Consider the following 112,870-nt stretch of genomic DNA (forward strand, 5'->3'; position numbering starts at 1 on the left):
GACGCGGTCCTCGCCCCGGGCGTGATGCGGCTGGGCAACGCGTATCTGGCGGCGCTGCGGCTGCCGTCGCTGCTGGGCGGGCACGCGGACGCCCTCGCCGACGAACTGGACGAGTCGGTGTCCCTGGCGGTGCCCGACGGCGACGGCGTCCGCTTCGTCCACCAGGCGACGCGACGCCGCGCGATGTCCCTCGCCTTCCGCATCGGCGACCTCCTGCCGTCCGAACGCACCGCGCCCGGACCGCTGTTCGCGACCGAGTGGACGGAGCGGGAGTGGCGGAGCTGGCGCGACCGGAGCACGACGGACGCGAGGGCCAGGGACTACCCGGCGCTGCCGCAGGAGGAGTTGAGACAGCGGACACCCGAAATCCCGTACGGCGCTGAGACGTTGAACGCAACGTTTTCCCGCCGGGTGAAGGAGGCGGCGGAGACGGGCTGGGCGCTCGACGACCAGTTGATCGAACCGGGTCTCGTGGCGGTCGCGGTGCCGGTGCGGGACCCGCGCGGCGGCCGGATCGTGTGCGCGGTGAGCGTGGTGAGCCACACCAGCAGACACTCGGCGGCGGAGCTGCGGGACACGCTGCTGCCGAGGCTGCGGTCGGCGGTGGCCCGGATGGAACGGACCCTGCGGACGGCGGGCCCGCCGCAGCAGACGGCGGCGCCGTCCGGGCTCGCGACCTGGACGGGGTCGTCGAAGCAGGAACTGGGCCGGGAGTTCGTGGAGTCGCTGGCCCGCGGACTGACGGTGCTGACGGCGTTCGGGGAGGGCCGGGCTGCGCTCACCCTGACGGACGTGGCGAAGGCGACGGGCCTGGCACGGGCGACGGCCCGGCGCGCGCTGATCACCTACGAGCACCTGGGCCTGGTGGCGCCGGGCGAGGACCCCAGGACGTTCACGCTGACGCCGCGGGTCCTCTCGCTCGGCTATCCGCCGCTGTCCCGCACGACGCTGCCCCAGATCGCGACCCCGCACCTGGCGTCGCTGTCGGCGCGGACGAACGAGTCGTCGTCGCTGGCGATCCTGGTACCGGGCGCGGGCGCCCTGGCCGAGATCCAGTACACGGCGCGGGTGGCGACGACGCGGGTGATGAGCGTGAACATCGCGGTGGGCACCCGCCTGCCGGCGTACGCGACCGCACTGGGCCGCGTCCTCCTGGCGGACCCCCCACCGACACCCCCGCCCCCACACGGGCCGACGCCCGCAACCCCCCTCCCCCGCCTGACCCCACACGGGCCGACGCCCCCAACCCTCCTCCCCCGCCTGACCCCGCACACGGTGGCGGCCCCGACGCCCGTCTCCGCGCCCCTACCGCCCCGCCTGACGTCGCACGGGTCGACGGCCCCGACGGCCCACGCGGCGCCCCTCCCGCGCCTGACCTCGCGGACGGTGACGGACCCGACGGCCCTCTCCCGCCTCCTCGAACGCGCCCGCGCGGATGGATTCGCCCTGGTGGAAGAGGAGTTGGAGGAGGGCCTGCGCTCGATCGCGGTCCCGGTCCGCGACCGCGCGGGCCGAGCGGTGGCGGCGGTGAACATCGCCCTGCACGCGTCCCGCCACACCCTGAGAGAGTGCGAGACGAACCTCCTGCCGGCCCTGCGCCAGACGGCGACGGACATCGAACGCGACCTGAGAGTGGCGAGCCGCTTCACCCGTGTACCACTGACGTGAGGAGCGGTTTCCTCGGTGACGGGAGCGGTCCCGTGCGTCGGGAGTGGTCCCGTGCCGTCGGGAGCGGCCTCGTCGCGAAGGCACCGGTCCCGTCCCGACTGGAGTGGTCCCGTCACGAACGCGTCGGTCTCCTCCCGACGGAGCCTGTCCCCTCAGCACCGGTCTCCTCCCGACCGGACCGGTCCCCTCCAGTGACCTGAGCCCGGCCTCTCCCACGACGGCCAACCCGCTACACTGACGGCGGTGGCTCGGCCCTGGGGCAGTCCCACCAAAGCTGCCGGAGCAGGCCAAGGGGTGCGCAATCCCTTCCCTCCGACAGACCCCGCCTTCGTAGCTCAGGGGATAGAGCACCGCTCTCCTAAAGCGGGTGTCGCAGGTTCGAATCCTGCCGGGGGCACACGATCGACCAGGGCAGAGGCCCCGGAATCCCAGCTCACTGGGGGTCCGGGGCCTTTTTCATGGCCGGACCCGGGAGTGTTCCTACGGTCTGGCTGCGCCCTGAAAACACCTTCCCTACGTGGCGCCAGCTACCAAAAACGGCGCCGCCCTCTCAAGCCGTCGGCCGCCTCGGGCCATGGATCGGCACATCCGGCATCTACGCCAGGTGGTACCCGAGCACGTGGGTCAGATCGTCGAAGACCCCGCCTTCGACGCCCTCGCCGCGGCGGAGGCGGAGGCCGCTGGCCACAACGCGTCCGCCGTCCTCACCCGGCGCACCCTGGACGACGCCCACAGACCGGCACGAGCACTGGCCTGGCTCATCCACCGTCTCGCCAGACAGACCCCAAGCAGGCCCACCACGCAGGCAGTAACCCGTGCGCCTCGCATTGCAGTGCCCTCCACGCTTCGGCGGTGCTGATCACCTCTGTGCTGGGCCCCCGCCGTCCGATGTGGGTGGCTGGGTCTTGCGGTGCTTGCCGGTGCCGGAGCCGAGCGGCTTCGGCACCGGCCCGGTCGGCGTCGGCGTCGGCTCATTGGTCTCGGGATGCAGGAGGGCCTTGGCCTCCGCCAGGTTGGCGACGAAGCCGTACGGCTCCCATGCGTGTCCGTTCCAGCGCTCGATGGCTCGGGGTGCGTCCGGGTGCAGGTGGGATGCCTTGGGGCCATCGCCGGAGACGATCGGTAGGGCGCGAAGTCGGCCGATCTTCGAGTCGCGGCGTTCCGCCCACTCCTTCAGCGGCTCGTCGTCCATCCTGCGTTCCTCGCGTCGGTGGTGGTGGCTGTTTCAGGAGGGTAGCCGCCACTGTGGGCCGCTCGGGTTTCCGAGCCAGACGACCTGTCTGTCGCGAGAGACGGTCACTCCGAACGCGGCGGTGCTCGGTGTGCCGTGCTCCTCCCAGGTGGCGATGGCCGACTCGATCATGTCCCAGAGACGTCGGGGGCCGCCCTGCCGGACCTCACAGCCGCTGTCGGCAGCGGTGATTACGGCGAAGGAATCGGTGACGCTGTCCAGTACGAACGTGCTGAGCGGGCCGCCGTCGACAGCCAGGGAGAAGAACCGGGCATCGGGTGCGGCGAGTTGGGCCATGAACGCCGGCCCGGAGTCGGTGAGCGCCTCTGGCCCGTGCGTGGTCTTCCGGACCGTACCGTCGTCGGGTCCCGGGACCATGCCCAGGTTCTCCGGTGCCTCCTGTTGGCGCGCGATCATGAAGCTCGGGTCGTCCTCGCTGAACCAGCCGCTCGCGCTGTCCCCGGCGGTGATGAGTTTGACCAGGCCGAGGGAGCGCATCCAGCCGCGCAGGGTGGTGAGGATGACGCCGCCCGGCCGTACCTGTTCCAGCCAGGAGGGTGGGATGTTGCGGAAGCCGCAGGTGGCGATCAGCCGGTCGTACGGCGCTCCGTCCGGGTGGCCGGCGCGGCCGTCCCCCACCAGCAGGTGCGGGCCGTGGCCGGACTCGGTGAGGGCCTCGCGGGCCCTCCGCGCCACGCCCTCGTCCGTCTCGATCGACGTCACGTTCCCGCTGCCGAGCCGGTGGCACATCAGGGCCGTCGAGTAGCCGGTGCCCGTGCCGATCTCCAACACGTCCATGCCGTCGTGCACGTCCAGATCTTCCAGCATCCGAACGACCAGGCTCGGCAGGGTCGATGACGAGGTCGGGGTCGCGTTGCTGATCGGCTTCGGATCGGTCCAGTCGATGTCGTGGCCGTCGAACTGGGTCATCCAGGTCTCGTCGGTGTAGACGAGCCGGAGCCACTCATCCTGGCCGGCGGTCTCCGGCGTCACGGGCTCCCAGGTGGTGACGCCGGGTGCGTCGTTCTCCCGGTAGAAGCGCGGAAGGAAAATGTGGCGGGGCACCGCTTCGACGGCGGCTCGCCACTGCGGCGACCGCAGCCGGGCGTCCTCCTCCAGCCGGTGAGCGAGCCGAAGCCGTAGATCGGCAGCGGCCGTCTCGATAGCGAGCTCACTGGCCACGGATGCCTCCTTCCAGGAGATCGGCGAGGGCGGCGGTCATGGGCAGACCGGTGGGCGGCTCCATCCACGCCCACTGGCCAGAAGGATTGCACTCGATGAAGATCCACTCGCCACAGTCGGTCAGAGCGAAGTCGAACGCTCCGAAGACGAGCCCGAAGTGCTCGAGATAGGCACGCATCGACCGTGCCACCGCGGGCGGGGCCGCGAGCGGCGTGTACGTGTGGGTGCTGTAGTCCGTCCGCCAGTCGAGCAGACCGGAGTCGATTCGCACCGCGAAGGTCTGCTCGCCGAGCACCGTGACCCGGATGTCGGCGACCTTGTCCACGCGCTTCTGGAAGAGGTGCATGGTGCCGGTGACGGAGTCGTCGATCTCGTCGGCGCACACCTCCGTCACGGGGACGGTCTGCGCGTGGCCGTCGACCAGATAGAGCGGAACCGAGATCGGCTTGAAGATGGCCGGGCCGTGCTCCTTGAGGAAGGCCCGTGCGTCTTCCGGAACGTTGGTGATGAGCGTGGGCGGCACCGTGAAGCCAGCAGCCGCCGCTGCCGCGAGACCGACGGGCTTGTACTCGGCGTCGCCGATGCGGTTGGGGTGGTTGACGTAGAGGCAGCCAGGCAGGGACGTCAGGATGCCGCCGAGCCCGTAGCGGGCCTGGGCCACGGCGAACCGTTCGTCCTGCCTGTCGAGGTGAGGGAAGGCGAACCCGGAGGGGCGCCAGTAGTACATGGAGCGCACGGCGCCCAATTCGGCATGTCGGCTCGGGGTCCGCACGCTTCCCCGCCAGCCGTCGGTGTCACCGCCGATGGTGGCCGAGCACGACAGGGTGGCCGGGAAGTCACCGGAGTCGAACCGCACGACCGGGACACCCCGGTCGTGCAGCTCGGCGATCACGAAGTCCGCGGTCGGGTCGTCGAGGTTGGTGACGATCAGGACCGGACGCTCGTCGTTCTTCACCACAGTCACTGGTCGGTGTCGTTGCCCGTGTCGCTGTCCGGGGAGTCGCTGTTGCGGTCCCCCTGGCCGGTCGTGCCGGTCTTGGGGTTCGTACCGGAAGACGTGCCGTGGCCGGGGGACATGGTGGGCGCCCCGGAAGCGTCGAAGTACCGGGCGGTCTGCGTCGCCGGGTCCAACTCCACCGTCGCGTGACCGGAGTCCTCGACGGGCGGGTACGGGGCGATCCGGCGCAGGCCCCATGGGACGGCGGTCAGGTGTCCCTGTGGCAGCGGGCTGCCCGTGGGAAAGCGATCCATGTGGTTGAACACAATCTTCCTTTCGTGGTGGAGGTACGTGGGTGATGACTGTCTTGCTTGCCCGCCGGCCACCTGCGGCTGTCATGTGCCCAGCGGGAGCGGTGAGGCCGGTCGCCGACATACACGAGGTCAGACCGGCACGAGAACTTGCCGTCGAAGGCCCTCAAGCACTCGCGTGAGCAGGACTGCTTCCGGCTCCCCGGCCTCGACGGCTTCTCGGCCCTCGGCGTACCAGCGGCCGAGATGCCGCTGCCACGCGTAGTCCGCTCGAACCACCTCGGCGCGCATCTCCCCGAGCGCCAGGTCGGACTCCATGCGCAGCCGGAGGAGATCGGCAGGTGTGATGCGCAGCGGCTCGGCGAACTTCGGCGGATCGCAAGCTCCTGCCGACTGGAGTGGACCGAGGGTGATGTCGACGCAGGCGTCCGGATTCGGGTCAGCCACCAACTCGTGGGCCCCCATGAGCCGTAACGAGATGCGGGGCCTCACCGTGCGACCGGCGCTTCCGCGCCCGGCACTTTCAGCTCGGCCCACACGACCTTGCCCCGGCGCTTTCGGTCGTAGCCCCATCTCCAGCTGAGGGCCTCGACCAGGAGCAGGCCGCGCCCTCCCTCCGAGTCGTCGTCGGGGTCGCCCGGCTCGGGAGTGTCCCGGCAGTTGTCCGCGACACCGATGCGCACCACACCCTCGGCCGGCCGCGTGACCCGGACCTGGACGACACGGCACCGCGTATGACGGACCGCGTTGTTGACCAGCTCGGCGACGACCTGGACCCCATCCCCGGCCAACTCACCTATGCCCCAGGCGTCCAGGACAGCGGCGACGAGCAGACGGGCCCGGCGAGCGGATTCCCGCTCACACGGCATCGTCTCGGTGTACCCGGGTGCGCCGGTCGCAGTAGGTCGAGCTGCGGTCATGGTCACGAGAACATCCCTCCAAGGGTGGGACGCCCGCCCCGCCGACGGGGTGACGACGGAACAGGCCCTTCTCCATGCCGTCGGAAGGAAAGGAGAAGGGGGACCTTCCGACGGGCGATGACCAGTCAACGACCCGCGGCAGGAAGGGAACAGGAAAGGTCGCTCACTCGCCGGTCGCCTCGAACCGGAAGACTTTACGGTCCCGTGACCTGTGGGCTGGTTCGCTCGATGCTGCCGGTCTACCGTCGAAGGCATGGCAGCGAACGCCATCCTCAAGAACCGGATGGCCGAACTCGGGCTCACGCAGGACGAATTAGCAGGTCGGATGAACACGGCACTCGCGGACATCACCGGCCGACCCGGCGACGTCTCCGCCCGGACGGTACGCAACCTGCTGAACGGAACCTCGCGCCGGCCCATCGGACGCACATGCGCCGCTCTGGAGCGGGTGTTCGGCTGTCCGGTCGAGGATCTAGGGTTCAACGCACCACGCACCACGCACCACCCGCAGGAGGAGGATCCCGTGCGGCGTCGCACCTTCATCGCCTCAGCCACCGGGACCGCAGCCGCAGCCGTCCCCTTGGTGGCCCAACGCCGCGCCGTCGGCCTGTCGGACGTGGCACGCGCAGCCGCCGGAATGAACGCACTCGTCGAGGCCGACGACCGCCAAGGCGGCCACTTCGAACTGGAAAGGGCAGCCGCCACAGGCCGCGACGGCGTTCTGGAGTTGCAGCAGCGCAACGCCAGTGAACGCGTCCGCCGCGCCCTGTACGCACTGGCCGCCGAGTACACCACCATCGCGGCCTGGTCCTGCATCGACGCCCGCAATCTCGACCAGGCGCAGAAGTACCTGAACGAATCCGCGACGTACGCCGGTCTCTCCCAGGACGGCCCCACCGAGATCCGGGTGTGGGTCAACCTCTCCATGCTCGCCTACCAGCGGCACAACTGGCCCGAGGCACTCGCGGCGGCACAAGCCGCCCAAGTTTCCTACGCAGCCCGCCGGGACCCGTTCTTCGACTCACTGGGCCGAGTCCGCGCCGCCCTCGCGTACGCGGCCCTCGGGGACGGACGGGCCGGCCTGCGGTCCCTGAAATCTGCCCAGGACACCTACACCAGGACGATGGAGCGCGAACGCCCGCGCTGGACGGCCTTCTACGGCCAGGCCGAACTCGACCACCTCGCCGCCGTCGTGCAATTCAACAGCGGGCGCCCCGCCCACGCCGAGGCCATGGCCCACCGTGCCCTGGCCCAGATCCCGGCAGCTTTCCGGCGCAACAAGGCCCTCGCCACCGCACAGCTCGCCCTCGCTCAGCTCCAGCAGGGCGACGCCGAGCAAGCCACGGTGACCGCCTCCGACGTCTTCACGATCATGGACGGTGATCCCCTGCCGGGCCGCATGCGCACGCTCATCGGCGACTTCCACCGGGACCTGTTCGTCCGGGCCCCCTCCACCGCCTACGCACGAGACTGGGCCGACCGCATGCGAACCGAATGGAGCCGAGCGTGACCGACCTGCGTCATCACCAGCACGGAAACCTCCCCGAAGGCTTCCGGCAGATGCTCATCGACGTACACGCCGACGCCTACGCCGACCAGATGGACGACCCCTTCCACCAGCGTTTCGCCTGGTTCGCCGACCACTGGTCCGGCATGGACGGCTTCTCCTGCGTCGTGGCCTACGACGGGGACGAACCGACCGGCTTCGCCTACGGCGCCCCGCTCACGCCCGGCCGCGAGTGGTGGCGCTCCACCGGCTACCAGCCGAACAACGGCTACTCCTCCACTTACGCCGTGTCCGAGGTCATGGTGCGCCCCCGCTGGCGCAAGCAGGGAATCTCCGAACGACTCCACGAAGCGCTCCTGAAGGAGCGAACGGAAGACCTCGCCGTACTCCTCGTCGACGTGACCCACCCCAAGGTGCAGGCGCTCTACGAGTCGTGGGGGTACGCCAAGGCCGGCGAGCAGCAACCGTTCGCGGACTCACCGGTGTACGCCGTCATGGTCAAGCCGCTCCGTCGACTGGCCGGGCCGGTTGACGTCGCTTCAGGTGTCGACCACCTGGCCTCCTGAGCCACCCTTGCTCGCCTCGGAGATCGGCCTAGGCTGCTTGAGGGCCTGGATGCGGGCGACGGGCGACGCTACGAGCGGTGGAGAGGCCGACCGGTCTGCTGCCAGCCGTGTTCGGTGAGTGGGCCGCTGTCGTCGAGGTAGCCGCGCAGGCCGGCCTTCGGGTACTCGATGATGTCGTCGGGCAGGTCGTGCACGGGGAACCACTCAAGGGCGAGGCATTTCTCGGGCTCCTTGTTGACGGGCCGCCCTTCCCATTCGGTGGCCTCGAAGAAGAACCCGATCCGCTCCGTACACGCGTCCTGCCGGTGATGCACGGTCTGGACCAGGCGGAGGTGAACCGGGACGACGGTGATGCCGGTCTCCTCGTACAACTCCCGTGCGGCGCCGTCGGGAAGGGACTCGCCCTGGTCGAGCTTGCCCGACGGCATGTGCCATCGGCCGTGGCCGTAGGGGCCGTTACGCCGCGACAGAAGGACCTGGTCGCCGTCGCGGACGATGACGTGAGTGTCGATGACGGGCCGTGCCAGTTGTCCGCTCATGTTCCTTGGGGGCCGGACGGGCAGGTGAGGTGAGGTGGTGACCGAGGCTATCGGCAGGGGCGGGGTTCCGGCGGCGATTCGTCGTGCCACGTCCGATGGAGTGGCATTGCCGGTGTCGAGAGGCAGCACCTTCACGCCCTGCCTCATCAGCCGGTACGCGGCATCGGCGTGGAGATCGGCTGCACCGCGCCGCAGCGTCAGGCACTCCCGGCACGTCGTGAGTACCTGTTCCTGAGGCCAACATGACATGTCGCGGTTCGTCAGCCTTCGTTGGCTCCGATCAGCGTCCGTCGAGGTGATCAAGGTGGTGGAGGAGCAAGGCGAGCGACTCCCGCGGGTGTTGGCCGGCCGTGTCGACGACGAGGTGCTCCCGGTCCCAGGGCTCGTAGTCGCGGCTGAGGACCTGCTGCCAGTCGAGCAGGGGCAGATCGGGGATGTCGATCGACCGTGTGGTCACGCGGCCTCGGTGCTCGTCCGGGTCTGAGCAGACGACTTCCACTTCGACGACGGGGACGGCCGCCTTGGACCCCACGTTCTTCCAGCTGTCGCGGGTGACGGCCAGGGGGTTCACGGATTCCGCGATCACGGTCAGCCCTTGCTGGAGATGTTCTTCGGCGAGGGCGTATCCGATGACGTAGCCGGCCGGTCCGACGGGATGCTGTGCCAGGCCGGAGCGGACGATGGCCTGTTCGATGGTGTCGATGCGCAGGTGGACCGCGCCGATGCGTGCGGCCAGCAGCCGCGCGAGCGTGGTCTTGCCGGTGCCGGGCAGTCCGCCGATCACGATGAGCATGTGCTCATCCTGCCGGAGCGAGAGGGAGGGACGAAGCGGGCGGTGTTGTGGAGGAGTTGCTGCCGGTCCGGGTGGGGGTGCCGGCCGTGAACTGGAGAACGATCAGTCCCGGTTGGCCTCGCGGGAGGCGGCCAGCCGCTCCAGTTCGCCGTCGCCGGTCCCCTCGATCTCCTCGGGCACCGTTCTCACCTCAACCCGTGGGCCGGGCAGGGCCGTTGACCGTGACGGGACGCGGCCCGCCTCTCGAACCCGAGAGTCGGACTTAAGATCCTACGATCACGACGATTGACCGGTGATGATTGTTTTTGATCGGCAGTAAGGTCCGGAGGTGTTCGCGCAACGGTCACCGTGACCGTTCGCCGTACGAACCCTTCCCGGGCCCTCCAGGCCCTTGTCACGCACCGCCGTGAGCAGTGGACGGCGTTCGGCCGCCGGTCCACCCCCACCACCCAAGTCGCCTCGCAGACCGCGGACACACAGCCGGCCTGGGTGCCGAGGCTGCCCGGAGCCGGAGATACGGAACAGGCACTGCGAGCGCACGGCGGGACCGGCCGGGCCCCGTGGCACGTGTGTCGGTCCGGGGTTCGGGGGTTCGGGTCGCGCCACACTGGCCCGGATCGGTCGTCGCGACGCCCGGTTCGGTGGGATCTCTGCCGCGGTGGCCGGATCGGGCCGCCGTCTGCCGGCCCCCTGTCGGCCGCGCGGCGCGCTCTGTTCCGTGACGGTCGCGGCCGGCCGCGGTGCTACGGGAGGAGCGGGACGTCATGAGTGGTGGCCACGCCTGGACCGGGGCCGCGGTCGCGGCCGTCACCGCTGGCTATGGGCTGTTCTCGCGCCGCCTGGCCTCGACACCGGTGTCGGCTCCCCTGGTGTTCACCGGCTTCGGCGTGCTCATCGGGCCGATCGGGCTGGGAATTCTCGACCTGGGTCACGACGCCGGTCCGGTGCTGACGTTGGTCGAGGCGGCCCTGGCCCTGATGATCTTCACCGACTCGATGGCGGTACGCGGAGGTGACCTGCGCACCGGCGCCTTCCTGCCGCTGCGGCTGCTGGTGATCGGCCTGCCGTTGAGCATCGGAGCGGGATGGCTGCTGGCGTGGTCCCTGCTCCCGGGGCTGACCCTCTGGGAGTTCGCGCTGCTCGGCGCGGTTCTCGCCCCCACCGACGCTGCGCTCGGCAAGACCGCCTGCTCAAGTCCGCGTGTCCCGGCCCTCGTACGCCACGGGCTCAACGTCGAGAGCGGTCTGAACGACGGCCTGGTGCTGCCGTTCTTCCTGCTGTTCCTCGCCGCGATCCCCGGCACCGTCGCCTCCCAGGAGGGCGTGGGCGGAGTGTTCTGGCGGTCGTTGGTGGTCAGCGGCGTGGTGGGGTTGGGCCTCGGGCAGGTCGGCGGACGGCTGCTGTCCCTCGCGCGGGTCAGGGGCTGGGTGACGGACGAGTGGCGGCAGGTCGTCGTCCTGGCGGTGGCTCTCTGCGCGTACGGCGTGGCGGCGGCCTTGGACGGGAGCGGCTTCATCGCCACCTGGGCGGGCGGCTTCGCGTTCGGCGCCGCGCTGCGCGGGAGCGAACCCGCGGACGGTCGGCCTGCCGGGGAGCGGCCCGCCGACCTGGCCGAGTACCTGGGCGGGCTGCTGGGGAACCTGAGCTTCCTGGTGTTCGGGGCGGTCCTGCTCGGCCCGGCACTCGAGCACCTCGGCTGGCGGATCGTCGTCTACGCGGTGCTCAGTCTGACGGTGGTCAGGATGGTTCCGGTGGCCCTCGCGCTCGCCGGTAGCGGCATGCGGCTGCCCACCGTGGCGTACGTCGGCTGGTTCGGGCCCCGCGGCCTAGCCTCCGTGGTGTTCGGGCTTCTCGTGGTGGAGGACTCCGTGCCCGGGACCGCGCTGCTGGGGCAGGTCGTCGCCGTCACCATCGGCCTCAGCGTCCTGCTGCACGGCATGTCCGCCCCCGGCCTCGCCGACCGCTACGGGAACTGGTTCGACGTCGCGAAGGCCACCACCCCCGAGCCGCGCGAGGCCCAGGCCCAGGAGGGGCGGGCAGCCACCGGGACGGCGCACGGCGGCTCACGACGCCTGCGCTGACGACTCAGGCAGACGGCCACGGGGCTCGCCTGGTGGCGGAGGCCCGCGGCCGTCGGCCGGAGCGGTGGACCTTCGTCGGGCGGAAGGGCCCCCTGGGCCCCTGCGTCGAGCCCGGATGCGTTCTACCGTGAAGAGGGGCCCACCTTTTCGTGGATCCGTGCCCCCATCCCCCGACCGGAGGAACACACCCCGAAGGACATCAACCATGACCACCGCATCTGACACCCCAGTCCTGGACACCCTCACCGCCATGGCGGTCGACTCGGTCGAGCGCTGCGGCCTCTCCCCCGACATGCTGCTCCTCGCGCGCGTCGCGGCGCTCGCCGCCTCGGACGCCCCGCCCATCTCCTACGCGGCCCACATCGATCCCGCCCTGGAGACCGGCGTCACCGCCGACCAGGTGCAGGACGTCCTGGTGGCCATCGCGCCCGTCGTGGGCACCGCCCGCGTCATGACGGCGGCGGGCAACATCGCCAAGGCGCTCGGCATCGCCATAGCCGTCACCGATGCCGAGGTCGGCGGCCGGCGCTGAGCAGCCGGCCCGTCGGTCTCGTCGATGACATCGTCCGCCGGGGCCGTGCGCGGGCCCCAGCGGCCAGGCCCGGCGCCCGGCACCGGCCGCCCCAGGCTCAGCCCTCCACCACCCGGACCCCCTCCGGTGCCTCCACCGTCACCGTTCCGTCCGCGGTCACCGTGATGTCCAGGCGGGCGCCCGCGATCCGCAGGTCCGTCAGCGTCAGCGGGCCGTAGGTCGACGCGAAGGTCGGGGTCACCGTGAGGGTTCCCGCGGGGGCGTCCGCCTCCAGGCCGAGGGCCGACTGGAGGACCGCCACCGATGCCGCCGCCGCCCACGCCTGCGGGCGGCACGACGCCGGGTAGGGAGCCGGGTCCTGGGTCTCCCGCGCGCCGTGGCCCGCGAAGAGTTCCGGGAGGCGGGACGCGAAGGACGTCGACGCCGTCAGCAGGCCCTGCGAGAGGGACGCCGCCGCCGCCGGGAAGCCCGCCCGCACCAGGCCCCGCACCGCGATGGCCGTGTCGTGCGGCCAGATCGAACCGATGTGGTAGCCGTACGGGTTGAAGCCCACCGACTCCGTGCTGAGCGTGCGCAGCCCGTGCCCCGAGTCCAGGTCCGGCGCGGCCAGCCGGGCCGCCAGCAGGGCGCTCTCCTCGCGGTTGAGCAGCCCCGTGCCCAGCAGGTGCCCGAAGCCCGAGGTGACCGAGTCCACCGGGCGGCCCTCGCCGTCCAGGGCCACCGCCGGGTAGCGGCCCCGCTCGTCCTCGACCCAGAAACGGGCCCGGAAACGGTCCGCCAGCTCCTCGGCCCAGCGGTCCCACTCGTCGGCGCCTGGCCGGCCGAACGCCCGCAGCAGGGCCGCTCCGCCGCGCGCCGCCTCGTACGCGTACGCCTGCACCTCGCAGAGCGCGATCGGCGTGCTCGCCAGTCGGCCGTCGCGGTGTCTGATGGAGTCCTCGGAGTCCTTCCAGCCCTGGTTGGACAGGCCGTGACCGGTCTGGTCGACGTACTTCAGGAAGCCGTCGCCGCTCGCGTCCGCCTGCTCGCGCATCCAGGCGAGGGCCGCCTCGGCGTGCGGCAGCAGCTCCGTCACCTCGGCCTCGGGCAGGCCCCAGCGCCAGGCGTCGTGCAGCAGCGTGATCCAGAGCGGGGTCGCGTCGACGGTGCCGTAGTAGACGGGCGGCAGCGAGAGCGCGTCGCTGAAGTGCAGGGACGCCCTGCGCACTTCGTGCAGGATCTTGCCGGGCTGCTCCTCCGTCGCCACGTCGGTGACCGCGCCCTGACGGCGGGCCAGCGTCCGCAGCGTGCCGGCCGCCAGCTCGGTGCCGAGCGGCAGCAGCATCCGGGCCGCCCACAGCGCGTCCCGCCCGAACAGGGTCAGGAACCAGGGGGCGCCCGCCGCCAGGAACTGGTCCGGGTGCGCCGGGTCCGACGACATCGCGTCGGTCAGCCGCAGCCGGTCGAGGTCGGCCAGCGACTGCACGAGCCAGCGGTCGAGGGCGCGGTCCGCGCTGCGCAGCTCCGGGACGCTCCACGGCAGCCGGTCGGCCGGCGGGGGCGGGAACTGGTCACCGTCCGTGTAGGCCGCCGCGCAGGTCAGGGTGAGGGACCAGGCGTCCCCCGGGGCCAGGCCGATGTCGTACGACAGGCGGACGGCCGAGTCCTCGTCGAGGTCGACGGCGGTCGGGGCCAGGTTCGTCGAGAGCCTGACGGTGAAATCGTCCGACCCCCAGGTCAGACCGGCCACCGCCGCCCGCTCCGGGCGCCGCGCCGCGTTCGCCCCCGCCGCACCAGTCGCCGCCGCACCAGTCACCTCCGCACCAGCCGCCGTCACACTCGCCGTCCCCGCACCCGCGCTCCCCGCACCCGCGGTCGCCGCGCCGGTTGCCGACGTCGTCCCGCCGGCCGGCGTCCCCGGCCACAGTGGTCCCTCGCCCGTCGCCAGGTTCGGGAAGCGGCCCGACTTCACCTGTTCCATCGGGGCCAGGTCCGTGCCCGCCGTGACCGTCAGCCGGAACAGCACCGGGCGGGTGCCCGCGTTGGTGACCTCGAAGGTCTCCTCCAGGCGGCCCGCCCCGGTGGCGCGGCTGCGGCGCAGGGCGACGGCCGGGTCCGGGGTCACCTCGCCGAGCCCGCGCAGGATCGACCGGAACTCCGCCCGGTCCGCGCCGCGCAGGCCGCCGCCGACCGGCGCGACGGGTACGCCCTCGGCGGCGACGGTCAGCCGGGAAAGGGCCCGGCGGTCACCGTGGTAAAAGCCGTCCGCACCCTCGCTGAGCTGCCCGTCCGCACGGGAGACGACCAGGCTCGGGGCATGCAGCGTGACGACCGCGTCATGCAGGAACGGCTGGAGTCCGGCGACTTCGACGGGGGACGCCGTGACCGACCCGTTGGTGTCCTGGGGCTTGACAGTGGTGTCCAAGTGAGTAGAACCTCTCAGCGTTAGATCGTTCCAAAGACAGTAAGTCGCTCCTCAGCGCGCTGACAATGCTTTTGGAACGCTAAAACCAGCAAGCAAGATCCAAGCTTCAAGATCCAATCCACACGATCCGATCCGCATGATCCGATTCGCACGAACAGATCCGATCCGTACGATCCGATCGATCCGTACGATCCGATCCGCGCGATCCGATCGATCCGCATGATCGAGGCATCAAGGTCGACGCCGAGATCCGAGCCGCAGTACCGTCCGCACGTCCCGCTTCTCCTCCCGTACGTCGGAGCCCCCGCATGCCCCGCTCCAGCAACAGCCCTCCGGCCAAAGGCGGCCCGGTGACCCTCGCGATGGTCGCCCGCCGGGCCGGGGTGTCACCGCAGACCGTGTCGAACGCCATCAACTCGCCCGACCTGCTCCGCCCCGAGACCCTGGACCGGGTCAGGCGGACGATCGACGAGATGGGCTACCGCCCCAGCCGCGCCGCGCAGACCCTGCGCACCCGCTCCAGCAGGCTCATCGGCTACGGCATCCAGCCCTCGCCGTTCAGCTACCCGGTGCTCGACCGCTTTCTGCACGCCGTCTCACAGGCCGCCGACGAGGCGGGCTACCGCATCCTGCTGTTCGCCTGCCCGCCCGGCGGTCCGACGCTGGACGGCTACGAGGAGCTGCTCGACCAGCACGAGGTGGACGCCTTCGTGCTGAGCGGCACCGAGCACGGCGACCCCCGGCAGGCGTGGCTGGCCAAGCGGAGCGTGCCGTTCGTCAGCTTCGGACGGATGTGGTCGGGACGGCAGATCGGTGACTGGGTCGACGTCGACGGCGCCTCCGGGACGGACGCCGCCGTCGAGCACCTGGTCGCCCTCGGGCACCGCAAGATCGCCTTCCTCGGCTGGGAGCGCGGTTCGTCGGGCGCGGGTGACGACCGGGCCGCGGGCTGGCAGCGGGCGATGCGACGGCACGGTCTGTCCACCCGGGGACGGCGCGGGCAGAGCGTGAACGACATCGACGCGGCGGGCGCGGCGGCGAAGCCGCTCCTCGACGCGGGCGCCACCGCCGTCGTCGCGGCGAGCGACATGCTGGCCCTCGGCTGCTACCGGGCGCTGCGCGAGCGCGGCGCGGTGCCCGGCCGGGACGTCTCCGTCGTCGGCTTCGACGACTCGCCGACCGCCGAACTGCTCTCCCCCGAACTGTCCTCACTGGCCCAGCCCCTGGAGCAGGTCGGACGGGAGTGCGTACGGCTGCTGCTCGCCCGGCTCGCCGCACCGGACGCCGAGGCGGAGCGCATCCTGCTGGAACCGTCGCTGGTCGCCCGCGACAGCACGGCCGGACCACCGCCGCCCGGCGGGTAGCCCCGGCCCCGGCCCCAACGTCGGCGACCGGCCTCGGCACCCGGCTCCGGCCCCCGACTCCGGGAGCCGACGGCAGGAGCCACCGCCGGGAGCAACCACCGGGAGCCACCACCGGCGGTCGACGACGACGGCAACGGCGACGGCAACGTCAACGTCAACGTCAACGTCAACGGCCAGTCGACGGCGGGCCACCGCCCCACCCGCGACCCGGCCAACCCGGCCAACCCGACCCGTCGGCCACCCGGCGGGAGCCGATCACCGTCACCCCGCGGAAGCCCCTTCAGGCGACCGCACCGCCCCGGGAAACCGTCCGACCCGCGCACCCCTCGGCCGGCGTTCCCTCGGCAGTGCCCGCTTCAGAAACGTTTCTGCACAGCCGTCGACCACAGCCCCACCCCCTCAGCCCCACCTCAAAGCCGCAACCCCCACCCCCACCCGTTCCCCTCCTCCATCCCCACACCCCGGGCCCGTGCCCCAGTGCCCCGCCCGGGTGGAGCCGCACACGAACCACCCCTGATCCACGGAGGATTCCATGGCACACCGTACGGCCGCCGCGGCCCTTGTGAGCTGCGCGGCGCTGCTGGCCGTCACCGGCTGCTCGTCAGGTTTCGACAGTGACGAGAAGACCCAGCAGGACAGCAGCTCGAAGCAGAACCTCAAGATCCTGATCGCCTCCTCGGGCGACGCGGAGACCAAGGCCGTGCAGGACGCCGTGGCCGCGTACGAGAAGGCGTCGGGCAACAAGGTGACCGTGGACGTCGCCAAGGACATCAACCAGCAGCTCGCGCAGTCCTTCGCCGGGCACAAGCCGCCGGACGCGTTCTACGTCAACTCCGACCAGTTCGCGAACTACGCCAAGGGCGGCTCCCTGTACGCCTACGGCGACAAGGTCTCCGACGCCGACGACTTCAACGAGGGGCTGCGCCAGTCCTTCACCTACGACGGCAAGCTGACCTGCCTGCCCAAGGACGTCTCCACGCTCGCCCTGGCGATCAACACCGACCTGTGGAAGAAGGCCGGGCTGACCGACAAGGACTACCCGACCAGCTGGGCCGAGCTGAAGAAGGTCGCCGACAAGCTGACCGGCAAGGGCACCACCGGTCTGGTCGTCGGCGCCGAGTACGCGCGGCTCGGTGTCTTCCTGAAGGAGGCCGGCGGCTGGATCACCGACCCGGACCAGTCGAAGATGACCGCCGACAGCAGCGAGAACGTCGAGGCGCTCACCTACGTCAAGTCGCTGCTGAAGTCCGGCTCCCTGAAGTACGCCGCCCAGGTCGACACCGGGTGGGGCGGTGAGGCGCTCGGCAAGGGCAAGGCCGCGATGACCATCGAGGGCAGCTGGCTGACCGGCGCCATGAAGACCGACTACCCCGACACCGGGTACACGGCCGTGCCGCTGCCCGCCGGGCCCGGCGGCAAGGGCACCCTCGCCTTCAGCCAGTGCTGGGGCGTCGCCGCCGAGAGCACCCACCAGTCCGCCGCCGTCGACCTGGTGAAGTACCTGACCTCCGCGAAGCAGCAGCTCGCGAACGCCGACGCGTTCGGTGTGCTGCCCTCCCGCACCAGCGCCCAGACCGAGCTGGCGAAGAAGGACCCGAGCGCGAAGGTGTGGCTCGACGCCAACGCCTACGCGCAGGGCCCGGTGACCGTGGCCGGCTTCGACAAGGTCCTCGGCCAGTTCAACACCGACCTCGCGGCGCTGGCGAGCACCGACCCGAAGACCGTCCTCGGCAACCTCCAGCGCAACGGCGAGCAGGCGCTCACGAAGGCGAAGGACAACTGAGCCGCCATGTCCAGTACGTCCAGTACGTCGAACCACCTCAAGCCCGCCCCGCGCACCCGCGCGGGCTCGGGCCCCCGTACGGCCGACCCGGCGGGCGCACCTGACGCGCCCGGCGGGCCCGGCCCGGCCGCGGCGCCCCGCGCCACCCAAGCCCCGCGTGCGGGGCGCCGCGGCGAAGGCGCCTGGGGCTGGCTCTTCGTCAGCCCCATGGTGATCGTGCTCGGTCTCTTCCTCGTCCTGCCGATCCTGATGGCGCTGTGGGTGAGCCTGCTCCACTGGGACGGGCAGTCCAACCCGTTCAGCGGCCAGGCGAAGTTCGTCGGCCTGGACAACTACAAGGCGCTGCTGGTCGACGACGGCCTCGACCGGACGCTGTTCGCGACGTCGCTGCGCAACAACGCCTACTACGTGCTGCTGACGGTGCCGGTCCAGACCGTGCTCGCGCTCGGGCTGGCGATCATCGTCAACCAGCGGCTGCTGCGGGCCCGTTCCGCGCTGCGCACGGCGTTCTTCTTCCCGTCGGTGACCAGCTCGATCGCGGTCTCCACGATCTTCCTCTTCCTGTTCCAGGGCAGCGGCGCGGTCAACACGGCGCTGTCCTGGATCGGGGTGAAGGGACCGAACTGGTTCAACGATCCCCGGGGTGTGCTCAGCATGCTCCTGGGCGGGCTCGGGCTGGTCGACACCGGGCACCCCACGGGTCTCCTCGCCGACCACTCGTTCCTCGGCCTGTCCTGGTTCGAGTGGCTGGCCGGGCCGTCCGTCGCGATGTGCACGATCATCCTGCTCGCCGTGTGGACGACGTCGGGCACCTTCATGCTGATCTTCCTCGCGGCGCTCCAGGACATCCCGCGCGAGCTGGAGGAGGCCGCCGCGATCGAGGGCGTCAACCGGCGCCAGATGCTGCGGTACGTGACGCTGCCCGCGCTGCGTCCCGTCCTCTTCCTGGTCCTCACCCTGGGGCTGATCTCCACCTGGCAGGTCTTCGACCAGGTGTACGTCATGAGCCAGGGCGCGCCGGGCAACACCACGCTCACGCCGGCGTTCCTCTCCTACTCGTCCGCGTTCGACGACGCCGACTTCGGGCAGGGCGCGGCCATCGCGTTCATCCTGCTCGCGCTGATCCTGATCATGACCGGCGCCCAGCGCTACCTGATGCGCGAGCGCACGCCCCGCAACCGGAGGAGCCGATGAGCACCCCGACCCCGGCGTCGCCGGTCCTCCCGCGCTTCGCCCGCCCGCTGCGGGTGCTCGGCTACACGGCCGTGGCGGCGGTGGGGCTGCTGTACCTGCTGCCGTTCGTGATCCAGTTGGTGACGGGGTTCAAGACCGACCCCGACGCGGCAGCGCACCCGCTCGGGCTGCTGCCCACCACCCCGACCACCGCCGCCTACCAGCGGCTGTTCGGGCTGAGCCAGTCGGCGAGCGGGGTGCCGTTCCTGCGCTGGCTGGGCAACTCGGCGTTCGTCGCGGTCTTCGTGACGGCGGGCCGGGTGCTGTTCGACGCGATGGCCGGGTACGCGCTGGCCCGGCTGCGGTTCCGCGGCCGCGGGGTGCTGTTCGGCTTCGTGCTGGCGGTGATGGCGGTGCCGGGCGTGGCGCTGCTGATCCCCCGGTTCCTGGTGCTGAACACGTTCGGTCTCTTCGACACCTACACCGGCATGATCCTGCCGCTGATGGTCGACGCGGCCGGCATCTTCATCATGAAGCAGTTCTTCGAGTCGATCCCGAAGGAGGTCGAGGAGGCGGCGCGGGTGGACGGCGCGGGCGTGTTCCGCACCTTCTGGTCGGTGGTCCTGCCGATGGCCCGTCCGGCCCTGCTCACCCTGACGATCCTCTCCTTCCAGGGCTCCTGGAACGAGTTCACGCACTTCCTGGTCTCCACCCAGTCGAGCCAGTACGAGACGCTCACCGTGGGTCTGGCGCGGATGGTCTCGGGCGGTCTCGGCGGGGGCACCCAGTACCCGCTGAAGCTGGCGGCGGCGCTGCTGGCGACGATTCCGGTGGCGGCGCTGTTCTTCTGCTTCCAGCGGTACTTCGTGCAGGGAGCCAACGCGGGCGCGGTCAAGGAGTAGCCGAGGGAGCGGGGGCGGGGGCGGCGGAGCGACGGCGGGTCCCGGCCAACGCCAGCAGGCCCGTCACCGTCAGCGACGCCACCGCCATCGCGGTCATCGCCCGTGCCGGTGAGGTGAGTTGGGCCACCGTGCCCGCCAGTGTCGCGGCCACGCCCTGCATCGTCAGCATGCCTGCCGAGTGCAACCCTAGGGCGTGGCCGCTCAGTTCGTCGGGGGTGTGCGCCATCAGCCGCTCCTGCTGGACCAGGCTTGCGCCGAAGCCGACCGAGGCCAGCGTGACCGCGACGGCCGCCACCGGGACCGTCGGGCGCAGCAGGAACAGCGTGTAGGGAGCGGCGAGGAGCACCAGGAGCGGGGTCGCGAGGCGGCCCCGGACCGAAGGCGGCAGCACCCGGCCGACCAGGACGTCCCCGACGAACATGCCGGCCGCGGCGCACGCGAAGAGGGTGCCCGCCGCGTGCGGGGCGTACGCCACGTACAGCGACTCGCAGCCGACGACCAGGCCGTTGGGCAGCCAGAGCCCGAGGAACGTGAGCCGGCGCGAACGGTGCGACCAGAGCAGGGCGTTGGCCCGCCAGGTCGCGCGGATCGAGGGCCGTCCCGAGGCCCTGGGCGGACGGCGGCCGAGACCGAGGCGGGTGCCGAGCGCGGCCAGCAGGTACAGCAGCGCCGCGAGGAGCAGGGCGGCGCGCGGCGACACCACGGCCACCAGCACCCCGCCGACCGCGAACCCGGCGACCTGGGTGAGCCCGTTCGCCATGTTGAAGACCGAACGCCCCAGCAGATAGCCGTCCTTGGGCAGGATCTCGTTCAGCAGTCCCCACTGGACGCCGCCGCCGAGCGAGGCGACGAGACCGAGGGCGAGGGAGATCCCCAGCAGGGCGGCGACCGGCAGTCCCGGCAGGGTCAGGGCCGCCGTGCCGACGGCGTACGTCAGCGCGATCAGGGTGAGGGCGGCGCGCGGCGCGATGCGGTCGGCGGCCGACAGGAGCGTCGTCGCGCCCACCACCTGGGCCAGTTGCGGGGTGAACATGCTGACCGCGGAGAGCAGCGGCGATCCGGTGCCCATCCAGACCAGCGTGCCGAGGGCGGGCCCCGCGACCGTCCCGGCGGCCCAGCGGAGCGACGTCGACAGGAACAGCGGGGTGAACTCCGGTACCCGGAAGAGGGCTTGGTAGCTGCGCATGCGGGGAGTCTGCGGGGCGCACCGGACTGCCGGTACTCTTTCGCGCCCACGCGAAACGAACACCCGCGAGCCCACGCGAAAACGGATCGGCCCCGCGCCGGGCCCGCGGGGCGGGGGTAGACGGAGGGACTTCATGGGCTGGTGGCTGCTGGACGCCGACACCCTCGCGCGCGGCCGGTTCGTGGTGTCGCCGTTCGCCGAGACGGTCGCCTGTCTGAAGCTGCTGCACGAGGGGACGGGCGCCCACCCGGGCGAACAGGAGTGGCTGCGCCGTGTGTTGCCGGGGCACCGGGCGCGGCTGGCCGCCGATCCGGTCACCGCGCTGCTGGTGCGCGCCGGGCTCGGGCGGTACTGGACCGCCGACTTCCTCACCCCGACGCCCCGCGACGACGAGCCCTTCGAGGAGACGGTGGCCCGGGTGCGCGCGGTGCGGCCCGAGGACGCGCACACCCATCTGCGGACCTCCCTCGCCGGAAGCCACCCCGATGTGCTGGCCGCCCTCGCCGACCGCGACGACCTGCCGGAACGGGCCGCCACCCTGCTGGAGGCCGTGTGGGAGACCGGTGTGCGGCCCGACTGGGACCGGCGACGGCGGGTCCTGGAGGCCGATGTCGCGGCGCGGACCGCGCGGTTCGCCCGCGGTGGCCTGGCCGCCGTCCTCGACGCGCTGCGGCCGGGGACGCGCTGGCTCGGCGAGAGCCGGTTGCAGGTCAACGGGCACGAGTATCCGCCCCGCGCGATCTCGGGCGCCGACCTGCTGCTGATGCCGGTCACCCCGCAGCGGCGCGGCTGGGTCTCCTGGGACGACAGCGCCCGGTACGCGGTGGCCTATCCGTGTGCGGGCACCCTCGCCGACGCCCCCTCCCGTACGGTGCCCGCGCCGCTCGGCGCGCTGCTCGGACCGGCCCGCGCCACCGTGCTGACCCTGCTCGACTCCCCTGTCAGCACCAGCCAGTTGGTGGCCGTGACCGGGCTGGCGCTCGGCTCGGTCGGCCGGCACCTGCGGATCCTGCTGGACGCGGGTCTCGTGGAGCGGCGGCGGGCGGGCCGCTCGGTGCTGTACTCGCGGACGGCGGCGGGCGAGGTCGTCGTCGCGGCGTCCCCGGCGGACGGCGGGCGGCCCGCGCCCCGGCCCGCGGGCGACCGGAGTTAGCATCCGCTCATGACGACTTCAGACAGCGAAGGCACCGCACCCCTCGACGTACGGATCGACGCCCTCAAGGGCGGTTCCGCGGACCTCGGCCAGTACGCCGGCCGGGCCGTGCTCATCGTGAACGTGGCCTCCAAGTGCGGCCTGACCCCGCAGTACTCGGGCCTCGAACGCCTCCAGGAGCGCTACGCCGACCAGGGTTTCACCGTGCTCGGTGTGCCCTGCAACCAGTTCCTCGGGCAGGAGCCGGGCAGCGCCGAGGAGATCGCCGAGTTCTGCTCGGCGACCTACGGCGTGACGTTCCCGCTGACCGAGAAGGTCGAGGTCAACGGCGACGGACGGCACCCGCTGTACGAGCGCCTCGTGGGCTTCGCCGACGCCGAGGGCCACACCGGCGACATCCGCTGGAACTTCGAGAAGTTCCTCATCGGCCGGGACGGCAGGGTCGTCGCCCGGTTCTCCCCGCAGACCGAGCCGGAGTCCGCCGAGGTCGTGGCGGCCGTCGAGGGCCAGCTCGGCTGAACGGCCGTTGACCTTGCCCCTGGGGCAGGGATGAGCCTCCTTCTCACCGGGCGGAAGGACCGTCCGGTGACGGAGGATGCCAGGGTGGACGACGAACTGCTCACCATCGGCGCTTTCGCGGCCAGGTCGCGGCTGTCGCCGAAGGCCCTGCGCCTGTACGACCGCCTCGGGCTGCTCGCGCCCGCCCAGGTCGACGAGGTCAGCGGCTACCGCCGCTACCGCGCGGGGCAGGTGGAGCGGGCCCGTCTGGTGGCGCTGCTGCGCCGGCTCGACATGCCGCTGGCACGGATCGCCGAGATCCTCGACGCGGCCGACGGGCCCGACGGGGACCGCGCGGCCGGGCTGCTGAACGCCTACTGGGCGACCGTGGAGCGCCGGATCGCCGGGCAGCGCACGCTCACCGGGTACCTCCGTGGCCGTCTTTCGGGCAGGAGTCACGAGATGTACGAGAACTACGTGGTGGAGACGGTGGACGTGCCGGAGCTGGCCGTGCTCACCGAGACCCGGCACACCCTGGCGGACGAGCTGCCTGCCTGGATCGGCGCCTCGCTGACCAGGCTGGAGGCGGCCGCGGCGGAGTGCGGGGGTGTGGCGGCGGCGCCGTTCGTCGTCTACCACGCCGAGGTGTCCATGGAGAGCGACGGACCGGCCGAGGCGTGCGTGCCGGTGGCCGACGCGGCGGCGGCCCGCGCGTGGGCCGCGGCGAACGGGCGGTCCCGGCAGACGACGGTGCGGGTGGAGCCCGCCGGGCGGCTGGCGTACACCAGGATCACCAAGGCGCAGGTGGCGCATCCGCAGATCCTGGCCGCCTTCGAGGCGGTGGAGCAGTGGCTCGCCGGGCAGGGGCTGCGGCAGGCCGGGCCGTGCCGCGAGATCTACTTCACGGACTTCGCGGCGGCGGGCCCGGACGACGCGGTGTGCGACATCGCGTTCCCCGTGGAGTGAGGTTCGCCGGGCGGCGTCGCGTTCCCCGTGGAGTGAGGGGTGCTCCTGCCCCTCACTCCGGCTGCTTCAGTTCGTCGGGGCAGGGGGTGCCGCGGGGCAGCGTGTAGGGGGCCGCCAGCCGGTAGGTGCCCGCCTTCGGCGCCACCAGCATCGTCCACTTGTCGCCCTTCGCGTCCTTCTCCGTCTCCATCAGGCAGCCGTCGACGTTGTCGTACGTCTTGGGGGTGCCGTCGTCGCGGTGCTTGGACTCCTCCGTCTCCTGGGGCGGCGGGAGCTTCTTGCCCTCGGCGTCGACGATGCTCAGCCACGGCGAGTACGGGATGCGGATGAGGACGCGTCCGGCCTTCTTCACGCGCATCGTCATCTCGCCCTGCTCGGCCCGGTCGACGATGGCGTTGGGCTCGGCGAGCGGCGCCGGGTCGGTGACCTTGAACAGCTGCCAGTTGGCGTCGCCCCAGATCTGCCTGAGGAACGGCATGCCGCGCTGGACGAGCTGCCGTTCGCGTTCGCCGCCGTCGCCGTCCGGCTGGTCCTTGGGCAGCACGACGAAGTGCACGGCCCACCGCTGCAACCACTCGTGGTAGTTCGCGGAGTTGAGGGTGTCGTCGTAGAAGAGGGGGTTGCGTTCCATGTCGGCCTGGCGGTTCCAGCCACGGGCCAGGTTGACGTAGGGGGCGAGCGCGGACGCCTCGCGGTGCGAGGCCGCCGGTACCACCTCGACGCGGCCCTTCTCCGCGCCGACCATCTGCAACTCGTTGACGAGCGGGGCGAGTTCGCGGGCCCAGGAGGCGGTCGGGGTGGTGTGGACGACGTCGTCGACGGACTTGAAGCCGATCCAGCCGGTGAAGACGGCGGCGGCGAGCGCGGTCGTGTACCACTTGCGGGAGCCGCGGACCGTGAACGGCAGCGCCGCCACCAGCGCCACCCCGCCGAACAGCATCGCGAGGCGGGTGATGTTGGAGCCGATCTGGGAGTTGACCACCCAGACCGCGACGACGCCGAGCGCGTAGACCCCGGAGGTCAGCCGGACCGTCGTCCACTCCTTGGGGACGAGGACCACGACGAGGACCGCGAACAGCAGCGGCAGCACCACCGAGCCGAACTTCATCGGCTGGGTGCCGGAGAACGGGAACAGCCACGCCGAGACGGCGACGACGGCGGCCGGCGCGAGGCCGAGCGCCCAGGCGCCCGGACGCCGCTTCTGGAGGAACATCGCCACCGCGACCAGGCCCACGAAGAGGCCGGCCACCGGGGACGACATCGTGGCGAGCGCGGCGAGCGGGGCCGCGCACAGGGCCTTCGCCCAGCGCTTGTGGCGCCAGCGGTACGGCCAGCAGAAGACGACGGCGACGGCGCCGAGCGCGAAGACCGTGCCGAGGCCGAAGGTGACCCGGCCCGAGGCCGCGTTGCAGAGGAAGGCGAAGACTCCGGCGAGGGACGCCCAGAGCGGATTGCGGACCGAGCGGCTGCGGATCAGGATCATCGTCAGCAGCCCGGCGGAGACGGTTCCGGCGATCATCATCGTCGTCCGCACGCCGAGCAGCGACATCAGATACGGCGACACCACGCTGTAGGACACCGGGTGCATGCCGCCGTACCAGGCGAGGTTGTACGCGGAGTCGGGGTGCCTGCCGACGAACTCGGCCCACGCGTCCTGCGCCGCGAGGTCCCCGCCGCTGTTCGCGAACGTGAAGAACCAGACGATGTGCAGGACGCCGGACAGCGCCGTGATGGAGAGCACCGGGTGTCGCAGCAACCGCTCACGCAGGGCGAGCAGTGCGCGGGTGAAGGGCCCGGCGGGCACGCGTATTCGCGGGCCGGTTCCCGGGCCCGGTTCGGCGTCGTCGGCACGTGTCGGCTCCGCAGTGGCCACCTGTAGGCACTCCCCGTGGTGTCCCGTCTTCATCTGTCACGGGGCAGTCGCCGCCGTCCGCCCGTTCGCGGGCACGTCCCGGGGGTCACCGGGTCGCGTCCCGTGCGCGACGGCCTGCCCCGTTTCGTGACGCTAGCACGCAGCCCGCCGGGGGGCGCCGCGGTGGGCGTCCCGGCGGGCTGCGCGACGGTCAGGTGATCCGCGTCAGCTTGGCGCCGAGGCCGGGTTCGGCCAGCTCCCGCTGGAGCTGGACCGGGACCTTGACGGCGCCGCCGTCACCGTCGCCGACGGTGAGCGTGCCCACCGTGGTGCCGGCCTTCGCGGTGTGCGGGATGTCGCCCGCGTCGAAGGAGAGCTTCACCTTGAGGCCCGACCAGCCGACCGCGCTGACGTCCTTGGTGACGACGATGGGCGTGTGGCCGCCGAGCCGGTCGTCCACGTACCCGACGACGTCGCCCTTCTTGAGGATCTTCGCCGACTTCAGGGCGTCCTGGGCGGCGACCATCGCGGTCTTGCTGACCGCGTTGACGGTGTCGATGATCGGCGCGGTGTGCTGGCCGAGGATCGCGCCGACGACGGTGACGGTCTGGCCGTCGACGTCCTTGGTGGCGGCGAAGAGCAGGTTGCCGCCCGCCTTGGTGGTGGTGCCGGTCTTGATGCCGAGGGCGCCGTTGTAGGGGACCAGGCGGTTGTAGTTCTGCCAGGTCTGGCCCGACGGGTCCTTCCAGCTGGGCAGCCGGGTGATCTCCATCAGCGCCGGGATCCGCACCAGCTCGTTGCCCAGCTTCACCTGGTCCTCGGCGGTGGAGACGGTGGTCTCCTTGAGGCCGGAGGCGTCGGTGTACGTGGTGTTCTCCATGCCGAGTTCCTTGGCGGTGTCGTTCATCTTCTTGATGAACTCCGCCTCGGAGCCCGCGTCCCAGCGGGCGAGGAGCCGCGCGATGTTGTTCGCCGACGGGATCATGATGGCCGACAGCGCGTCCCGCTCGGTGAGGACGTCACCGGCCTTGACGGTGTTGAGCGTGGACTCACCGTCCTTGTCGTAGCCGCCCTCCTTCTCCGCGAGGGCGTCCACCTTGATCTTCTCGCCGTCCGAGCCCGACTTCATCGGGTGGTCCTTGAGGACGATGTACGCCGTCATCGCCTTCGCGACGGAGCCGATGGCGACCGGCGTCTGCTTGCCGAAGGCGCCCATCGTGCCGATGCCGTTCACGTCCATGCTGCCCTGTCCCTCGGACGGCCAGGGGAGCTGCGCCTGGCTGCCGTCGAAGGTGTAGGAGTCGGCGGCGGTGAGCGCGAGGGTGGGCGTCGGCAGCGGCCGGAAAGCCTGCGCGATCGCGAACACGAGGATCAGGAGCAGGACCAGCGGGGTCCAGATCTTGACCCGCCTGACCAGAGTGCGGACCGGGGTCTGCGGGGGCGGCGGGGTGTTGGTCAGCTCGGCCAGCAGATCCAGCGGCGGCTTCGGCGGCAGCGGCTGCTGGGTGGTCAGCTCCGGGCCGACCTGCGGCACGGACCTGGTGGCGCCCGCGGCGGGCGGGCGGCCCTGCGGCTCGTCGAGCGGCTTGAGCGCGACGAACTTGCTGGCCCGCTCGGCACCGGTACCGAGCTTCAGCATCGTGGTCGGCTGATCGACCTCGGGCTTCGCCGGCCGGGGCGCCTTGAAGACGGTGGTGGGGTGGTCGAGGGGTTCGGGGGCGGGGTCGTCGCCGGGGGCGATGCCTGAGTCCGGGTCGGTGTCGGTGTCGGTGTCGGCGGCCGGGGCGGTCTTGGCGTCGTCGCCCGGGGTGGCCTCGGTGGGCTCGGGCTTCTTGGCGGCGGCCTTGGGCTGAGACTCGGGCTCAGGCTCGGACTCGGGCTTCGCGTCCGTGGCGCCGGACTTGGGCGCGGGGGACGGCGCCTTCGGGGCGTCACCGTCACGGTCCCCGTCACCGCGGTCGGCGGACTCGTCGGCGGCGGGCTCGGCGGCGGAGGCGGCGGGAGCGGCGGCGCCGGGGGCCGTGGGGGCCGCGGGAGTCGCGGGAGTCGCGGGGGTCTTGGCCGCCTCGGGCGCCTCAGCGGTCTTGGCCGCCTCGGGAGTTTTGCCGTTCCCGGGAGCCTTGCCGTTCGCGGGAGCCTTGCCGTCCTCGGGGGTGTCGGTGTCGCCCGGGGCGGGCCCGGTGCCGTCCGTAGCGGGCCTGGTGCCGTCCGTGGCGGGCTCGGAGGGGCTTGACGGGGTCTCGTCACCCTCGGCGGCGTCAGCGGGCGCTGTGGGCGCCTCCGGGGCCTCTGGTGCCCCGGTGGCTTCGGCGCCGGGGGCGGTGGGTGCGGTGGGGCGCGGCGCGGCCTTCCCCGCGTCGCCCTTGCCGGCCTTGCCGGCCTGCGTGTCCTCGTCGCCCTTGCCGGCCTGGGTGTCCTCGGCGCCCTTACCGGCCGGCCCGGCGTCGCCCCGCGCGGGGGCGGGGACCTTCGCGCGGGCCTCCGCCTTGCCGCCGGCGTCATTGCCGGCCTGGGCGGCCTTGCCGTCGGTGGGCTTCGCGTCGATGGACCCGGGGGCCTCGGCCGGTTCGGGCGCCTCGGGGTCGGCGCCCCGGCGCACCCACGCGGCGGCGACGGCCTCCGGCACCTCGGCGCCGCCCGCGCCCGTGCCGGTCTCCTCGGGGCGCTCCTCGTCGGAGGCGGCCATGTCCGCGTCCCGTACCGCGAAGACGCGGGTCGCCGTGTCCACCCCGCCCGTGCGGGCGGCCCCGGATTCCGGTTCCCTCGTCATGCCGGCGCGCGGATCCTGTGAACCGCGGCCCTCGTTCCTGGATCCGGGAACCGAACCCTTGCTCCCCGACGTCGGTTCTGCCGACGACTCGCGCTGCTTCGACCTGTCGGGGGACTCGCCCGCCACCGATGCCTCCTCATGCCGCACGACGTGTGCGGTCTACCGAACAGTGAACCGCCGCCCGCGACAGCGCTCCAGCGCGCTGTCCGAACCATGTACCAGTGTCCTGTGTGTGGACCTGGCTGAAGCGGTAGACGAGAACGACATACCTACCGGTTCCCTTACGAACAGGTCACGCACCCTCGACAGACCAATGTGAGAGGGGTCACCCTGTCTGTCATCCACGCGGGGAGGCATGGATGGGCAGGAGCCGCAGAACAATTCCGGAAGAGCTTCTGTTGCTGGCTTTGGACCCGGCCACGGGTACCACCGCACAGCCGCAGTCGCTCGACCTCGGCCTGGCCGGAGCGCAGCTAGTAGAGCTCGCGCTGGCCGGTCGGATAGCCCCAGACGGGGATCGTATCGCCGTGGTGGCACCACGGCCGACCGGAGATCCGACTCTGGACTGCGCGTTGGAGCTGCTGCGAAGGCGTGGCGCTCCGGTCCGGGCGGTCCATTGGATCGGCGGGCCCCGACTGGGGCTGCGCCAGACGTACCTCTCGCATCTGGAACGGTGCGGCATGGTTGCCGCCGTGCCGGGACAGATGTGCGGAGTGCTGCCGACGACTCGTTACCAGGCGACGGACACCGCCATCAGCCGGGAGATCAAGTCCCGGCTGGACTCAGCGATCCGCACCGGCGTCCCGCCGGACCCGCGGACCGCGGCGCTCGCCGCCCTGGCCCACGCTGTCGGCCTCGGCAAGCACCTGTATCCGGGCAACGAGGGTCGCTCCTCGCGCTCCCGGCTACGGGATCTGATCAGGCACGACCCGATGGGCGGCCTCGTGGCGCACGCCGTGATGGACGTCCAGAACGGCGCGGTGGCACAGCCTCGTCGCAATCCGGCCCCGGCCGGACCGACCAGGCCGTCCGCACCGGAGCCCGCGCGCGGTGTTCCGATGCAGCCGCGCCGGGGTTCGATGGCGCGCGTCGTGGCTCACTGAGCCGCGGTTCAACGACGCACGGCGGCGAGAGCCGTCACACAGTTCCATACGCCGTACCCGAGTCCCCATGATCCGGTTCGGGAGCCGCCGGTCCGCGCGGGCGGCGGGATCGCACGTCGGCCGTCCACGAGGGCGGCCGGCGGAAGGTCCCGCCGACCCGCGCGGCCGCATGGGCGCGGCCGGCCGCCAAGGCCCTTTTTCCTCGCGCCTGTTGTCCGGCGGGTGCCCGTCCGGTGCCGTGAACTGGCGTGTACGCACCGCATATCAACCGTTTCCCAGCGGTAGTGAGCACCTTGGTGGCAGTCTGCTCAACAGCAGATACGCAAAGTGGCAGGTATGTGGCACGTAGCCGGAGGTGCACGTCTCGTGGCGTCCAATGTCAATCCCACCGTCCGGCGACGGAGGCTGGGTCAGGAACTTCGTCGGCTCCGCGAGATCAAGGGCATGACGGCGGAAGAGGTCGCCGAACGCCTGCTGGTCTCGCAGTCGAAGATCAGCCGGCTGGAGAACGGCCGGCGCAGTATCAGCCAGCGCGACGTGCGCGATCTGTGCGGGGTCTACGAGGTGGAGGACCACCGGATAGTCGACTCCCTGATGCAGATGGCCAAGGACTCGCGCCAGCAGGGCTGGTGGCACTCGTTCGGTGACATCCCGTACAGCGTCTACATCGGTCTGGAGACGGACGCGGCGAGTCTGCGGGTGTACGACCCGCAGGTGGTGCCGGGGCTGTTGCAGACCCGGGAGTACGCGGAGGCGCTGATCGCGGGCGCGCTGCCCGAGACGGCGCCCGCGGATGTCGAGAAGCGGGTCCAGGTGCGGATGCGTCGGCAGGAGCGGATCACGGCGGTGGACAATCCGCTGCGGCTGTGGACGGTGATGGACGAGGCGGCGCTGCACCGGAAGGTGGGCAACAACGCGCTGATGCGGGCCCAGTTGGACCTGCTGGTCGAGCACTCGCAGCTGCCGCATGTGACGGTGCAGGTGATCCCGTTCGACATGGGCGCGCATCCGGGGCTCAACGGGCAGTACGCGATCCTGGAGTTCCCCGACGCGGCGGACTCGAACGTCGTCTACATCGAGGGCGTCACCAGCGATCTGTATCTGGAGAAGGCGAACGACGTCCAGAAGTACAGCGTGATGTACGAGCACTTGAGGGCGCAGGCGCTCAACCCGGACCAGTCGCGGCAGTACATCGCGGACGTCGCGAAGACGTACACGCGGTGAGGGCCCCCGGCCACCGGGAGGGTCGCGCAAGGTACACCTTCCCGGGCCGGGAGCGGAAGACCCGATTGGAATATGCCATCCGGTCGAGTGAATAGTCTCTTCGTAGACCAGGGAGTGCGAGTAGCTTCGAATCACGCCAGCGAGCACCGAGGTTGGCGTGAACCGCGGTGGCGGTTCCGACTCGGACCCGGCACTCGGTGACAAGCAACTCACCAACTGGCAATGCGGAGCAAAAATGGCTATTCGTCAGGGCGCCACGGACACGTGGACCAAGTCGTCGTACTCCACCGGAAACGGCGCGTGCGTCGAGATCAAGTCCCCTGTCGTCGCGGCGATGGCCGTGCGCGACTCGAAGGTGACCGACGGGCCGACGCTGGCCTTCCCGGCGGACGCCTGGAACACCTTCGTCACCTCCGTCAAGGGCTAGGCAGACGGCGCTACCGATTCCCGGCCGCCCTTCACGGCGACAACTTCACACGCAGCACAGCATGAGCCCTCTCGACCAGCCCGCCGTCCTTGCCGAGGGGGCTCGGCCTGTGCCCGCCGACGACGCGTGAGCGGGCGGGTTGCCTAGCGCAGGCGGTCGACGTAGCGGTCGGTGCCCGGCACGGTCGGGATGAACGGTGCCACCAACTCCAGTCTCCCCAGGCCCGTTTCGGCGATCGTCTCGTCCAGACCGGTGAAGTGGTCGTCCCAGCACTCGCGCGGGTCGCGTTCGAGGAACCACAGCAGGGTCAGCCGGGTGTCGACACCCTCGACCTGCTTCACGTACGTCATGCGGTCGCCCGGCAGCGGGGTCGGCCGGAAGACGGTCACCATCGCCGCGGGTGAGCCCGCGAGCCGCCTCGGCAGCAGGCGTGAGCGCAGCCGGTCGAGCAACTCCGGGCGTTTCTCAGGGGTTTCGGCGTCGATCACTTCGAGGACGAGGCCCGCGTAGGGGTGGTCGAGGGCGTGGAGGTCGCGCGGGCCCGCCGCGCCGTCCCGGTAGAGCGTCGTCTCGCGGTCCTGGAACGCGGTGAAGACGTGGGTGCGCTCCTGGTGGACGCGGGCGTCGCGGTTGAGGCGGCGGTTGATCGCCACGGTCCACTTCATGTGGTCGGCGTACCGGCCCTCGGTGATCCAGTACGTGGAGAGGTAGCAGCCGGCCGTGACCGGCTGGGCGATCGCCGACTTCTCCGGGTAGCGCAGGAGTTGCAGGTCCCTGGTGGCCACCCAGCGGCGTCCCGCGTACATCCAGGGCATGGCCATCGCGCCGGCGTAGTAGTGGTCGTCCTCGTACCAGCGGTTGTACGCGTACTCGTGGCCCGGGTGCGGTTCGACCAGGGTGATCAGGGCGTGCCCGGGACGCACTCCGTACGGCCCGACGGCGGCCAGTTCGCCGTAGGTCTCGCTGCGGGTGTCCTCGCTCATGCGGTTCCCCTTTCTCGCGGTCGCCCATACTCTGACGCTCCGTCAGATGATTGGCCAGGGCCGTAGGGCGCCCGATCCGGGGAGGTTTTCGATGTCGCTGCTCACGGGCAGGACGGTCGTGGTGTCGGGGGTCGGGGCGGGGCTCGGCCATCAGGTGGCGGCGGCCGTGGTGCGCGACGGCGGGAACGCGGTGCTCGGGGCGCGCACGGAGGAGAACCTCGCACGGAGCGCCTCCGCCATCGACCCGCGGGGCGCGCACACCGCGTACCGGCCGACGGACATCACCGACGAGGCGCAGTGCGAGGCGCTGGCGGCGCTCGCCGTGGAGCGGTTCGGGCGGATCGACGCGGTCGTCCAAGTGGCGGCCTGGGACAGCTATTTCGGTGGTCTCGAGGATGCGGATTTCGCCACCTGGCAGTCGGTGATCGACGTGAATCTGCTGGGGTCGCTGCGGATCGCGCGGGCGTGTCTGCCGGGGCTGCGGGCGGCGGGCGGCGGGTCGGTGGTGTTCATCGGGACGCAGTCGTCGGTGGCGGCGCCCTCGCAGGTGCGGCAGGCGGCGTACGCGGCGTCCAAGGGGGCGCTGACGAGCGCGATGTACTCGCTGGCGCGGGAGTTGGGCCCGCACCGGATCCGGGTGAACACGGTGCTGCCGGGCTGGATGTGGGGGCCGCCGGTACGGGCCTACGTGCAGTTCACCGCGGCGACCGAAGGGGTACCTGAGGAGGAGGTGCTCGGCCGGCTGAGTTCCCGGATGGCGTTGCCCGACCTGGCGACCGACGGGGACGTGGCGGACGCGGCGGTGTTCCTGGCGTCGGACCGGGCGCGGGCGATCACGGGTCAGTCGTTGCTGGTCAACGCGGGGGAGTTGATGCGTTAGGCGCTTCGGACGGCATCCTCAGTTCATCCATATCCGTGAACACGGGCCATCGTCCGGAACATTTTTACTGTCTCTTGACCTTCCGCTCGGTTGCCGTGAGCACGTCACCCCGCCCAGAGTTCACATGCCCGAACCGGCGGTGAACCTGGAAGGGGACCCATGAACAGTCTCGACTGGGCTGTGCTCATCGGCTACTTCGGCGTGATGATCGCGATCGGTGTCTGGTCCCACAAGCGGGTCGACGACGTCAGCGACTTCTTCACCGCCGGCGGCAAGATGCCCTGGTGGCTGTCCGGCATCTCGCACCACATGTCGGGCTACAGCGCGGTGATGTTCACCGGGTACGCCGGTATCGCCTACACCTACGGCGTCACGTCGTTCATCACCTGGTCCTTCCCGATCGCGCTGGGCATCGCCATCGGGTCGAAGCTGTTCGCGCCGCGCGTCAACCGGCTGCGCTCCCGGCTGCACGTGGCCTCCCCGCTCGAATACCTCAAGAACCGCTACAACCTCGGCACCCAACAGGCCCTCGCCTGGTCCGGGATGCTGCTGAAGATCGTCGACGTGGGCGCCAAGTGGGCCGCCATCGCCACCCTGTTGTCGGTCTTCACCGGCATCTCCCTCAACCAGGGCATCCTCATCACCGGCGCAATCACCGCCGTCTACTGCACGATCGGCGGCCTGTGGGCGGACGCGCTCACCGAACTCGGCCAGTTCGTCATCCAGTTGCTGGCCGGGGTCGCGATGTTCGTCGCCGTCGTGCTGAAGCTGAGCGACAAGGGCATCGGGTTCCTCGGCGCCTGGGACGAACCCGCCCTGCACGGCCACGGCAAGCCGCTGGTCGGCCCGTACGGCACCGTGTTCCTGCTCGCGTTCCTGTTCATCAAGCTGTTCGAGTACAACGGCGGCATGCTCAACCAGGCCCAGCGCTACATGGCGACGGGCAGCCCCCGGGAGGCCGAGCGCTCCGCGCGGCTCTCGGCGATCCTGTGGCTGGTCTGGCCCATCGTGCTGTTCTTCCCGATGTGGATGTCGCCGCTGCTGGTCCAGGCGGAGAAGCCCGACGGCTCCGACGCGTACGCCCTGATGACCGAACAGCTGTTGCCGCACGGCCTGTTGGGCCTGGTCATCGTCGGCTTCTTCTCGCACACCATGGCCATGTGCTCCTCCGACGCCAACGCCATCGCCGCAGTCTTCACCCGGGACGTGGCACCGGTGCTCTCCCGGCAGGCCCGGGGCTGGAACGCGCGGTCGGGGCTGATCGCGGCCCGCGTCACCACCGTCGTCTTCCTCGGTCTGTCGATGGCGGTGGCCACGCAGGTCAACTCCCCCGCGTTCAAGGACATCATCACGGTCGTCATCAAGTGGGTCGCCGGTCTGATGGGCCCGATCGCCATCCCGATGATGCTCGGCCTGCTGCGCCCCTTCCGCCGCTCGGGACCGACCGCCGCGCTCACCAGCTGGGCCATGGGCCTGCTCGCGTTCTGGCTGGTGAACTACCCGATCAACTGGAGTGTGGACGGCGGGGTCCCGCTGGAGTACCAGGTGTCGATCCCGCTGGCCGTCTCGCTCGTCCTCTACGTCCTGATCGGCTACCTGAAGCCGGAGGACACCCCGGAACGCCTGGCGATCATCGAACGCGTCAACACGGACGGCGACTCGGCCGCGGCGACGGTACCGGCCCCGGCGGGCGCGGCGGACGGCACGGTGTCCGCGCGGACCCCGGAGTGACCGCCGGGTGACCCGAGGACGACCGTCCGGTGACCCGGGGACGACCGCCGGGTGACCCCTGAGTGAACCCTGCCAGCCTCCGCTATCCCCTCGGATAGCGGGCGAGCCAGCCGGGAGAGGCGCCCGCGGGGCCGTGCAGGGCGGGCCCCTGGGTCATCTCCATGGCGAAGTCGTCGGCGAGTTCGAGCATCGTGGGACGGCCCTCCAGTTCGGCCAGCCAGGCCGGTGGGAGGGCCGTCTCGCCGTGCAGGGCGCCGAGCAGCCCGCCCGCGAGCGCGCCGGTGGCGCCGGAAGGCCCGCCCTGGTTCACGGCGAGGCACAGCCCGTGCCGGACGTCCTCCCCCACCAGCGCGCAGTAGACGGCGGCGGCGAGCACCCCGTCCGCGGTGCCGTCGCCGACGAGTTCCTCCACCCGGCCCGGGGCCGGCCTGCCCTGCCGGACGGCGCCCAGCGCGTGCTGGAGGCCGTCGGAGACGATCTGGTGGCCGGGGCGCGCGGACAGCAGCGCCAGGGCCCGCTGCACGGCCCCGTCGAGGCTCTCGCCCCGCGCCAGCGCGTGCACGATGACGGCGTACGCGCCCGCCGCGAGGAATCCGGTCGGATGACCGTGGGTCTGCGCGGCGCACTCCACCGCCAACTGGACGACGAGTTGGGGCTCCCAGCCCACCAGCAGCCCGAACGGAGCGGAACGCGTGGTGGCCTCCGGGCCCGGCTCGCCCGGGTTCTTCGGGGACTCCAGGGTGCCCATCCGGTCGTCGCCGAACCCCATCAGCAGCGCCCGGGTCGGCTCACGGCGGGCGTACAGCCACTCCTCGCGCGCCAGCCAGCCGTCCTCCTTGCGGCGCTCGTCGGGTCCCCAGTCGCGCTGGGTGGCCGCCCAGCGCAGATAGGCCCGGTGCAGATCGGTCGGCGGATGCCAGGCGCCGGTGTCCCGGCGGACCTGGGCGCGGATCAGTCCGTCGACGGTGAACAGGGCGAGCTGCGTGAGATGGGTGACGGCGCCGCGCCGCCCGAACCCCAGGCCGAGATCGACGAGGCCGTCGGCGCCGTGTGCGGCCCGGATCTCGTCGAGGGTCATCCCGTCGACGGGGGCGCCGAGCGCGTCGCCGACGGCGGCCCCGAGAAGGGTGCCGCGCACCCGGCTGCGGAAGTCCTGCTGTTCGCTGCGGCCCCAGACGGCGCCGGCTGTCGCACCCACCAAGACCTCCCCAACGGCACCGCCCGCCCGCACGACAGCTCAGCACTGTAATCGAACGGGGACGGTGAGTTGAGGGGTCCGGAGGGTGGGGGAACTGTGAGGCATGGAGCCCCAACCTGCCCCAACCTGTTCGAAACCGGCGGCTTGGGTCCCGACCCGGCGGCGCTCCCGCCGTCGCACAGGTGAGGATGGGACGTCAGGAACACTTCCACGCAACCGCGTTGACCTGTCACCCGATCCGACGAGGGAGAACATCATGTACGGAACGATGAACACGGGCTCCGTGGTGGCGATCGTGCTGGTGGTCGCGCTGATCGCGGCGGGCGTCACCGCGGTGGTCGGCCGCTACCGGAAGGCCGCCCGCGAGGACGCGCCCAGCGACGAGTAGCGGCCGTCACCGGGCGGGGGCCCGGCCGTCACGGCCGCCCCCGCTCCGGTACGAGTTCGGCCCAGACGGTCTTGCCGGGGCCCGGCGCCCGGTCGACTCCCCACCGCTCCGCGTACGCCGCGACGAGCAGCAGCCCGCGCCCCGACTCCGCGCGCGCGTCGACCGGGTCCGGGAGACGCGGAATCCGGTCACCCCGGGCGTCGGTCACCTCGATACGGAGGACTCCGTCGCCGTCGAGCCGGAGCGTCAACCTGAAGTCGCGTCCGGGGACCCGGCCGTGCAGCACGGCGTTGGCGGCGAGTTCCGCGACGACGTGCAGGGCGGCCTCCGACGGTACGCCCCAGTCGACGAGTTGACGTTCGGTGAGGAGCCGGGCGAGACGGGCGCCCCGTCGCGTCGAGGACAACTGCACGCTGAAGGGCCGCGCCGGGGCGGCAGCGTGGGTGATTTCTCGGTTCACGTCACTCAGCGTGGCCGCTTCCCCCTACCCTGAACAGCACTGACGTCGGTACGCAGAGCGACTGTCCGGACGCGCTCCGGAGTCGTCCGGCTGGTGCACGGGAGGTGGACGGGGTGGAGGACGAAGAGGCCACGGCCGTACTCAAGGCGGTGGGCCGCCAGATCAAGGCATGGCGGGAGTCGGCGGGGCTGCGCCAGTCGGAACTGGGGGCGGCCGTCGGCTACAGCGAGGAGATGGTGTCCTCGGTGGAACGGGGGCGACGGGTCCCGAAGCCCGACTTCCTCGACAAGGCGGACAAGGCACTCGGCGCGGGCGGCAAGCTCGCGACGATGAAGGAGGACGTGGAGAAGGCGCGGTACCCGAAGAAGGTCCGTGATCTGAAGCAACTGGAGGACGAGGCGGTGGAGATGGGGGCGTACGCGAGCCATCACATCCACGGGCTGCTCCAGACCCCTCAGTACGCCAGGGAGTTGTATGTCATGAGACGTCCCGCGTACTCGGAGGAGGAGATCGACCGCTACGTCACCGCCCGCGTGGCACGGAAGGCGGTCTTCGAGCGAACACCCCTGCCGCTTCTCACCTTTGTCCAGGAAGAGGTGACGCTACGGCGCCCCCTCGGGGGCAGAATGATTCTGCGGCGGCAACTCGAACACCTTCTGGAGATGAGCAAGTTGCGGCACGTCGAGATTCAGGTGATGCCAAACGACCGCGAGGACCACGCAGGCATGGGCGGCTCGCTCCAACTGCTGAAGCTTCAGGACGGCAAAACACTCGGGCACTCGGAGGGTCAACTCGCCAACCGCCTGATCAGCGACCCCCGAGAAGTCCAGATCCTTGAGATGCGCTATGGCATGATCCGGGCGCAGGCACTCACGCCCCGAGAGTCACTGGCCTTCATCGAGAAAGTCATGGGAGAAGAGACATGACCCCCGCGCTGAACTGGTTCAAGAGCAGCTACAGCAGCAACGACGGCCCAGAGTGCGTCGAAGTCGCCCTGGCCTGGCGCAAGAGCAGCTACAGCGGCAACGACGGTCCCGATTGCGTGGAGATCGCCGTAGCCACCACCTCCGCCACCATCCACGTCCGCGACACCAAGGACCGCCACGGCCCGCAACTCGCCTTCGGGGAGCGCTCATGGACCGGCTTCATCCAGAGCTGCTCGGCGGCATCATGACCACCTCACTGACCTGGTTCAAGAGCAGCTACAGCAGCAATGACGGCCCCGCGTGCGTCGAAGTCGCACTGAACTGGCGCAAGAGCAGCCACAGCAGCAACGACGGCCCCAACTGTGTCGAGGTCGCGATAACGCCCGCCGCCGCCACCGTCCACGTCCGCGACACCAAAGACCGCCGTCGCGCGCCGCTCGTCTTCGGGGGGTCGGCCTGGGGCGAGTTCGCCGGTCAGGTCGGGTAGGTCCGCTCCGCCTGGTGGTTCTCCAGGGCGGCCCGCGCTTCTCCGAGGGCGATCAGGGCCTGGGCGTGGCCGGGATCGCGTTCCACCACCTGGCGCAGGTCCTCGATCGCGCCCTCGGCGTCGCCCAGCCGCCGTCTGGTCCGTGCCCGGCGCACCAGCGCCCACGTGTAGCCGGGTGACAGTTCCACGGCCTGGTTCAGGTCGGCCAGCGCCTGCTGGTCGCGGCCCAGTTCGTAGTGGGCGGCGCCCCGGCCCGCGAGGACGGAGGGGTAGTCGGGTTGGAGCGTGAGGGCTCTGCCGAATTCCGTGACCGCCTCCTCGAAGCGGCCCGCACGGCGGTACGTCTCTCCGCGTTCCGACGCGACCCACGCCGAGCCGGGTGCGGCGCGGACGGCCCGGTCGAGGTCGGTGAACGCCCGCTCCCAGTCGCCGAGTTCCGCTCGCAGGCGGGCTCGGCGGACCAGCGGCCAGAGGCGGGTCCCGTCGGCGCCCACGGCTCGGTCGAAGTCGGCGAGTGCCTCGTCGTACCGGCCGAGGGCGTGCAGGCAGACGCCTCTGGACGAGAGGGCGTCGCTGTCGGTCGGGTCGAGGGCGACGGCCCGGTCGAAGTCGGCGACGGCCTGCGGCAACCGGCCCGCCAGCCGGTGGGTCTCCCCTCGGCCCGCGATGACCCTGGCCATGCCGGGGGTGAGTTCGTCCGCGCGGTCGAAGGCGGCCAGGGCCGCCGGGAGGTCTCCCAGGAACCGCAGGGTGAGTCCCCGGTTGTGGTGGGCCACGTCCAGGTCGGGGGCGTTGCCGACGGCCTGGTCGCACTCGCGCAGCGCGCGCTGGTGGTCCCCCGCGTGACGGAGTTCTATGCCCCGCAGGGTGTGGGCGAGGGCCCGGCCGCGCGCGCTGGTCGCGGGGTGGGCGAGGAGCAGGTCCATCGCGGGGGTCGCCCCGGTGTCGTCGTCCACGAGGAGTCGCGCCAGTCGGCGTCCGAGGTCCTGGAGGTCGGGCGCGGCGGCGGCGTCTCCCGCCTCCTCCAGCATGCGGGCCCAGCGCCGGCCGGCCGCGCGGTCCGTGCCGCAGACCACGATCAGGTCTTCGATCGCCGCCGGGAGCGCGGCCGAGGGGCGGGCGCACAGCGCGTGGTACAGCTCCTCGATCCGCAGCTCGCGCCAGTGCTCCTGATCCCACTCCTGGTGGGGGCGCAGCCCGTCCGCCGCCTCGGCGCGCCACCGTCCGAACTCCGCGGCGAGCCGCTGGTGCCGCTCGGTCCAGCCGCGGGGGGAGCGGCGCCGTTGCAGCCGGAGCATCGGGCCGCGGACCAGGCCGTGGTAGCGCAGGCGGTCCCCGCGGTCGTCGACGAACGCCAGTCCGCGCAGCCAGCCGAAGAGGGCGTCCGCCTCGTCGTCGGGGCACTCGGCGGCGGCCCGGAACACGTCCATGTCCAGGCTGCGGGGCAGGGCGCAGGCGAGGGCGAGGGCGCGGTGTGTCGGGTTCTGCTCCCACTTCAGGAAGCGTTCGACGGCCGTGGCGCTGAAGTCGCCCACGTCGTCGGGGTCGGTGGGGCGCTGTTCGGCCAGGGTGGAGACCAGGACCGGGAGGCCACCGGTGAGCCGCAGGACCTCCTCGACGACGGGTTCCGCGACGACGCCTCTGTCGGCGAGCAGGCCGCGCGTCTCCGCCTCGGTGAACGGGCCGAGCGGCAGGTCGGCGACGAAGTCCGCGAAGCCGCCCCAGCGGGCGGTGTCGAAGGGGTGCTGGCCGGCGGTCACGACGACGACGGTGGCGGGCAGGGCGCCGTGCCGGTCGGTCGTCATCGTCTCGTGCAGCCAGCCGTCGAGGAACGGCCCGGTCCGCTCGTAGGTGTCGAAGAACAGGACGATCCAGGGGGCGGACGAGGCCGCGTCGGTGAGTTCGGTGAGCAGCGCCGGGGTGAGCACCCGCTCGGGCGACAGGACCAGTTGGACGTCCTCCTGGTTGCGGAAGCGGGCGCTGAGCCCCGCCCGCACCCGGTCGGCGTGGTGGGCGAGCCGCTCCGCGTCGAGCGCGCCGGCGAAGGCGCCCACGCCCGGCACCATGCCGAGGCCCACCAGCCCGGCCCGCGCCACCAGCACGCTGCCCGTGGACGGTCCGTCCGGCTCCGGGTCCGTCGGCCCGGGTCCGGCCGTCACGACGGCCTCCGCCTCGTGCCGTCGGTCGCGGTGCGCGGCCAGCAGCCGGTCCAGTTCCTTGAACCGTGCTCCCTGGGCGCCGAGTTGGCGGCTGATGGCGCCCATCGCCTCCGCCGCGCTGGCTCCCGCGCTCTCGTCGACGTAGGCGGTCAGGGCGCCCTTCTCCCGGGCTATCTGCTCCAACTCGCGGACCAGGAAGGTCTTTCCGACGCCCGCGTCGCCGTGCACATGGAAGAGGAAGCGGTGCCGTTCGTCCTCGGGCGCGGTCTCCAAGTTGGCGCGGAAGGCGGCGCGTTCGCGACCGCGTCCGACGAATCCGGCGCGGCTGCGCTGCCGGATCAGCTCCTGCATCGAAGGTCGCGTCGACCCCATCCCGGCCCCACCCCCGCGGTTCGCCCGCTCAGAGTCTGGCAGAGTCCGCGGGGCGGGGAGAGGCCGGAACGCGCACCCACCCGCCGGTGGTCTGGCCTGAAGTCGATGGGGAGGGTGGTGGGGCCAGTGGGCAGGACCACCTCATGACGCCCACCACCCCCACCGCCCGCACCACCACGACCGCCCCCGCCGCTCCGCCCGTCTCGCGTGCCCTGGTGCTCTGCGCCGGGGTGCTCACCGGCGTCCTCGCGCTGTACATCGCGCTCGTGGCGTTCGGGAACGTCACCGACTTCGGGACCAATCAGCAGTTCGTCCGGCATGTGCTGGCCATGGACACCACGTTCAGGGACGACGACGTGATGTGGCGGGCGATCACCAGCCGTCCGGTGCAGGACGCCGTGTACGTCGCGATCATCGGGTGGGAGGCCGTCGCCGCGCTGGCGCTCGCCGCCGGGACCTGGTTCTGGGGGCGGCGGGACGTCGCGCGGGCCCGGCGGTGGTCGACGGGCGGGCTGCTCATGCTGATGCTGCTGTTCGGCGCCGGGTTCATCGCCGTCGGCGGGGAGTGGTTCTCGATGTGGCAGTCCAAGGACTGGAACGGGCTGGAGGCCGCGACCCGGGTCTTCCTGCTCAGCGGGGTCGCGCTGCTCTTCGTCCAGCTCCCCGAGGGGTTCGGGCGCGCGCGGTCCTGACGCGCGGTCCATCCCCTCCGTCGCGTGGCGCCACTCGTGTGGGTGAGACGCCGTGTCCGCGCTCCCGGGCGCGCGGGTCGGGCCGCGAGACTGGTCGGACCTATAAGCCGCATAACCGAAGGAACGTCATGGCGGAAGAGCTGTACGCGACCTTGAAGACCAACCAGGGCGACATCGTGGTCCGGCTGCTGCCGGAGCACGCCCCCAAGACGGTGCGCAACTTCGTGGATCTCGCGACCGGCGCCCGCGAGTGGATCGACCCGAACACCGGCCGGCCGAGCAGCGAGCCCCTCTACGACGGGACGGTGTTCCACCGGGTCATCGAGGGTTTCATGATCCAGGGCGGTGACCCGCTGGGGAACGGATCGGGTGGGCCCGGGTACAAGTTCGCCGACGAGTTCCACCCGGAGCTGGCCTTCACCAAGCCCTATCTGCTCGCCATGGCCAACGCGGGCCCCGGCACCAACGGTTCGCAGTTCTTCATCACTCTCGCGCCCACCACCTGGCTCACCAACAAGCACACCATCTTCGGCGAGGTCGCCGACGACGCCGGCCGCAAGGTCGTCGACGCGATCGGTACGACGGCCACCAACCCGCGCAACGACCGCCCGGTGCGGGACGTGATCGTCGAGAAGGTGACCGTCGAGAAGCGATGAGCCGCCGACCGGCCGGCCCGCGCGCCGTCCAGGCGCCGGAGGACGGCGGTCGTGCTGGTCGAGCGCCGGGACGGCGGTCGTCCTAGTCGACCACGGCCACCTTCGTGCCCGTCGTCCCGAACGCCCACAGTGCCGTCCCGTCCGCCGTGCGCAGGCGGATGCCGCCGGTCCCGGTGCCCGCCGGGGCCGGCGGCGGGGACGAGCCGTCCACCGCGTTGGAGAAGGCGAGGTTCACGCCCGCCTTCTTGCCGAAGTAGAGGATGTGCTCGATCTTCACGCCGTCCGAGCCGGTGATCACGCCCGGATTGCGCAGGGAGACCGTGTAGCTGCCCGCGTCGGGGGCGATCGTGCCCGGCCACACCGCGAAGGTGCGGCGGGCCGCGTCGCTCGCGTCGACGAGCCAGACGCGGTGCTGCGCCACCGAGTAGACGATCCTGCGGCCCACCCCTGAGCCGTCCGGCACCACCGTCGGCGTCGGCTTCGGGGACGCCGGGGCCGACACGCTGGGGCGCGGGGTCGGGCTCGCGGCGGCCGTGGGGGCCGGGTGCGGGCCCCGGTCCGCCTGTACGGCCAGGGCGGCGACCGCCGCGACCGCTCCCACGGTCAGACCGGTGACCCAGACCCACGAAGGCAGTCGGGCTGGCACGGGCACGCAACTCCTCAGCTACACGTCCTCGTCAAACAGAGGTCGGATCATCGTACTCACTCCAGCACGGGCAGAAGTTCCGGCAGATGCCCGTCGGAGGCGGCGGCGGCCCGCTGCCGCTCCTCGGAGACCTCGCCGTACAGCGTCGTGCGGGGCTTCGCCGGGCGTCCCGCCGCGTCCGCCACCGCGATCAGGTCCCGCACCGACTTGTAGGAGCCGTAGGAGGAGCCCGCCATCCGGGAGATCGTCTCCTCCATCAGCGTGCCGCCCAGGTCGTTCGCGCCGGAGCGCAGCATCTCCGCCGCGCCCTCGGTGCCGAGCTTCACCCAGCTCGTCTGGATGTTGGGGATCCAGGGGTGCAGCAGGAGGCGGGCCATCGCCGTCACCGCCCGGTTGTCCCTGATCGTGGGGCCGGGCCTGGCGATGCCCGCGAGGTACACGGGCGCGTTGGTGTGGATGAACGGCAGGGTCACGAACTCCGTGAAGCCGCCGGTGCGTTGCTGGATGCCGGCCAGCGTGCGCAGATGGCCGAGCCAGTGCCTGGGCTGGTCGACATGGCCGTACATCATCGTGGACGACGAGCGGATGCCCAGCTCGTGGGCGGTCGTGATGACCTCGATCCAGGTCGCGGCGGGCAGCTTGCCCTTGGTGAGGATCCAGCGGACCTCGTCGTCGAGGATCTCGGCCGCGGTGCCGGGCACCGAGTCGAGGCCCGCCTCCTTGGCCGCCGTCAGCCACTCCCTGATCGACAGGCCGGTCCTGGTCGCGCCGTTGACGACCTCCATCGGCGAGAACGCGTGCACGTGCATGCCGGGGACGCGTTCCTTGACGGCCTTCGCGATGTCGAAGTAGGCGGTGCCCGGCAGGTCCGGGTGGATGCCGCCCTGCATGCACACCTCGACCGCGCCGACCTCCCACGCCTGCTGGGCGCGGTCGGCGACCTGGTCGAGGGAGAGGGTGTAGGCGTCGGCGTCGGTGCGGCGCTGGGCGAACGCGCAGAACCGGCAGCCGGTGTAGCAGACGTTGGTGAAGTTGATGTTGCGGGTCACGATGTACGTGACGTCGTCGCCGACGGCCGCCCTGCGCACGTCGTCCGCGATGCCGGTCAGCGCGTCGAGGGCCGGGCCGTCCGCGTGCAGCAGGGCGAGCGCCTCGGCGTCCGTCAGCTTCGTCGGGTCGTCGGCCGCCGTCGCGAGGGCGGCCCGGACGTCGGTGTCGATGCGCTCGGGCGCCATGCCGGGCACGGCCGCCTCGCGCAGCGCCTCCCAGTCGCCGTACACCTCGTCGAAGTCGTCGCGCCGGTCGCCGGTGCGGCCCTCGGTGTCGATGGACGTGTGCAGGTCGGTGCGGCCCGAGGAGACGAACGCCTCCTCGGGTTCCTGCCACGGGTGGCCCTCGACCACCGCGTCCGGGCGGGCGAGCCCGGTCTCCGGGTCGGCGAGGGCGGCCACGTGCGGGCGCAGCCTCGGGTCGAGCCACGGCTCGCCCCGGCGCACGAACTCCGGGTAGACGCAGAGCCGTTCGCGCAGTTCGAAGCCGGCCGCGCGGGAGCGTTCGGTGAGTTCCTCGATCTGCGGCCAGGGGCGTTCGGGGTTGACGTGGTCGATGGTGAGCGGGGAGACCCCGCCCCAGTCGTCGATGCCCGCGCCGATGAGCCGCTCGTACTCGGAGTCGACCAGGTTGGGCGGCGCCTGGAGGCAGGCGGCGGGGCCCATGATGAGCCGGGCGACGGCCACCGCGGCGACCAGGTCGTCGAGTTCGGCGTCGGGCATGCCGCGCATCGCGGTGTCGGGCTTGGCGCGGAAGTTCTGGATGATGAGTTCCTGGACGCCGTGGTAGGCGCGCGCCACCCGGCGCAGCGCGAACAGGGAGTCGGCGCGCTCCTCGTACGTCTCCCCGATGCCGAGCAGGATGCCGGAGGTGAAGGGGACGGAGGAGCGCCCCGCGTCCTCCAGGACCCGCAGCCGGACGGCGGGTTCCTTGTCGGGGGAGCCGTGGTGCGGGCCGCCCGGCTCGGACCAGAGGCGGGTGGCGGTCGTCTCCAGCATCATGCCCATGGACGGCGCGACCGGCTTCAGCCGCTGGAAGTCGGTCCAGGACAGCACCCCGGGGTTGAGGTGCGGCAGCAGGCCGGTCTCCTCCAGGATGCGGACGGAGATGGCGCGGACGTAGGCGATGGTGTCGTCGTAGCCGTGCGCGTCGAGCCATTCGCGCGCCTCGGGCCAGCGCTCCTCAGGCTTGTCGCCGAGGGTGATGAGGGCTTCCTTGCAGCCGAGGGCCGCGCCCTTGCGGGCGATGTCGAGGACCTCGTCGGGGGACATGAACATGCCGTGCCCGTCCCTGCGGAGCTTGCCGGGGACGGTGACGAAGGTGCAGTAGTGGCACTTGTCGCGGCAGAGCCGGGTGAGGGGGATGAAGACGCTCTTGGAGTAGGTGATGACGCCGGGCCGGCCGGCCGCTTCGAGGCCCGCGTCGCGCACCCTGGCGGCGGAGGCGGTGAGGTCGTCGAGTGCCTCGCCGCGCGCCTGGAGCAGGACGGCGGCCTCGGTGGCGTCGAGGGCCACGCCGTCCCTGGCTCGTTTGAGGGCGCGACGCATGGAGTTCTCGGTGGGGCCGGTTCCGGAGGTCGCGGAAGTCGTCATCCTTCGAGCATACGAGCGCCCTGAACTGCGCAGACAGGCGCCGTCCGATTCGTCCCCGCGCGGCGGGCGTTACACGGTGCCCCTGGCAGCGGGCAGGAAGGCCGCGTACCCGTCCAGGGCGCGCAGCACCTCGCTCTCGCCGGCCGGCGGCAGCTGTACGACGACCTCCTCGATGCCGAGGCCCGCGTAGTGGTCGAGCTTGCCCGCGGTGGGGAAGACGGCGTACGGGACGACCTGGAGGGCGGCCGGGTCGCGGCCCGCGTCGGCCCAGGCGGCGCGCAGCGCGGGCAGTGACTCGCCGAGTCCGCGCCCGCCGATGGGCAGCCAGCCGTCGGCGTATTCGCAGATGTGGGCGAAGAGGCGGGGTCCGGCCGCGCCGCCGACGAGGGTGCGCGGGCCGACCACGGGACCGCGCGGCTTCTGGGCGGGCTTGGGGTGCGCGAAGCTGGCCCGTACGCTCCCGAACTCGCCCTGGTGGGCGGTGGGTTCCTCGTTCCACAGGGCGCGCATCAGCGCCATCCGGTCGCGGACCAGCTCCCGCCTGCCGCGCCAGGCGACGCCGTGGTCGGCGGCCTCCTCGACGTTCCAGCCGTAGCCGAGGCCGAGGGTGAACCGGCCGCCGGAGAGGTGGTCGAGGGTGGCGACCTGCTTGGCGAGGTCGATCGCGTCGTGCTGGGCGACCAGGGTGATGCCGGTGCCGAGGCCGAGGCGTTCGGTGACGGCGGCGGCCTGGCCGAGGGCGACGAACGGGTCGAGAGTGCGGCCGTACTCGCGCGGCAGGTCGCCGCCGGCCGGGTAGGGGGAGGTGCGTTCGGTGGGGATGTGCGTGTGCTCGGGCAGATAGAGGCCCGCGAAACCGCGCTGTTCCAGCTCACGGGCGAGCCGGGTCGGAGTGATCGTCTCGTCGGTGAGGAAGATCGTTACGGCGATACGCATGCCCCTTCTCTACCGCTCCCCCGGCCAGATGTCCATACCGACCGGTCGGGATCGCCGGCGTCGCGCTGGCGTGAAAGAGGGCTGCCCGGGGTGCGTACATGCCCTATCGTCACGCCGATCCCCTCTCTGACGACGGGAGTTCACCCCCGTACCGGAAGGTGGCCCGCATGTGTGACGACGCCCAGGACACCCCCGAGGACCCGGCCCGCGGCATCGGGCGGCGCGCGCTGTTCGTGACGGGTGCCGCCGCCGCCCTCACCGCGGGGAGCGTGACCTTCGCCGCGGCCGCGGGCGGGGACCGGCAGACCCGCACGATCCGCGGCACCCTGCCCGCCGGAGCCCCGGACTTCGTCTATGTGCCCGTCGAAGTCCCCACCGGGGTGCGGGAGTTCAGGGTCTCCTACCGCTACGACCGGCCCGCGGTACCGGCCGGGACCGCGGGCAACGCCCTCGACATCGGACTCTTCGACGAGCGCGGCACCGCCCTCGGCGGCCGGGGGTTCAGGGGCTGGTCGGGCGGCGCCCGCACGGAGTTCCTCGTCCGGGCCGACGACGCGACGCCCGGCTATCTGCCGGGACCGGTGCGGGCCGGCACCTGGCACATCGCGCTCGGCCCCTACACGGTCGCCCCGCAGGGCCTGGCGTACGAGCTGACGGTGACCCTCGAACACGGCGAGCCCGGCACCACCCCGTCGCCGCGCTACCCGCCCGAGCGGGCCGGCGGCCGGGGGCGCGCCTGGTACCGGGGCGACTGCCATCTGCACTCCTGGTACTCCGACGGCCGCCGCACCCCGGCCGAGATCGCGGCCCTGGCCCGTGCCGCCGGGCTCGACTTCATCAACTCCTCCGACCACAACACGCACGCGGCGCACCCGCACTGGGCCGACGCGGCGGGCGAGGACCTGCTGATCCTGCTCGGTGAGGAGATCACCACCCGCAACGGCCATGTGGTGGCCCTCGGCACCGACCCCGGCACCTTCGTGGACTGGCGCTACCGGGCCCGCGACCACCGGTTCGGGGCGTTCGCGCGGCAGATCCGCCGGGCCGGCGGACTGGTGGTGCCGGCCCATCCGCACGCCACCTGCGTCGGCTGCGGCTGGAAGTTCGGCTTCGGCGAGGCGGACGCGGTGGAGGTGTGGAACGGCCCGTTCACCGCCGACGACGAGGTGACGCTCGCCGCGTGGGACAACCTGCTCGTCGCGGCGGCCCGCGGCGGACGGCGGGAGTGGCTGCCCGCGATGGGCGGCAGCGACGCGCACCGCGACCCGGACGTGGTGGGGCTGCCGCAGACGGTGGTGCTCGCCGACGACCTGACCCGGCGGGCGATCCAGGACGGCATCCGCGCGGGCCGCTCCTACGTCGCCGAGTCCAAGGACGTCTCCCTGTCGTTCACCGCCACCGGCGGCCGGGGCCTGCGCGCGGGCATCGGCGAACGGCTCCCGGTCGCGCCCGACGCGCCGGTCACCGTCCGCCTCGACGTCCGCGGCGCCCCCGGCTGCGTCCCGCGCCTGGTGACCGACGAGGGCGTCCTGCTGACCGGCGATCCGCTGCCCGCCGACGGGGCGGGCACCCTGGAGTGGCGGACGACGGCGGCCTACGCGGCGTACGTGCGCGCGGAGGTCCGCCACCCGCAGGCGGTCCCGCAACTCCCGGGCGCACCAGCCGCGTTCACCAACCCGATCTTCCTGGGCGAAGGCTAGGGACGTCCGGCGATTCCCGTCGAGCTGCCGGGCCCTCGTCAGGGCCGCCGCTCCGGTGCCGTCGTCCCCAGGTCGGCGACGACCGCCGTGTGGTCGGAGGGCCAGACGCCGTCGACCGGGCCGTGGCCCGCCCGGCGCACCCGCAGGACCGTGCCGAGGCCGCCGGGGCCCGCCGGGCCGCCGACGTGGATGTAGTCGATGCGGGCGCTGGGGCCGAGGCCGGGGTGGACGTACGGGTTGTCGTGGTCCCAGGTCGCGGCGGGCGCCGTCGGGTCCGCGTACTCCCAGGCGTCGAAGAAGACCTGGCCGGGCACGGCGGGCGCGGTGCGCACACCGCCGAAGAGGCGGATCTCGTCGGAGTCCGGCGGGGCGTTGAAGTCGCCGGTGACGACGGGCGGGAAGCCGGTGCCGTCCCGGTGGGCGGCGACGAAGGCGGCGAGGGCGGCGACCTGGTCGCGGCGGACGGCCGAGGCGTGCGGCGGCGAGGTGAGGTGCGCGGTGAAGAACGGCACCGGGGCGCCAGGGGCGTCGAGGCGGGCGTACAGGGCGAGCCTGCCGTCGTCGAGGTCCGCCGGGGCGGGGAGCCTGAGCACCGCGCGGTCGGTGACCGGCCAGCGGCTGAGCACCGCGTTGCCTACCTCCACGCCGCCGCGCCCTATCCGGCGCTGCCAGCGCTCGGAGGCGTCGGAGGCGGCCCAGGTCCAGTGCAGGCCGAGTTCGTCGGCGAGCCACTCGGCGAGGTTGACGCCGTCCGCCGACCACACCTCCTGGAGGCCGACGACGTCGGGGCGCAGCTCGCGCAGGACCGTGAGGACGGCTTTCTGCCGCTCCTCCCACGGGCCGAAACGCCACCACAGATTCCAGGTCACGATCCGCATCGGCCACCGTCCCCCGTCGTCGCTCGGCGAAGCGCCCGCCCCGTCCGCGCGCACCGGCGCGGAAGGTCATGAACGGGCACAGACGTCGTCCCCTGACCGGGGTCGGGGAAAACCCGGCAGGTCGGGTCAGCCGGGCCAGACGATCGACTGGACCTCCCCGTAGGCGTGCAGGGCGTAGGAGCCCACGTCCCGGCCGACGCCGCTGCGCTTGAAGCCGCCGAAGGGCGCCTCCATGTTGCGGCCCACGGTGTTGACGCCGACCCCGCCGGCCCGCAGGCGGCGGGCGGTGCGGAAGGCGCGGGCGACGTCGCCGGACCAGACGTAGTCGATCAGGCCGTAGTCGCTGTCGTTGGCGAGGGCGACGCCCTCCTCGTCGTCGTCGAAGGGGATGACGACCACGACCGGGCCGAAGATCTCCTCGCGGGCCACCCGCATGTCGTTGGTGCAGCCGGCCAGCAGGGTGGGCGCCACATAGAACCCGCTCGCGTGGGGAGGCCGTTCGCCGCCGGTGACGACCGTCGCGCCTTCCTCGCGGCCGAGTTCGACGTACGCCTCGACGCGGTCGCGGTGGGCGGCGGAGATGACCGGCCCGACGACCGTGTCCCGCTCCCTCGGGTCGCCCACCTTCAACCGGCTCGCGTAGGCGGCCAGTTGCTCCACCAGCTGGTCGTGGACGGCGCGCTGGGCGAGCACCCGGGTGGGGGCCGTGCAGATCTGGCCGCTGTAGAAGGAGAAGGTGGTGCCGATGCCGGCCACCGCCGACGCGAGGTCGGCGTCGTCGTGGACGACGGCCGCGCCCTTGCCGCCCAGCTCCATCAGCTGGCGTTTCATCGACCGCCCGCACACCTCCGCGATGCGCTGTCCGACGGCGGTGGAGCCGGTGAAGCTCACCATGTCGACGTCCGCCGAGGCGACGGCCGCCTCGCCGACGGCGACGTCCCGCCCGGAGACGACGTTCACGACCCCGGGCGGCGCCCCGGCCGCCTCCAGGGCCGCCGCCATCCGGTACACCGACAGCGGGTCCTGCGGCGCCGGTTTCACCACCACCGTGTTGCCCATGGCGAGCGCGGGCGCGACCTTGCCCGCCGGGTTGGCCCACGGGTTGTTGTACGAGGTGACGCAGGTGACGACGCCGACCGGACGGCGGGCGGCGAGCGCGCCGAGCACCCCGGCCCGGCCCATCGGGCCCGCCTCGTTGATCTGCGGCTCGATCGCCCACTCGTGGCGCTCCACCCGCGCGTAGCGCCGGAACCGGGCGGCGGCCACCGCGACCTGCATGCCGCGCGCGGTGGCGAGGGTGGCGCCGGTCTCCGCGGCGGCGAGGTCGGCGTACGGGCCGGCCTGGGCGCGGATCAGGTCGGCGGCCCGGCCGAGGACGGCGGCCCGCTCCTCGGGCGGGGTCCGCGACCAGGGCCCGAACGCCTCCTTGGCGGCGGCGCAGGCGGCGCGCGCCTGCGCGGGCGACGCCTCGGGGGCGAGGCCCACGGTCCGTTCGGTCGCCGGGTCGACGACGTCGTAGAAGCCGCCGTCGGGCTCGGTCCAGGCGCCGCCGACGAAGAGGCGCTGCGGTGGCTCGGTCACCGGGTGCTCACCGTCCTGGTGTCCCGCCCCGAGCGCAGCACCCGGCCGGGCACCGCGCCGCTGACCGCGTCGTCGCGGATGGCCTCGACGCCGTTGACCCAGACGGCCCGCACGCCGAGCGCCCTGGCGTCCAGGCGGGGGCTGTCGCCGGGCAGGTCGTGCACCAGGGTGGCCTGGCCCGCGTCGATCCGCTCCGGGTCGAACAGCACCAGGTCGGCGTGGAACCCGGCCTCGATCCGGCCCCGTTCGCGCAGTCCGAACAGTTGGGCGGGGTCGTCGGTGAGCATCTTCACGGCCTGTTCGACGCCGACCAGCCGGCGCCCGCGCAGGCAGTCCCCGAGGAAGCGGGTGGTGTACGGCGCCCCGCACATCCGGTCGAGGTGGGCGCCCGCGTCGGAGCCGCCGAGCAGGACGTCCTCGTGGCGCCAGGTCTCGGCGCGCAGCGCCCAGGAGGCGGGGTCGTTGTCGGTGGGCATGGGCCACAGCACGGTGCGCAGCCGGTCGGCGGCGCAGATCTCGACCAGGCAGGCGAAGGGGTCCTGGCCGCGTTCGGCGGCGATGTCCTCGACGACCCGGCCGGACAGCCCGCGGTTGGCGTCGCTGTAGGTGTCGCCGATGACGTACCGGCCGAAGTGCGCGAGCCGCCGGAAGACGCCCGCCTCCTTGGAGTCGGCCCGGCGCAGCATCTCGGCCCGCACCTCGGGGTCGCGCAGCCTGGCGATGCGCTCGGGCACCGGCAGCGCGAGGATCGGCCCCCACCCGGGGATCAGGTTCAGGGCGCAGAAGGTGCCGAGGGACATGTTCATGGGGGTGAGGATCGGCATGGTGAGGGCGACGACCCTGCCGCCCGCCTTCCTGGCCCGTTCGCTCGCGTACAGCTGCCGGGGGACGCGTTCGGGTACGGCGGCGTCGACGGTCAGGACGTTCCAGTTCAGCGGGCGTCCGGCGACCGCGCTCAGCTCGGCGAACAGGTCGATCTCGGCGTCGCTGAACTGGTCGAGGCAGCCGGCCGTGATCGCCTCGATCTGGGTGCCCTCGTGCTCGCCCACCGCCCGTGCCAGCGCGAGGAGTTCGGCGGGCCTGGCGTGCCGGGAGGCGACGGGCTGTCCGTCGCCGTCGGTGTGGGTGCTCGACTGGGTGGTGGAGAAGCCCCAGGCGCCCGCGTCCATGGCCGCGTGCAACAGCCGCAGCATCTGGTCGAGTTGCTCGTCGCTCGGCTGTCCGCCGACGGCGTCGGCGCCCATCACGTACCGGCGCAGCGCGCAGTGCCCCACCATGAAGCCGGCGTTGACGGCGATGCGCCCCTCCAGGGCGTCGAGGTACTCCCCGAAGCCGTGCCAGTTCCAGGGCGCCCCCTCTTCGAGGGCGACCAGCGACATGCCCTCGACCTTGGACATCATGCGGCGGGTGTAGTCGGCGTCCTCGGGGCGGTCGGGGTTCAGGGGCGCGAGGGTGAAGCCGCAGTTGCCCGCGGCGACGGTGGTCACCCCGTGGTTGAGGGACGGGGTGGCGTACGGGTCCCAGAACAGCTGGGCGTCGTAGTGGGTGTGCGGGTCGACGAACCCGGGGGCGAGCATGAGCCCGGTGCCGTCCTCCCGGCTCCGGGACTCCTCGTCGGCCCCGATCGTCCCGATCCTCGCGATGCGCCCGCCGCGCGTCCCGACATCGGCGACGAAGGCGGGCCCTCCGGTCCCGTCGACGACGGTGACCCCGGCAATCACATGATCAAACATCCGGAAACCTCCTGACCGGCAGACGGCGGACACGCTCCGAAGGGGCCGCGGGGTACGGCACGAGCGACCGTGCCGCACCGGCACCCCGCGGCCGGGCTGACCCTGGGGACGGAACCCGGCGCGCCTACACCGCCGCGCGGAACCGCGAGGTCCGGTGGACGGGGTCCGTGTCGATCTTCGGAATCACGTGCTCGCCGATCAGCCGGATCGTCCGCAGCGTCTCCTCCTTCGGCACCCCCACCGGCAGCCCGAAGCTCAGCTGGTCCGCGCCCGCCTGCTCCCACCGCTTGCACTGGGTGAGCACCTCGTCCGGGTCGCCGCAGATCAGCAGCTCCTCCTCGATGAGCAGCTCCACGAACTCGGGCGTGTACTGCGGCAGCGTCTCCGGCCACTCGGGGAACCCCTCGGGCCTGGGGAAGGTGTCGTGGTAGCGGAAGACGAGCGACGGCAGGTAGTGCAGGCCGCCCGCGACGGCGGTCGCGATGGCCTCGTCGTGGGTCGGCGCGCAGATCGCCGTCGTCGTCACCATCACGTTGTCGTTGACGAAGTCGCCGATGGGTTCGGCGTTCACGATGGCGCTCTTGTACTGGTCGAGCACCCACTCCATGTCGGAGACCTTCTGGATGCTGAAGCCGAGCACGCCGAGCCCCTTGCGCGCGGCCATCGCGTACGACGGCGGCGACCCGGCCGCGTACCACATCGCCGGGTGCGACTTCCCGTACGGCTTGGGCAGGATCTTGCGCGGCGGGAGCTGCCAGTGGGTGCCCTGGAAGCCGACGTACTCGTCCTGGAGCCACATCTTGGGGAACTCCGCGATGGTCTCCTCCCAGATCTCCTTCGTGTGGTTCATGTCGGTGATGCCCGGCAGGAACCCGAGGATCTCGTGGGAGCCGGCGCCGCGTCCGCTGCCGAACTCGAAGCGGTTGCCGGTGAGATGGTCGAGCATGGCGACCTTCTCTGCGACCTTCACCGGGTGGTTGACCTGGGCCAGCGGGTTGAAGATCCCGGAGCCGAGGTGGATGCGTTCGGTGGCGTGGGCGAGGTAGCCGAGGTAGACGTCGTTGGCGGAGAGGTGCGAGTACTCCTCCAGGAAGTGGTGCTCGGACGCCCACGCGTACTTGAAGCCCGAGCGGTCCGCCTGGATGACGTACTCGGTCTCCTCCATCAGCGCCTTGTGCTCGGCGAGCGGGTCGGTCTCGGCGCGCTTGCCCACGTATCCCTGTACAAAGAGCCCGAATTCCAAGGAGGTTCACCGTCCCCTGTCGTCCGCAGTTTCTGACGCTCCGTCAGATACGGTCTGCCGCCCGACTGTGGCACCGGCCGCATGCACCGTCAATACCTGATGGGCGGTCAGCTATGGGTTCACAAGATCGAGACGCCGGCCAGCCAGCCGCCGTCGATGACGAACGGCTGCCCGGTGACGTACGAGGAGTCCTCGGCGGTGAGGAACAGCGCGAGCCTCGCCACCTCCTCGGGCCGTCCGACCCGGCCGAGCGGCACGAGCTTGCGGTACAGCTCCTCCAGCGCCCGGCCCATCTCCTCGGGGTCCGCGTCCGGGTCGAGCCTGGCCGGGTTGGACATCGCCGTGTCGATCGCGCCGGGGCAGACCGCGTTGACCCGGATCCGCCGGTGCGCCAGCTCCAGCGCGGCCACCCGGGTCAGCCCGAGGATCGCGTGTTTGGTCGCGGCGTACGCGCCCACCGCGGCCATGCCGGTGACGGCCGTGTAGGACGCGGTGTTGACGATGGTGGCGCCGTCCTCAAGGGCGGGCGCGACGGTCCTGATGCCGAGGAAGCAGCCGACCTGGTTGACCCGCACCACCCGCATGAACTCGTCGAGCGGGGTGTCCACGAGGGCGTTGAAGCGCAGGATGCCCGCGTTGTTGACGAGCCCGTCGAGGTGGCCGTACCGCTCCCTGGCGGTGTCGACCGCCGCCCGCCAGTCGTCCTCCTCCCCCACGTCGAGGTGGACGTACAGCGCGTCCAGCTCCTCGGCCAGCGCCCGCCCCTGGTCGTCGAGGACGTCGGCGACGACGACGTCGGCGCCCTCCGCCCGGAAGAGGCGGGCCTCCTGCTCGCCCTGCCCGCGTGCCGCGCCGGTGACGAGCACCACGCGGCCGTCCAGCTTGCCCATGCCTGACTCCTAGAGGTGGGGGGCCACGTCGGCGCCGAACGCGGCCATCTGGTCGATGAGTTCGGCCCGCCCGCGGCTGCGGAAGCGCACCTGGATCTGGTCGACGCCCATCTCCCGGTAGGCGCGCAGGGAGGCGGCGAGCGCCTGCGGCGGGCCGCTGAGCGTGCGCCGGCCGACGTCGTGCGCCGGGGTGCCGACGTACAGCGGCTCGGTGATCGCGCCGGTGGTGAACGGCCCCTCGACGCCCGCCCGTTCGCGCAGCTCGCGGATGCGGGCGAGCTGGGCCGGCAGCCGGTCGCGGGGGTCGCCCTGCGGGAGCCAGCCGTCGCCCTTGAGGGCGGCCCGGCGGACGGCCGCGGGCGAGGAGCCGCCGACCCAGAGCGGGACCCGGCTCTGGGCGGGCCGGGGGCGCTGGCCCAGGCCCTCGAAGTCGTAGTGCTCGCCGTGGTGTTCGGGGAACTCCTCGGGGCCGAGGGCGGCGCGCAGGGCGTCCACGCACTCGTCGAGGACCTGACCGCGCCGCGCGAAGTCCGCGCCGAGCGCGTCGAACTCCTCCCGGACGTGCCCGGCGCCGACCCCGAGGACCAGCCGGCCGCCGCTGAGGTGGTCGAGGGTGGCGTACTGCTTGGCGGTGAGCAGTGGGTGGCGCAGGCCGACCACGGCGACATGGCTGAGCAGCCTGACCCGTCCGGTCACCCCGGCCAGGTAGCCGAGGGTGGCGACGGGGTCGTACCAGACGGTGCTCATCGCGGCGGCGAGGCGGCGCGGGATCGCCACGTGGTCGCAGCAGGCGACGTAGTCGAAGCCGGACCGGTCGGCGGCGCGGGCGATCTCCGCGAGGTCCTCGGGACCGGCCGACGCCTCCCACGGCTCCGCGTACAGGGCGCTCTGCGACTGGACGGGCAACTGGATGCCGTACGCCGGCGCGCTCACCGCCACAGCCCCTCGGGGGTGAGCCCGAGCAGGTCGATCGCGTTGCCGCGCACGATGCGCTCCACCACGTCGGGCGCCAGGTGGCCCATCTGCGCCTCGCCGACCTCGCGTGACCTGGGCCAGGTGGAGTCGGAGTGCGGGTAGTCGGTCTCGTACAGGACGTTGCCGACGCCGATCGCGTCGAGGTTGCGCAGGCCGAACGCGTCGTCGAAGAAGCAGCCGTACACATGGTCGGCGAACAGCTCGGACGGCGGGCGGTGGACCTTGTCGGCGACCCCGCCCCAGCCGCGGTTCTCCTCCCAGACCACGTCGGCGCGTTCCAGGATGTAGGGGATCCAGCCGATCTGGCCCTCGGCGTACATCACCTTGAGGTTCGGGAAGCGCTCGAACTTGCCGCTCATCAGCCAGTCGACCATGGAGAAGCAGCAGTTGGCGAAGGTGATGGTGGAGCCGACCGCGGGGGGCGCGTCCTCGGAGGTGGACGGCATCCGGCTGCTGGAGCCGATGTGCATGGCGACGACCGTGCCGGTCTCGTCGCAGGCGGCGAGGAAGGGGTCCCAGTCGTCGGTGTGCACGGAGGGCAGCCCGAGGTGCGGGGGTATCTCGGAGAAGGCGACCGCGCGCACCCCGCGGGCCGCGTTGCGGCGGACCTCGGCGGCGGCCGACTCGGCGTCCCAGAGCGGGATGAGGGTGAGCGGGATCAGCCGTCCGCGGGCGTCGGGCCCGCACCACTCCTCGACCATCCAGTCGTTGTAGGCGCGCACCGACAGCAGCCCCAGCTCCCGGTCGGCGGCCTCGGTGAAGGTCTGGCCGCAGAAGCGCGGGAAGGTCGGGAAGCAGAGGGCGGACTGCACGTGGTTGACGTCCATGTCGGCCAGCCGCCGCTTCACGTCGAAGGAGCCCGGCCGCATCTGCTCGTAGGTGATGACCTCCAGGCGGATCTCGTCCCGGTCGTAGCCGACGGCGGTGTCGAGGCGGGTGAGCGGGCGGTGCAGGTCCTCGTAGACCCACCAGTCGCCGACCGGCCCCTCGTCTCCCGGGCGCCCCATCACCGGCTTGAACCGGCCGCCGAGGAACGTCATGTCCTTCAGCGGGGCGCGGACGATCCGCGGACCGGTGTCCAGGTACTTCCTCGGCAGCCGGTCCTGCCACACGGTCGGGGGCTCCACCGTGTGGTCGTCGACGGAGATGATCAGCGGAAACGCGGCGTCGGTGTCCATGGCCTTCACGGTAGCGCCGATCTGACGACCCGTCAGCTACGCGGACGGCCCGCTCCCCACCCGCCAGGCGCGGACCGTGTGAGGGGTTGGTGACATCCCGCGGGCCCGCGTGTGATTGCGCTCTCCAGAGCTGACGCATCTCCCGCGGACAAGGCAAACTGGCGGAGTTGCTCACAGTGTTTAGGGGGACGGCGATGGACGTACCGCGGGAGCCAGAGGTACCGCGCGTACCCGAGCAGAGGCGTCCAGGCCCGTCGGCCCCGACCGCTGCGACCGGCTTCGGGGTGCTCGGGCCGGTACGCGCCTGGCGCGACGGGGAACAGCTGAACACCGGATCGCCGCAGCAACGCGCCCTGCTCGCCGCGCTGTTGCTGCGTGAGGGCCGCACCGCGACCTCGGCCGAACTGATCGACGCCCTGTGGGGCGAGGAGTCGCCCTCGCAGGCGCTGGCCGCGGTGCGCACCTACGCCTCCAGACTGCGCAAGGCGCTCGGACCCGACGTCCTGGTCAGCGAGTCCGGCGGCTACGCGGTGCGCGGCCTCGGTGACGGCGCGCTCGACCTGACCGTCGCCCAGGACCTCGCCGCCGGGGCGGAGAAGGCGCGCGGCGCGGGCGATCTGCACCGGGCCAGGCAGGCGCTCGGCCGGGCGCTCGCGCTCTGGGACGGCGAGGCACTCGCCGGAGTGCCCGGACCGTACGCGGAGGCGCAGCGGGTCCGCCTCGAGGAGTGGCGGCTCCAACTCCTGGAGACCCGGCTCGACATGGACCTCGAACAGGGCTTCCACGCCGAGGCGGTCTCGGAGCTGACCGCGCTCACCGCCGAGCACCCGCTGCGCGAACGCCCGCGCGAGCTGCTGATGCTGGCCCTGTACCGCAGCGGACGGCAGGCCGAGGCGCTCGCCGTGTACACGGACACCCGGCGGCTGCTCGCCGAGGAGCTGGGCGTCGACCCGCGCCCGGGGCTCAGGGAGCTGCAGCAGCGCATCCTGCGCGCCGACCCGGACCTCGCCGACCCGCCCACGCCCCGCGCCGCTCCGCCGCCCGCCCCGACCCGGCCCGCGCAACTCCCGGCGAACGTGCCCGACTTCACCGGACGGGACGCCCATGTGCGGGAGCTGGCGCAGATGCTGACGTCGGTGGAGGGCCGGGTGATGGCGGTGTCGGCCCTCGCGGGCATCGGCGGCGTCGGCAAGACCACCCTCGCCGTGCATGTCGCCCACCGGACCAGGGCCGCCTTCCCCGACGGCCAGCTCTACGTCGACCTCCAGGGCGCCGGGGGCCGCTCCGCCGAGCCGGAGGCCGTCCTCGGCTCCTTCCTGCGCGCCCTCGGCACCCCCGACACCGCGATCCCCGACTCCCTCGACGACCGGGCCGCCCTGTACCGCTCGACCCTGGACGGGCGCCGGGTGCTGGTGCTCCTGGACAACGCGCGGGACGCGGCGCAGGTGCGGCCGCTGCTGCCGGGCACCGACGGCTGCGCCGCGCTCGTCACCTCCCGGGTGCGGATGGTCGACCTCGCGGGCGCCCACCTGGTCGACCTGGACGTGATGTCCCCCGACGAGGCGCTGGCCCTCTTCACGAAGATCGTCGGCGCGGAACGGGTGGCCGCCGAGCGGGAAGCGGCCCTGGACACCGTCGCGGCCTGCGGTTTCCTGCCGTTGGCGATCCGGATCGCCGCGTCCAGGCTGGCCGCGAGGCGGACCTGGACCGTCTCGGTGCTGGCGGCCAAGCTCGCCGACGAGCGCCGCCGCCTGGACGAGTTGCAGGCCGGCGACCTCGCCGTCAAGGCCACCTTCGAGCTGGGCTACGGGCAGTTGGAGCCCGCGCAGGCGCGCGCGTTCCGGCTGCTGGGGCTCGCCGACGGCCCGGACATCTCGCTGGCCGCCGCGGCCGCCGTCCTCGATCTGCCGGACGAGGAGACCGAGGACCTCCTCGAAGCGCTCGTCGACACCTCGCTCCTGGAGTCGGCGGCGCCCGGCCGCTACCGGTACCACGACCTGGTCAGGCTCTACGCGCGTGCGTGCGCCGAACGCGACGAGTGGCCGCCCGACGAGCCGGCCGCCGCGCTCTCCCGGCTCCTCGGCTTCTATCTGGCGAGCGCCGCCGCCGTCTACGCGATCGAGCGGCCCGGCGACCGCCTGGTGGACCACCTGGCGCCCGCCGACCACCCCGGGCTCGCCTTCACCGACCGGCACTCGGCGCAGGACTGGCTGTACGCGGAGGCGATCTGCCTGCTGGCCTGCGTCCGGCAGTGCGCCACCAGGACCGGCGGTCTGACCCGCGCCGTCGACCTGCTGTGGGCGGCGCACGACCTCTCCGAGTCGGGCGCCAACGCGCGGGCGTACGAGGCCACCGCCGAGGCCCTGGTGGAGGCCGCGCGCCTGGCGGGCGACCCGCGCGCCGAGGCCCGCGCCCTCACCACCCTCGTCAACGTCCGCCATGTCAGCGGCCGGTTCGAGCAGGCCGACCGGGACGCGGAGCGCGCCACCCGGCTCGCCCTCGCCGCCGACGACCTGCTGCCGGTGTGCTGGACCCGCAACGCGCGCGGCATCATCGCGCTCTACCAGAACCGGCACGACGACGGCGAGGAGCACCTCTCCGGCGCCATCGAGCACTTCCGCACCCTCGGCGACCGACCCGGCGAGGCCAGCGCCCTGTGCAACCTCTCCCGCATCCACCTCGCCACCGGCCGCACGGCGAGCGCCGTCGCGCTGGCCCGGCAGGGCATCTCCGTCTACGACGCGATGGACAACGCCCTGCGCGGCGCCAACGCCCGCTACGCGCTCGGGCTCGCGCTCACCCAGAGCGGCGAGCTGACGGCGGCGGCCGACCGGCTCCAGGAGGCGCTGGAGGTGTTCCGGGACAGCAGGCAGCGGCTGTGGGAGGGGATGAGCCTGTTCCGGCTCGCCGAGGTCGACCTGGCGGCCAGGCGCCCCGCGCAGGCGGCGTCCAACGCGGAGATGGCGCTGACCGTGCTGCGCGGGATCGGCGGCGCGTGGCGGCGCGGCAACGTCCTGACGGTGCTCGGCCGGGCGCTCGCGCTGATCGGGCAGACCGGGCGGGCGCAGGTGTGCTGGCAGGACGCGGCCCGCATCTACGAGGAGCTGGGCTCACCCGAACTCGCCCAGGTGCGGGCCCTGTTGGCCCCTGCGCGCGCGGCCTGACGGCAGCCGCCCGGGGGCGCGGGCGGCGATCCGCCGTGGAGTCCCAGGGGGTCGGGCGGGGAGCAGGTGACCGTCCCGTGGGGGGCGTTCATCATTCGTTTATGCACGTGAGGCATGCTTTTCCCAGTCGATCCGTCGCGTCGGGGGGCAGACGGATCGCCGCAGGGACGTCACGCGCACGCAGGCGGTGAACGGCCCGAAAGGCCCGCCTGGTCACCCCCGGGGGAGTGACCAGGCGGGTGCTGTCCCACCGGCCCCCTGGACGAATTCAAGGGGAGTTGACCCATGAGCGAGACGATCGAGCCCCAGGATCTGCACGCCACCGACAAGTCCGCCGACGCCGCCGCGGCCAAGGCCGCCGTCGAGTCGAAGGACCTGCACGCCACGTCGGAGCCGGCCGCGCTCGGCCTGCACGCCGTGCCGAAGCCGGACGCCGAGGAGCAGGTGGAGACGGAGGACCTGCATGCCACGTCGGAGCCGTTCAAGCCGACCAGGTGACCAGCACGTCGTCGGGGGACGACCGGCCGCGACAGCCCGGAGGGGAGCTGTCGCGGCCGTGGTGCGTCACAGGCCGCCGCGCCCGCGCAGCTCGCCCTTGACGACCTTGCCGCTCGCGTTGCGCGGCAGCCGGGCCACGAACTCCACCTGCCGGGGCACCTTGTAGTTGGCCATCTCGCGGCGCGACCAGGCGATCAGGTCGTCCGCCGTGCTGCGCGCGCCCGGCCTGCGCACCACGTACGCCCTGCCGACCTCGCCGAGCCGGTCGTCGGGCACCCCGACGACCGCGATGTCCGCCACGTCCGGGTGCAGGCCGAGGAGTTGCTCGATCTCCGCCGGGTACGCGTTGAAGCCGCCGACGATGAACATGTCCTTGATCCGGTCGGTGATCCGGAGGTTGCCCGCCGGGTCCAGGATGCCCACGTCCCCGGTGCGCAGCCAGCCGTCACCGCTGACGGCGTCCGCCGCCGCCCCCTCGGCCGCCTCGCCGTCGCCGCCGTCCCCGCCGTCCCCTCCTTCGTAACCCCGCATCACGTTGAAGCCCCGCACCAGCACCTCGCCGGGGCGGCCGGGCGGCAGCGGGGTGCCCTCCGGGTCGACGACTTGTACCTCGGTGCCCGGGATGGCGCGGCCCGACGTCGACGCCACGACCTCCGGCGGATCGCCCCTGCGGCACATCGTGACGATGCCGCTCGCCTCGGAGAGGCCGTAGGCCGTCAGGACCGTGCCGACGCCGAGTTCGCCGCGCAGCCGCTCCACGAGACGCAGCGGGACCACGGCCGCGCCGGTCACCACCAGGCGCAGCGCCGACAGGTCGTGCGCCTGCCTCGCCGGGTGGTCGAGGAGCGACTGGTGCAGGGTCGGCGGTCCCGGCAGCACCGACACCCGCTCCGCCGCGATGTTCGCGAGCACGGCGTCGACGTCGAAGACCGGCTGCGGGATCATCGTCGCGCCCCGCATGAGGCAGGCCAGGACGCCCGCCTTGTAGCCGAAGGTGTGGAAGAACGGGTTGACGATCAGATAGCGGTCGCCGCGGCGCAGCCCCGCGAGGTCGCTCCAGATCTCGTACGCCCGCAGCGTCTGCGCGTGGGTGATCGCCACGCCCTTGGGGCGGCCGGTGGTCCCCGAGGTGAAGACGAGGTCCGACGGCCGGTCGCCGCGCACCGCCGCCGCCCGCGCCCGCACCTCGCCCGCCGCGACCGTGCCGCCGCCGGCCAGGAACTCCTGCCAGGTGCGGAAACCGGCGGGCGCGTCCCCCGACAGCACCACCACCTCGCGCAGCTCGGGCAGTCCCGGCAACGGCCCCCGGCCGGGCCCCGCACCGGCCGCGCGGCGCAGCGCCGCCACGTACGAGGTGCCCAGGAACGCCCCCGTCACGAACAGCAGCCTGGCCCGGCTCGCGCGCAGCGCGTAGGCCGCCTCGGCGCCCTTGAAGCGGGTGTTGAGCGGCACCAGGACCGCACCGGCCGAGACCGCGCCGAGCGCGGCGACGATCCAGTCGAGCGAGTTGGGCGCCCAGACCGCGACCCGGTCGCCCGGCGCGAGGCCGTGGGCGACGCAGGCCGCCGCCGCGCGCTCGACGCGGGCGCCGAGTTCGCCGTAGGAGATCCGGGTCCTTCCCTCGACGACCGCCTCGGTGTCGGCGTACCGCTCGGCCGCCGCGCGGACCAGTCCGGGGATGCTGCCCCACTCCACGTCACCACGCACGACCGGCCTCCAGCCCTCCGCACACCCGTAGCTGACGGACCATCAGATTAGCTGTAGCCTGACGACCTGTCAGCACACGGTGCACGGCACGGAGGTGGGCACAGCATGGCCGCAGCGGGCATCAAGGACGCGACCGCCGTCGTCGGCATCGGACAGACCGCCTTCGCCAGACACCTCCCCGAGGACGAACGCACCCTCGCCTGCCGCGCGGTGCTCGCCGCCCTCGACGACGCCGGGATCGCGCCGGGCGAGGTCGACGCGCTCGCCTCCTACACGATGGAGGAGACCGACGAGGTCGAGCTGGCCAAGGCGGTGGGGTTCGGCGACCTCACCTGGTTCGGCAGGATCGGCTACGGCGGCGGCGGTTCGTGCGCGACGGTCGCGCAGCTCGCCGCCGCGATAGCGAGCGGGCAGGCCAGTGTCGGCGTCGCCTGGCGCTCCCGCAAACGCGGCAGCGGCGCCCGCCCCTGGACCGACACCGTCCGCCAACTCCCCACGCCCGCCCAGTGGACGCGCCCCTTCGGGCTGCTCAGACCCGTCGACGAGATCGCCATGCTGACCCGGCGCTATCTGCACGAGTACGGCGCCACCCGCGACCACCTCTTCAACGTCGCGCTCGCCTGCCGCAACCGGGCCAACCAGAACCCGGACGCGATGATGTACGACCGGCCGCTGACCCGCGAGATGTACATGACGTCCCGGTGGATCAGCGAGCCGCTCTGCCTCTTCGACAACTGCCTGGAGACGGACGGGGCGTTGGCGTGCGTGGTGGTCGGAGCCGAGCGGGCGAGGGACTGCCGGCGCCGGCCGGTGCTGATCCACGCCGCCGCCCAGGGCCTGCCCGCCCAGCACCACGGCATGGTCAACTACTGGAACGACGACCCGCTCACCGGACCCGCCTGGGCCGCCGCCCGGCACCTGTGGAAGCACGCCGACCTGACCCCCGAGGACGTCGACGTGGCGCAGATCTACGACGCGTTCACCGCCCTGGTCCCGCTCTCCCTGGAGGGCTACGGCTTCTGCGGGCGCGGCGAGGGCGGCGCGTTCACCGAGCAGGGCGCCCTGGAGACCGGCGGCCGGCTGCCCCTCAACACGGGCGGCGGCGGCCTCAGCGAGGCGTACGTGCACGGCTTCAACCTCATCACCGAGGGAGTGAAACAGCTCCGCGGCACCAGCACCGCTCAGGTGCCGGGGGCGACGACGTGCCTGGTGACGGCGGGCGAGGGGGTGCCGACCTCGGCGCTGCTGCTGCGCGCGGGGGACTGACCGTGGCCGCGGTCACCACACGGAGGTCCAACAGCACGTTCACGGAGAGGAGTTGATGGCGTTGCTGACCCCGGTCGTCGACCCCGACGGCGCCCCCTTCTGGGAGCACGCCCGCGCGGGCCGGCTGCACATCCAGGCGTGCGCGGACTGCGGCACGTTCCGCTTCCCGCCGCGCCCCTGCTGCCCGCACTGCCAGTCGTTCGGCCAGGAGTGGCGCCGGGTGAGCGGCCACGGCCGGATCTGGTCGTACGTCGTCCCGCACCCGCCCCTGCTGCCCGACTACGCCGCGCAGGCCCCCTACAACGTGATCGTCGTCGAACTCGACGACGCCCCGCGGGTGCGGCTGGTCGGCAACCTCGTCACGGAGGCCGGGGCGCGGCTCGACTCGGTACCGCCCGAGCAGATCAGGATCGGGGCCAGGGTGCGGGTGGTGTTCGACGGCACGGGCCTGCCGCAATGGGTGCGGGAGCGGCCGTGACGGTACGGCTGGACACCGACGCCTCGACCGGCGTGGCCGTCGTCACCCTGGACCGGCCGGACCGCCTCAACGCGATCGACCTCGCGGCCCGTGACGAACTGCGGTCCGTGTGGCGGGCGTTGCGGTTCGACGCGGCGGTGCGGGCGATCGTCCTCACCGGGGCGGGGGACCGGGCGTTCTGCACGGGCATCGACCGGAGCACCGAGGTCCCGCAGCCCGACTCGCCCTACATGACGGACGATCCGCTGCTGCGGGCGGGCCCGAAATCCAACGACCTGTGGAAACCGGTGATCGCCGCGGTGACCGGCATGGCCTGCGGCGGGGCCTTCTACCTGCTGGGCGAGGCCGAGTTCGTGGTCGCCGACCCCGGCGCCACGTTCTTCGACCCGCACACCACGTACGGGATGGTCAGCGCGTACGAGTCGATGCTGATGGCGGCGCGGATGCCGTACGGGGAGGTGGCGCGGATGGCGCTGCTCGGCACGGCGGAACGGATCGGCGCGGCCCGCGCCCACCAGATCGGCCTGGTCTCCGAAGTGACGTCGCCAGGAGGCGCGTTGGCCGCCGCGGTGCGGAGCGCGACCGTCGTCGCCGGGTACCCGACGGTGGCCGTGCAGGGCACGGTGCGGGCGCTGTGGGCGGCCAGGGAGACGGCCCTCGCCGCCGGCTTCGCCCAGGCCCCGCACCTGATCGCACTGGGCAACCTGCCGGCGCGGGAGCAGTCGGCGCTGTTCGGCGCGCGGGGCACGGAGTTCGAGGTGCGCTGAGGCGGCGTCCGGGGGACCTGAGCGGCGCGGCGCGGCGCAGATCGGAGCGGAGCGGAGCGGGGCGGCGCGGATCGGAGCGGCGCGACGGCGACCGGAGCGCTTTCCTCCGCGCATAGGGTCGACGGTATGAAGATCGCAACGGGGAGGGTCGCGGTGGCGGCGGCTTCAGGGGCGGTGTTCGGGGCGGCGACCTCGCTGGCGAACGCGCTGTCGTCGCCGTACTCCCGGCTGGGAGCGCCACTGACGGGCACCGTCCCCGGCCGGACGGCCAAGGTACTGAGTCTGCTGCTGGACGCCGGCTGGTCCTGGGCAGCGCTCGCGGTCCTGGCGGGGGCGGGAGCGGCAGCGGGGCTGGGGGTAGCAGGTTCGGTCCGGGGCGCGGGGGCGGGGACGGGGTTGAGAGCCGCAGGGCCCGCCCGGGGCACGGTGGCGGGGACGGGGGCGGGGGCGGGGGCGGGGCTGGGGATCGCCGGTCTCGTCCGGGGCGCGGCGGCGGGAGTGGTGTCGCTGGCGGTCGCCTCGACGGCGTACTACGCCATGGACACGGTGGTCTTCGACGGCGGCACGGACACCCTCCTCTGGGTGATGGTGTCGGTGCCGTTCGGCTCGGTCCTCGGCGCGATCGGCGCGGCGGCCCGACGCCCGGGAGCGGTCGGTCTGCTCGCCGCGCTGACGGTGCCTGCGGGCGCGGCGGCCCAGATGCTGCTGATACCACCCAGGCCGCACCTCACCGTGACGGCGTCCATCGTGGTCGCGGAGACCGTCGTCTGGACCGGGGCCGCGCTGGGCACGGCCCTGGCGGTCCGCCAGTTCCTGCTCCAGCGGCGCACCTCACGGACCACCACCCCGGCCGACGCCACGGCGCTCCCGACCCTGTGAGACACACCCCAGGGGGCCGGGCCCGGGACCGCCGTCACGGAGGCGGCCGGGGTGGGGACACCCGATGGCGGGGCGGACGGAGCGGACGGCGCGCCTGACGGTGTGGCCGACGGGGGCCCTGGCAGGGACTCTCTCCGCGGGCGGGCCACGCCTACCCTGACGGTATGGACAACCGGGCCGAAATCCGCGCTTTCCTGAAGTCCCGCCGCGACCGGGTCACGCCGGAGCAGGCCGGTCTGCCCGTGTACGGCAACCGCCGGGTGACGGGACTGCGCCGCAACGAGGTCGCCCTGCTCGCCGGGATGAGCGTGGAGTACTACACCCGGCTGGAGCGAGGCGGTCTCGGCGGCGCCTCGGACGCCGTCCTGGACGCGCTCGGCCGAGCGCTGCGCCTCGACGACACGGAGCGGGCGCACCTGTACGACCTGCGCGCCACCGCCTCGGGCTCCGCGCGGGCGCGGCGGGGCGCCCCGGCGCGTCCGGCGGTCCGGGCGGGGGTGCGGCGGATGCTGGACGCGATGCCGACGCTGCCGGTGCTGGTGACGGACCAGCGTTTCGACGTCCTGCTGGCGAACCCGCTCGCGCGGGCCCTGTACGCGCCGGCCTTCGAGGACGCCTCGGGCAAGGCGGCCAACACGGCCCGCTTCTGCTTCCTCAGCCCGGCGGCCCGGCAGTACTACGTCGACTGGGAGCAGATCGCCCGGACGGCGGTGGGCGCGCTGCGGGTGGCCGCCGCGAAGGACCCCTACGACCGCGCGCTGTCCGACCTGATCGGCGAGCTGTCCACGCGCAGCGACACCTTCCGGGTGCTGTGGGGCGCGCAGGACGTACGCGTCTTCCGGGACGGGACGAAGCGGTTCCGGCATCCGGTGGTGGGGCGCCTCGACCTGGACCACGAGACGATGTTCCTGGCCGCCGACGACCAGGTGTGCGTGGCCGTCTACAGCGCGGCGCCCGGCAGCGCGTCGGAGGACGGCCTGAAGCTGCTGGCGTCCTGGGCGGCGACGACGGGCGACCGGGCGTCAGAGGGATCAGAGGGATCAGGGCAGTCGGAGGCGCCCGAGGAGACGGACGCGGAAGGCTGACCCGGCACCCGGCACCCGGCCCCCAGAGCCGCCCGTCCCCAACGGGACAGAGCAGAGCAGGGCACTGAACTGCATGGATGCCGATCGGACACCGAACCGATGGGAGTCCCCGCGGGTACCCCTCACGGCGTGGACTCCCACATCCCCGCGGCCCCCGGTTGCATGGTGAGGGCGCGGTGCCTCTCCCCTGAGGCGCCGGATCGCCCGCACACCCCACCCGCACCCCTGGAAGGAACGGAAGCGATGAAGTACCGCACGCTCGGTCGTTCCGGTGTCGCCGTGTCCAAGCTGGCCCTCGGCACCATGTACTTCGGCACCGAGAACACCGAGGAGGAGTCGTTCGCGCTGCTCGACGCCTTCGTCGAGGCAGGCGGCAACCTGGTCGACACCTCGGACGTCTACTCCGGCAGCGTCTCGGAGCGGATCATCGGCCGCTGGCTGGCGGCCCGGCCCGCCGACGTCACCGACCGCGTCGTCCTCACCTCCAAGGGCCGCTTCCCGACCGGCCCGGACGTCAACGACCTCGGCCTCTCCCGCCGTCACCTGAGCCGCGCCCTCGACGCCTCCCTGCGCCGCCTCGGTGTGGAGACGATCGACCTGTACCAGTTGCACGGCTGGGACGCGCACACCCCGGTCGAGGAGACGCTGTCCTTCCTGGACGACGCGATCCGCGCCGGGAAAGTGCACTACGCCGGGCTGTCCAACTTCACCGGCTGGCAGCTCCAGTTGACCGTCTCCACGGCCAGGGCGATGGGCGTCCACGTCCCGCTCACGCTCACGCTCCAGCAGCAGTACAGCCTGCTGTCCCGGGAGAGTGAGTTCGAGATGGTCCCCGCCGCCCTGCACAACGGCATCGGCCTGCTGCCCTGGTCCCCGCTGGCGGGCGGCTTCCTCACCGGCAAGTACCAGCGCGGCACCACGCCCGCCCCCGACACCCGGGCCGGCTCGGCCAACGAGCTGTACCAGTACGTGTCGGCCGAGTACGCGTCCCTCGACCGCAACTGGGCCACCATCGGCGAGGTCGTGCGCGTCGCGGGAGAGAGCGGCGCCACCCCCGCCCAGGTGGCCCTGAGTTGGATCGCCGACCGGCCCGGCGTCACCGCACCGATCTTCGGCGCGCGCACCCTGGCCCAGCTGCACGACAGCGTCGCAGCCGCCGACCTCACCCTCGACGACGAGGCCGGCGCCGCACTCGAGAAGGTCAGCGCCCCCGCGCCGGGCGGCTACCCGTACGGCGCGTTCGGCACCACCCAGCGCGACCGCCGCCTGCGGGGCGGCTCCCAGGCCCAGGGAGAACTCGTCGCCGAGGGTTCCGACCATCCACTGGGCCGCGCCTGAGCGGGAACGCCCACGTCCACCTACCTGATCTCCGCCCGCCGTTCGACGACGCAGTGGTCGACGGCCGCGACCAGGTCGTCCGGGGCCTTCACCCGGACGGTCGCCGTGTCCTTCGCGGCGACCGTGATCGTGGCCGAGCGGGTGGCGAACGCCAGGTCCGCGGAGTTCTCGAAGTCGACCCGGACCGCGAAGGTGCCCTTGCGGCCGTTCGGGTTGGTGACGGCGACCGTGGTGTACGGGTCGCGGGTGGTGGCGCAGCTGACCAGCTTCGCGGTGCCGTCCGCCTGTCCGCTGCCGCCGGTCGCGGAGGAGGCGGTGGGGGTGGAGCGGTATCCGGGACGGCGGTTCGTGGGATCGGTGGGGGCGCCGGCGCCCCCGGTGCCGTAGCTGTCGCCGTAGCCGTAGTCGTCGTCAGCCGTGGCGCTGCGGCCCGCGCTCGTGGAACTGTCGTGGTCCTGGCGTGAGTTGCTGCATCCGCCGCCGGTGCTGTCGCCGTGGCCGTGGTGCCGGCTCCCGTGCCGGCCGGTGGAGAACCCGGTCAGCGCGAGAACCGTGAGCGCGGCGACCGCCGTGTACTTGATCGTGCTTCCCCGTGTGTGCATGGGGGCACTGTAGGGACCGACTGTCACGGTCATGTCACCGTGATGGGGGCACCTGGAGGAGATCCCGGCGGCCGCTCCCCCTCACGCCGTCCTGGCTGTTCCCGTCCCCTTCTCCGCGTCCAGCGCGTACACGCAGCGGTCCTTGCTGCAGGCGTAGACGACGCCGTCGCGGACGACAGGGGAGCCGGTGATCTCGCCGCCCGTGGCCAGTTTCCAGCGGAGGCGGCCGTCGTCGGCCTTCAGGGTGTAGAGGAGGTGGTCGGTGGAGCCGAAGTGGATACGGCCCTCCGCGACCGCCGGGGCGCCCACGATGTCGCCGCCCGACTGGAACCGCCATTTGGGTGTTCCGGTGACCGCGTCCAGGGTGTAGAGGCCCTTGCCGCTGCCGACGTGGACATGGCCAGCGGCGACCAGGACGGGGTCGATGGAGGCGCGGGACTCGGTGGCGATGCGCCAGCGGTCGCGGCCGTCGGCGGCGTCGAGGGCGTAGACGGTGCCGAGGTAGTCGGCGAGGTAGACCCCGCCGCCGGTGACGGCCGGGCCCGGCACGAAGGCGGGCGGCGAGAGGAACGCCGCCGGGGCCTCGAAGTGCCACTTCACATGGCCGCCCGCGACCTCGATGGCGAGCACCCGGGTGCCGGCCGAGACGTAGACGTAGCCGTCGGGGGCGTGCGTGAGGCGGACCGGTACGCCGCCGCAGGAGGCCGCGTCGCCGATCGGGTAGGACCAGCGTTCGTCGCCGGTGCGGGCGTCAAGCGCGCGCAGCCGGGCGTCCTGCCAGATGTAGACGGTGCCCTCGTGGACGGCGGGTCCCGCCTCGGGCGACTCGAAGTCGGTCTGGCAGCCGGTGGCCTCCCACAGCTTCTGGCCGCTGGACGCCTCCCACGCCTGGACCCCGCCGCCGCGGCTGCCGGTGACGACCGTGCCGCGGTCCGCCTGGATGGAGTACACCCACGCGTCGGTGGACAGCCGCCACAGGTCGGCGCCCTCGCGGGCCTCCAGGGCGAAGAGGGTGGGGCCGTCGGAGGCGTGGATACGGCCGTCGGCGACCGCCATCGACCAGGCGACGTCGCGGGTCTTGAAGCGGCGGCGGCCGGTGGCGACGTCCAGGGCGTGCACCTCGAAGGAGGTGACGTAGACGAGGTCGCCGTCGACGGACGGGGTGCCCCAGACGTCGTTCGACATCCGGAACCGCCAGGGGCGCCAGGCGCCGTTGACGGTCTCCGGGGGGAGCGCGGGAGGCGCGGGGACGACGGGGTCGGCGCCGTTCACGCCGGGGCGCGGTTTGGACCAGGAGGCGGCGAGCGCCGACTCCGGGGGCGGCGCCTTGACGGCGGCGGCGCGGACGTCCGAGACCCGGGGTCCTGGGCCGATCGGCACCTGGGCGCCGGCCAGCCTGACCGGTCCCGGCGCGGGGGCGCCGACCGGGACCGGGGGCGCAGGGACGACCGGGTCGTGGGAGGGCGGGGGCGGGATGGGCAGCGGCGCGGGTCTGGCCGCGCCGGCGCCGCGGGCGGGCGGCTGGCCCGGCTTCGGGGCGGGACGGCCGTTGCGGCGGGCCTCGATCAGTCCGACCGCGCGCTCGGGCAGCCACGCGGACGCGGTGCCGCTGTCGTCGGAGCCCGACCCGAACAGGTGCGGGGCGAGCTGGGACTGGAGGTCGGCCGGGTTGGGGCGGCCGGTGGCCTCCATCTGCATGCAGGAGTCGATCAGCGGGCGCAGTTCGTCCGGCAGGCCCTCCAGGTCGGGCTCCTCACGCAGCAGCATGAAGACCGTCTCGACCGGGTTGGCGCCGTGGAACGGCGGGTGGCCGGTGGCGGCGAAGACCAGCATCGAGCCCAGCGAGAAGACGTCGCTCGCGCCGGTCACGCTGCGCGAGTCCTTGGCCTGCTCGGGGGACATGTAGGCGGGGGTGCCGACCGCGACGTTCGTCATCGTCAGACGGGTGTTCGAGACGCCGGAGGCGATGCCGAAGTCGATGACGCGCGGGCCGTCCTCGACGACCAGCACGTTGGACGGCTTCAGGTCACGGTGCACGAGACCGGCGCCGTGGATCGACTGGAGCGCCTCGGCGACCCCCGCGGCGAGCCAGCGCACGGCCTGCGCCGGCATCGGCCCGCACTCGTTCACTATCTCCTCGAGCGACGGCGCCGGCACGTACGCGGTGGCCAGCCAGGGCACGGCGGCGCGGGGATCGGCGTCGACCACGGCCGCCGTGTAGAAACCCGAGACCGCGCGGGCCGCCTCCACCTCGCGGGTGAAGCGGACCCGGAACAGCTGGTCCTCGGCGAGTTCCGTACGGACCGTCTTGATCGCCACGCGGCGCCCGGACGCCGAGCGCGCGAGATAGACCAGCCCCATGCCGCCCGCACCCAGCCGTCCCAGCACCTCGAACGGCCCGATCCGCCGCGGATCGTGCTGCGTCAGCTGATCCACCACTTGCCTGCCACCTCCCCGTACGGGCCGCGCCACCGACTTATGGGCGCGACCCCGTGCAGCGTCTCACCACCGCACCGCCATGGCGGCACGCACCCTGATTCTTCCTGTCCTGGCCACAGGTTGCGAACCCGGGCACGAATCTGGGTGCCTGCCCCCATACCGAGACAAAAGATGCCTGGTCAGCGCTGGAGGACGGCGAACGACGCCCCTTGATTGTCGATGACGACCGCCACTTTTCCGTACGACGTCTCGAACGGCGGCACCTGGACCCGCCCGCCGAGCCTGACGACGGTGCGCACGGCGGCCTCGCACTCCTCGACCCGGAAGTGGACGACGAAGTGCGGGGGCATCTCGGCCGCGAACGCCTCCCCGACCGAGGCCCGCCCGAAGTCGGGCTCCGCGCCGGGACCGAACAGGGCGTCGTGGAAGAGGCCGCCGTAGAAGTCGTTGGCGGTCTCGGTGTCCCGCGCGTACAGCTCGGCCCAGGCGAACGTGCCCGGCTCGTGCCGCCGCCCGAAACCGGGGTGCCGGTTGGGCTGCCAGAGCCCGAAGACGGCGCCCTCCGGATCCGCCACCAGGGCGGTGACGCCGAGGTCGGCGACCGGCAGCGGCGCGGTGACGACCTGCCCGCCGGCCGCCCAGACCCGGTCGGCGAGCGCCTCGGCGTCCGGGGTGGCGAAGTACACCGTCCAGACGGTGGGCATCCGCCCGTCCTTCTTCGGCGCGAGCGAGGCGACGGGTTCCCCGCCGAGCCGGGCCACGACCGGACCGCCGGGACTCCCGAAGCCCGCCGAGGCCCCAGCGGCCCCAGCAGCCCCAGCGGTCCCAGCGCGCCCAGCGCCCGGAGCACCCTCGGCGCCCGGAACGCCCTCGGCTCCCCCAGAGCCCTCGGCGCCGCCCCCAGGGCCCTCGGTGGCCTCGGGGAACGTCCACCCGAAGAGATCACCGTAGAACCGCTTGCCCGCGGCGACGTCGGGAAGCTGCGCGTCCACCCAGCAGGGGACGCCCTCTCCGTATGCGGATGCCCTATTTTCGGCCATAGCGCCAAAGTAACGGCGACGCGCGCACCCCGCAGACCAGGCACAGCCCCCTCCGGGACCTCGTGCACCCCATTTGCAGTCGGCCGAATCGCGCTCCCATCACCCCTCGGTAAGCTGACGGCATGACAGGACAAGTGCGTACCGTCGACGGCCGCGTGGCCGGCCGACGTGGGCAGGCGACCCGGCAGAAGCTGCTCGACTGCCTCAGCGAGATGCTCAGCTCCTCCCCCTACCGGGACGTCAAGGTCATCGATGTCGCCCGGAAGGCGGGGACTTCGCCCGCGACCTTCTACCAGTACTTCCCGGACGTCGAGGGTGCCGTCCTGGAGATCGCCGATCAAATGGCCGCCGAAGGAGCCGGGTTGACCGAGCTGCTGGCCGGCCGCAGCTGGGTGGGAAAGGCCGGCTGGCAGACAGCGCAGGAACTCGTGGACGGTTTCCTGGAGTTCTGGCGGAAGAACGACGCGATCCTCAGGGTCGTCGATCTCGGCGCGGCCGAGGGTGACAAGCGGTTCTACAAGATCCGGATGAAGATCCTCAACTCCGTCAACAACTCCTTGGCCGACTCCGTCGCGGAGTTGCAGTCCAAGGGCAGGGTCGACAAGGACGTGAACCCGGCGGCGGTCGCCGGTTCGCTGGTCGCGATGCTCGCGGCGGTCGCCTCGCACCAGAAGGGATTCCAGAGCTGGGGTGTGAAGCAGGCCGAACTGAAGCCGAACCTGGCCTTGTTGGTTCATCTGGGCGTGACCGGAAAGAAGCCGACCAAGTAGCCGTGCGGACGGCTACTGGCCCGAGTCCTGTCAGGCAGGCGGCGGTTGTCCCCGAAACGGGCCGCCGCCTGCCGCGCTGTCCGTGCGGCCGACTCGACACCGGGGACCCGTTCTCTCCCCAGGGCGCCGTCGGGACGCCTCAACCCCTCGCGGACCCGCGCCGACGAGGACGGGCTCACCCCTCCGCGGGGACGGCCCAGACCTCACCCTGCGGCCCGTCGAACCAGACGCGCTGCCCTGACCGGTCGACGGCGAGCCCGAACCGGCCGACCTCGGGGGCGCCGCGCTCCCGCCACCCCAGGTAGGCGGCCAGCACCTCGCCCCACAGCCGCCGCGGCCCCGACTGCCACACGGAGGCGAGCCGCTGCCCGTACCGGTGACCAACTTCTCCTCGGTGACGTCCGTGACGCCGCGCTCCGCGTCCTCGAAAGGGCCCGCCAGAAGATGTCCGTCATGGTGGACGCCCGGACCCCGCTCCGCCCTGGCCTTCATGAACTCCACGGCACGCAGGAACGGCCCCTCGGCGATGTCCCCCTGACCGTCAGGCGCAGGACGGCGTCCGCGTTCCCGTAGGACGTGCCCCAGGGCACGAGGATCACCCCGCCCGACCGGGTCTGCCCGATCCACGCGGGAGGCACCCGGCGCACCCCGGCGGTCGCCATGACGCGGTCGTAGGGACCCGAGTCCGCGCAGCTGAGCAGCCCGTCACCCACGACGACGCGACGCGCTTCGCCCCGGCGAAGGAACACGAAGGCCGCTCAGCATGCCCCGCGCCCCGCGCACGACCGGCATGCCCCGAGTTCCCACGAGTGCCCCGGCTCGTGACCGTCGAAGAGATGGCACACCGTGTCCTCGCGGGGGCCGCGCGCGGGACAGGGCGGCAGCAGGGCGTACGTGAACCCGGCCGCGTCCCACAGCACCCACAGTTGCGTGTCGGGGTCGATCTCGCACAGGTAGGCGGCATGGCTTCCGCCGTGCCCCGCCACCGGCTCGCACGCGACCTCCCCCTCGTACGCGTGCGGTTCCCCGAGGTCCTCCCCGACGCGACGGAGCTGCCGGAGCAGTTCGTCGAGCGGGGGCCGTCCGACTGCGTCACAGGGCCTCATGACGCGTCCTCCAAGGCCCCGGGGAAGGCAGGCCCGACGAGGTGGACCCCGTGCGCCCGCCCCCACCCCGCGCCGGCCACCCGAAGACGCGGCGCGAGGTCGACGGGATCAACGTCCCTCTCCCTGGCGCCCGTTACGGGACACAGGCACCAGCGACCGCACAACTCGCCCCGGATCCTCCCGACCCGCTCCCGCGTGTGCACCAAGAGGGCACCGAGGGCCGGGGCGGTCGAAAGAGCTTGCCGCTCGGCGGAAACACCGTCGACAGACATGATCAGCTCCGCTCTGTAGTCGTTCCACTACTGGGAGCGCTCAGAGTGACCTAGAGTCAGCGTGTCTTCAACGTTCTGAAATCGGAGGACACGTTGGTAAACCGTAGGGAGTTGAATCCAGAAGCAAGTCCGCGAGCAGCCTTCGGCGCCCGCGTACGCACGGCACGCGAAGAACATGGCTGGCTGCAGGACGAACTGGCCGAGGTGGTCGGCTACTCCGGCCGACATATCTCTGCGATCGAAACTGGCCGCAAGCCGCCAACTCTCCGTTTTTCGCGCAGCCTGGACGCGGCACTGGGCCTCGCAGGAACGCCCGAATCATTCGAACGCGCCTGGAGGGAACTGCGGAACGGCAGCTTGCTGGAGGGTTTCCCGGAGTACCTGGCACACGAGGTCCGTGCCGCAGAGATCCGACTCTTCGACGTGGGAGTGATCCCAGGGCTGCTTCAGACACCTGAGTACGCGAGAACCATTGAAGAGGGACACGTGAGGCGGGGCACACTCACTACCGAACAAGCCCTGGAGCGTGTGGAGTCCCTGGCGGAACGGCAAGCAGCTCTGACGCGGCGCATCGCGCCCATAGTGATCGTGGTCCTGGACGAGAGCTGCATCCATCGCTCGATCGGAGGCGCGGAGGTCATGCGACGGCAGTTGGCGCATCTGATCGAGTTCGCCGAACAGCCGCACACCGTCCTCCAACTGGCCCCTTTCGCCATAGGCGAGCGCCGTCCGTTCAACAGGCTGGTGAACCTCTTGACTCTGCCCGACCGCTCCGTGATGTCCTACGTCGAGTCCGAGACCAACGGCCATCTGGACAGGGAGATCACTTCCGTATTGCCACTGGTGAGGGCCTACCATCAGCTACAGGCCGAAGCACTCTCCCAAGCGGCCTCCGTCGCCGCGATCAACGAGGCACGAAAGGGCACACCGTGATGATCGACACTCCCTCCTCCCCATGGATCAGGTCCTCGTACAGTGGCAGCGGCGGCTCCTGCGTCGAATGGGCCCCAGCGCACACGACCAGCACCGGCATAGTCCCCGTCCGCGACTCGAAAGACCCGCGCGGACCCGTGCTCGCCCTCCCGATCACCGCGTTCGCCGCCTTCGTCGCAGGCGTCAGAGACGGGGAGTTCGGCGCCGTCTGAGTATCGGGGCGTGGTTCGGTGCCCGTCCGTTCACACCGTGACCTCTCCTCCCTCGAAGAGACGCGCGCTGTCCGCCGCGTGCGCCCGCAGTCGGTGGGCAGGTCCGAACAGCAGCTCGTCGCCCGCCGCGCGCTTGAAGTACAGATGCGCCTCGTGCTCCCAGGTGAACCCGATCCCGCCGTGCAGCTGGATCCCCTCGGCGGCGGCGCACCGCAGCGCGTCGAGCCCCTGCGCGAGCGCCAGCCCCCCGACCCGCCCCACGCCTCCCCCGGCAGGCGCGGCGGACCCGCCGTCCACGTCCGACGCCCCGGCCGGCCTCCCCGGCGTCCCGGCAACGCCCTCCGGCGCCCCTTCCGGCCTCCCCTTCGTTCCGGTCGCGCCCTCCGGCCGTCCGCTCGCCCACGCCGCGTAGTAGGCCGCCGAGCGGGCTGATTGCAGGCGGACGTACACGTCGGCCAGGCGGTGCTTGACGGCCTGGAAGGAGCCGATCGGGCGGCCGAACTGTTCGCGGCGGGCCACGTGTTCGACCGTGGTCTCCAGCGCGCGCCCGGCGGCTCCGACGGCCTCGCAGGCGAGCACCGTCGCCGCCCGGTCCCCGACGGCGGCCAGCGCCCCGAGCACATCGGCGTCCTCCTCGCCCAGCAACTCGCCCTCCACATCGCGCAGTTGCACCCGCCCCTGGGGCCGGGTCGCGTCGAGCGCGGTGCGCCGGGCGCGGGTGACGCCCCGCGCGTCCCCGCGGACCAGGAAGATCAGCGTCCGGGACCGGGCGAAGCCGCCGCTGTGCGCGGCGACCAGCAGCAGCGCCGCGCTGTGCCCGTCGAGCACCTGGTCGACCTCCCCGTACAGCCGCCACCCGGTGCCCGTCCGGCGGGCCTGCACGCCCCCCGCGCGGCCACCGCCGGCCCACTCGTCGCCGGCCGCGCCGGTCAGCGCGAGGGCGGTGGCGAGCGCCGGTCCCGGCACCGCGAGGGCGGCGGTGAGGCTCCCCTCCGCCAGCCGGGGCAGCAGCCCCGCGCGCTGCGCCTCGGTGCCGAGGGCCAGCAGCAGCGGAGCGGCGAGGACGGTGGTGGCGAGCAGCGGGGACGGCGCGAGGGCGCGGCCGGTCTCCTCGCAGGCCAGGGCGAGGTCGGCGAAGGGGCAGCCGACACCGCCGTACCGCTCGGGGAGGGCGAGCGCGGGCAGGCCGAGCTGTCCGGCGAGGGCGGCCCACAGGGCGGGGTCGTGGCCGGACGGCCGGTCGACGGCGGCGCGCAGCTCCTCGGGGCCGCAGCGGCTGCGCAGGAGTTCGCGCAGGGTACGGCGGATCTCGTCCTGTTCGGCGGTGAAGCTGGCGTCCATGGCACTTCCCTCCGGATCTGACGGTCCGTCATATTAGGAGCCGGGGCACGAGTTGGACAGAGGAGAGCGGGAGGTGACCGCGCATGGCCGAGGTCGGGACGTCGGGCGGCCGTAAGGTCGCGGTGGTGGGGGCGGCGCTGTCCGACTGCGGGCGTCTGGACGACGCGACCCCGTACGGGCTGCACGCGCAGGCGGCCCGCAGGGCGCTGGCGGACGCGGGCCTCGACCCCCGCCAGGTGAACGGGTTCGGCTCGGCGGGCCTCGGCACGCTGGCCCCGGTCGAGGTGGCCGAGTATCTGGGCCTGCGTCCCACCTGGGTCGACTCCACGGCGGTCGGCGGCTCGACCTGGGAGGTGATGGCCGCGCACGCCGCGGACGCCATCGCCGCCGGCCACGCCGACGCGGTGCTGCTGGTCTACGGCTCCACGGCCCGCGCCGACATCAGGGCGGGCCGGCGCACCGGTGACCTCTCCTTCGGCGCCCGCGGCCCGCTCCAGTTCGAGGTCCCCTACGGGCACACGCTGATCGCCAAGTACGCGATGGCGGCCCGCCGGCACATGGTCGAACACGGCACTACGATCGAGCAGTTGGCGCAGGTCGCGGTGCAGGCGCGGGCGAACGCGGCACTGAACCCCGAGGCGATGTTCCGCACCCCGCTCACCGTGGACGAGGTGCTGGCCGGGCCGATGATCGCCGATCCGTTCACGAAGCTGCACTGCTGTCTGCGCTCGGACGGCGGGGCGGCGGTGCTGCTGGCGGCCGAGGAGTACGTACGGGACTGCCGGACCGCGCCGGTGTGGGTGCTGGGCACCGGCGAGCACGTCTCGCACGCGGCGATGTCCCAGTGGCCGGACTTCACGGTCTCCCCCGCGGCGGTGAGCGGCCGGCTGGCCTTCGAGCGGGCCGGGGTGCGCCCCGAGGAGATGGACTTCGCCGAACTGTACGACGCCTTCACGTACATGACCCTGGTGACGCTGGAGGATCTCGGGTTCTGCGCGAAGGGCGAGGGCGGCGCGTTCGTGGAGCGGGGACGGCTGCGGGTGGCGGGCGGTGAGCTGCCCGTGAACACCGACGGCGGCGGTCTCTCCTGCCAACACCCCGGGATGCGGGGCCTGTTCCTGCTGGTGGAGGCGGTGCGGCAACTGCGCGGCGAGGCCGGGGAACGCCAAGTGCGGGGACGGGACGGACAGATCGCGCGCCTCGGGGTGGCGTCGGGGACCGGAGGGTGGTTCTGCTCGTCGGGGACGGTGGTGCTGGGCCGGTGAGGGGGTGGCGGTCCTGGGTGAGGGGGTGGCCGGGCCCGGTGAGGGGGTGGCCGGGCCCGATAAGGGGGTGCGGCTGCCCCTCCCCACCCGCCGCTCCGTGGACAGGGCCCGCGCCGGTCGGCGGAAGGTCATTCACAGGTCTGTCGGCCGTCATCCCGGCCCTGCACAATCGCCGTATGACGACCACCCCGGTCACGCAGCCCGCGCGCGTCACGCCCGCCTCCGCCGCCCTGGGCTTCCTCACGAGCGGTGTGGTCGCGGCGTCGCTGACCGCTCTCGTCGTGGGTGTGGTCCTGGAGCGGGTGCCGCTGATCCTCTCGGGACTCTGCGCCCCCGTGGTGTACGGGCTGCTGTACCTCCTCGCGGGGGCGCCGCGGCGGGCCAGGGAGGCGGCGATCCCGCCGGCGACGGCCCTCGCGGTGATCGAGAGCCTGGAGGCCGTCGGGGGCGAGTCGGGTGACGTGCCGGTGCGGTTCGTTCTCACCGTCGCGCCCGACGACGCCCCGGCCTACCGGGTCGAGACCAGGCAGGACATCAACCTCGTCGACCTGCCCGACTACCGTCCGGGCGGTGTCCTGGTGGTCCAGTACCCGACCCAACGGCCCTGGCGGGTGAGGATCGTGAAGCGTCCCACCCCCGAGTGGGAGGAACGGGCGGCGGGCGCCCGGATCGACTCGGTGCCCGGCCCCGCCCTGGTGCGCGACCCGTCACCGACCAGGGCGCCGTGCCTGGTGGTGCTCCTCGGCCTGGTGTGCGGTGCGGCCGCCGTGCTGATGCCCTTCCGCGCCGACCTGTCCGACGCGGGCAGCGCCGAGCCCTCCGCCGCGCCGCCGTCCGTGTCGTCCACGACGTCGAGCACGGTCGTCTCGTCGTCGTCCGGCACCGTCACCCTCGGCCCCGGCCAGTCGTTCCTCGACGAGGGTGAGCTGGGCCGGGCCGTCGACGGGCTCACCGGGGACGGCGGGAGCCACGACGCGCTCACCGTCGTCGTGCAGGAGCGCCTGCTCACGGTCGTGTTCGCGCCCACCGGCAGCCGCGCTCCCGGGTTCGACCCGCGCTCCCTGCCCGCCGCGCGCGTGCCCGCCCTGGTCGAGGAGGCCACCGGCACGCTCGGCGTGCGCACCGCGCGGACCTGGCAGGTCGTCGTGGACGGCGTGGGCGGCTCGGTCAGGATCAGGGTCCTGGTGAGCGGGTCCGAGGGCACGGCCTCGCTTGAGGCGGACGGGGACGGCCACGTGGTGCGGCGCACCCGGGCGGGCTGACCTCCGTCACGGGACCGGCGCGGGAGGGCGGCGGCATCGCGGACACGGCGGGAGAGGGCACATGGACCGGTACGGGTATCTGGCGCTGTGGTGCGCGGTGTTCGGCGTGGCGGCGCTCGTCGGGTACGGGAGGTCGCTGACCGGGACCAGCGGGGCGCAGCGCGCGGTGCGGGTCATGGGCCGGATCGAGCGGGTGCGCGAGCCCCGGCACGGGGGGTCGCCAGGCGACGGGATACCGGTCGTCGTCTCCTTCCACGACCCGTCCAGCGGGCGGGAGTTCACCGTGACGAACGACGGTGACCACGGCGACACGGTCACCGCTGCCTGGGTGGGCCGGGAGATCGGCGTCCGCTACCCGCCGGGCCGCCCGCACGCCTTCCGCTTCACCGACGACCCGGACGAGAACCGGCGCGGGCTCGCCCGGCCGAACCTCGCGGTCCTCCTCGCCTACGTCGGCGTGGTCGTCGTCGTGTCGGTCGACCGGGGCCGGCCCTGGGCGCTGCTCGGCGCCGGGGTGCCGTGGACCGTCCTGATCCTCTGCCACCTGCCGGGGAACATCCGTGGGACGCGGCGCGGGCTGGCGCGGCCGGCCGCGATGGCGGCCGTCCCCGGCCGGGTCGTCGCCGTGCTGAAGCGGGCCGGCACCGACGGCGACGGCAACACCTTCACCACCCTGGTGCCGGTCGTCGCCTTCACCACGCGCGAGGACACGGCCGTCCTCGCCTGCTGCCCCACCGGGCTGCCCGACCCCGGGGACGCGCGGGGCCGGGACGTCACGGTCCACTACGCGCCCGACGACCCGGCCGTCCTCACCATGGATCCGGCCGCCCAACTCCGAGCCGCAAGGCTGGACTTCGTCCTCAACGCGGTGGCCCTGGCCATCGGGACCTGCCTGGTGGTCGCGGGGGCGCTGGCGCTGTGACGGGCGCGACGGCGGCCCCGGTGTCCCGTCCCGGTCACGGCCACAGCAGCACCCGTCGCCAGCCGCCGGTGCCGGCACCGCCGTCGTCGGCGCCTTCGCCTGTGTCCTCGTAGCGGAGCCGGACGTGGCGGCGGTCCGGGTCGCCCTGGAAGAACTCGACCTCGGTGGGGCGCAGCCGGTACAGGGTCCAGGTGGGCGACGGGGTGCCCGGCTCGGCCCTGGCCCGCTCCCACGCCTCCCGCGAGCGTCTCTCCAACTCGCTGAGGGAGGCGAGGGGTTCGCTCTGCCGACCGGTGAGGGCCGCCGCGAGCGCGCCCGTCGTCCTGGCGTGCAGATCGGCCTGGCCCTCCTCGGACGGCGCCGCGACGACGGGCCCGCGCACCCGCACCTGGCGGCCGAGTACCGGCCAGTACAGGACGAGGGCCGCGTGCGGCTGGGCGGCCAGTTGACGGCCCTTGCGGCTGGTGGCGTGGGTGGCGAAGGCCCAGCCGTCGGCGTCCGCGCCGTGCAGCATCACGATCCGGGCGTCGGGGCGGCCGTCGGCGTCGGTCGTGGCGAGCGACATGGTGTGCGGCTCGGGCTGCCCGGCCGCGACCGCGTCCGCGAACCAGCGGGTGAAGAGGGCGAGCGGGGTCGCGGGGGCCACCGCCGGGTCGAAGGGGCGCAGCTCGGTGGCGTCGGGGGCCCAGACGCGCACGGATCTCAGCAGGGTGTGGAGGTCGGTTTCCGGCATGCGCCCGAGTATCACTCGGGGCCTGGCGGAAACCGCGCCATCAGCACGCCGTGCGGCACGCGTCCACGAACCGGCAGGCCGACGGCGGGCCCGAGCGCCGGCTCGGCGGGCGGGCCCGGTGAGCTTCGCCCGCGCGCACCCGGCGTGACCGGTCGGACGCGGCCCACATCGCCGTCCGCGGGGAGGGTGGTGGGGTGCGGCGGGGCGAACGGTGACGTTCCCGTGGGCGGCGCCGGGCGCGCACGGCGCGTTCGTCGGCGTCGATGGGGCGCGCGCCGGTGGTGTCACGCCCCCTGGGCGGGCCCGCCGTCCCCGCCGCCGTCCCCGTCCCCTCCCCCGTCCTCGACGTACGGCTTCAGCTCGGGCTCCGGGTCCTGGGCGGTCCGCCCGTGCAGGTGCATGTCCCGGAACCGGTCGACCCGGCCCGCCTCGAACATCGCGCCGCGCAGTGTCCCCTCGTACGGGTACCCGCACCGCTCGGCGACCCGGCAGGACGCCTCGTGCCCGATGGCGTGCCCCAACTCAAGTCGCTGAAGCCCCAGTTCGGTCAGCGCCCAGCGGGAGACGATGGCCAGGGCGCGGCTGGCGACCCCGCGTCCGCGCGCCTCGGGCAGCACCCAGTACCCGATCCGGCCGGTCCGCATGACGGGGTTGATCGCCTCGACCGATATGTGTCCGAGGGTCGCGCCGGTGGCCGCGTCCGTCACGCAGTACGTGGCCGCGGTGCGCTCGGCGGCGGCCAGCGCCTTCTCGGCGAGCGACGCGCGGGCGTCGACGAGGTCGTTCATCTCCTTGAGCGGGGTGTTCCAGCGCTGGAACTCCGGATCGGTCCTGCCGCGCAGCCACGCCTCGACGTCGGCCTCGTCGGCGTGGTCCCAGTGGCGCAGGCGCAGTCCGTGCCCGTGCAGGACGGGGAAGGGCGAGGACGGCACACTCAGCGCGCGGGGCGGGGACTGCCGGGACTGCGGGGACAGCGGAGACCGCTGGGGCTGCTGGGGCTGCGGGGGCTGCGGGGGCTGCGGGGGCTGCGAGAAGGAGTGCTGTTCCATGGAGGCCATCAGCCCATTCAAGCCGTTGCCGGACATTCCCGCCCCCGGATTGCCGCCCGGACCACCCGCCGCCCCTGGTCACCGGCGGCCGGGATCGGGCACCCGCTGCACCGGGGCCGCCCCCGCCCTCCCGGGTCCGGTCGCCCGCCCTTCCGGGCCCGGTCGCCCGCCCTGCCGGGGCCGCCCCCCGCTCCTCCGGGCCCGGTCGCCGCAGACCTCACCCGCCCCTCCCTCTCACCCCCTTGCTCACCCGTCTCCCGCCCGCATCACGAACACCGGCACCCCCTCCCGGAACGTCACCCGCAGTTCCGCCCCCGCCCGCAGGTCGCCGTCCGCCGCTCCCACGACCTCGGTCATCATCCGCGGCCCCTCGGCCAGGTCGACCACCGCGGCGACGTACGGGGTGCGCCCCTTGAAGGGCGGCAGGTCGTTGCGGTGGACGACGGACCAGGTGTAGAGGGTCGCGAGGCCGCTCGCCCGCTCCCAGCCCACGTCCTCGCTCCAGCAGTGCGGGCAGAACTCGCGCGGGTAGTGGTGGGCCAGCCCGCACGCCCCGCAGCGGCGCAGCAGCAGGCGCCCCTCGGCCGCCGCCTCCCAGTAGGCCAGGGTGAAGGCGTCGGGCTCCGGCCGGTCGTGGCCCGGGGCGTCGGGCGCCGTCACCGGAACAGTCCGAGCGCGCTGTCCACGGACCAGGTCTGCCAGGCCATCGCGAAGAGGGCGACCGCCGAGGCGAGCGCCATCATCGCGTTCTGCCCCTGCTCGGCCCAGTCGTGGATCATGAGGGTGAAGTAGAGGACGTTCAGGAGCAGCCCGCCGGCCAGGGCGACCGGGGTCAGGAACCCGGCCACGAGGCCGAGGCCCAGGGCGAGTTCGGCGTAGACGACGACGTACGCCATCGCGCGCGGCCGGGGTGCGACGACGGTCTCGAAGCCGGTGCGGACGGCGCTCCAGCGGTGCTTGGACGCCACGTCGGCGGCCCAGGCGATGCCGGTGCCGCGCTCGAACCAGCCGCGCTTGTCCTTGTGCCGCCAGCTCTCCAGCCACCACAGGCCGAGGCCGATGCGGAGTATCGCGAGCCACTCGGCCCCGTCGAGCCAGATCGCATCCATAAATCTGACGGTACGTCAGATGCGCTGGATTGCCGAGAGGGAAGTCGCCGTCACCGAAAATCCCGCACCCCCCGCCCGGCCAAGGGGCAGGCGCGAATACGCCCTTGGGGCCGCGGGCGCGGACGGTTCGCCGTAGGCGCGCCACCCCCGGCGCGCACATCCCCCTCCCCCAGGCGTGATCAATCCGCAACCAATTCCGGTCTTGACCGAGACCCATCAACCCGGTGCGTGATTACGCTCGCGCTCATGGCCGACTCCTCACCGTGCGCACCGACCGCCGGACCGAAGCACGCAGACCGTCCCGTATACGTCATCGGCGGCGGCCCCGGCGGACTCTCCGCGGCGTACGCGCTGCGTGCCAGGGGCGTGCGGGCCGTGGTCCTGGAGCGGACCGACGCGGTCGGCGCGTCCTGGCGCGGCCACTACGACCGGTTGCGGCTGCACACCACACGGCGGCTCTCGGCGCTGCCCGGACTGCCGATACCCCGGCGGTTCGGGCGCTGGGTGGCCCGGGACAACGTGGTGCGGTACCTGGAGAAGTACGCGGAACACCACGAGTTGGAGATCGTCACCGGGGTGGAGGTCTCCCGGGTGGAGCGCGCGCCCGACGGCGCGGGCTGGCTGCTGCGGGCCACCGGCGGGCGGGAGCTGACCGGCTCCGCGGTCGTGGTCGCCACCGGCTTCAACCACACCCCGCGCCTGCCCGACTGGCCCGGACTCGACGGCTACACGGGCGAGTTCACGCACGCCGGGCAGTACCGGAACGCGCGGCCGTACGCGGGCCGTGACGTCCTCGTCGTCGGCGTCGGCAACACCGGCGCCGAGATCGCCGTCGACCTCGTGGAGGGCGGGGCCGCCCGGGTCAGGCTCGCGGTCCGCACCACCCCGCACATCGTGCGCCGCTCCACCCTGGGCTGGCCCGCCCAGTACACCAGCGTGCTGATCAGGCGGCTGCCGGTGCGGCTGGTCGACCGGCTGGCGAAGCCGGTGAGCCGGATCAGCGTCCCCGACCTCACCGCGCGGGGCCTGCCCCGCCCGGACACCGGCCTCTACAGCCGGGTCAAGGAGGGCGCGGTGCCCGTCCTCGACGTCGGCCTCGTGGACGCCGTCCGCACCGGGTCCGTCGAGGTGGTGGCCGCCGTCGACGGCTTCGAGGACGGCAAGGTGCGGCTCGCCGACGGCACCCTGCTCTCGCCGGACGCGGTGATCGCGGCCACCGGGTACACGCGGGGCCTCGAAGGGCTCGTCGGCCATCTCGACGTCCTCGACGGGCGCGGCAGGCCGGTCGCCCACGGGGCGCGCACGGCGGCCCGCGCGCCGGGGTTGCACTTCACCGGGTTCACCAACCCGATCAGCGGCATGCTGCGGGAACTGGCCCGCGACGCGGAGAAGATAGCGAAGGCGGTCGCCCGGGATCGGCGCCGGGCCGCCCGCCGCGAGGACGCGTCCGCGAAGTAGCGCCGCCGGTCGTCGGGCGACGACCTGGGCGGACGCCGGACGGGCGTCCGCGGGACGGTTGACGTGCACGTGTCGTGTGCGGGCTTCTTTCGTTGGTGCGGGTGCGGTCCGGGTTGGTCCGGCCGATCTGACCTGTACGGACACCGGGGCACGGCCCCGGACGGAGGAGCAGCGCGATGGGCATGACCACGTGGAGCGCGGGCGGCGCGGAAGCGGGCGGCGGTGCTCGGCGCGGTGGCCGGGGTGACACTGCTCCCGGCCGGGGCCGCGCACGCGAACGTCATCAGGGTCGGCCGTGCCACACCGTCCTGTCCCTCCAGAGGGTCACCGCCGAGCGGCCCACCGGTCCCGCCCGGTCCCGCCGGGCGGGGAGGCGGGGTGGCGCGGGCCCGGTCGGCCTGCTCAACTTTGCGTGCACAGCAGTTCCTGACGGCTTGTCAGTTCAGTAATCTGACAGAGCGTCAGGTAATGGCTGTCAACAGGAGCGGGCGGACCGATGCTTGGATCAACCCACGGCACCCTCACCACCGACTCCCGCCGGGCCCGGGTCATCGCCTGTGGCGAGCAACCCGGGCCCGCCGTCCACGGCAGGCCCGCCGACGTCGGCGATCTCGACGTCAGCGGCCGGCCCCTCTACGCCGACGTGCCCGACCTCGACCGGTTCTTCCGGCCGGAGTCGGTCGCCGTCGTCGGCGCGTCGGACGCCGAGGGGCGCCCGAACACCGGCATCACCCGGCAGTTGGTGGAGTGGGCGGGACGGGTCGGCGCCCGGCTGCACCCGGTGCACCCGACCCGGCCGTCCGTCTTCGGCATCCCGTGCCTGCCGTCCGTCGCCGATCTGCCCGAACAGGTCGACCTGGCGGTCCTGTTGGTGTCCGACCCGGTTCCGGTGATCGAGCGGCTCGCCGAGGCCAAGGTACGGTTCGCGGTCGTCTTCGCCTCCGGCTTCGCGGAGACCGGCGCCGACGGCCTCGCGGCCCAGGACCGGCTGACCGCCGCCGCCCGGCGCACCGGCATCAGGCTGCTGGGGCCCAACACCAACCTGAACGCCTTCGAGCGCTTCCGCGACGACCTCGAAGGACCGGCGATCGCGCTGATCACCCAGTCAGGGCACCAGGGCCGCCCGGTCTTCGCCCTCCAGGAACTCGGTGTCCGCCTCTCGCACTGGGCGCCCACCGGCAACGAGGCCGACCTGGAGAGCGCCGACTTCCTCTCCTACTTCGCCGAGCGGCCCGAGGTGGGCGCCGTCGCCTGCTACCTGGAGGGCCTCAAGGACGGCCGGTCGTTCCTGCTCGCCGCCGACCGGGCGGCCAGGCGCGGGGTCCCGGTGGTCGCCGTCAAGGTCGGCCGCACCGAGACCGGCGCCCGCACCGCCGCCTCCCACACCGGCAAACTGACCGGCGCCGACACCGTGGTGGACGCGGCCATGCGGCAGTTCGGCGTGATCCGGGTGGACGCACTCGACGAACTCCAGGACACGGCAGCCCTGTTGGCGCGGGCCAGGCCGCCGCGCGCCGACGGCGTCGTCGTCTACTCCATATCCGGCGGCACCGGCGCCCACTTCGCCGACCTCGCCACCGAGGCGGGCCTCACCCTGCCCGCCCTCTCCGCCGCCAAGCAGGCGGAACTGCACCAGTGGATACCCGGCTACCTGAACGTCGCCAACCCGGTCGACAACGGCGGCCACCCGGTCGGCGACCACCGCGGCCGGAAGATCATCGACGCGATCCTCGACGACCCGTCGGTCGGCGTGCTGATCTGCCCGGTCACCGGGCCCTTCCCGCCGCTCAGCGACCGTCTGGTGCGGGACCTGGTGGACGCGGCCGAGCGGACCGACAAGCTGGTGTGCGTGGTGTGGGGCTCCCCGGTCGGCACCGAACCTGCCTACCGCGAGGTCCTGTTGGGCTCCTCCCGGGTGGCGACCTTCCGCACGGTCGGCAACTGCATCACCGCCGTCCGCGCCTACCTCGCCCACCACCGCTTCACGGCCGGCTACCGCTCGCCCTTCGACGAGGCCCCGCGCACCCCCTCGCCCTCCTTCCGCAAGGCCCGCGCCCTGATGCGCCCCGGGCAGCAGCTGAGCGAGCACGCGGCCAAGCAACTGCTGCGCGCGTACGGCATCCGGGTGCCCCGCGAGCAGTTGGTGACCAGCGCGGCGGCGGCCGTCCGGGCGGCCGGTCTGGTCGGCTACCCGGTGGTGATGAAGGCGTCCGGCGCGCGGATCGCCCACAAGACCGAGCTGGGCCTGGTCAGGATCGGCCTCACCTCCGCGAGCCAGGTCCGCGACGCCTACCGGGAGTTGACGGACACCGCCCGCTTCGAGGGCGTCGTGCTCGACGGCGTGCTGGTCTGCCAGATGGTCGAGCGGGGCGTCGAGATGGTCGTCGGGGTCACCCACGACGAGCTGTTCGGGCCGACGGTGACGGTCGGGCTCGGCGGTGTCCTGGTCGAGGTGTTGCGGGACGTCGCGGTGCGGGTACCGCCGTTCGGCGAGGACGAGGCCAGGAACCTCCTCGGCGATCTGCGCGGACGGGCGCTGCTCGACGGCGTCAGGGGCCGCCCGCCCGCCGACGTCGAGGCCCTCGTGGAGGTGGTCCTGCGGGTGCAGCGGATGGCCCTCGAACTCGGCTCGGACCTGGCCGAGTTGGACATCAACCCGCTGGTGGTGCTGGAGCGCGGGCAGGGCGCGGTGGCGCTGGACGCGCTGGCGGTGTGCCGATGAGGATCCCGGTCCGCCATCAGGTGAGCGACCAGGTCGCGACCGTCGTCCTGGACCGCCCCGAGGCCCTCAACGCGCTCACCCCCGGCGCCCGGGACCGCCTGATCGAGCTGTTCACCGACTTCTCGGCCGACCCCGAGGTCAGAGCGGTGGTCCTGACGGGCACCGGACGGGGCTTCTGCGCGGGCGCGGACCTGCGCGGCGGGACGGGGGCGGGGACACCTGGGACGCCTGGGACACCTGGGACGCCTGGGACACCTGGGACGCCTGGGACGCCTGGGACGCCTGGCACACCTGATACCCCGCCCCCCGAGCGCGTCGTCGGGGACGTCTCGCGGGTGCTCAGGCGTGGTGCGCAGCGGCTGATCGGTGCCGTTCTGGACTGCGAGAAGCCGGTGATCGCGGCCGTGAACGGCACGGCGGCGGGCCTCGGCGCGCATCTGGCGTTCGCGTGCGATCTCGTGCTGGCCGCCGAATCGGCCCGGTTCATCGAGGTGTTCGTCCGCCGGGGCCTGGTCCCGGACGCGGGCGGCGCCTATCTGCTGCCGCGGCTGATCGGTCCGCGGCGCGCGAAGGAGCTGATGTTCTTCGGCGACGCGCTGAGCGCGGCGGACGCGGAGCGCCTCGGCCTGGTCAACCGGGTCGTCGCGGACGACGAGTTGGCGGCGACGGCCGGACAGTGGGCGGCCCGGCTGGCGAGCGGTCCGACCCGCGCCCTGGCCCTGACCAAGCAGTTGGTCGACTCCTCCCTGGAGTCGGACCGCGCGGCGGCGTTCGCGGCGGAGGCGGCGGCGCAGGAGCTGAACATGGCGACGCGGGACGCCCAGGAGGGCATCCGGTGCTTCGTGACCCGTGAGACCCCTCGGTTCAGGGGCCGTTGACCCCGCGCGGCCCTAAAGCCGCCGACCGGTCCCGAAGTACCGGGTCCGCCCGCCTTCCCATCTGACGTACCGTCAGTTTCAATGAAGGTGTGATGGGACAAGCGGGAACGGCCGAAGCGGCAGTGCGCTATCTCAGGTCGGCCCCCGGGGCGGCCCGCCGGGCGACCGGTCTGCGCTGCGTCCGGCAGGACGAGCGGGCCCCGGTCGACCGCACGGAGTTCCGCCGCGTCCTCGGCCATTTCGCGTCAGGGGTCACGGTGATCACGGCGCCGCCTGCGGGCCAGGACCCCGGTCCCGCGGGCTTCGCCTGCCAGTCCTTCACGTCGCTCTCCCTCGACCCGCCGCTGATCGCGTTCATGGTGGGCCGCACCTCGGCGACCTGGCCCCGGATCGCCCGCGCCGGCGTCTTCTGCGTCAACGTCCTCGCGGCGGACCAGGGCCCGCTGTGCCGGGCGTTCGCGGCGAGCGGCACGGACAAGTTCCTGGGCGTCGCCCACACCCCGGCCCCGCGCTCCGGGTCACCGCTGCTCACGGGCGTCCTCGCCTGGATCGACTGCACGGTCCACGCGGTGCACACCGGCGGCGACCACCTGATCGTGGTGGGCCGGGTGGACGCGCTGGGCGCCGAGGGGGAGACGGCGGAGCCGCTGCTGTTCCACCGGGGACAGTTCCTGAGCTGACCTCCGCGCCCCACCCTCCACGCCGGGCCAGGCCGGGCCACGCCCCGCCCTCCGCACCCCACCCCCACACCGGGCCACGCCCCACCCGTCCCGCCAGACACACCCGCCCCACCAGACCCCGGGTAACGAGTGCGTTACCCCGGTTAATTTCCCGCGCCCAGGTCTTGGCTGGAAACCGCCCTCCTCTTATCGTTCACGCACTGCACTCAATCGTTCCGTTGAACGAATACGGACCGGTCCGTGCGAACGACAAGCGAGAAGGACGGTCGGTCCATGCCCGACATCCACCACCCGGGACGGCGGTCGGTCCTCGCCGCGGGCGCCGCCGTCGGCGCGTCCTGGCTGCTGTCCGGCTGTACGGGGGCCTCGGCCGCCCCCGTCCTGCCGACCACCGCGCTCCGGGGCGCCCCCGACCGCGGCGGCGTCCTGCGCGTCGCCAGGCCGCCCGCCTCCGAGGCCGAGACCCTGGACCCGGCCAGTTCCCTGTCCGCGTACGAGTACCTGGGCGCCCTCTACAACCGGCTGGTCCGGGTCGGCCCGGACGGCGAACTGGCCCCCGACCTGGCGGAGAGCTGGGAGCCGGACGCGCGGGCCCGCACCTGGACCTTCCGGCTGCGCGCGGGCGTCACCTTCCACGACGGGCGGCCCTTCACCTCCGCCGACGCCGCCTACACCCTGCGCCACATCCTCGACAAGGCCACCGGCTCCCCGCAGGCCGGCGTCCTCGCCCCGCTCCTCGACCCGGCCGCGCTGCGCACCCCGGACGCCCACACCCTCGTCGTCCCGCTCAAGAGCCCGAACGCCGAGTTCCCGAGCCTGCTCACGCACTACAACTGCTACGTCGTCCCGGACGGCAGCGCCCGCTCCATCGGCCGCACCGGCATCGGCACGGGACCCTTCAAGCTGGAGTCCTTCGCCCCCGCGGGCCCCGGCCGGGTCACCGCGCACGCCGACCACTTCGCGGGCCGCCCGGTCCTCGACGCCATCGACTTCTACTCGGTCGCCGACATGTCCGCCCGGTCGAACGCCCTGCTCGCCGGGCAGGTCCACCTCCTCTCGCAGACCAACCTGGACTTCGCGACCGCCCGCGTGGTCGCCGCCTCCGACCGGGCCACCGTCGCCCGCGTCAAGGACGCCCAGTGGTACGTGCTGCCGATGCTCACCACCGAGAAGCCCTTCACCGACGTACGGGTGCGGCAGGCGATGAAGCTCGCCTACGACCCCGAGCACGTCGTGAAGGTCGCCCTCCAGGGCGCGGGCACCGCGGGCTGGGACAACCCGGTGCCGCCGTCCGACCCCGCGCACCTGGCCGGGCACCCCGAGCACGACCCGGAGAAGGCCAGGTACCTGCTCAGGCGGGCCGGGCACGAGGGGCTCGCCGTCGACCTGTACACCTCGTCCTACGATCCGCTGTTCACGCCGATGGCACTCGCCTACCAGGACTCGGCCAGGCGGGCCGGCATCCGGGTCAGGGTCAGGACCGCGGCGGCCGACTCGTACTACACGCAGATCTGGATGAAGAAGCCGCTGATGGCCACCTACTGGTTCACCGGCAGACCCGTCGACCAGCTCTTCACGCAGATCTTCCGCGGCGGCTCCTCCTACAACGAGACCGCCTGGAGGGACCAGGACTTCGACGCCGTCCTCGACCGCGCCCGCGCCGAGACCGACGACCGCAGACGCGCCGAACTGTACGGCGAGGCACAGACGTTGGTGATCGAGCGGGGCGGCGCGATGACCCCGATGTTCGCCGACCGGCTGGTCGGGATCTCCCGCCGGGTGCGCGGATACGCCGAGCACGGCTTCGAGTTCGACTACCTCGGCATCGGCCTGAAGGGAGCCTGACCGTGCTCACGTTCCTCGCCCGGCGCCTCGCCGCCGCCGTCGGCACGCTCCTGCTGTCGTCCGTGCTCGTCTTCCTCGCCGTCCAGGCCCTGCCAGGCGACGTCGCCACCCAGATCCTCGGCAAGGACGCCACCCCGGACGCGGTCGCCGCCCTGCGCTCCACCCTGGGGCTCGACCAGCCCGCCTGGGAGCGGTACCTGCACTGGATCGGCGGCGCGCTGCACGGCGACTTCGGGACCTCGCTGGTCTCGGGTGACGCCGTCGGCGGCGACGTCGCGGCCCATCTCGGCAACTCGGCGCTGATCGCCGGCGTCACCGTGCTGTTCGCGGTGACCGGTTCGATCGTGCTCGGCGTGCTGGCCGGCCTCTACCGCGACCGCTGGCCCGACCACCTCGTCTCGACGGTCAGCCTGGTCGGCATGAGCGTCCCCGAGTTCGTGGTCGCCACCGTCCTGGTGCTCTGCTTCTCCGTCGCCCTGCCGTGGTTCCCCGCGGTCGTCCTGTACGGTCCCGACGCGAGCGCCGGCCAACTCCTGCCCGCCGTCTGGCTCCCCGCGCTCGCGCTGGCGATCGTGATGGCCGCGTACATCGTCCGGATGACCCGCACCTCGGTCATCGACGTGATGGCGAGCGAGTACGTCACCACCGCCCGGCTCAAGGGCCTGCCGACCTGGCGGGTCGTCACCCGGCACGCCCTGCCGAGCGCCCTGCTGCCCACCCTGCACGTGATCGCGCTCAACGTGGCGTGGCTGGTCGGCGGGGTCGCCGTCGTCGAGAACGTCTTCAACTACCCGGGCGTCGGCAAGCTGATGCTCTCCTCCGTGCAGAACCGCGACCTGCCCGTCATCCAGGCCATCGCCCTGATCAGCGCGGTCGTCTACGTCGTCTGCAACCTCGCCGCCGACCTCGGCGCCCTGGCCCTCAACCCCAAGCTCCGTACGCGCGGGAGGACTTGATGACCACGCCAGAACCGGCCGCCACCGCGACCGCCGCCGTCTCCGCCCCGCCGCCGGGCCGCGCGGTCCGCGCCTGGCGCACGGCCCGCTCCTCCCGCACCGCCCTCATCGGCCTCGCGATCATCGCCGTCCATGTCCTGATCGCGCTGCTCGCGCCGCTCCTCACCTCCTGGGACCCGATCGCCAACGACTCCGCGCGGGCGCTGCTCGGGCCGAGCTGGTCCCACTGGGCGGGCACCGACCAGTACGGGCGCGACGTCCTCGCCCGGGTCCTGTACGGCGGCCGGTACGCCCTCGGGGTCTCGGTGGCGGCGACCGCGGTGACCGTCGTCCTCGGCACCGTCGTCGGCTGCGCGGCGGCGCTGCGCGGCGGCTGGTTCGACGACGTCCTCGGCCGGGTCCTCGACGCGGTGCTGTCCGTGCCCTCGATCCTCGCGCTGCTCGTCATCGTCACCGCGCTGGGCACCGGACCGCTGGTCATCGTCCTCGCCATCGCCGTCGTCTACGTGCCCCAGGTGGTGCGGGTGGTGCGCGGCGCCGCCCTCGCCGTCGTCCCGCACGACTACGTGACGGCCGCCCGCGCCCGCGGCGAGAGCACCTGGACGGTGCTGCGCCGCGAGGTGCTGCCCAACATCACCGACGTGGTGTGCGTGGAGTTCGCGATGCGGGCCTCCTGGGTGGTGCTGCTGATCTCCTCACTGTCCTTCCTCGGCTTCGGCGCCGACCCGCCCACCCCCGACTGGGGGCTGATGGTGGCCGAGAACCGCACCGCGATCACCGTCGTCCCGATGGCGAGCCTCGCGCCGATCGTCGCCCTGGCCACCCTCGTGGTCGGACTCAACCTCGCCGCCGACGGCCTCTCCAAGGCGTGGGGCGTCGACCGGATCAGGGAGGGCCTGTGATGGCCGCACCGTCCGCATCACCCACGACACCCGCACCGGCCGCCTCACCCGACCCGCTCGTCGTCGTCGACGCGCTCTCGGTGGCGTACCGCTCCGGCGGGCGGGACGTGCCCGTCGTGCACGAGGTGTCCCTGCGGGTCGCCGCCGGGCAGACCCTCGCCCTCGTCGGGGAGTCCGGCAGCGGCAAGTCGACCGTCGCCGCCACCCTGCTCGGCCATCTGCGGCACGGATCGCGGATCACCGGCGGCGCCGTGCGGGTCGCGGGCGCCGACGTCTTCGCCCTGCCCGCACGGGAGTTGCGCGCGCTGCGGTCCCGCACGGTCGCCATGGTCGGGCAGAACGCCGGGCACGCGCTGACCCCGACCCTGCGCGTCGGCCGGCAGATCGCCGAGGCCGGCGGGGACGTCCCGGTCGTCGAACTGCTCGACCAGGTACGGCTGCCGCGCCCCGCCGAACTCGCCCGCCGCTACCCGCACGAACTCTCCGGCGGCCAGCAGCAGCGCGTCGCCATCGCCATGGCCGTCGCCGCCCGCCCCCGGGTCCTGGTCCTCGACGAGCCGACGACCGGACTCGACGTCGTCACCCAGCGCGGCGTCCTCGACCTGATCGGCGCCCTGCGCGACGAACTCGGCCTGGCCGCGGTGCTGGTGAGCCACGACCTCGGGGTCGTCGCGCACATGGCCGACGAGGTCACCGTGCTGCGCCTCGGCCGGGTGGTCGAGTCGGCGCCCACCCGCAGTCTCTTCGCCGCGCCCCAGGAGCCGTACACCAGGCGCCTGTTGGCGAGCGTGCCACGGCTCGACGACGCCGGTCTGGTGCTCGTCGGGGAGGGCGGTGAGCGCGAGATCCGGCCCAAGCCGGTCGTCGCGGCGGACGCCCCGGTCGCCGTGCGGGCCCGGGACGTCACCGTCGACTACGGCAGGAGCCGGGCCGTGCACGGCGTCTCCTTCGACGTCAGGCGGGGCGAAGTCGTCGCGCTGGTGGGCGAGTCGGGCAGCGGCAAGTCGACGCTCGCCTGGGCGCTCGCCGGGCTGCGGGCCACCTCGGGCGGCACCCTCGCGCACGAGTCGGGCGACCTCACGGGACCCGCGAGGCGACGGCCGCTCGCGCTGCGCCGCCGGATCCAGCTCGTCTTCCAGAACGCCGACACCTCCCTCAACCCGCGTCGCTCGGTGGGCGACGCGATCCGCCACCCGCTGCGGTTCTTCGGCACCGTGACCGACCGCGCCGAGGCCGCCGAGCGGGCCCGCGCGCTCATCGCCGACGTCCGTCTCGACCCGGACCTCGCCGACCGGCTGCCCGCGCAGCTCTCCGGCGGCCAGCGCCAGCGCATCGGCATCGCGCGGGCGCTGGCCGGCGGGCCCGATGTGCTGATCGCCGACGAGATCACCACCGCCCTCGACGTGTCGGTGCAGGCGGAGGTGTTGCGGCTGCTCGACGACCTGCGCAGGGAACGCGATCTCGCCTGCCTGTTCATCAGCCACGACCTGGCCGTCGTGCGGGGCATCGCCGACCGGGTCGTGGTGCTGCGGCACGGCGTCGTCGTGGAGGAGGGCCCCACCGAGCGGGTCTTCGCCGACCCCGGGCACCCCTACACCCGGCAGCTGATGGCCGCGGCCCTGGAACCGGACCCGACGGCGGAGCCGTTCGTGTCGGAGGCGCCCGACTGGACGGACGCCGCGGGACCCGACGGCCTCTGGACCGACCACGGCGAAGGCCACCGGGTCCGCCGCTGGCGGGAGGCCGCCACCACCGCAGGGGCGGCACGACCCACAGATCCCACAGGTCCCAGAGAACCCAGAGATCCCGCAGATCCCGCAGATCACGCAGATCCCGCAGATCACACAGGTCCCGCAGAGCACAGAGAGCACGCAGCACCCGCCGGACCCACCGGACTGACCGGACCCACCGACCCCGCCGACCCCGCCGAAGGAGCGTCGTGAAGTACCGCGAGCGGTTCGACCGCCGAGTGATCCGCGAGGACGTCTGGATCCCCACCCGGGACGGCCGCACCCGGCTGCACGCCCGTGTCTGGCGGCCGGCCGACGCCGAGGCCGACCCGGTGCCCGCGCTCCTCGAATACCTGCCGTACCGCAAGAGCGACTGGACCGCGCCCCGCGACGCCCAGCGCCACCCCTGGTACGCGGGCCACGGCTACGCCTCCGTGCGCGTCGACATCCGCGGCCACGGCGACAGCGAGGGCGTGCCGGGCGACGAGTACGACGCGCAGGAGCTGCGGGACGGCGTGGACGTCGTCAACTGGCTCGCGCGGCAGCCCTGGTGCACCGGCAGGGTCGGCATGTTCGGGATCTCCTGGGGCGGCTTCAACTCCCTCCAGATCGCGGCCCTCGCGCCCGAGCCGCTCAAGGCGATCGTCACCGTCTGCTCCACCGACGACCGCTACGACAACGACGTCCACTACACGGGCGGGGCGGTCCTCGGCATCGACATGCTCGCCTGGGCGGGCACCATGCTGGCGTTCGCGGCCCGGCCGCCCGACCCGGCGAGCGTCGGCGCCGAGCGGTGGCTGCCGATGTGGAAGGAGCGCCTCGACTCCCTCGAACCCTTCCTGCACACCTGGCTCGACCACCAGCAGCGGGACGCGTACTGGCGGCACGGCAGCGTCTGCGAGGACTACGGCGCGATCAAGGCGGCCGTCCTCGCGGTGGGCGGCTGGTTCGACCCGTACCGCGACACCGTGCTGCGCCTCGCCGAACACCTCCCCGCCGACCGGGTGCGCGGACTGATCGGCCCCTGGTCCCACCAGTACCCCGACCGCGGCCTTCCCCCGGGACCCGCCATCGGCTTCCTCCAGGAGACCCTCCGCTGGTGGGACCACTGGCTCAAGGACACCGACACCGGCGTCATGGCCGAACCCCTGCTGCGCTCCTGGATCAACGACCCGGTGCCGCCCGCCACCTCCTACGACGTCATGCCGGGCCGCTGGGTGGGCGACGACGCCTGGCCCTCGCCGCGCGTCGGGTGGAGCGAACGCCCGCTGGGCACCGGCGCGCAGCCCGTCACCGTCCGCTCGCCGCAGCACACCGGGGTCGACGCCGGGCGGTTCTTCCCGTTCGGCAACGCCTCCGACCTGCCGCCCGACCAGCGCGAGGAGGACGGCCGTTCGGTGTGCTTCGACTCGGCGCCGCTGGACGCCCGCGTCGAGATCCTCGGCCGCCCCCGTGTGCGGCTGCGCCTGGACAGCGCCACCCCGCGCGCCCACGTCGTCGCCCGGCTCTGCGACGTGGCGCCCGACGGCTCCTCCACCCTCGTCACCCGGGGCGTCCTCAACCTGCTGAGCAGGCACGGGCGCGACCGGGCCGTGGAGTGGACGCCCGGCGAGTGGGAGGACGTCGAATTCGACCTCACCGGCATCGGCTACGCCTTCCCGCCCGGACACCGCGTCCGGGTCGCGGTGAGCGACGCGTACTGGCCGTGGGTGTGGCCGCACGGCGAGCGCGGCGCCCTGCGCGTGCGGCCCGCCGACAGCGCGCTGCTGCTGCCGGTGCGGGAGCCGGGCGCGGAGCCCGCGATCCGCTTCGAGGAGCCCGAGCAGGCACCGCCGCTGGCCGTGACGTACGACGCGCCCGCCGAGCCGCGGCCCGAACGCCTGGTGACCCGGGACGTCGCCACCGGCGAGTGGGTCCTCGATGTCGACCCCAACTACGGCGGCTCGCGCACCTATCCGGACGGGCTGCGGTACGAGGAGAGCGCCCGGGAGACCTACCGGATCCGCTCCGACGATCCGCTCTCCGCGTCCGCGGTGTCCGAGTGGACGATCCGGCTGCGGCGCGGGGAGGATGGGGACGCCGAGGTCAGGACGCGGACCCAGCTGCGGGCCACGGCGACCGAGTTCATCATGGACAGCCGCCTCGAAGCGCGGGCGAACGGAGAGACAGTGGCCGAGCGCACCTGGCACCGCACCACCCCGAGGACGTCGGGATGACGGCCGCCGAGCGCCCGCCGTCCGCGGCACCGGCCGGGTCGGGGCGCGCGCCGCGGCGCGCGGTCACCGCCGCCGCACGCACCCGGCAGCCCACCGAGGTGCGGCGCAGGCTGATCGTGGAGGCCGCCGTCCCGCTGATCGGCGAGCGCGGCTACGCGTCCGTGGGGGTGCGGGACGTGGCGGCCGCCGCCGGGGTGTCGGTCGGGACGGTCACCTACCACTTCGGCAGCGTCCAGGAGATCCTGTCCGAGGCGATGGTCCTGCACATCGAGCGCTACTACACGGCGCTCAGCGAGGCCGCCGACCGGGCGACGAGCGGCGCCGAGGCGCTGCGGCTGCTCGTCGACGCGCTGTTCACCGAGGACACCGACCGGCACTGGCGGATGTGGTTCGACTACTGGAACGCGGGCGAGCAGGGCACCGACGAGGCGTTCGCGCGCGGTCAGGCGCACCGCTACGAGGCGTGGCACGGGCAGATCCGCGCGCTGGCCGAGCGGGCGGCGGCCGACGGCCGGCGGGCCGCCGTCGACCTGGACGGCTTCACCATCAGGTTCGCGGCCCTCGCGGACGGCCTGGCCCTGCAACGTCTGCGCCAGGCGCCCCCGCTGACCATGGAGGCGGCCCGCCGCCACCTCAACCACCTGATCGAGACGGAGCTGGGCCCGGCGCCCTCCGCCTGACAGCGGCGCCGCTGTCAGGCGAGGACCGGCCCGGTCGCCGGGCGGCGCCTGATCACCAGCGCCATCAGGGCGGCGGCGGCGCAGAGCGCGCCCGACGCGTACCAGACCATGTCGTAGCTGCCGAAGGCGTCCCTGGCCACGCCGCCGAGGAAGGCGACCAGGGCCGCGCCGACCTGGTGGGAGGCGAGGACCCAGCCGAAGACGATCGCGCTGTCGTCGCCGTACTGCTCGCGGCAGAGGGCGACGGTCGGGGGGACGGTGGCGACCCAGTCGAGGCCGTAGAAGACGATGAAGAACAGCATCGGCGGGTGCACGCTCGGCGCCAGCAGCATCGGCAGGAACAGCAGCGAGATCCCGCGCAGGGCGTAGTAGACGGCGAGCAGCCTGCGCGGCTCGAAGCGGTCGGTGAACCAGCCGGAGGCGATGGTGCCGACGACGTCGAAGACGCCGATCACGGCGAGCAGCGAGGCGGCGGCCGTGACGGGCATGCCGTGGTCGTGGGCCGCGGGCACGAAGTGGGTCTGGACCAGGCCGTTGGTGGAGGCGCCGCAGATCGCGAAGGTGCCGGCGAGCAGCCAGAAGGTGCCGGTGCGGGCGGCGGCGAACAGGACGGTGACGGCGCGGCGGGCGGCGCCCCGCGCGGGCTCGGGCCTGGGCACGAACGCGGTGGCGCCGTAGGGCTTGTGGCCGAGGTCGGCGGGGTGGTCACGCAGCAGCAGCCAGACGAACGGTACGACGGCGAGCGCGGCGAGGGCGACGGTCACGGCCGCCGGGCGCCAGTCGTGGGTCTCGACGATCCACGACAGCAGCGGCAAGAAGATCAGCTGTCCGGAGGCGGAGGCGGCGGTGAGGATGCCGGTGACCAGGCCGCGCCGGGTGGTGAACCAGCGGTCGGTGACGGTCGCGGCGAACGCGAGGGCCATCGAGCCGGAGCCGAGGCCGACCAACAGGCCCCAGCTGAGCATGAGTTGCCAGGCCGAGGTCATCCAGACGGTGGACCCGGCGCCGACGGCTATCACGGTCAGCGCGACGGCGACCACCTTGCGGATGCCGAAGCGGTCCATCAGGGCCGCCGCGAACGGCGCGGTGAGCCCGTAGAGGGCGAGGTTGACGGAGACGGCCGCCCCGATAGTGCCGCGCGACCAGCCGAACTCCTGGTGCAGGGGGTCGATGAGCAGTCCCGGCAGGGATCTGAAGGCGGCGGCGCCGACGATCGTCACGAAGGTCACGGCCGCGACGAACCAGGCGCGGTGGATGCGGGGCGCCCGTGCGGCGGGTCCTGGGCGGCGCCTCGCGTGGTCGGTCACGGCGGCGGAGTCTTCGGTCTGCGTCACGTCCTAGAGCTTCCGGCGGGCGGCGCCCCCGCAGCGAGTGGCCCGAAGGACAGTGTTCGTTAGGATCGGGCCATGAGCCGTGCCTCGCAGTACCGCCCGCACCGGATCGTCGTCCTCGCCCTCGACGGGCTGCTCCCCTTCGAGCTGGGGATACCGCACCGCATCTTCGGCCGCCCGAAGGACGCCGAGGGGCGCCCGCTGTACGAGGTCGTGACCTGCTCGGTGCGCCCGCCGGGCCCGGTGGAGACCGACGCCGACTTCACCGTGCACGTCCCGCACGGCCCCGAGGCGCTGGCCGGCGCGGACACCGTCGTCGTCCCGGCCTCCTACGAGCTGGGTCCGGTCTTCGACGACGGTGTCCTCACCCCGGAGCTGGCCGCGGCCCTGGCGCTGATCCGCCCCGGCACCCGGATCGCCTCCATCTGCACCGGCGTGTACGTGCTCGCCGCCGCCGGGCTCCTCGACGGCCGCCGGGCGACCACGCACTGGGCGGAGGCGGACCGCCTCCAGCGCCTCTTCCCGCGGATCGACGTCGACCCCGACGTGCTGTTCATCGACGACGGCGACATCCTGACGTCGGCGGGTGTCGCGGCCGGCATCGACCTGTGCCTGCACATGGTCCGCCGCGACCACGGCGCCGCCGTCGCCAACGAGGTCGCCCGCCGTACGGTGGTCCCGCCGCACCGCGACGGCGGGCAGGCGCAGTTCATCCGGCATCCGGTGCCCGAGCCCCGGTCGGCGACCACGACGGCGGCCCGCGCGTGGGCCCTCGGCCGGCTGCACGAGCCGCTCCAGTTGCGGGACATGGCGGCCAGGGAGGCGATGTCGGTGCGCACCTTCACCCGCCGCTTCCGCGAGGAGGTCGGCGTCAGCCCCGGACAGTGGCTGACCGGGCAACGGGTGGAGCGGGCGCGGCAGTTGCTGGAGTCGTCCGATCTGTCCGTCGACCAGATCGCGAGGGACTGCGGGTTCGGCACCGCCCAGTCGATGCGCCAGCACCTCCAGTCGACGCTCGGTGTGACGCCGACGGCCTACCGGCGGACGTTCCGGGCGTCCGCCGGGAGCAGCCAGGCGGCACCGCCTCCGACGGGCCGTCAGAAGGTGAGCACCGCGCGCGCCACCCGTCCGGCCTCCGCGTCGGTCCGCGCCTTGTCGAACTCCTCCACCGGGTAGGTCGCGGTGACGAGTTCGTCGAGGAGCAGCCGGCCCGTGCGGTACAGCTCCGCGTAGAGGGCGATGTCCCGCTGGGGGCGTGAGGAGCCGTAGCGGCAGCCGAGGACGGACTTGTCCAGGTAGAGCGAGGAGACCTGGAAGGACGCCTCGGCGGCGGCCGGCGGGACGCCCAGCAGCACGGCCTGTCCGTGCCGGTCCAGGAGGTCGACGGCCTGCCGGATCAGCTCGACCCGGCCCACGCACTCGAAGGCGTGGTCCACGCCGTCCGGCAGGATCTCACGCACCGGCCCGGTCGAGGTCAGGAAGTGGGTCGCCCCGAACTCCCTGGCCACCGCCTCCTTCGCCGGGTTGGCGTCCACGGCGACGATCGTCACCGCGCCCGCGATCCGCGCGCCCTGGAGGACGTTGAGGCCGACCCCGCCGGTCCCGATCACCAGGACGCTGTCGCCCCGGTCGACCCGGGCCCGGTTGAGGACGGCGCCGACCCCGGTCAGCACCCCGCAGCCGATCAGCGCGGCGGACGTCAGCGGGAGGTCGTCGGGGATCCGCACCGCCTGGACGGCCTTCACCACGGTCCGCTCGGCGAACGCCGAGTCGGCCGCGAACTGGAACACCGGCCGCCCGCCCCTGGCGAAGGGCCGCCCGGGGCGCCCGATGGCCCGGCGGCACATGGTCGGCCTGCCCCGGTCGCACTCCGCGCAGGTCCCGCAGTTGGCGAGGGTGGAGAGCGCCACATGGTCGCCGGGCGCCACATGGGTGACGCCGGCCCCGACCGCCTCCACCACCCCGGCGCCCTCGTGCCCGAGCACCACGGGCACCGGGAACGGGATGGTCCCGTCGAGCACCGACAGGTCGCTGTGGCACAGCCCGGCGGCCCGCACGGCGACCAGCACCTCGCCCGGCCCCGGATCGCGCACCTCCAGGTCGTCCACGACCGCGACCCGCGTCCCGTCCCACACCACACCGCGCATCACACGGCCCCCTTCGGCTCCCTCGGCAGCCCGAGCACCCGCTCGGCGATGATCGTGCGCTGGATCTGGTCCGAGCCGCCGTAGACGGTGTCGGCCCGGGAGAACAGGAACAGGTGCTGCGCCGCGTCGAGCGCGTACGGCGTCCCGGGCGTCCAGTCCGCGGGGCCGACCCCGGCCGCCGCGCCCCGCACCTGCACGGCCAGCTCCCCGAGCCGCTGGTGCCAGCCCGCCCACAGCAGCTTGGCGACACTGGGCGCCCCCGCGTCACCCGAACCCCCCAGTGTCCGAAGGGCGTTCCAGCGCATGGCCCGCAACTCGGCCCAGAGCGTGACCAGTCGGTCCCGCAGCACCGGATCGTCGGCGGCGCCCGAGGCGACGGCGGCCCGCACCACCCGCCCCAACTCCTCGGCGAACCCGATCTGCTGGGCCAGGGTGGAGACGCCGCGCTCGAAGCCGAGCAGGCTCATCGCGACCTTCCAGCCGTCGCCGGCGCCGCCCACGACATGCTCGGCGCGGGCCACCGCCCCGTCGAAGAAGACCTCGTTGAAGTCGCTGGTCCCGGTCAGCTGCCTGATCGGCCGCACCTCGATCAGCTCCGGCTGGTCCATCGGCACCAGCAGGAACGTCAGGCCGTGGTGGCGCCGGGAGTCGGGGTCGGTGCGCGCCAGCACGAAGCACCAGTCGGCCTCGTGGGCGAGGGAGGTCCAGATCTTCTGCCCGGTGATCCGGTAGTGGCCGTCGCCCTGCCGCTCCGCCCGGGTCCGCACCCCCGCGAGGTCGGACCCCGCGCCGGGTTCGCTGTAGCCCTGGCACCACCACTCCTCACCCGCGGCGACGGCGGGCAGGAAGCGCCGCTTCTGGGCGTCGCTGCCGTGCGCGAGGAGCGTCGGCGCGAGCAGGTTCTCGCCGATGTGCCCGGACCGCGCGGGGGCGCCGGAGCGCGCGTACTCCTCGGCCCAGACGACCTGTTCGGTGAGGGAGGCGGTGCGGTTGCCGTACCCGGCCTCCCCCCAGCCGAGGCCGATCCAGCCGTCCCGGCCGAGGACCCGCTCCCAGCCGCGCCGGTCGCCCGCACCGGACACGTGCGCCGCGAGCCACTCCCGCGAGCGGGCCCTGAACTCCTCGTCCCCGGCGGCGAATCCAAAGTCCACGAGGTTCCCTTCCTGGCGCCGACGTACCGGACCGAGCGGCGGGGCGTGCCGGTCGCGCGCCCCGCCCGTCATGTGTTCGGCCGCTCCCCCGCCCGCGCGGCCCGCCCCATCTCCGCGACCCGCTCCAGCAGCGGCATCGGGTCCACGCCCACGGTCCCCGGCAGGAACGCCGCGATCCGCTCGGGTGTCCAGGCCCCCTCCGCGTAGGCGGCCCGCAACTCCCTCGGCTGCGCCCACACGGCGAGTTTGGGTCCGGCGACGGTGTACACCTGCCCGGTGATGCCCTGCTCCCTGGCCTGCTCGGACAGCAGGTAGACGACGAGCGCGGCGACGTCCGCCGGCTCGCCGATCTCCGTCAGCTCCATGGGCACCCCGGCCGACATCCGGGTCCTGGCGACCGGCGCCACCGCGTTGGCGCTCACCCCGTAGGTGTGCAGTCCGAGGGCGGCGCTGCGCACCAGCGAGATGATCCCGCCCTTGGCGGCGCTGTAGTTGGCCTGCGACACCGACCCCTGGTGGTTGCCGCTGGTGAAGCCGATGAGGGTGCCCGAGCGCTGGGCGCGCATCACGGCGGAGGCGGCCCTGAAGACGGTGAAGGTGCCCTTGAGGTGGGTCGCGACCACCGGGTCCCACTCCTGCTCGGACATGTTGAACAGCATCCGCTCGCGCAGGATCCCGGCGACGCAGACGACGCCGTCGAGCCGCCCGTAGGACGCCAGCGCGGTGTCCACGAGGCGCTGCCCGCCCGCCATGGTGGAGATGTCGTCGGCGACGGCGACGGCCTCGCCGCCGGCCGCCGTGATCTCCTCGACGACCTGGTCGGCGATGTCGCTCGTGGGGTCGGCGCCGGCCACCGAGACGCCGTAGTCGTTGACGACGACGCGGGCGCCCTCGTCGGCCGCGGCGAGCGCCACCGCCCGGCCGATGCCGCGGCCCGCGCCCGTCACGGCGACCACCTTGCCTGCCAAGAAGTTCCCCACGCCGGCCCCTTCCCGCGGTTTCTGACGGTCCGTTAGATTTTTGACCCGCCAGCCGCCCGGAGACAAGCCCTGGGGAGAGCCGATGTCGCTGCCCGCCGAATTCCACGAGATCGCCCGGCGCGTGAACAACTGGGGCCGCTGGGGAGAAGACGACGAGATCGGCACCCTCAACCTGATCACCGACGCCGTGGTGCGCGAGGCGGCGGCCACCGTCCGCACCGGCCGCCGGATCCCGCTCGCGCTGCCGCTGAAGCAGGACGGCGTGCAGAGCGGGCTGATCCCGGGGCGGGTCAATCCGCTGCACGCGATGGTGCAGATCAACCAGGAGATCTTCGGCCCCGGCACGGTCGCGTGCAGCGACGACGCGGTGACCATGGGCCTCCAGGCGGGCACCCACTGGGACGCGCTGCCCCATGTCTCGCACTCCGGGCGCCTGTACAACGGCCGGCCGGCCGACTCCGTGACCGCGCACGGCGGCGCCGCCTTCAGCTCGATCGCCACCGCCCGGCACGTCGTCTCGCGCGGGGTGCTGCTCGACGTGGCGCGGGCACACGGCACCGACCGGCTGCCGGGCGGGCACGCGGTGACCCCGGAGGATCTGACGGCGGCGGAGGAGCTGGCCGGGACCCGGGTGCGGGCCGGGGACGTGGTGCTGGTGCGGACCGGTCAGGTGGGCGTGTACCTGGCCGGGGACCGGGAGGGGTACGCGTATCCGTCGCCGGGGCTCTCGGTGCGGACGCCCGAGTGGTTCCACGCCCGGGACGTGGCCGCCGTCGCCAACGACACCCTGACCTTCGAGATCTTCCCGCCGGAGATCGAGGACCTGTGGCTGCCGGTGCACGCCCTCGACCTGGTGGAGATGGGAATGCTCCAGGGTCAGAACTGGAATCTCGAAGAGTTGTCCACAGCCTGTGGAGAAAGTCGGCGCTACAGCTTCCTGCTGTCGGCGATGCCCGAGCCGTTCGCCGGGGCGACCGGCACCCCGGTGGCGCCGGTGGCCATCCTCTGACGGCGGCAGGCGCGCTCCCCCGAAAGAACGGAACGGCACGGTCCGGACGGCGGCGCGGCGCTGCCCGCCCCGAGCACGGCACCGCGCGCCGCCGTCCGGTTCGGCGTACCCGCCCCTGGTCCCGCGGAGCCCGCGAGGACCGACGCCGAATCACGACCCACGCTCGCCGAGGGCCCCCGTCACCGGAGCCCTCGCCGTCCCCTCGCGGCGAATCGCTGAACACCAGCGTGATCAGACGGTCACGAGGCGTCAACAGCCGTTCGGGGAATTGTCCCGTGCCCCCGCATCACGACGGCAGCGCACGGAAGCACGGCGGGCGCGCGGCGGGGCGACAGGAGGGGACGGCGGGAGAGGGGTGACCGCGGGGAGAAGGTGGACGCCCGTGCGCCGCCCCTCAGACGGAGATCCCGTCCAGCAGGGACGACAGACCCTCGTAGCTCGGCAGGCCGCCGCAGGGCCGCGAGGACCGCCGGCGCCCCCCGTACCGGTCGAGCTCGCACCAGATCCGCTTGCCGCTGCCCTCCGCGCTCCATCCCCAGCGGTCGGCGAGGCCGTCGACGAGGGCGAGGCCGCGTCCGCCGGTCGCCTCGCCGTCCACGCAGCGGGGCACCGGCGCGCGGGCGCTGGTGTCGGTGACCTCGAGGCGGACGGTGGCCGACGCCTCGGCGGCACCGGAGAGCGACAGCCGCAGCACGGCCGGCCTGCCGGTGTGCACCACGGCGTTGGTGACCAGTTCGGAGACGAGCAGGACCAGCGTCTCGGCGAGGGGCTCGTCGGCCGTTATCCCGCACCCGGCGAGGCGCGAACGGGCCCACCGTCGGGCTCGCCCCACCTCGGCGGGGTCGGGCCGGATCTCCAGTTGCACTTGAAGCACCTGCACCGCTCACACCATCCGAACCGGCGGACACATGACCTCACGCCGCGCACTCGCCGCGTCGAGGGCCACGATCGTAGCCATTTTCTGCATGGCCAGAACAACGGCCAGAGCAAGGGTCACGGAACGTGAATTCCTTGCGAGACAGCATCGTTGACGTACAGTCACCCCAACAAGCGCTTCGGGCATATTCCCGCGCGAAGGAGTACCTGTGCGCCATACTGTGCGACGCTCGCCAGGAGGAGTCGAACAGGCGGGGGCCAGGGCCCGTACCGCCCGGCGAGGACCGGCGCGCACCGCCCGGTCCGGCGTCGCCCCGGGGGCCGCACCGGTACCGTTCGCGCCAGGAACCACTCGCATCTCACCCAAGGTACCGGAGCGACGGCCCGACTCCGGGCGGTGACGACACATCCGGGTCACGCACCCCGAATTGAACGCTGCGTAGTGCCGCCCCGCCACGATCCGCGACATGATCGACAGCGCCGCCGAGGGCCGTGCGGGCAGCGGCCGTTCAGGCGACGAGATCCGCGGCGAGTGCCTCCTCGGCCGCCGCTCCGCCCCCGCCGCGCGCGGCCCGCACCCACGCCCGCTTCAGATGCAGATGCACCTCGGACTCCCAGGTGAAGCCCATGCCGCCGTGCACCTGGAGGCAGTCGCGGGCGCCGTCGACGGCGGCCTCGTCGGCGAGCAGCCTGGCCGCGGCGATGTCGGCGCCCGCGCCGGTGACGGCGGCCGCGTAGACGGCGGCGCGGGCGGTCTCGGCCCGCACCAGGAGCCCCGCGCACAGGTGCTGGACGGCCTGGAAGGCGCCGATGGGCCGTCCGAACTGCTCACGGCTCCGGGCGTGTTGCACGGCGAGATCGCACACACGGACGGCGGTGCCCAGTTGTTCGGCCGCGGTGAGCAGCACGGCGACGGGATCGACGGGGGCCGGGTGGGCCACCCGGTGCAGGGGCGTGAGCGGATCGAGGGACCGGACGGCGACGGCGCCCGCCGCGCCCGGCCGCACCACGTCGGCCGCCGCCAGCCACTCCACCGTCCGCCCGTCGGCCGCCGCGACGACGGTCTCGCCGCTCGCCGCGCCCGGTACCTTTCCTGCGGCCCGGTGGGTGGCGATCAACGGGCCGGTGAGCAGGGCCCGCCCGGCCTCCTCGAACACCAACACGGCCTCGGGCAACCCCAGTCCGACCCCGCCGTCGCGTTCCGGCAGGCAGAGGGCGAAGAGTCCGGCGTCCCCGAGCGCCTTCCACAGCGCCCGGTCGAGGCCGGGCCTGGCGACGGCCGCGCGCCGGGTTGCCGCGTCGAACCGCCGGTCGAGCAGGTCGCGGGTGGCGCGCCGCAAGGCCCGCTGGTCCTCGGTGAGTTGGAAGCGCATGTCATCTCCCTCTGGGCAGCCCGAGCATCCGTTCGGCGACGATGGTGCGCTGGATCTGCGAGGTGCCCGCGGCGATCGTGTAGGAGAGGGACGAGAGCCGGTCGAGGACCCAGGGGCTGTCGAGGTCGAGGGCGTCGGGGCCGAGGACGTCGGCTGCGGTGTCGTAGAGGTCCTGACGGGCGTGCGAGTAGCGGAGCTTGAAGACCGAGCCGCCGACGCCGGGGACGCCGCCGGTGGCCGCCGCCTCGCTGACGTTCCACTGGGTGAGCCGCCACAGCGCCCGGAACTCGGCGTTGAGCCTGCCGAGTCGGCGCCGCACCACGGGGTCGTCCCAGCGGCCGTTCTCCCGTGCCGTCGCGGCCAGTTGGCGCAGCACCCGGCGGCAGGCGACCACCTCGCCGACGAAGGCGGTGCCGCGTTCGAAGGAGAGCGTCACCATCGTCACCCGCCAGCCGTCGTTCTCGGCGCCGACCCGGTTGCCGACCGGGATCGGCACGTCGTCGAGGAACACCTCGGCGAACTCGGTGGAACCCGCGAGGGTGCGCAGCGGCCGTACGGTGACGCCCGGCGCGTCCATCGGCATCGCGAGCCAGCTGATGCCCCGGTGCCGGGGGGCGTCGGGGTCGGTGCGCACCAACAGCTCGCACCAGTCGGCGACTTCGGCGTGCGAGGTCCAGATCTTGGAGCCGCTGACGAGGTAGTGGTCGCCGTCGCGGCGGGCGCGGGTGCGCAGGGCGGCGAGGTCGGAGCCCGCGCCGGGTTCGCTGAACCCCTGGCACCAGACCTCCTCGCCGCGCAGGATCGGCGGCAGCCACCGCTGTCGCTGCGCCTCGGTGCCCTCGGCGGCGATGGTGGGTCCTGCGTGCAGCAGCCCGACGAAGTTGGCGCCGACGTAGGGCGCCCCGGCCGCCTCGGTCTCCTCCAGGAAGATCAGCCGGGTGGTGGGCGAGGCGTCCCAGTGCAGTTCGCCGTAGCCGGCGTCGTACAGGGTGCGCTGCCAGCGGAGGTCGTGGGCGCGGCGGGCGGGCCAGTCGGCGGGGGCGGGCGGCGGGGGCAGCGTGGGCAGTGTCCTGGCGAGCCAGGCGCGCAGCCGGGCCCTGAACTCGCGCTGCTCGGGCGGGTCGTCCAGGTCCATCAGCGGTACCTGGGGTGGTCCAGTCGGAGCAGCCGGATGGCGTTGCCCCGCATCAGCTTGAAGACGGTCTCGTCGTCGAGGCCCTTCACATGGTCGAGGGCGACCTCCTTGGTGTGCGGGAAGGTCGAGTCGACGTGCGGGTAGTCGGTCTCGAAGGTGGCGTTGTCGCGCCCGACGGCGTCGAGGGAGGCCACGCCGTGCTTGTCGCGGAAGAAGCAGCAGAAGATCTGCCGGTAGTAGTACGAGGACGGCGGCTCGGGGACGGTGTCGCGCACCCCGCCCCAGGCGCGGTGCTCCTCCCACACGTCGTCGGCGCGTTCGAGGGCGTACGGGATCCAGCCCATCTGGCCTTCGGAGTAGGCCAGTCGGAGGCGGGGGAAGCGCACCAGGACGCCGCTGAAGAGGAAGTCCATCATCGACGCCATCGCGTTGTTGAAGGAGAGCGCGGCCTGCACGGCGGGCGGTGCGTCGGGGGAGGCGGCGGGCATCTGGGAGCTGCTGCCGATGTGCATGTTGACCGAGGTGCCGGTCTCCTGGCAGGCGGCGAAGAACGGGTCCCAGTAGCCGCTGTGGATGGACGGCAGGCCGAGGTGGGTGGGGATCTCGGAGAACGTCACGGCCCGTACCCCGCGAGCGGCGTTGCGGTGGATCTCGGCGACGGCCAGGCCGATGTCCCAGAGCGGGATCAGGCAGAGCGGGATGAGGCGGCCGTCGCTGTCCCCGCACCACTCCTCGACCATCCAGTCGTTGTAGGCGCGCACGCAGGCGAGCGCGACCTCCTTGTCGTGGGCCTCGGCGAAGGTCTGTCCGCAGAAGCGCGGGAAGGTGGGGAAGCACAGGGAGCCCTCGACGTGGTTGAGGTCCATGTCCCTGAGCCGTTCCTTCGGGTCCCAGCAGCCGCGCCGCATCTCGGCCCGGGTGATGCCCTCCAGGGTCATGTCGTCCCGGTCGAAGCCGACGGCGGCGATGTTGCGCTTGTACGGGAACTGGAGGTCCTCGTAGATCCACCAGTCGGTGGGCGGGCCCTCGGGGTCCATGGTGATCCGGTACTTGCCCGCGACGTAGGCGAGTTCGCCGATGCCCGCGGTGAGCGGGCGGGGGCCGCGGTCGCGGTACTTGGCCGGGAGCCAGGTCTCGAAGAGGTGCGGGGGTTCGATCACGTGGTCGTCGACGCTGATGATGCGGGGCAGTTCGGTCATGGTCCCCACTCCCTGTGCTGCGGGCCCATATCTGATGGACCGTCAGATGTACCGTCGCCAGCAGGCTAGTGCCCCACCCCTGGACCGACAAGGCGCCCGGCTCTACGCTCTGCGCACGATCTGACGGAACGTCAGCCACAGGGGGCAGCCGCCGTGAACGAAACCGCCCGCGCGCTCAGCACCGCCCGCACCCTGTGGGAGCTGCTCGCCCGCCGCGCCGACCTCACCCCCGACCGCCCGGTCCTGCTCCAGGACGAGCGCGTCCTCACCTTCGGCGCCCTGCGCGAGCGCGCCGAGCGGGTCGCGGCGGGCCTGTACGACATGGGGGTGCGCCCCGGCACGGTGGTCGCCTGGCAGCTTCCCACCCGCGTCGAGACGGCCTTGCTCTCCTTCGCGCTGGCCCGCCTCGGCGCCGTCCAGACACCGGTCATCCCGTTCTACCGGGACCGTGAAGTGGGTTTCGCACTGCGGGAGTCGAAGGCCGAGTACTTCGCGGTCCCGGGCACCTGGCGCGGCTTCGACCATCTGGCGATGGCCCGACGCCTCGGCGCGAAAGGCGTGTTCGAGGCGTACCACGGACGGGACCTGCCGGACGGGGACCCCGCGCTGCTGCCGCCCCCGCCCGCCTCGGGCACCGCGGTCCGCTGGATCTACTGGACCTCGGGGACGACGTCCGAGCCCAAGGGCGTGCTGCACACCGACCGTTCACTGATCGCGGCCGGCTCCTGCCTGGCCCACGCGCTCGGCCTGAGCGCGTCCGACGTCGGCTCGATGGCGTTCCCCTACGCCCACATCGCGGGCCCCGACTACACGGTGATGCTGCTGCTGTACGGCTTCCCCGCGGTGATGTTCGAGCACTTCGCGCTGCCGGACACGCTCGCGGGCTACCGGCGGCACGGGGTGACGGTGGCGGGCGGCTCGACGGCGTTCTACACGATGTTCCTCGCCGAGCAGCGCGCCAGGCCCGACCGGCGGCTGATCCCGACGCTGCGGCTGCTCGCGGGCGGCGGCGCCCCCAAGCCGCCCGAGGTCTACCACGCCGTGGTCCGCGAGATGGGCGTCCAGCTCACCCACGGGTACGGCATGACCGAGGTTCCGATGATCACCATGGGCTCCCCCGACGACACCGCCGAGAACCTCGCCACCACCGAGGGGCGGCCACCGGAGGGCATGGCGATCCGGATCGTGGACGGCGAGGTCAGGCTGCGCGGCGAGGCGGTGTGCCAGGGCTATCTGGACCCGGCGCAGACCGCCGCCGCCTTCGACGCGGACGGCTTCCTGCGCACCGGCGACCTGGGCCGGCTCACCCCGTCGGGCCATCTGGTGCTCACCGGCCGGATCAAGGACGTCATCATCCGCAAGGGCGAGAACATCTCCGCGAAGGAGATCGAGGACCTGCTCGCCGCGCACCCGGCGGTCGGCGACGTCGCGGTGATCGGGCTGCCGGACGCGGAGCGCGGCGAGTTGGTCTGCGCGGTGGTCGAACAGCCGCCGGGGGCCGAGGTGTTGACGCTGGAGCAGGTGGTGGCCCAGCTGCGGGCGGCGGGCCTGGCCCCGCACAAGCTGCCCGAGCGCCTGGAGGTGGTGGCCGCGCTGCCGCGCGGCGACACCCTGCGCAAGGTGCTCAAGCACCGGCTGCGGGAGCGCTATTCGGGCACGGTGAAGTAGCGCGCGAACGCGGAGATGACCTCGGGTTCGCCGACCCGGCCGTCGCCGTCGGTGTCGAGGGCGGTGGCCGCGGTGCGGGCGACCTCCTCGGGGACGTGGAAGACCCGCAGCACCCGGGCGGTGTCCGCGACCGTGGGGTGGGCGCCGGGGTCGGGGGCCGCGACGGCGAGCGCCGCGTGCAGGAAGGGGCGGGCGATCTCCGCGAACCGGTCGGGGTTGTCGCGCAGCCGCTTCACCGCGCCGGTGACGAACTCCTCGCGGGTGATGCGCTGGTCGCCGTCCCGGTCGGCGATGCCCGCCATGCCCTGCCAGAAGGCCTCGGCGCCCGCGTACAGCGCCTGGCCCCGGTCGGAGCGCGCGGTCACGCCGAACTCGGCGAGCAGCGCCTTGGCCGCGCCGCTGAAGTCCTCGCGGTCGATGGAACCGTTGCCGTCCTGGTCGAAGGTGGCGAACCGGGCGGCGATCCTGCGCTCGTACTCGCTGCTGACCATGTCTCTCGGACCGCCTCACATCACGTCGGGTGGGTCTGCGTGGAGCGTACGACGTACCGACCGCGACGGCAGCGGGAAAGCGTCGCTTGTACCAGGACTGGGGAAATTCCTGGACAACGCCGCCGACACCGCCGACTCTGCCGACACGGCCGACTCTGCCGACGCGGCCGACACCGCCGACACCGCCGACGCCACGGCCCGGCGGACGGAGCCGCCCCGCGCCCCGGCCGGTACGGGGGCCGTGATCAGGCCGACAGCGGATCGGCCTCCTCGGTGACCGCCGCGTCCAGGTCGGGGTACACGTCGAAGAGGCGGCGCACGCCCAGCGCGCCGAGCACCCGGTTGACGTGCGAGCCGTCGTCGGCGCCCCTGGCGGGCAGGATCAGCCGCAGCCGGCCCTGGCAGGAGCGGATCAGCCGGCGGGAGGCGATCAGCACGCCGACCCCGCTGGAGTCGCAGAAGAACACCTCGGAGAGGTCGAGGACGAGGCCGTGCCGTCCGTCGGCCACCGCGTCGTGGACCCGCTGGCGCAGGGCCGGTGACGTCACCAGGTCAAGTTCGCCCGACACCTGGAGCACGGTCCATCCGCCCTGCTCGTCGCCGGTCACTTTGAACGCCACTAGATGCCCTTCACTCGCCGGGCCCCCACGATCCGGAAGCCTCTCCTACGCTTCCTCGCAGCGCGGCTGCCCAGCGGCCGTTCCCTGAAACACGGCCCAGAAAACGAGGACCGATCCGAAGAGGCTTGTTTTCGTCGCCTTCGATCCTGTTCGATCGAGATCTGGACACGTTCGGCCAGGAAATGGGCAGACACACCTACACAACTGATCAGACGAGCGCTCCGCTCCCGCACAAGGTAGTGAGTAAGGCCACATATCACCTGCGGCGCCCCAGGGGGCGCGCATTGCCACAAAGGGGCGTGCGCCGTCAGGAGCGCGGACTACATTCGGGAAGACGGTAGCGGCGGACCCGGTCCTGGCAGGCAGGAGCGGCTACGAGCGGCCACCGCGACGACGAGGGGTGAGGTGTCCACATGGTCAAGAAGGAAGCGTCGCCCCGCTGGGACCGCAGGATGCAGCAGCGGCTCGCGCGCGGAGAGGCCGCGGCCCTCGGCGAACTGTACGACCGCTACGCGTCCCTGGCGCACGGCCTCGCACACCGCGTCCTCGACGACGAGCGGGCCGCCGACGCCATCACCCGTGACGTCTTCGCCCACGTCTGGGAACACCCCGAGAGCTACGACCCCAGGCAGGGCTCGCTGCGCACCTGGCTCGCCGTCCTCGCCCAGCGCTTCGCGGTGCGGCGGCTGCGCGCCCAGGAGACGGCCGCCTTCTCCCGGGCCGACGGCGACCGCGCCGAGGACCTGGAGCAGCGGCTGCGCAGCGCCTCGGTCGCGGCCCGCGCCGACTACATCGTGACGGCCATGCCCACCCCGCTGCGCGACGCCCTCGACCTGGCGTACTTCCAGCGCCGCGACTACCGGCAGACCGCCGCCGACCTCGGCGTCACCGAGGACGAGGCCCGCCGCAGGCTCCGCCTGGGCCTCCAGCTCCTCTCCACCGCCCACGACATAGCCGCCCCGCCGGAATTCGGCGGCGCGGCATGACGCCCCCGAGCGGCGCGAACCGCTTCGAGGCGGACGACGGGGGCGACGAACGGGGAGGCGAGGAGAACGGCCACGACAACCGGGGGCCGCACCCCAGGGTAGGGCGGCACGGGAGACGACCGCGGCGCCCGCGACCCCCGCGACCCCCGCGACGGGGCACCGGGCCGCACGCCGGGAGCCGACGGCGGTCCCCGCGGCGGCCTCGGCGGCCGACCGGTCGGCCCCGCGGGCCGGGGCGGTCCCGGCGGCGCCGCCGACCGGGGCGGATCGAGCGGATCGAGCGCATCTGGTGGATCTGGTGGATCTGGTGACCCCGGTGACCCGGCCGGGTCAGGGGCCGCCCCGGGGGACCGTCAGGCGCCGTGGATCCCGTTGCCCCGCGCCTCCGTCGAGGACAGCGGGCGGCCCCTGCCGTCGCCCGCCGAGCTGGGGGAGCCCGCTCCCCCTCCGCCACCGCGCGGGTGGGAGCACTCTGTGTTGACCTCGTTGCTCGGGGCGTGGGCGCTCGCCGCCTGCTCCGCGGAGGAGACCGCGGCCGTCGAGGACCATCTGGGTGACTGCGGGTCCTGCGCCGACGAGGCGCGGCGGCTGCGCGAGGCGGTCGGGCTGCTGCACCGTCCGGAGAGCCTCGACCTGGACCCGGCGCTGCGCACCCGCGTCCTCGACAGCTGCCTTGACCGCCGCCCGCCCCGCATCCCGGTGCCCGAGTGGGCGGCGCCGTACGACGCCGAGGCCGCCCGCCTCGACGCCCTCCTCCAGGACATCCGCGACAGCGACTGGCACACGCCCGTGAGGCTGCGCTGGTTCGAGGACGACGACGCGGCGAGCCGGCGCACCACCGTCGCCGGGGTCATCGCGCACCTGCTGTCCGTCGACGGCCTGGTCGCGGTCGCCCTCGGCCTCGACGACCCGCTGGGCGCGCGGTCGGGCCGCGCCGCGTCACCCGCGGCGCGCACCGAGGCGTACTGGGGCATCTCGCACCTGCCGCCGACCCGGACGGTCCGGGGGCCGTGGCGGGTGCAGAGCCACGACCTGGTGCGCACGGTGTCCTTCGCCGGGTCGGACTCGGGGACGGCCAGGCTGCCCGTCTCCTACGGCGACTTCGAACTGCCGTTGCAGGACGCGATGGTGGACCGGGCGTTCGAGTGCTGGGTGCACGCGGAGGACATCGCGGCGGCGGTCGACTACCCGTAC

The 112,870-nt window shown here is 72.9% G+C and carries 100 protein-coding genes, 1 tRNA gene and 1 pseudogene (2 of these 102 running past the window's edge); 54 read left to right on the plus strand and 48 right to left on the minus strand.

All coding sequences use genetic code 11. The annotated features are described in order from the left end of the window. On the plus strand, positions 1–1,668 hold the 3' portion of the coding sequence (locus tag DDJ31_RS16595) for an IclR family transcriptional regulator domain-containing protein (RefSeq protein ID WP_240678190.1). 213 nt of this gene lie to the left of the window's left edge; the window shows 1,668 of its 1,881 coding nt (coding positions 214–1,881); its start codon lies beyond the left edge, outside the window; its stop codon occupies positions 1,666–1,668. Positions 1,669–1,992: 324 nt separating this feature from the next. Further along, positions 1,993–2,065, plus strand: a tRNA-Arg gene (locus DDJ31_RS16600). Between the two features lie 462 nt (positions 2,066–2,527). On the opposite strand, the gene DDJ31_RS16605 is transcribed toward DDJ31_RS16600, so the two are convergent. From DDJ31_RS16605 to DDJ31_RS16630, 6 genes are all read right to left on the minus strand, one after another. Beyond that, complete coding sequence (locus DDJ31_RS16605; RefSeq protein WP_127179509.1) at positions 2,528–2,860, minus strand: DUF6087 family protein; 333 nt, start codon at positions 2,858–2,860, stop codon at positions 2,528–2,530. 33 nt (positions 2,861–2,893) lie between these two features. Continuing rightward, the gene (gene tgmC, locus DDJ31_RS16610) at positions 2,894–4,081 is read right to left on the minus strand and encodes an ATP-grasp peptide maturase system methyltransferase (RefSeq protein WP_127179508.1); all 1,188 of its coding nucleotides are present in this window, start codon (positions 4,079–4,081) and stop codon (positions 2,894–2,896) included. Then, positions 4,071–5,036, minus strand: coding sequence for an ATP-grasp ribosomal peptide maturase (gene tgmB, locus DDJ31_RS16615; protein WP_127182756.1), 966 nt, complete (start codon positions 5,034–5,036; stop codon positions 4,071–4,073). Before tgmB ends, tgmC begins: the two co-directional genes overlap by 11 nt. A 5-nt stretch (positions 5,037–5,041) precedes the next feature. Continuing rightward, positions 5,042–5,344, minus strand: coding sequence for a putative ATP-grasp-modified RiPP (gene tgmA, locus DDJ31_RS16620; RefSeq protein ID WP_127179507.1), 303 nt, complete (start codon positions 5,342–5,344; stop codon positions 5,042–5,044). A gap of 117 nt (positions 5,345–5,461) precedes the next feature. Further along, entirely contained in the window at positions 5,462–5,794 is a 333-nt protein-coding gene (locus DDJ31_RS16625) for a hypothetical protein (RefSeq protein ID WP_240678189.1), read from the minus strand. Positions 5,795–5,817: 23 nt separating this feature from the next. After that, on the minus strand, positions 5,818–6,249 hold the full coding sequence (locus DDJ31_RS16630) for an ATP-binding protein (RefSeq protein ID WP_127179506.1): 432 nt from the start codon (positions 6,247–6,249) through the stop codon (positions 5,818–5,820). Between the two features lie 253 nt (positions 6,250–6,502). On the opposite strand from DDJ31_RS16630, the gene DDJ31_RS16635 reads away from it, so the two are divergent. Together DDJ31_RS16635 and DDJ31_RS16640 are read left to right on the plus strand one after the other, a co-directional pair. After that, positions 6,503–7,759: a helix-turn-helix domain-containing protein gene (locus DDJ31_RS16635; RefSeq protein ID WP_127179505.1), complete on the plus strand. Its 1,257-nt coding sequence runs from the start codon at positions 6,503–6,505 to the stop codon at positions 7,757–7,759. Beyond that, positions 7,744–8,322: a GNAT family N-acetyltransferase gene (locus DDJ31_RS16640; protein ID WP_127179504.1), complete on the plus strand. Its 579-nt coding sequence runs from the start codon at positions 7,744–7,746 to the stop codon at positions 8,320–8,322. The genes DDJ31_RS16635 and DDJ31_RS16640 overlap by 16 nt, the downstream gene beginning before the upstream one ends. A gap of 68 nt (positions 8,323–8,390) precedes the next feature. On the opposite strand, the gene DDJ31_RS16645 is transcribed toward DDJ31_RS16640, so the two are convergent. Then, entirely contained in the window at positions 8,391–8,861 is a 471-nt protein-coding gene (locus tag DDJ31_RS16645) for an NUDIX hydrolase (RefSeq protein ID WP_127179503.1), read from the minus strand. A 280-nt stretch (positions 8,862–9,141) separates the two neighbouring features. After that, entirely contained in the window at positions 9,142–9,654 is a 513-nt protein-coding gene (locus DDJ31_RS16650; RefSeq protein WP_127179502.1) for an AAA family ATPase, read from the minus strand. 764 nt (positions 9,655–10,418) lie between these two features. On the opposite strand from DDJ31_RS16650, the gene DDJ31_RS16655 reads away from it, so the two are divergent. Both DDJ31_RS16655 and DDJ31_RS16660 read left to right on the plus strand, forming a co-directional pair. Then, complete coding sequence (locus DDJ31_RS16655) at positions 10,419–11,735, plus strand: cation:proton antiporter (protein WP_127179500.1); 1,317 nt, start codon at positions 10,419–10,421, stop codon at positions 11,733–11,735. Positions 11,736–11,940: 205 nt separating this feature from the next. Beyond that, positions 11,941–12,267, plus strand: coding sequence for a carboxymuconolactone decarboxylase family protein (locus tag DDJ31_RS16660; protein ID WP_127179499.1), 327 nt, complete (start codon positions 11,941–11,943; stop codon positions 12,265–12,267). 97 nt (positions 12,268–12,364) lie between these two features. Here DDJ31_RS16660 and DDJ31_RS16665 read toward each other — a convergent pair whose 3' ends face one another. Beyond that, complete coding sequence (locus DDJ31_RS16665; RefSeq protein WP_127179498.1) at positions 12,365–14,671, minus strand: glycogen debranching N-terminal domain-containing protein; 2,307 nt, start codon at positions 14,669–14,671, stop codon at positions 12,365–12,367. Between the two features lie 308 nt (positions 14,672–14,979). On the opposite strand from DDJ31_RS16665, the gene DDJ31_RS16670 reads away from it, so the two are divergent. From DDJ31_RS16670 to DDJ31_RS16685, 4 genes are all read left to right on the plus strand, one after another. Continuing rightward, complete coding sequence (locus tag DDJ31_RS16670; RefSeq protein ID WP_127179497.1) at positions 14,980–16,035, plus strand: LacI family DNA-binding transcriptional regulator; 1,056 nt, start codon at positions 14,980–14,982, stop codon at positions 16,033–16,035. Positions 16,036–16,567: 532 nt separating this feature from the next. Then, on the plus strand, positions 16,568–17,818 hold the full coding sequence (locus DDJ31_RS16675) for a sugar ABC transporter substrate-binding protein (protein WP_127179496.1): 1,251 nt from the start codon (positions 16,568–16,570) through the stop codon (positions 17,816–17,818). A 6-nt stretch (positions 17,819–17,824) separates the two neighbouring features. After that, on the plus strand, positions 17,825–19,012 hold the full coding sequence (locus tag DDJ31_RS16680) for a carbohydrate ABC transporter permease (RefSeq protein WP_240678188.1): 1,188 nt from the start codon (positions 17,825–17,827) through the stop codon (positions 19,010–19,012). Further along, positions 19,009–19,893, plus strand: a complete 885-nt coding sequence (locus DDJ31_RS16685) for a carbohydrate ABC transporter permease (protein ID WP_127179495.1) — start codon at positions 19,009–19,011, stop codon at positions 19,891–19,893. Before DDJ31_RS16680 ends, DDJ31_RS16685 begins: the two co-directional genes overlap by 4 nt. Here the strand turns inward: DDJ31_RS16685 and DDJ31_RS16690 are convergent. Continuing rightward, positions 19,883–21,079, minus strand: a complete 1,197-nt coding sequence (locus DDJ31_RS16690) for an MFS transporter (protein WP_127179494.1) — start codon at positions 21,077–21,079, stop codon at positions 19,883–19,885. The genes DDJ31_RS16685 and DDJ31_RS16690 overlap by 11 nt on opposite strands. Positions 21,080–21,212: 133 nt before the next feature. Here DDJ31_RS16690 and DDJ31_RS16695 point away from each other — a divergent pair, with 133 nt between their 5' ends. From DDJ31_RS16695 to DDJ31_RS16705, 3 genes are read left to right on the plus strand one after another with little or no spacing between them, the layout of a single operon-like run. Beyond that, positions 21,213–22,232, plus strand: coding sequence for an ArsR/SmtB family transcription factor (locus DDJ31_RS16695; protein ID WP_127179493.1), 1,020 nt, complete (start codon positions 21,213–21,215; stop codon positions 22,230–22,232). Positions 22,233–22,241: 9 nt separating this feature from the next. Further along, the gene (locus DDJ31_RS16700; RefSeq protein WP_127179492.1) at positions 22,242–22,751 is read left to right on the plus strand and encodes a glutathione peroxidase; all 510 of its coding nucleotides are present in this window, start codon (positions 22,242–22,244) and stop codon (positions 22,749–22,751) included. 30 nt (positions 22,752–22,781) lie between these two features. Further along, complete coding sequence (locus tag DDJ31_RS16705) at positions 22,782–23,696, plus strand: MerR family transcriptional regulator (RefSeq protein WP_127179491.1); 915 nt, start codon at positions 22,782–22,784, stop codon at positions 23,694–23,696. A gap of 52 nt (positions 23,697–23,748) precedes the next feature. Here DDJ31_RS16705 and DDJ31_RS16710 read toward each other — a convergent pair whose 3' ends face one another. Beyond that, entirely contained in the window at positions 23,749–25,569 is a 1,821-nt protein-coding gene (locus DDJ31_RS16710) for an MFS transporter (protein ID WP_127179490.1), read from the minus strand. 190 nt (positions 25,570–25,759) lie between these two features. Beyond that, complete coding sequence (locus DDJ31_RS16715) at positions 25,760–28,318, minus strand: D-alanyl-D-alanine carboxypeptidase (RefSeq protein WP_240678187.1); 2,559 nt, start codon at positions 28,316–28,318, stop codon at positions 25,760–25,762. A 359-nt stretch (positions 28,319–28,677) separates the two neighbouring features. Here DDJ31_RS16715 and DDJ31_RS16720 point away from each other — a divergent pair, with 359 nt between their 5' ends. From DDJ31_RS16720 to DDJ31_RS16730, 3 genes are all read left to right on the plus strand, one after another. Continuing rightward, positions 28,678–29,421 (plus strand): GOLPH3/VPS74 family protein, encoded by a 744-nt coding sequence (locus DDJ31_RS16720; protein WP_093824925.1) that lies wholly within the window; start codon positions 28,678–28,680, stop codon positions 29,419–29,421. Between the two features lie 366 nt (positions 29,422–29,787). Further along, positions 29,788–30,645, plus strand: a complete 858-nt coding sequence (locus DDJ31_RS16725; protein WP_127179488.1) for a helix-turn-helix domain-containing protein — start codon at positions 29,788–29,790, stop codon at positions 30,643–30,645. Between the two features lie 235 nt (positions 30,646–30,880). Continuing rightward, positions 30,881–31,072, plus strand: a complete 192-nt coding sequence (locus DDJ31_RS16730; protein WP_127179487.1) for a DUF397 domain-containing protein — start codon at positions 30,881–30,883, stop codon at positions 31,070–31,072. Positions 31,073–31,215: 143 nt separating this feature from the next. Here the strand turns inward: DDJ31_RS16730 and DDJ31_RS16735 are convergent, their stop codons facing one another. Further along, positions 31,216–32,055, minus strand: coding sequence for a hypothetical protein (locus tag DDJ31_RS16735; protein WP_127179486.1), 840 nt, complete (start codon positions 32,053–32,055; stop codon positions 31,216–31,218). A 91-nt stretch (positions 32,056–32,146) separates the two neighbouring features. Between DDJ31_RS16735 and DDJ31_RS16740 the strand changes: the two genes are divergently transcribed. Both DDJ31_RS16740 and DDJ31_RS16745 read left to right on the plus strand, forming a co-directional pair. Continuing rightward, positions 32,147–32,935 carry an SDR family oxidoreductase gene (locus tag DDJ31_RS16740; protein WP_127179485.1) on the plus strand — a complete coding sequence of 263 codons (789 nt, stop codon included), beginning with the start codon at positions 32,147–32,149 and terminating at the stop codon, positions 32,933–32,935. A gap of 159 nt (positions 32,936–33,094) precedes the next feature. Next, positions 33,095–34,666 carry a sodium:solute symporter family protein gene (locus DDJ31_RS16745; protein ID WP_127179484.1) on the plus strand — a complete coding sequence of 524 codons (1,572 nt, stop codon included), beginning with the start codon at positions 33,095–33,097 and terminating at the stop codon, positions 34,664–34,666. Between the two features lie 82 nt (positions 34,667–34,748). Here the strand turns inward: DDJ31_RS16745 and DDJ31_RS16750 are convergent, their stop codons facing one another. Then, on the minus strand, positions 34,749–35,864 hold the full coding sequence (locus DDJ31_RS16750; RefSeq protein WP_127179483.1) for an ADP-ribosylglycohydrolase family protein: 1,116 nt from the start codon (positions 35,862–35,864) through the stop codon (positions 34,749–34,751). Between the two features lie 256 nt (positions 35,865–36,120). On the opposite strand from DDJ31_RS16750, the gene DDJ31_RS39670 reads away from it, so the two are divergent. Next, entirely contained in the window at positions 36,121–36,252 is a 132-nt protein-coding gene (locus DDJ31_RS39670; RefSeq protein WP_276319309.1) for a hypothetical protein, read from the plus strand. Positions 36,253–36,280: 28 nt separating this feature from the next. On the opposite strand, the gene DDJ31_RS16755 is transcribed toward DDJ31_RS39670, so the two are convergent. After that, positions 36,281–36,712: an ATP-binding protein gene (locus tag DDJ31_RS16755; protein WP_127179482.1), complete on the minus strand. Its 432-nt coding sequence runs from the start codon at positions 36,710–36,712 to the stop codon at positions 36,281–36,283. A 113-nt stretch (positions 36,713–36,825) separates the two neighbouring features. On the opposite strand from DDJ31_RS16755, the gene DDJ31_RS16760 reads away from it, so the two are divergent. The 3 genes from DDJ31_RS16760 to DDJ31_RS16770 are packed head-to-tail and all read left to right on the plus strand — an operon-like array spanning position 36,826 to position 38,125. Further along, positions 36,826–37,638 carry a helix-turn-helix domain-containing protein gene (locus tag DDJ31_RS16760; protein ID WP_171480835.1) on the plus strand — a complete coding sequence of 271 codons (813 nt, stop codon included), beginning with the start codon at positions 36,826–36,828 and terminating at the stop codon, positions 37,636–37,638. After that, on the plus strand, positions 37,635–37,886 hold the full coding sequence (locus DDJ31_RS16765; RefSeq protein WP_127179480.1) for a DUF397 domain-containing protein: 252 nt from the start codon (positions 37,635–37,637) through the stop codon (positions 37,884–37,886). The genes DDJ31_RS16760 and DDJ31_RS16765 overlap by 4 nt, the downstream gene beginning before the upstream one ends. Next, positions 37,847–38,125, plus strand: coding sequence for a DUF397 domain-containing protein (locus DDJ31_RS16770; RefSeq protein WP_431027891.1), 279 nt, complete (start codon positions 37,847–37,849; stop codon positions 38,123–38,125). Before DDJ31_RS16765 ends, DDJ31_RS16770 begins: the two co-directional genes overlap by 40 nt. Here DDJ31_RS16770 and DDJ31_RS16775 read toward each other — a convergent pair. Continuing rightward, a complete protein-coding gene (locus DDJ31_RS16775; protein WP_164784949.1) occupies positions 38,113–40,635 on the minus strand; it encodes a tetratricopeptide repeat protein in 2,523 nt (840 codons plus the stop codon). The genes DDJ31_RS16770 and DDJ31_RS16775 overlap by 13 nt on opposite strands. Before the next feature lie 164 nt (positions 40,636–40,799). Between DDJ31_RS16775 and DDJ31_RS16780 the strand changes: the two genes are divergently transcribed. Together DDJ31_RS16780 and DDJ31_RS16785 are read left to right on the plus strand one after the other, a co-directional pair. Continuing rightward, entirely contained in the window at positions 40,800–41,348 is a 549-nt protein-coding gene (locus tag DDJ31_RS16780) for a DUF2165 domain-containing protein (RefSeq protein ID WP_171480836.1), read from the plus strand. Positions 41,349–41,476: 128 nt separating this feature from the next. Further along, positions 41,477–42,004 (plus strand): peptidylprolyl isomerase, encoded by a 528-nt coding sequence (locus tag DDJ31_RS16785; RefSeq protein ID WP_127179478.1) that lies wholly within the window; start codon positions 41,477–41,479, stop codon positions 42,002–42,004. A gap of 82 nt (positions 42,005–42,086) precedes the next feature. Here DDJ31_RS16785 and DDJ31_RS16790 read toward each other — a convergent pair whose 3' ends face one another. From DDJ31_RS16790 to DDJ31_RS16800, 3 genes are all read right to left on the minus strand, one after another. After that, positions 42,087–42,656, minus strand: a complete 570-nt coding sequence (locus DDJ31_RS16790; protein WP_127179477.1) for a hypothetical protein — start codon at positions 42,654–42,656, stop codon at positions 42,087–42,089. Between the two features lie 50 nt (positions 42,657–42,706). Further along, the gene (locus tag DDJ31_RS16795; protein WP_127179476.1) at positions 42,707–45,292 is read right to left on the minus strand and encodes a bifunctional FO biosynthesis protein CofGH; all 2,586 of its coding nucleotides are present in this window, start codon (positions 45,290–45,292) and stop codon (positions 42,707–42,709) included. 69 nt (positions 45,293–45,361) lie between these two features. Further along, the gene (locus DDJ31_RS16800) at positions 45,362–46,228 is read right to left on the minus strand and encodes a TIGR03619 family F420-dependent LLM class oxidoreductase (protein WP_127179475.1); all 867 of its coding nucleotides are present in this window, start codon (positions 46,226–46,228) and stop codon (positions 45,362–45,364) included. Between the two features lie 167 nt (positions 46,229–46,395). Here DDJ31_RS16800 and DDJ31_RS16805 point away from each other — a divergent pair, with 167 nt between their 5' ends. Then, the gene (locus DDJ31_RS16805; RefSeq protein WP_127179474.1) at positions 46,396–47,928 is read left to right on the plus strand and encodes a CehA/McbA family metallohydrolase; all 1,533 of its coding nucleotides are present in this window, start codon (positions 46,396–46,398) and stop codon (positions 47,926–47,928) included. 38 nt (positions 47,929–47,966) lie between these two features. Here DDJ31_RS16805 and DDJ31_RS16810 read toward each other — a convergent pair whose 3' ends face one another. The 7 genes from DDJ31_RS16810 to DDJ31_RS16840 all read right to left on the minus strand — a co-directional run bounded on the left by DDJ31_RS16810 (position 47,967) and on the right by DDJ31_RS16840 (position 56,406). Next, positions 47,967–48,806: an endonuclease/exonuclease/phosphatase family protein gene (locus DDJ31_RS16810; protein ID WP_127179473.1), complete on the minus strand. Its 840-nt coding sequence runs from the start codon at positions 48,804–48,806 to the stop codon at positions 47,967–47,969. Positions 48,807–48,932: 126 nt separating this feature from the next. Then, positions 48,933–50,387: an aldehyde dehydrogenase family protein gene (locus DDJ31_RS16815; RefSeq protein WP_127179472.1), complete on the minus strand. Its 1,455-nt coding sequence runs from the start codon at positions 50,385–50,387 to the stop codon at positions 48,933–48,935. Next, the gene (locus DDJ31_RS16820; RefSeq protein ID WP_127179471.1) at positions 50,384–52,120 is read right to left on the minus strand and encodes an N-acyl-D-amino-acid deacylase family protein; all 1,737 of its coding nucleotides are present in this window, start codon (positions 52,118–52,120) and stop codon (positions 50,384–50,386) included. The genes DDJ31_RS16815 and DDJ31_RS16820 overlap by 4 nt, the downstream gene beginning before the upstream one ends. A gap of 124 nt (positions 52,121–52,244) precedes the next feature. Beyond that, complete coding sequence (locus DDJ31_RS16825) at positions 52,245–53,363, minus strand: LLM class flavin-dependent oxidoreductase (protein ID WP_127179470.1); 1,119 nt, start codon at positions 53,361–53,363, stop codon at positions 52,245–52,247. A gap of 119 nt (positions 53,364–53,482) precedes the next feature. Continuing rightward, positions 53,483–54,253 carry an SDR family NAD(P)-dependent oxidoreductase gene (locus DDJ31_RS16830; RefSeq protein WP_127179469.1) on the minus strand — a complete coding sequence of 257 codons (771 nt, stop codon included), beginning with the start codon at positions 54,251–54,253 and terminating at the stop codon, positions 53,483–53,485. Between the two features lie 9 nt (positions 54,254–54,262). Then, complete coding sequence (locus DDJ31_RS16835) at positions 54,263–55,186, minus strand: LLM class F420-dependent oxidoreductase (protein WP_240678185.1); 924 nt, start codon at positions 55,184–55,186, stop codon at positions 54,263–54,265. Continuing rightward, a complete protein-coding gene (locus DDJ31_RS16840; protein ID WP_127179467.1) occupies positions 55,183–56,406 on the minus strand; it encodes an amidohydrolase family protein in 1,224 nt (407 codons plus the stop codon). Before DDJ31_RS16840 ends, DDJ31_RS16835 begins: the two co-directional genes overlap by 4 nt. Positions 56,407–56,600: 194 nt before the next feature. Here DDJ31_RS16840 and DDJ31_RS16845 point away from each other — a divergent pair, with 194 nt between their 5' ends. Together DDJ31_RS16845 and DDJ31_RS16850 are read left to right on the plus strand one after the other, a co-directional pair. Then, complete coding sequence (locus tag DDJ31_RS16845) at positions 56,601–59,570, plus strand: AfsR/SARP family transcriptional regulator (RefSeq protein WP_127179466.1); 2,970 nt, start codon at positions 56,601–56,603, stop codon at positions 59,568–59,570. 285 nt (positions 59,571–59,855) lie between these two features. Then, positions 59,856–60,068 (plus strand): hypothetical protein, encoded by a 213-nt coding sequence (locus DDJ31_RS16850; protein WP_127179465.1) that lies wholly within the window; start codon positions 59,856–59,858, stop codon positions 60,066–60,068. A 66-nt stretch (positions 60,069–60,134) separates the two neighbouring features. On the opposite strand, the gene DDJ31_RS16855 is transcribed toward DDJ31_RS16850, so the two are convergent. Further along, positions 60,135–61,775: a FadD3 family acyl-CoA ligase gene (locus DDJ31_RS16855; protein ID WP_127179464.1), complete on the minus strand. Its 1,641-nt coding sequence runs from the start codon at positions 61,773–61,775 to the stop codon at positions 60,135–60,137. A 105-nt stretch (positions 61,776–61,880) separates the two neighbouring features. On the opposite strand from DDJ31_RS16855, the gene DDJ31_RS16860 reads away from it, so the two are divergent. The 6 genes from DDJ31_RS16860 to DDJ31_RS16885 all read left to right on the plus strand — a co-directional run bounded on the left by DDJ31_RS16860 (position 61,881) and on the right by DDJ31_RS16885 (position 67,588). Next, positions 61,881–63,041, plus strand: a complete 1,161-nt coding sequence (locus DDJ31_RS16860) for a lipid-transfer protein (protein WP_127179463.1) — start codon at positions 61,881–61,883, stop codon at positions 63,039–63,041. 61 nt (positions 63,042–63,102) lie between these two features. Then, positions 63,103–63,519, plus strand: coding sequence for a Zn-ribbon domain-containing OB-fold protein (locus tag DDJ31_RS16865; RefSeq protein WP_127182752.1), 417 nt, complete (start codon positions 63,103–63,105; stop codon positions 63,517–63,519). Then, a complete protein-coding gene (locus tag DDJ31_RS16870) occupies positions 63,498–64,286 on the plus strand; it encodes an enoyl-CoA hydratase/isomerase family protein (RefSeq protein ID WP_127179462.1) in 789 nt (262 codons plus the stop codon). The genes DDJ31_RS16865 and DDJ31_RS16870 overlap by 22 nt, the downstream gene beginning before the upstream one ends. Before the next feature lie 126 nt (positions 64,287–64,412). Then, positions 64,413–65,165: a hypothetical protein gene (locus tag DDJ31_RS16875; protein ID WP_164784948.1), complete on the plus strand. Its 753-nt coding sequence runs from the start codon at positions 64,413–64,415 to the stop codon at positions 65,163–65,165. A 164-nt stretch (positions 65,166–65,329) separates the two neighbouring features. Then, positions 65,330–66,250, plus strand: a complete 921-nt coding sequence (locus DDJ31_RS16880) for a helix-turn-helix transcriptional regulator (protein WP_127179461.1) — start codon at positions 65,330–65,332, stop codon at positions 66,248–66,250. Positions 66,251–66,493: 243 nt separating this feature from the next. Next, positions 66,494–67,588, plus strand: a complete 1,095-nt coding sequence (locus tag DDJ31_RS16885; RefSeq protein WP_127179460.1) for an aldo/keto reductase — start codon at positions 66,494–66,496, stop codon at positions 67,586–67,588. Positions 67,589–67,608: 20 nt separating this feature from the next. On the opposite strand, the gene DDJ31_RS16890 is transcribed toward DDJ31_RS16885, so the two are convergent. The 3 genes from DDJ31_RS16890 to DDJ31_RS16900 form a co-directional block, all read right to left on the minus strand. Continuing rightward, on the minus strand, positions 67,609–68,190 hold the full coding sequence (locus DDJ31_RS16890; RefSeq protein ID WP_127179459.1) for a hypothetical protein: 582 nt from the start codon (positions 68,188–68,190) through the stop codon (positions 67,609–67,611). An 81-nt stretch (positions 68,191–68,271) separates the two neighbouring features. Next, positions 68,272–70,629, minus strand: a complete 2,358-nt coding sequence (locus DDJ31_RS16895; RefSeq protein WP_127179458.1) for a serine/threonine-protein kinase — start codon at positions 70,627–70,629, stop codon at positions 68,272–68,274. 179 nt (positions 70,630–70,808) lie between these two features. After that, entirely contained in the window at positions 70,809–71,669 is an 861-nt protein-coding gene (locus tag DDJ31_RS16900) for a VOC family protein (protein WP_127179457.1), read from the minus strand. A 122-nt stretch (positions 71,670–71,791) separates the two neighbouring features. Here DDJ31_RS16900 and DDJ31_RS16905 point away from each other — a divergent pair, with 122 nt between their 5' ends. Beyond that, positions 71,792–72,439 (plus strand): TetR family transcriptional regulator, encoded by a 648-nt coding sequence (locus DDJ31_RS16905; RefSeq protein ID WP_240678184.1) that lies wholly within the window; start codon positions 71,792–71,794, stop codon positions 72,437–72,439. 175 nt (positions 72,440–72,614) lie between these two features. On the opposite strand, the gene DDJ31_RS16910 is transcribed toward DDJ31_RS16905, so the two are convergent. The 3 genes from DDJ31_RS16910 to DDJ31_RS16920 all read right to left on the minus strand — a co-directional run bounded on the left by DDJ31_RS16910 (position 72,615) and on the right by DDJ31_RS16920 (position 73,545). Next, positions 72,615–72,791: a hypothetical protein gene (locus DDJ31_RS16910; RefSeq protein WP_164784796.1), complete on the minus strand. Its 177-nt coding sequence runs from the start codon at positions 72,789–72,791 to the stop codon at positions 72,615–72,617. Positions 72,792–72,927: 136 nt separating this feature from the next. Continuing rightward, a complete protein-coding gene (locus DDJ31_RS16915; RefSeq protein ID WP_253302955.1) occupies positions 72,928–73,188 on the minus strand; it encodes a hypothetical protein in 261 nt (86 codons plus the stop codon). Positions 73,189–73,197: 9 nt separating this feature from the next. Further along, positions 73,198–73,545, minus strand: coding sequence for a hypothetical protein (locus tag DDJ31_RS16920; protein ID WP_127179456.1), 348 nt, complete (start codon positions 73,543–73,545; stop codon positions 73,198–73,200). Positions 73,546–73,910: 365 nt separating this feature from the next. On the opposite strand from DDJ31_RS16920, the gene DDJ31_RS16925 reads away from it, so the two are divergent. After that, the gene (locus DDJ31_RS16925; protein ID WP_127179455.1) at positions 73,911–74,750 is read left to right on the plus strand and encodes a helix-turn-helix domain-containing protein; all 840 of its coding nucleotides are present in this window, start codon (positions 73,911–73,913) and stop codon (positions 74,748–74,750) included. Further along, positions 74,750–74,962: a DUF397 domain-containing protein gene (locus DDJ31_RS16930; RefSeq protein ID WP_127179454.1), complete on the plus strand. Its 213-nt coding sequence runs from the start codon at positions 74,750–74,752 to the stop codon at positions 74,960–74,962. Before DDJ31_RS16925 ends, DDJ31_RS16930 begins: the two co-directional genes overlap by 1 nt. Before the next feature lie 30 nt (positions 74,963–74,992). Here the strand turns inward: DDJ31_RS16930 and DDJ31_RS16935 are convergent, their stop codons facing one another. Further along, entirely contained in the window at positions 74,993–76,303 is a 1,311-nt protein-coding gene (locus tag DDJ31_RS16935; protein ID WP_127179453.1) for an acyl-CoA dehydrogenase family protein, read from the minus strand. An 83-nt stretch (positions 76,304–76,386) separates the two neighbouring features. Between DDJ31_RS16935 and DDJ31_RS16940 the strand changes: the two genes are divergently transcribed. The 3 genes from DDJ31_RS16940 (at position 76,387) to DDJ31_RS16950 (ending at position 79,752) form a co-directional block, all read left to right on the plus strand. Further along, the gene (locus DDJ31_RS16940) at positions 76,387–77,568 is read left to right on the plus strand and encodes a thiolase C-terminal domain-containing protein (protein WP_127179452.1); all 1,182 of its coding nucleotides are present in this window, start codon (positions 76,387–76,389) and stop codon (positions 77,566–77,568) included. Between the two features lie 176 nt (positions 77,569–77,744). Next, positions 77,745–78,830, plus strand: a complete 1,086-nt coding sequence (locus DDJ31_RS16945; RefSeq protein WP_127179451.1) for a hypothetical protein — start codon at positions 77,745–77,747, stop codon at positions 78,828–78,830. Between the two features lie 61 nt (positions 78,831–78,891). Further along, the gene (locus DDJ31_RS16950) at positions 78,892–79,752 is read left to right on the plus strand and encodes a DUF3592 domain-containing protein (RefSeq protein WP_127179450.1); all 861 of its coding nucleotides are present in this window, start codon (positions 78,892–78,894) and stop codon (positions 79,750–79,752) included. A gap of 34 nt (positions 79,753–79,786) precedes the next feature. Here the strand turns inward: DDJ31_RS16950 and DDJ31_RS16955 are convergent, their stop codons facing one another. The 4 genes from DDJ31_RS16955 to DDJ31_RS16970 all read right to left on the minus strand — a co-directional run bounded on the left by DDJ31_RS16955 (position 79,787) and on the right by DDJ31_RS16970 (position 82,643). Next, positions 79,787–80,485 (minus strand): pyridoxine/pyridoxamine 5'-phosphate oxidase, encoded by a 699-nt coding sequence (locus tag DDJ31_RS16955; protein ID WP_127179449.1) that lies wholly within the window; start codon positions 80,483–80,485, stop codon positions 79,787–79,789. Positions 80,486–80,769: 284 nt separating this feature from the next. Continuing rightward, positions 80,770–81,543 (minus strand): GNAT family N-acetyltransferase, encoded by a 774-nt coding sequence (locus tag DDJ31_RS16960; protein WP_240678182.1) that lies wholly within the window; start codon positions 81,541–81,543, stop codon positions 80,770–80,772. 237 nt (positions 81,544–81,780) lie between these two features. Beyond that, positions 81,781–82,194 carry a Zn-ribbon domain-containing OB-fold protein gene (locus DDJ31_RS16965; RefSeq protein ID WP_171480837.1) on the minus strand — a complete coding sequence of 138 codons (414 nt, stop codon included), beginning with the start codon at positions 82,192–82,194 and terminating at the stop codon, positions 81,781–81,783. Next, complete coding sequence (locus DDJ31_RS16970) at positions 82,191–82,643, minus strand: DoxX family protein (RefSeq protein WP_127179448.1); 453 nt, start codon at positions 82,641–82,643, stop codon at positions 82,191–82,193. Before DDJ31_RS16970 ends, DDJ31_RS16965 begins: the two co-directional genes overlap by 4 nt. Positions 82,644–82,889: 246 nt before the next feature. Here DDJ31_RS16970 and DDJ31_RS16975 point away from each other — a divergent pair, with 246 nt between their 5' ends. The 10 genes from DDJ31_RS16975 (at position 82,890) to DDJ31_RS17020 (ending at position 96,710) form a co-directional block, all read left to right on the plus strand. Then, complete coding sequence (locus DDJ31_RS16975) at positions 82,890–84,101, plus strand: flavin-containing monooxygenase (protein ID WP_127179447.1); 1,212 nt, start codon at positions 82,890–82,892, stop codon at positions 84,099–84,101. Positions 84,102–84,597: 496 nt separating this feature from the next. After that, positions 84,598–86,823, plus strand: coding sequence for an acetate--CoA ligase family protein (locus tag DDJ31_RS16980; RefSeq protein WP_127179446.1), 2,226 nt, complete (start codon positions 84,598–84,600; stop codon positions 86,821–86,823). Further along, on the plus strand, positions 86,820–87,701 hold the full coding sequence (locus tag DDJ31_RS16985; RefSeq protein WP_127179445.1) for an enoyl-CoA hydratase/isomerase family protein: 882 nt from the start codon (positions 86,820–86,822) through the stop codon (positions 87,699–87,701). Before DDJ31_RS16980 ends, DDJ31_RS16985 begins: the two co-directional genes overlap by 4 nt. Positions 87,702–87,793: 92 nt before the next feature. Further along, entirely contained in the window at positions 87,794–88,381 is a 588-nt protein-coding gene (locus DDJ31_RS16990; protein ID WP_127179444.1) for a flavin reductase family protein, read from the plus strand. Positions 88,382–88,654: 273 nt separating this feature from the next. After that, the gene (locus tag DDJ31_RS16995; protein WP_127179443.1) at positions 88,655–90,226 is read left to right on the plus strand and encodes an ABC transporter substrate-binding protein; all 1,572 of its coding nucleotides are present in this window, start codon (positions 88,655–88,657) and stop codon (positions 90,224–90,226) included. A gap of 2 nt (positions 90,227–90,228) precedes the next feature. Next, positions 90,229–91,182: an ABC transporter permease gene (locus DDJ31_RS17000; protein ID WP_127179442.1), complete on the plus strand. Its 954-nt coding sequence runs from the start codon at positions 90,229–90,231 to the stop codon at positions 91,180–91,182. Continuing rightward, entirely contained in the window at positions 91,182–92,084 is a 903-nt protein-coding gene (locus DDJ31_RS17005) for an ABC transporter permease (protein WP_127179441.1), read from the plus strand. Before DDJ31_RS17000 ends, DDJ31_RS17005 begins: the two co-directional genes overlap by 1 nt. Further along, positions 92,084–94,027: a dipeptide ABC transporter ATP-binding protein gene (locus DDJ31_RS17010; protein WP_127179440.1), complete on the plus strand. Its 1,944-nt coding sequence runs from the start codon at positions 92,084–92,086 to the stop codon at positions 94,025–94,027. Before DDJ31_RS17005 ends, DDJ31_RS17010 begins: the two co-directional genes overlap by 1 nt. Then, entirely contained in the window at positions 94,024–96,030 is a 2,007-nt protein-coding gene (locus tag DDJ31_RS17015) for a CocE/NonD family hydrolase (protein WP_127179439.1), read from the plus strand. The genes DDJ31_RS17010 and DDJ31_RS17015 overlap by 4 nt, the downstream gene beginning before the upstream one ends. Beyond that, positions 96,027–96,710, plus strand: a complete 684-nt coding sequence (locus tag DDJ31_RS17020) for a TetR/AcrR family transcriptional regulator (RefSeq protein WP_240678181.1) — start codon at positions 96,027–96,029, stop codon at positions 96,708–96,710. Before DDJ31_RS17015 ends, DDJ31_RS17020 begins: the two co-directional genes overlap by 4 nt. A gap of 14 nt (positions 96,711–96,724) precedes the next feature. Here DDJ31_RS17020 and DDJ31_RS17025 read toward each other — a convergent pair whose 3' ends face one another. Then, positions 96,725–98,044 carry an MFS transporter gene (locus tag DDJ31_RS17025; RefSeq protein ID WP_127179438.1) on the minus strand — a complete coding sequence of 440 codons (1,320 nt, stop codon included), beginning with the start codon at positions 98,042–98,044 and terminating at the stop codon, positions 96,725–96,727. A 72-nt stretch (positions 98,045–98,116) separates the two neighbouring features. Here DDJ31_RS17025 and DDJ31_RS17030 point away from each other — a divergent pair, with 72 nt between their 5' ends. Beyond that, positions 98,117–99,217 carry a GlxA family transcriptional regulator gene (locus DDJ31_RS17030; protein ID WP_127179437.1) on the plus strand — a complete coding sequence of 367 codons (1,101 nt, stop codon included), beginning with the start codon at positions 98,117–98,119 and terminating at the stop codon, positions 99,215–99,217. Here the strand turns inward: DDJ31_RS17030 and DDJ31_RS17035 are convergent. The 3 genes from DDJ31_RS17035 to DDJ31_RS17045 all read right to left on the minus strand — a co-directional run bounded on the left by DDJ31_RS17035 (position 99,139) and on the right by DDJ31_RS17045 (position 102,319). Continuing rightward, complete coding sequence (locus DDJ31_RS17035; protein ID WP_127179436.1) at positions 99,139–100,188, minus strand: Zn-dependent alcohol dehydrogenase; 1,050 nt, start codon at positions 100,186–100,188, stop codon at positions 99,139–99,141. The two genes, DDJ31_RS17030 and DDJ31_RS17035, sit on opposite strands and share 79 nt — an antisense overlap. Continuing rightward, complete coding sequence (locus tag DDJ31_RS17040) at positions 100,188–101,339, minus strand: acyl-CoA dehydrogenase family protein (protein WP_127179435.1); 1,152 nt, start codon at positions 101,337–101,339, stop codon at positions 100,188–100,190. Before DDJ31_RS17040 ends, DDJ31_RS17035 begins: the two co-directional genes overlap by 1 nt. Positions 101,340–101,407: 68 nt before the next feature. After that, positions 101,408–102,319 (minus strand): SDR family NAD(P)-dependent oxidoreductase, encoded by a 912-nt coding sequence (locus DDJ31_RS17045; protein WP_127179434.1) that lies wholly within the window; start codon positions 102,317–102,319, stop codon positions 101,408–101,410. 82 nt (positions 102,320–102,401) lie between these two features. Here DDJ31_RS17045 and DDJ31_RS17050 point away from each other — a divergent pair, with 82 nt between their 5' ends. Further along, positions 102,402–103,328 (plus strand): cyclase family protein, encoded by a 927-nt coding sequence (locus tag DDJ31_RS17050; RefSeq protein WP_127179433.1) that lies wholly within the window; start codon positions 102,402–102,404, stop codon positions 103,326–103,328. Between the two features lie 394 nt (positions 103,329–103,722). Here the strand turns inward: DDJ31_RS17050 and DDJ31_RS17055 are convergent, their stop codons facing one another. From DDJ31_RS17055 to DDJ31_RS17070, 4 genes are all read right to left on the minus strand, one after another. Continuing rightward, the gene (locus DDJ31_RS17055; protein ID WP_240678180.1) at positions 103,723–104,208 is read right to left on the minus strand and encodes an ATP-binding protein; all 486 of its coding nucleotides are present in this window, start codon (positions 104,206–104,208) and stop codon (positions 103,723–103,725) included. A gap of 505 nt (positions 104,209–104,713) precedes the next feature. Then, positions 104,714–105,577 carry an acyl-CoA dehydrogenase family protein gene (locus DDJ31_RS17060; RefSeq protein ID WP_127179431.1) on the minus strand — a complete coding sequence of 288 codons (864 nt, stop codon included), beginning with the start codon at positions 105,575–105,577 and terminating at the stop codon, positions 104,714–104,716. A 1-nt stretch (position 105,578) separates the two neighbouring features. Next, positions 105,579–106,712, minus strand: coding sequence for an acyl-CoA dehydrogenase family protein (locus tag DDJ31_RS17065; protein ID WP_127179430.1), 1,134 nt, complete (start codon positions 106,710–106,712; stop codon positions 105,579–105,581). After that, positions 106,712–107,911, minus strand: coding sequence for an amidohydrolase family protein (locus DDJ31_RS17070; protein WP_127179429.1), 1,200 nt, complete (start codon positions 107,909–107,911; stop codon positions 106,712–106,714). Before DDJ31_RS17070 ends, DDJ31_RS17065 begins: the two co-directional genes overlap by 1 nt. Before the next feature lie 153 nt (positions 107,912–108,064). On the opposite strand from DDJ31_RS17070, the gene DDJ31_RS17075 reads away from it, so the two are divergent. Next, entirely contained in the window at positions 108,065–109,579 is a 1,515-nt protein-coding gene (locus tag DDJ31_RS17075) for a class I adenylate-forming enzyme family protein (protein WP_127179428.1), read from the plus strand. On the opposite strand, the gene DDJ31_RS17080 is transcribed toward DDJ31_RS17075, so the two are convergent. Together DDJ31_RS17080 and DDJ31_RS17085 are read right to left on the minus strand one after the other, a co-directional pair. Further along, positions 109,558–110,070, minus strand: a complete 513-nt coding sequence (locus tag DDJ31_RS17080) for an EF-hand domain-containing protein (RefSeq protein WP_127179427.1) — start codon at positions 110,068–110,070, stop codon at positions 109,558–109,560. The genes DDJ31_RS17075 and DDJ31_RS17080 overlap by 22 nt on opposite strands. Before the next feature lie 245 nt (positions 110,071–110,315). Beyond that, on the minus strand, positions 110,316–110,690 hold the full coding sequence (locus DDJ31_RS17085) for an STAS domain-containing protein (RefSeq protein ID WP_127179426.1): 375 nt from the start codon (positions 110,688–110,690) through the stop codon (positions 110,316–110,318). A 413-nt stretch (positions 110,691–111,103) separates the two neighbouring features. Here DDJ31_RS17085 and DDJ31_RS17090 point away from each other — a divergent pair, with 413 nt between their 5' ends. Both DDJ31_RS17090 and DDJ31_RS17095 read left to right on the plus strand, forming a co-directional pair. Then, a complete protein-coding gene (locus tag DDJ31_RS17090; protein ID WP_127179425.1) occupies positions 111,104–111,676 on the plus strand; it encodes a sigma-70 family RNA polymerase sigma factor in 573 nt (190 codons plus the stop codon). A gap of 360 nt (positions 111,677–112,036) precedes the next feature. After that, positions 112,037–112,870: pseudogene (locus DDJ31_RS17095) on the plus strand (zf-HC2 domain-containing protein); its annotated part runs 381 nt beyond the window's last position; the annotation flags it as partial.

The sequence above is a fragment of the Streptomyces griseoviridis genome (assembly GCF_005222485.1).
GTDB lineage: Bacteria > Actinomycetota > Actinomycetes > Streptomycetales > Streptomycetaceae > Streptomyces > Streptomyces hintoniae.

Excerpts from the sequence above, each read along its gene's own strand:
- DDJ31_RS16800 (WP_127179475.1), bottom strand. The coding sequence starts at position 46,228 with ATGCGTATCGCCGTAACGATCTTCCTCACCGACGAGACGATCACTCCG.
- DDJ31_RS16985 (WP_127179445.1), top strand. The coding sequence starts at position 86,820 with ATGAGGATCCCGGTCCGCCATCAGGTGAGCGACCAGGTCGCGACCGTC.
- DDJ31_RS16970 (WP_127179448.1), bottom strand. The coding sequence starts at position 82,643 with ATGGATGCGATCTGGCTCGACGGGGCCGAGTGGCTCGCGATACTCCGC.
- DDJ31_RS16795 (WP_127179476.1), bottom strand. The coding sequence starts at position 45,292 with ATGACGACTTCCGCGACCTCCGGAACCGGCCCCACCGAGAACTCCATG.
- DDJ31_RS16775 (WP_164784949.1), bottom strand. The coding sequence starts at position 40,635 with ATGCAGGAGCTGATCCGGCAGCGCAGCCGCGCCGGATTCGTCGGACGC.
- DDJ31_RS16785 (WP_127179478.1), top strand. The coding sequence starts at position 41,477 with ATGGCGGAAGAGCTGTACGCGACCTTGAAGACCAACCAGGGCGACATC.
- DDJ31_RS16675 (WP_127179496.1), top strand. The coding sequence starts at position 16,568 with ATGGCACACCGTACGGCCGCCGCGGCCCTTGTGAGCTGCGCGGCGCTG.
- DDJ31_RS16860 (WP_127179463.1), top strand. The coding sequence starts at position 61,881 with ATGGCCGCAGCGGGCATCAAGGACGCGACCGCCGTCGTCGGCATCGGA.
- DDJ31_RS16840 (WP_127179467.1), bottom strand. The coding sequence starts at position 56,406 with ATGGACACCGACGCCGCGTTTCCGCTGATCATCTCCGTCGACGACCAC.
- DDJ31_RS16960 (WP_240678182.1), bottom strand. The coding sequence starts at position 81,543 with ATGGCCTCCATGGAACAGCACTCCTTCTCGCAGCCCCCGCAGCCCCCG.
- DDJ31_RS16670 (WP_127179497.1), top strand. The coding sequence starts at position 14,980 with ATGCCCCGCTCCAGCAACAGCCCTCCGGCCAAAGGCGGCCCGGTGACC.
- DDJ31_RS39670 (WP_276319309.1), top strand. The coding sequence starts at position 36,121 with ATGTACGGAACGATGAACACGGGCTCCGTGGTGGCGATCGTGCTGGTG.
- DDJ31_RS16645 (WP_127179503.1), bottom strand. The coding sequence starts at position 8,861 with ATGAGCGGACAACTGGCACGGCCCGTCATCGACACTCACGTCATCGTC.
- DDJ31_RS16900 (WP_127179457.1), bottom strand. The coding sequence starts at position 71,669 with ATGGCCGAAAATAGGGCATCCGCATACGGAGAGGGCGTCCCCTGCTGG.
- DDJ31_RS16630 (WP_127179506.1), bottom strand. The coding sequence starts at position 6,249 with ATGACCGCAGCTCGACCTACTGCGACCGGCGCACCCGGGTACACCGAG.
- DDJ31_RS17035 (WP_127179436.1), bottom strand. The coding sequence starts at position 100,188 with ATGCGCGGTGTGGTGTGGGACGGGACGCGGGTCGCGGTCGTGGACGAC.
- DDJ31_RS16695 (WP_127179493.1), top strand. The coding sequence starts at position 21,213 with ATGGGCTGGTGGCTGCTGGACGCCGACACCCTCGCGCGCGGCCGGTTC.
- DDJ31_RS16635 (WP_127179505.1), top strand. The coding sequence starts at position 6,503 with ATGGCAGCGAACGCCATCCTCAAGAACCGGATGGCCGAACTCGGGCTC.
- DDJ31_RS16745 (WP_127179484.1), top strand. The coding sequence starts at position 33,095 with ATGAACAGTCTCGACTGGGCTGTGCTCATCGGCTACTTCGGCGTGATG.
- DDJ31_RS17010 (WP_127179440.1), top strand. The coding sequence starts at position 92,084 with ATGGCCGCACCGTCCGCATCACCCACGACACCCGCACCGGCCGCCTCA.
- DDJ31_RS17080 (WP_127179427.1), bottom strand. The coding sequence starts at position 110,070 with ATGGTCAGCAGCGAGTACGAGCGCAGGATCGCCGCCCGGTTCGCCACC.
- DDJ31_RS16685 (WP_127179495.1), top strand. The coding sequence starts at position 19,009 with ATGAGCACCCCGACCCCGGCGTCGCCGGTCCTCCCGCGCTTCGCCCGC.
- DDJ31_RS16735 (WP_127179486.1), bottom strand. The coding sequence starts at position 32,055 with ATGAGCGAGGACACCCGCAGCGAGACCTACGGCGAACTGGCCGCCGTC.
- DDJ31_RS16875 (WP_164784948.1), top strand. The coding sequence starts at position 64,413 with ATGAAGATCGCAACGGGGAGGGTCGCGGTGGCGGCGGCTTCAGGGGCG.
- DDJ31_RS16810 (WP_127179473.1), bottom strand. The coding sequence starts at position 48,806 with ATGCGGATCGTGACCTGGAATCTGTGGTGGCGTTTCGGCCCGTGGGAG.
- DDJ31_RS16890 (WP_127179459.1), bottom strand. The coding sequence starts at position 68,190 with ATGCACACACGGGGAAGCACGATCAAGTACACGGCGGTCGCCGCGCTC.
- DDJ31_RS16920 (WP_127179456.1), bottom strand. The coding sequence starts at position 73,545 with ATGAGGCCCTGTGACGCAGTCGGACGGCCCCCGCTCGACGAACTGCTC.
- DDJ31_RS16780 (WP_171480836.1), top strand. The coding sequence starts at position 40,800 with ATGACGCCCACCACCCCCACCGCCCGCACCACCACGACCGCCCCCGCC.
- DDJ31_RS16845 (WP_127179466.1), top strand. The coding sequence starts at position 56,601 with ATGGACGTACCGCGGGAGCCAGAGGTACCGCGCGTACCCGAGCAGAGG.
- DDJ31_RS17090 (WP_127179425.1), top strand. The coding sequence starts at position 111,104 with ATGGTCAAGAAGGAAGCGTCGCCCCGCTGGGACCGCAGGATGCAGCAG.
- DDJ31_RS16905 (WP_240678184.1), top strand. The coding sequence starts at position 71,792 with ATGACAGGACAAGTGCGTACCGTCGACGGCCGCGTGGCCGGCCGACGT.
- DDJ31_RS16640 (WP_127179504.1), top strand. The coding sequence starts at position 7,744 with ATGGAGCCGAGCGTGACCGACCTGCGTCATCACCAGCACGGAAACCTC.
- DDJ31_RS16700 (WP_127179492.1), top strand. The coding sequence starts at position 22,242 with ATGACGACTTCAGACAGCGAAGGCACCGCACCCCTCGACGTACGGATC.
- DDJ31_RS16885 (WP_127179460.1), top strand. The coding sequence starts at position 66,494 with ATGAAGTACCGCACGCTCGGTCGTTCCGGTGTCGCCGTGTCCAAGCTG.
- DDJ31_RS16625 (WP_240678189.1), bottom strand. The coding sequence starts at position 5,794 with ATGGGGGCCCACGAGTTGGTGGCTGACCCGAATCCGGACGCCTGCGTC.
- DDJ31_RS17065 (WP_127179430.1), bottom strand. The coding sequence starts at position 106,712 with ATGGACCTGGACGACCCGCCCGAGCAGCGCGAGTTCAGGGCCCGGCTG.
- DDJ31_RS16830 (WP_127179469.1), bottom strand. The coding sequence starts at position 54,253 with ATGGGCAAGCTGGACGGCCGCGTGGTGCTCGTCACCGGCGCGGCACGC.
- DDJ31_RS16850 (WP_127179465.1), top strand. The coding sequence starts at position 59,856 with ATGAGCGAGACGATCGAGCCCCAGGATCTGCACGCCACCGACAAGTCC.
- DDJ31_RS16730 (WP_127179487.1), top strand. The coding sequence starts at position 30,881 with ATGGCTATTCGTCAGGGCGCCACGGACACGTGGACCAAGTCGTCGTAC.
- DDJ31_RS16805 (WP_127179474.1), top strand. The coding sequence starts at position 46,396 with ATGTGTGACGACGCCCAGGACACCCCCGAGGACCCGGCCCGCGGCATC.
- DDJ31_RS16945 (WP_127179451.1), top strand. The coding sequence starts at position 77,745 with ATGACGACCACCCCGGTCACGCAGCCCGCGCGCGTCACGCCCGCCTCC.
- DDJ31_RS17020 (WP_240678181.1), top strand. The coding sequence starts at position 96,027 with ATGACGGCCGCCGAGCGCCCGCCGTCCGCGGCACCGGCCGGGTCGGGG.
- DDJ31_RS16680 (WP_240678188.1), top strand. The coding sequence starts at position 17,825 with ATGTCCAGTACGTCCAGTACGTCGAACCACCTCAAGCCCGCCCCGCGC.
- DDJ31_RS17030 (WP_127179437.1), top strand. The coding sequence starts at position 98,117 with ATGAGCCGTGCCTCGCAGTACCGCCCGCACCGGATCGTCGTCCTCGCC.
- DDJ31_RS16765 (WP_127179480.1), top strand. The coding sequence starts at position 37,635 with ATGACCCCCGCGCTGAACTGGTTCAAGAGCAGCTACAGCAGCAACGAC.
- DDJ31_RS17005 (WP_127179441.1), top strand. The coding sequence starts at position 91,182 with ATGACCACGCCAGAACCGGCCGCCACCGCGACCGCCGCCGTCTCCGCC.
- DDJ31_RS17050 (WP_127179433.1), top strand. The coding sequence starts at position 102,402 with ATGTCGCTGCCCGCCGAATTCCACGAGATCGCCCGGCGCGTGAACAAC.
- DDJ31_RS16715 (WP_240678187.1), bottom strand. The coding sequence starts at position 28,318 with ATGACGAGGGAACCGGAATCCGGGGCCGCCCGCACGGGCGGGGTGGAC.
- DDJ31_RS16770 (WP_431027891.1), top strand. The coding sequence starts at position 37,847 with ATGGACCGGCTTCATCCAGAGCTGCTCGGCGGCATCATGACCACCTCA.
- DDJ31_RS16940 (WP_127179452.1), top strand. The coding sequence starts at position 76,387 with ATGGCCGAGGTCGGGACGTCGGGCGGCCGTAAGGTCGCGGTGGTGGGG.
- DDJ31_RS16880 (WP_127179461.1), top strand. The coding sequence starts at position 65,330 with ATGGACAACCGGGCCGAAATCCGCGCTTTCCTGAAGTCCCGCCGCGAC.
- DDJ31_RS16935 (WP_127179453.1), bottom strand. The coding sequence starts at position 76,303 with ATGGACGCCAGCTTCACCGCCGAACAGGACGAGATCCGCCGTACCCTG.
- DDJ31_RS17060 (WP_127179431.1), bottom strand. The coding sequence starts at position 105,577 with ATGCGCTTCCAACTCACCGAGGACCAGCGGGCCTTGCGGCGCGCCACC.
- DDJ31_RS16705 (WP_127179491.1), top strand. The coding sequence starts at position 22,782 with ATGAGCCTCCTTCTCACCGGGCGGAAGGACCGTCCGGTGACGGAGGAT.
- DDJ31_RS16995 (WP_127179443.1), top strand. The coding sequence starts at position 88,655 with ATGCCCGACATCCACCACCCGGGACGGCGGTCGGTCCTCGCCGCGGGC.
- DDJ31_RS16605 (WP_127179509.1), bottom strand. The coding sequence starts at position 2,860 with ATGGACGACGAGCCGCTGAAGGAGTGGGCGGAACGCCGCGACTCGAAG.
- DDJ31_RS16930 (WP_127179454.1), top strand. The coding sequence starts at position 74,750 with ATGATCGACACTCCCTCCTCCCCATGGATCAGGTCCTCGTACAGTGGC.
- DDJ31_RS16955 (WP_127179449.1), bottom strand. The coding sequence starts at position 80,485 with ATGCCGGAAACCGACCTCCACACCCTGCTGAGATCCGTGCGCGTCTGG.
- DDJ31_RS17070 (WP_127179429.1), bottom strand. The coding sequence starts at position 107,911 with ATGACCGAACTGCCCCGCATCATCAGCGTCGACGACCACGTGATCGAA.
- DDJ31_RS16975 (WP_127179447.1), top strand. The coding sequence starts at position 82,890 with ATGGCCGACTCCTCACCGTGCGCACCGACCGCCGGACCGAAGCACGCA.
- DDJ31_RS16820 (WP_127179471.1), bottom strand. The coding sequence starts at position 52,120 with ATGTTTGATCATGTGATTGCCGGGGTCACCGTCGTCGACGGGACCGGA.
- DDJ31_RS16660 (WP_127179499.1), top strand. The coding sequence starts at position 11,941 with ATGACCACCGCATCTGACACCCCAGTCCTGGACACCCTCACCGCCATG.
- DDJ31_RS16690 (WP_127179494.1), bottom strand. The coding sequence starts at position 21,079 with ATGCGCAGCTACCAAGCCCTCTTCCGGGTACCGGAGTTCACCCCGCTG.
- DDJ31_RS16980 (WP_127179446.1), top strand. The coding sequence starts at position 84,598 with ATGCTTGGATCAACCCACGGCACCCTCACCACCGACTCCCGCCGGGCC.
- DDJ31_RS16655 (WP_127179500.1), top strand. The coding sequence starts at position 10,419 with ATGAGTGGTGGCCACGCCTGGACCGGGGCCGCGGTCGCGGCCGTCACC.
- DDJ31_RS16650 (WP_127179502.1), bottom strand. The coding sequence starts at position 9,654 with ATGCTCATCGTGATCGGCGGACTGCCCGGCACCGGCAAGACCACGCTC.
- DDJ31_RS16990 (WP_127179444.1), top strand. The coding sequence starts at position 87,794 with ATGGGACAAGCGGGAACGGCCGAAGCGGCAGTGCGCTATCTCAGGTCG.
- DDJ31_RS16950 (WP_127179450.1), top strand. The coding sequence starts at position 78,892 with ATGGACCGGTACGGGTATCTGGCGCTGTGGTGCGCGGTGTTCGGCGTG.
- DDJ31_RS16720 (WP_093824925.1), top strand. The coding sequence starts at position 28,678 with ATGGGCAGGAGCCGCAGAACAATTCCGGAAGAGCTTCTGTTGCTGGCT.
- DDJ31_RS16740 (WP_127179485.1), top strand. The coding sequence starts at position 32,147 with ATGTCGCTGCTCACGGGCAGGACGGTCGTGGTGTCGGGGGTCGGGGCG.
- DDJ31_RS16870 (WP_127179462.1), top strand. The coding sequence starts at position 63,498 with ATGGGTGCGGGAGCGGCCGTGACGGTACGGCTGGACACCGACGCCTCG.